A 105468-nucleotide genomic window follows, 5' to 3' on the forward strand; every position below is an offset into this window, starting at 1 on the left:
GACAGGCCCGGTCCCGGTCGACGGGACCGTGACGATCACCTACACGGTGACCGTCGACGACCCCGTGTCGGGCGACGGGGTCCTGACCAACACGGTCACGGGGCCGCCGGAGAGCACCTGCGTGGACGGGACCGAGACCGGCTGCACCACGACGACCGACGTGCGCGCGCTCGAGATCGTCAAGACCTCGTCGCCGGCAGGCCCGGTCGAGCGGGGCGAGCAGGTCACCTACACGGTGACCGTCGAGAACACGGGTGGCGTGGCGTACGAGGGCCCGGACGACCTCGCGGTCGTGACCGACGACCTGTCCGCGGTGCTCGACGACGCGACGTTCGTCTCGGCGGTGGACGACGGCTCGGGCGTGCTCGCGGGCCCGGACGCCGACGGCGTGCTCACGTGGACCGGCCCGGTCCCGGTCGACGGGACGGTCGTCATCACCTACGTCGTCGAGGTCGACGACCCCCTGACGGGTGACGGCGTGCTCACGAACACGGTCACGGGCCCGCCCGAGAGCACCTGCGTCGACGGGACCGAGACCGACTGCACCACGACGACCCTGGTCCGGGCCCTCGACGTCAGCAAGACGGCATCGCCCGCGGGGCCGGTCGCCCCCGGGGACCTGGTCACGTACTCGCTCACGCTGACGAACAGCGGCGGGGTCGCGTACGAGGCCCCGGACGACCTCGCGGTCGTGACCGACGACCTGTCCGCGGTGCTCGACGACGCGACGTTCGTCTCGGCCGACGCCGGTGGTGCGGGGAACCTCGCGGGCCCGGACGCCGACGGGGTACTGACCTGGACCGGACCGATCCCCGTCGGCGGCACGGTCACGATCTCGTACCTGGTGCAGGTCGCCGACCCTCTGACGGGTGACGGCGTGCTGACGAACACGGTCACGGGCCCGCCCGAGAGCACGTGCCCCGAGCTCGAGCCGGAGGCCGACCCGACGGCCGGCTGCACGACGACGACCCTCGTCCGGTCGCTGGGCGTCGTCAAGACGTCGTCGCCCGCCGGCCCGGTCACGCCGGGCGACGAGGTGACGTACACGGTCACGCTGACGAACACCGGGGGCGTGGCGTACGAGGCCCCGGACGACCTCGCCGTCGTGACCGACGACCTCTCGGGGGTGCTGGACGACGCGACGTTCGTCAGCGCGACAGCGGTCGACGCGGACGACGCGGACGCGGGCATCCTCGACGGCCCCGACGCCGACGGGGTACTCACCTGGACGGGCCCGATCGCGGTCGACGGCACCGTCACGATCACGTACGTCGTGCAGGTCGACGCACCCGTCGAGGGCGACGCGGTGCTCGCGAACAGCGTGACGGGCCCGCCGGAGAGCTCGTGCGCCGACGGCACCGAGACCGGCTGCACCACGACGACCGACGTCCGGACGCTCGAGATCACCAAGTCCTCCGACGCCACGGTCGAGGCGGGCGAGGAGCTCACGCCGGGCGACACCGTGACGTACACGGTCACGGTCACGAACACCGGGGCCGTACCGTACACCGAGGCCGACCCGGCCGAGATCTCGGACGACATGACGGCGCTGCTCGACGAGGCGACGTACCTGGGCAACGAGACGGTCGACCCGCCGTCCGCGGCCCTGCCGGTCTTCTCGTCGCCGAACCTGACCTGGGCGGGGCCGCTCGACGTCGGCGAGAGCGTGACGCTGACCTATCAGGTGCGGCTCGACGACGATCTCTCCGGGTCGGACGGCGTCATGGTCAACATGGTCACGGGTCCGCCCGAGTCGACGTGCCCCGACGGCACGCAGGACGGCTGCTTCGTGATCCTGCCGCCCCGGGCGATGTCGGTCGTCAAGACGTCGTCGCCGGCGGGACCCGTGCAGCCGGGGGACCAGGTCACGTACACCGTGACGGTCACCAACACGGGCGGGGTCGACTACGTCGACCCGCTGCCCGCGCGCGTCACGGACGACCTGTCGGGCGTGCTCGACGACGCGACGCTCGTGGGGACGCCGACCGCGGTCGCGGGCGACGGGACCGCGGTCGGGATCTTCACGGGCCCCGGCCCGGACGGCGCGGTCACGTGGACGGGTCCGTTGCCCGCGGACGACGCGGCCGAGGTCGTGACGATCACGTACACGGTCGAGGTCGACGACCCGGTCGAGGGTGACGGCGTGCTCACCAACGCGGTCACCGGGCCTCCGGAGAGCACGTGCGTCGACGGCACCGAGACCGGCTGCACCACGACGACCCCGGTGCGGGCGCTGGGGATCGCCAAGACGTCGTCGCCCGCGGGGCCGGTCGCGCCGGGCGACGAGGTCACCTACACGGTCACGCTCACGAACACGGGCGGCGTGGCGTACGAGGGTCCGGACGACCTCGCGGTCGTGACCGACGACCTGTCGGCGGTGCTGGACGACGCGACGTTCGGCAGCGCGTCCGCGGTCGACGCGGACGACGCGGACGCGGGCGTCCTGGCCGGCCCCGACGCCGACGGGGTGCTGACCTGGACGGGCCCGATCGCGGTCGACGGGACCGTCACGATCACGTACACGGTCGCGGTCGACGACCCGGTCGAGGGTGACGGCGTGCTGACCAACACCGTCACCGGGCCCCCGGAGAGCACGTGCGACGACGGCACCGAGGACGGCTGCACGACGGAGACGTTGGTGCGCGCCCTCGAGATCGAGAAGGTCTCCTCGCCCGCAGGGCCGGTCGCGCCGGGCGACGAGGTCACGTACGTCGTGTCGCTCACGAACACGGGCGGCGTGGCCTACGAGGCTCCCGACGACCTCGCGGTCGTGACCGACGACCTGTCCGCGGTGCTCGACGACGCGACGTTCGGTAGCGCGACCGCGGTCGACGCGGACGGCGCGGACGCGGGGATCCTCGCGGGCCCCGACGTCGACGGGGTGCTGTCCTGGACCGGACCGATCCCGGTCGACGGGACCGTCACGATCACCTACACCGTCGAGGTGGACGACCCCCTGACGGGCGACGGCGTCCTGACGAATACGGTCACGGGCCCGCCGGAGAGCTCGTGCGACCTCGGCACCGAGGACGGCTGCACCACGACGACCGACGTGCGCGCGCTCGAGATCGTGAAGACGTCGTCGCCCGCGGGGCCGGTCACCCCGGGCGACGAGGTCACGTACGTCGTGACACTGACCAACACGGGCGGCGTGGCCTACGAGGGCCCCGACGACCTCGCGGTCGTGACCGACGACCTCTCGGCGGTCCTGGACGACGCGACGTTCGGCAGCGCGTCCGCGGTCGACGCGGACGGCGCCGACGCGGGGATCCTCGACGGCCCGGACGCCGACGGGGTGCTGACCTGGACCGGCCCGATCGCGGTCGACGGCACCGTCACGATCACGTACACGGTCGCGGTCGACGACCCGGTCGAGGGCGACGGCGTGCTCACGAACACGGTCACCGGGCCCCCGGAGAGCTCGTGCGTGGACGGGACCGAGACGGGCTGCACCACGACGACCGACGTGCGGGCGCTCGAGATCGTCAAGACGTCGTCGCCCGCGGGGCCGGTCACCCCGGGCGACGAGGTCACGTACGTCGTGACGCTGACCAACACCGGTGGTGTGGCCTACGAGGGTCCGGACGACCTCGCGGTGGTCACGGACGACCTGTCCGCGGTGCTCGACGACGCGTCGCTGGTCTCGGCGGTCGACGACGGCTCGGGCGTGCTCGCGGGCCCGGACGACGACGGCGTGCTCACGTGGACCGGCCCGATCGCGGTCGACGGGACGGTCGTCATCACCTACGTCGTCGCTGTCGACGACCCGGCTGTCGACGACCCGGTCGAGGGCGACGGCGTGCTCACGAACACGGTCACCGGGCCTCCGGAGAGCACCTGTGTCGACGGGACCGAGACCGGCTGCACCACGACGACCGACGTGCGGGCGCTCGAGATCGAGAAGGCTTCCTCGCCCGCGGGGCCGGTCGCTCCCGGCGACGAGGTGACCTACACGGTCACGCTCACCAACACCGGGGGCGTGGCCTACGAGGGCCCGGACGACCTCGCCGTGGTCACGGACGACCTCTCGACGGTGCTCGACGACGCGACGTTCGGCAGCGCGACCGCGGTCGACGCGGACGGCGCGGACGCGGGCGTCCTGGCCGGCCCCGACGCCGACGGGGTGCTGACCTGGACCGGCCCGATCGCGGTCGACGGGACGGTCACGATCACGTACACGGTCGAGGTCGACGACCCCCTGACGGGCGACGGCGTGCTGACCAACACCGTCACCGGGCCTCCGGAGAGCACGTGCAACGACGGCACGGAGGACGGCTGCACCACGACGACGCCGGTCCGCGCGGTCGAGATCGCCAAGTCCGCGGACCCTGCGGGCGAGGTGCTCCCGGGCGGCACGATCACCTACACGCTCACCGCGACCAACACGGGCGGCGTCGACTACGCGGCGCCCGACCTGCTCGTGATCGACGACTCGCTCGTCGACGTGACGCCGGCCGCGCAGCTCGGGGCCGCGACCGCGACGGTCGACGGCGTCGCGCGCGGCACGGTCACGACCGACGAGCAGTCGGTGCACTGGGAGGGCGGGCTCGCGACCGACGAGACCGTGACGATCACGTACACCGTGACGCTCAGCGACCCGTGGCCGGCCGACGCCGACCCGGAGCTGACGAACGTCGTGACCGGGCCGCCCGAGTCGACGTGCCCGACCGGCGACGAGCCCGGCTGCTCGACGACGACCCCGGTGCGCGCGCTCACGATCGCCAAGTCGTCCGACCCGGACGACGACCTCGTGCCGGGCACGCTCGTGACGTACACGGTCGTCGTGACCAACACGGGTGCCGTCGCCTACGACGACGCGGCGCCGGCCGTCGTGCGGGACGACCTGACCGCCGTCCTCGACGACGCGGCGCTGAGCGGCACCCCGAGCGCGACGCTCGTGGGCGGCGGCGAGGTCGGTGCGTTCTCCGGCCCGGACGCCGACGACGTGCTCACGTGGACCGGCCCGCTCGCGCCCGGGGAGTCGGTCGAGCTCGTGTACGCGGTGCTCGTCGACGACCCGATCACGGGTGACGGCGTCATGACGAACTCGGTGACCGGCCCGCCCGAGTCGAACTGCGACGTCGGCACCGAGCCGGGCTGCATGACGGTCCTCCCGCCGCGTCAGCTCACGATCGTGAAGACCTCGGACGCCGGTGCCGACGCCGTGCCGGGCGACACCGTGACGTACACCGTGACGGTCGAGAACACGGGTGGCTTCCCGTACGACGACGACCACCTCGCGGTCGTGACCGACGACCTCTCGCGCGTGCTCGACGACGCGACGCTCGGGACGCCGTCCGCGACCGTGGTGGGGGGCGACGGGAGCGAGGTCGGCGCGTTCACCGGTCCGGACGCGGACGGCGTCCTGACCTGGACGGGCCCGGTCGGCGTCGGCGAGACGGTCACGCTCGAGTACACGGTCACGCTGCCCGCGACGCCCGCGGCGGGCGGCGACGGCGTGCTCGTGAACGCGGTGACCGGCCCGCCCGAGTCGACGTGCGACCTCGGCACCGAGCCCGCGTGCACCACGACGACGGGCCTGCGGGCGGTCGAGGTGCTCAAGTCGTCCGACACGGTCGAGGCGGGGCCGGGCGACGAGGTCACGTACACCGTGACGCTCACGAACACGGGCGGTCTCGCGTACGACGCCGACAACCCGCTCGTGGTCGCGGACGACCTCGCGGACGTGCTCGACGACGCGACGCTCGTCTCGTCCGACGCCGGCGGCGCGACGGGCGAGCTCGTGGTCGAGGGCACGACGCTCACCTGGACCGGGGAACTGCCCGTCGACGGGGTCGTGACGCTGACCTACGTCGTGCAGGTGGGCGACCCGCCGGACGGCGACGGCGTGCTGACGAACGTCGTGACGGGTCCGCCCGAGAGCACGTGCGCGGCCCCGGGCGACGGCGAGGACCCGGCGGCGACGTGCACGACGACGACGCCCGTGCGGGCGCTCGACGTCGTCAAGGCGTCCGACGCCGGCGCCGTCGTCCTGCCCGGCGACACGATCACCTACACCGTGACGCTCGCCAACACGGGCGGCGTCGCGTGGACCGACGACGACCCGGCCGTGGTCGAGGACGACCTGTCCGCGGTGCTCGACGATGCGACGTACGTCGAGGGCTCCGCGACGGCCGTCGACGACGGCGGGGTCGCGGTGGGGGCGTTCACCGGCCCCGACCCGCTGCGCTGGACCGGCCCGGTGCCGGTCGACGGGACCGTGACGATCACCTACGCGGTGACCCTGCCGCCCGCGTCCGACGCGCCCACGGGCGACGGCGTGCTCACGAACGTCGTGACCGGGCCGGCGACGTCGGCCTGCCCGCCCGGCGGCGACTCGCCCGCGTGCACCACGACCTCGGCGCTGCGCGCGCTCGGCGTCACGAAGACCTCCGACGCGGGCGACGTCGTGCTCGCCGGCGACACCGTGACGTACACCGTGACGGTCGAGAACTCGGGGGCCGTCGACTACACCGACGACGCGCCCGCGACGGTCACCGACGACCTCGGGGGCGTGCTCGACGACGCGACGTTCGGCAGCGCGACCGCGGTCGACGCGAACGGCGCGGACGCCGGCACGCTGAGCGGCCCGGACGCCGGGCTCCTCACGTGGTCGGGTCCGCTCGTGGCGGGCGCGACGGTCACGATCACCTACACGGTGACGGTCGACCCGGTCACGCTCGACCCGCCCTCGGGCGGCGACGCGCTCCTCGCGAACGTCGTCGCGGGACCGCCCGAGAGCACGTGCGCCGAGCCCGGCGAGGGCTGCACGACCTCGGTGCCGGTCCAGGCCGCGGACGTCGTGAAGTCCGTCGCGCCGCAGGGCGCGGTCCTCCCAGGCGACGTCGTCACGTACACCGTGACGGTCACCAACACGGGCGCGGCGGCCTACGACGGCACGACGCCGTTCGTCCTGACGGACGACCTCGCGGGCGTGCTCGACGACGCGACGCTCGGGGCGCCGTCCGCGACCGACGAGGGCGGCGCGGACGTCGGGGCCCTCAGCGGGCCGACGGGCGGCGAGCTCACGTGGACCGGGCCGCTCCCGGTCGGCGGGATCGTGACGGTCACCTACGAGGCGACGGTCGACGACCCGGTCACGGGCGACGGCGTGCTGACCAACGTCGTGACCGGCGTGCCGGGGTCGAGCTGCCCGCCGGGCGGCGGCGAGCCCGCGTGCGCGACCACGACGCCGGTCCGCCAGCTCGAGGTCGTCAAGACCTCCGACGCGGGGGCGAGCGTGCTGCCGGGCGACACGGTCGCGTACACCGTGACGGTCACCAACACGGGCGGGTACGACTACACGGACGACGACCCCGCGACGGTCACGGACGACACGGGCGCGGTGGTCGACGACGCGACGCTCGGCCCGGTCACGGCCGTCGACGCCGCGGGCGACGCGGCGGGCACGGTCACGGTCGGCGACGACGGGGCCCCGGTCACGTGGTCCGGCCCGCTCGCGGCGGGCGGGACCGTCACGATCACGTACGAGGCCACGGTCGACGACCCGGTCGCGGGCGACGGCGTGCTGACCAACGTCGTGACCGGTCCGCCCGGGTCGACGTGCCCGGCCGACGCGGACGAGCCGGGCGAGGACTGCACCACGACCACCGCGGTGCGCGAGCTCGCGATCCTCAAGACGGCCGAGCCCGCGGGCCCCGTGCTGCCGGGCGGGAGCGTGACGTACACCCTGACGGTCACGAACACGGGCGGGTACGCGTACACCGACGCCGACCCGGCCGAGGTCGAGGACGACCTCACCGCGGTGCTCGACGACGCGACGTTCACGGGCGCGGTCGCGTCGTCCGGGGCGGTCGGCGCCGACGACCTGCCCCTGCTCACGTGGTCCGGCGCGCTCGCGCCGGGTGCGACGGCGACGATCACGTACACGGTCGAGGTCGACGGGGTCGCTGCGCCGGGCGTCGACCCGCGCGGCGACTCCGTGCTGACGAACGTCGTGACGGGCCCGCCCGGGTCGACGTGCCCGGCCGACGCGGACGAGCCGGGCGAGGGCTGCACCACGACGACCCCGGTGCGCCGGGTCGCGCTCGCCAAGACGTCCGACGCGGGCGCGCAGGTGCTGCCGGGCGACACCGTGACGTACACGGTCACGGTCACGAACACGGGCGGCGCCGCGTACGAGGGCGGGACCCTCGCGACGGTCACCGACGACCTGTCGGCCGTGACGGACGACGCGTCGTTCGACCCGGCGTCGGTCGAGGTCACGTCGTCGGCCGGGGGGACCCCGCCGGCCGCGACGTTCGACGACCCGACGCTCACGTGGACCGGCCCGCTCGCGGTCGACGAGGTCGTGACGATCACCTACGCGGTCGTCGTCCCCGACCCGTTCGACGACGCGGGCGACGGCGTGCTGACCAACGTGGTCGACGGGCCGCCCGAGGCGACGTGCCAGGACGGCGTCCCGACCGAGGCGTGCAGCACGACGACCGCCGTCCGGGCCGCGGAGCTGACCAAGACGGCCACGCCCGCCGAGGCGCTGCCGGGCGGGACGGTGACCTACACGGTCGTCGTCCGCAGCACGGGCGGTGCGGCGTGGACCGCGGACGACCCGCTCGTGGTCACGGACGACCTGGCGGGCGTGCTCGACGACGCGACGTTCGAGGACGTCACGGTCGCGGCCGACGGCGGCGGGGATGCGGGCGAGGCGGCGCTGGACGGCACCGACCTCGTGTGGACCGGGCCGCTCGCGGCCGGCGCCCAGGTCACGATCACGTACACCGTGACGGTCGACGACCCCGTGACGGTCGACGACCCCGCGGGCGGCGACGCGTCGCTCGTCAACACGGTCACGGGCCCCCCGGGGACCGTCTGCGTCACGGGCGACGCGGCGTGCGGCACAACGACGCCCGTGCGCGCGGTCGAGATCGTCAAGGACGCGGGCGGCGCGACCGAGCTCGTCGCGGGCCAGACGGTCGAGTACACGATCACGGTGCGCAACACGGGCACCGCGGACTACGACGCCGGCACGCCGCTCGTGGTCCGGGACACGCTCGACGACGTCGCCGACGACGCGACCCTCGTCGAGGGCTCGCTCTCGACCGACCCGCCGGACGCCGGGACGTTCACGGTCACGGGCGACCCGGACGTGCCCGAGGACGGGCTCGTGGTCGAGTGGTCCGGGCCGCTCGCCGCGGGCGAGACCCTGACCATCACGTACGCGGTGCTCGTGCACGACCCGCTCGACGGCGACGGTGCGCTCGTCAACACGGTGCAGGGCCCGCCCGAGTCGAACTGCGACACGGGCGCCGAGGCGGGCTGCGTCGTGACCGTCCCGCCGCGCGCGCTCGAGCTCTCCAAGACCTCCGACGCGGGTGCGAGCGTCGTGCCGGGGCAGACGGTCACGTACACCGTGGTCGCCGAGAACACGGGGGCGGTCACGTACGAGGGGCTGCTCCGCGCGGTCGTGACCGACGACCTCTCCGACGTGCTCGACGACGCGACCTGGGCCGGGACCGAGGCCGCGACGTCCGGCACGCTGACCGGGCCGACGTCCGACGACCCGACCCTGACCTGGACGGGCGACCTCGCGCCCGGGGAGCGCGTGACCATCACGTACGCCGTGGTCGTGGCCGACCCGGCGCCCGAGGGCGGGGACGGGACCATCACGAACGCCGTGACGGGCCCGGTCGGGACCGACTGCACGGTCGACGGGGACGACGCGTGCAGCACGACGACCGAGGTGCGGCGGCTCGACGTGGTCAAGACCGCGAGCACCCCGACGTCCGGCTGGGCCGGGCCGGCGCAGACCGTCGAGTACACCGTGACCGTGACCAACGCGGGCGGGTACGCGTACACGGCCGACGACCCGGCGACGGTCGAGGACGACCTCGCGGGCGTGCTCGACGACGCCACGTACGCGGGCGACGCGACCGCGGTCGACGGTGCGGGTGACCCTGCGGGGACGCTCGCGTACGAGGGCCTCGTGCTCGCGTGGTCCGGCCCGCTCGCGGTCGGGGAGACCGTGACGATCACGTACACGGTCACGGTCGACGACGCGCTGCCCCGCGGCCGCGGGGACGGGACGCTCACGAACGCGGTCACGGGCCCGCCCGAGTCGGGCTGCGACGACGGGACCGAGGCCGGCTGCGTCGTCGTCGTCCCGGTCCGCTCGCTCGACCTCGCCAAGACGTCGGACGCCGGGGCCGCGGTCTACCCCGGGGACGTCGTGACGTACACCGTGGTCGCGACCAACACGGGCGGGTTCGCGTACACGGCCGACGACCCGGCGACGTTCGCGGACGACCTGTCCGACGTGCTCGACGACGCGACGTCCGGCGACGCGGCCGTGGTCGACGACGCCGGCGAGCCCGCGGGCACGCTCGTGGAGTCCGCGACGGGGCTCGCGTGGTCGGGCGCGCTCGCGCCGGGCGCGTCGGTCACGCTCACCTACACGGTCGTGGTCGCCGCGGGCGGCGACGGGCAGCTCGACAACACGGTCACCGGCCCGCCCGAGTCGGTGTGCGCGACCGACCCGTCGATGAGCGCGTTCGGCGCGGGCCCGCAGGTCGGGGCGATCCCCGCGACGCTGCCCGCGGTGCTCGCGGCCGACAACCCCGCGTGCTCGACGCACAGCGAGGTCCTGGCCCCCGCGCTGTCGATCGACAAGTCCGCGAGCCCTGCGGACGGCGTCGAGCCGGGTGACGTCGTGACCTACACCGTGGTCGCCACGAACACGAGCGACGCCGACTTCGACGACGCGTACCCCGCGGCCGTGGTCGACGACATGACCGACGTGCTCGACGACGCGGACTACGGCGACGACGCCCGCGCGACCGTCGACGGCGACGCCGCGGGCCGGCTCGCGTTCGTCGACCCGCAGCTCGTGTGGACGGGGCCGCTCGCCGCGGGCGACGCCGTGACGATCACCTACACCGTGACCGTCACGGGCGACGGCGACCGGGACGCGACCAACGTCGCGTTCGCACCGCCCTGCACGGGCGACGGGTGCGGGCCGGTCGCACCGCCGGCGCGCTGCACCGACGGGACCGACCCCGCGACGGGGCTGGCCTGCGACGCGGTGCGGATCACGGTCGGCGGGACGTTGCCCCGCACGGGCGCCTACGTCGCGGCGCTCGCCGCGATCGCGGTGCTGTGCCTGCTCGGCGGGACCGTGCTCGTGGGGCGGACGCTACGCCGCCGCCGGCTCGGCGAGGCGTGAGGCCCGCAGGCGGGCGACCAGCGGGGGAGCGGCGAGCGAGACCACGAGCACGACCACGGCGATCCCGAACACCCACCAGACGTCGACGCGCAGCGGAGCGAGGAACGCGTCCGCGATGACGGCGGCCGCGTCGGCGGCGATCGCGCCCGGCGGGAGGGTGCCGAGCGCGACGCTCTGCGTCAGGGCGATCCCGATCTGGAGCGCGGCCATCACGAGCGCGACGACGCCCGCGATCCAGGCGAGCGCCCGCAGGCGCCGGCCCGGGGCCGCGAGCGCGACGGCGCCCGCGACGAGCACGAGGGCGAGCCACGGCAGGATCGCGACGACGTGCTGCGCGACGGCGTAGGCGCGCTGCGCGGTCGCGAGGTCGTCGGACTGGAACAGGACGATCGTGCGGCCCGTGACGTCGACGTCCTGCGCCGCGGTGAAGCCCCGGTCGAGGAGCGCGTCGCGCACCTTCTCGAGGATGGGGCCGGTCGAGAGCGTGACCGAGCCCTCGGTGTCGAGGTCGACGACCGCGCCCTCGCGACCCTCGAGCGCGGTCACGAACGCGCCGTGGCCCGCACGGTTCGCGACCGTCCAGATGGCCGCGAACTGGTCGGACGTCACGATCCGGTCGGTCGTCGCGCGCACGAGCTGCTCGACCTGGTTCTCGAGGATCGGCGCGAGGTTGGTGATGCGGTCGGGCACGACCTCGCGGCCCGCGAGGTCGCTCAGCGCGCCCTCGACCACGTCGTCGACGGGCACCTGCTCCATGACCTGCGCGGTCACGGCCTCGCTCACCGCGACCTGCACCTCCGGGTCGTCGGCGAGCGGCTGCACGATCTCCAGGTAGCCGCGCGTGTCGAGGACGTTGTCCTTCGCGTACGTCGCGGGCACGGCGAGGATCGTCACGACGACGGCGAGCACCGCGACCACGACGCACGCGACGCGCCGCAGCAGCCCCGTGCGGGGGCGCTGCGGCGCGTCGTCGGGTGCCGCGGGGACGGGCTGCGTGGCAGGTGTCGTCGTCATGCGACGAAACCTACCCGCGTGAGCGCCCGCGGGCGTGCGCGGGGCGTCGTGCGATCAGTTGAGCGCCTTGGCCTTGAGGACCTGGAACTCGGCCTCCGAGATGGCGCCCGAGTCGAGGAGCTGCTTGGCCTGGGCGATCTGGTCGGCCGGCGAGGCCGAGGCGACCGAGCGGATGTAGTCGTTGGTCTCCGACTTCGCCTGCTCGACGGCGGCGATCTGACGCTGCGCCATGCCGCGGCCGCGGGCGATCAGGTAGACGAGCGCCGAGAGGAAGGGCAGCACGAAGAGGAAGATGATCCAGACGGCCTTCCACCAGCCCGAGAGCTCGCGGTCGCGGAACAGGTCGCCGATGATCTGGAAGAGCACCAGCAGGTACGCGATGAACGCGAACGAGATGACGATCAGCCAGAAGAAGTCCAGGAAGCTCATGAGGGTGCAGGTCCTTCGTGTCGTTGTGCTGCCTCGGCCGGATCCGGCGTCCGCAGGCGGCTGAGACGCGCCGCGCACTCGACATTGAACGGGTACCCGGGGCCGGGGTCAACGCCAGGCCCGGCGCGCCGTGCCTGTTCATCCGGTATGCACCGTCCGTACCGAAGATTCGCCCGGCATCACACGGATCCCCGCCCGCCGGCCCGTCGGAGCGGGATTCCCCGGGGGTGCCACCGGGCGGTAGCGTTCTCCCTCGGATCGAGACCACGGTCCTCGGTGCGCAGACGCAGGACGGACCACACATGGACGCACCCCGCACGGATCGCGACCCGCTCGTCGGGTGGTACTCCTGGGACCTCACGACCGGCGACATCCGCTGGTCCGACGACATGTTCACGATCTACGGGTTCGCCCCGGGCGAGGTCGTCCCCACGACCTCGTTGATCGCGCACCACAAGCACCCCGAGGACCGCGAGTCCTGGGCCGAGCTGCTCGACCGCCTGCGCCGCGGGCCGGGGGAGTACGCGCACTGGCACCGCGTCGTCGACGTGCGCGGCGAGTCCCGGTACGTCGTCTCGGTGGGTCGCGCGACCGGACCGGACGACCCGGGCGGCGCGCGCGTCGAGGGCTACCTCGTCGACGTCGACGGGCCGCAGAGCTCGGTGACGCAGCACGAGGTCGCGACGACGCTCGCGAACTTCCGCGAGGGCGCGGCCCGGATCGAGCAGGCCAAGGGCGTGATCATGGTGCTGCGCGCGTGCGACGGCGACGACGCCTTCGAGGTGCTGCGCAGCGCGTCGAACACGCTCAACGTGCGGCTGCGCGAGCTCGCGCGGCAGGTCGTGGAGGCCGCCGCGCAGGGTGGGCCTGTCGCCGTGCGGGTCGAGGCGCTGCTGGGGTCGCCCGCCGCGCGCTGAAGTTCATCCTCTGACCTTCGCTCCCACGGGTGTCCTGCCGTGCGAGTCCGCGCCATCCTGTGAGACTGGGCGGACGGCGGAACGAGGCGAGGCTGATGGGCGAGACGACAGAGCTGGTGAGCCGGCTCGAACGCGGGCTGGCACGCCAGGTGGCGGGCGAGGACTCGTTCGACCGTGCCTGTCGCGTGTGCGTCGACGTCCTCGCGGCCGACGGCGGCTCGATCGCGTTCGGCCCGTCCGCGAACGCCGCCGTGCGCACCTCGACCGACCTCACCGCAGCGCTGCTCGCCGAGGTGCAGGAGCGCGTCGGCGAGGGCCCGGTCCACGACGCCTACGCGCTCGCCCAGCCCGCCGAGGCCGTGCTCGCCGACGTCGCGGCCGAGGGGACCGCGCTCGACGGGACCGTGCCCGACGGGACCGGGCTCGACGGGGCTCTCGAACCCGCGGCCCGCCGGTGGCCCACGTTCTGGCCCGTCGCGCGCGCCGCCGTGGGGGACGTGCGCCTGTTCACCTTCCCGCTGCACGTGGGCGGCTGGACGTACGGCGTGCTGAGCCTGTGGACGCGGCGCACGCGGCTCGCCGACGCGGTGGGCGAGGTCCAGTCCGCGGTCGACGAGGTCGGGGTCACGCTCCTGCGGAGGTCGCGCGCGACGTCCGACCACACGGGCGGGCGTGACTGGCAGGAGCGCGCGCGCGTCCACCAGGCGACCGGGATGGTCGTCGCACAGCTCGGCGTGCCGATCACGGACGCGGTCGCGGTGCTGCGCGCCCGGGCGTTCACCGAGGGGGTCGCGGTCGCCGACGTCGCCGCCGACGTCGTCGCCCGGCGGACGGTGTTCGGGTCTCCCGGCGTCTGACGGGCGCCTCGTGGGTGGCTCGTCGGGGGTCCGTCGGGGGCTGGTCACTCCCTGAGACCATCGGTCGCGCTCAGGTCACGAAGCGATTACGGTGACGAGCGGAGTCGAGAAGAGGCCCCGAACGATCTTGTGTCCGGAGGATGTTCATGGCCACCGAGTCTGCACGCACCCCCGCCCCCTGGGGTGCCACCATCGAAGAAGCGCTGGGCGGCGGGCGTGCCCTGCCGATCGGCCAGTACCGCGTCGACCTCACGTCCGACACCTGGTGGTGGTCCGACGAGCTCTACGCGATGCACGGCCTGGCCCCGGGGTCGGTCGAGCCGACGTCCGCGGTGCTCGCCGCGGCCAAGCACCAGGACGACCGCGGCACGCTGGCCCGCGAGATCTCGCGCTCGCGCCGCACCGGCAAGCCGTTCAGCTGCCTGCACCGGATCGTCGACGCGCACGGTCGCACCCGCACCGTGACCGTCACGGGACAGGGCCGGCGGGACGCCAAGGGCGTCGTCGTCGAGCTCGTCGGGTACGTGGTCGACCAGACCTCGGCCCAGCGGGACCTCGTCGACCGCGACGTCGAGCGGGCCGTGGCCGCGCTCGCCGAGGAGCGCGTCACGATCGAACGCGCCAAGGGCGTGCTCATGGCCGTCTACGGGATCGACGAGGAGGCCGCGGCCGACAAGCTCGTGCTCCAGTCGAGCCGTGCCGGTCTGCGCGTGCACGACGTCGCGGCCCGGCTCGTCGAGGCGCTCGACGCGGGGCCGGGGCTCGGCGACGCGGCGTCCGACGTGGTCGACGGCGTGCTCACGGGACTCTCGGCGACGGACCGTCGTCGCCCCCGCAACGCGCAGCTCGTGCGGCGCTTCGACTGACCCGTCCCACCCCCTACGGCACGCACGCCGGCGCGCATCGCGCCGTACCATCGTGCTGTGCCGGAGGAGGGACCATGACCGACGAGATGACCGACGAGCTCGACGTCGCGGAGCGCTCGCGCGCGGCCGAGCGGACCGCCGAGCAGACCGACGACCTCGGCCTGCACGGCGTGCTCGCGCGCTCGGTGCGCGCGCTCGCGGACGAGCCGAGCCTCCAGCAGACGCTCGACCGCACGGTCGAGCTCGCGGTCGCGATGATCGACGGCTGCGCGTCGGCCGGCGTCTCGCTCGTCGTGCGCCGCGGGTCCATCGAGACGCCCGCCGCGAGCGACGGGGTCGCGGCGCGCGGCGACCAGCTCCAGTACGAGCTCGACGAGGGTCCGTGCCTCGACGCGATCCGCCGTGCCGAGGTCGTCGCGACGCCCGACCTCTCCGACGACCCGCGCTGGGCCCGGTGGGGCTCGCGCGTCGTCGACGAGCTGGGCGTGCGCTCGATGCTGTGCGTCCAGCTCTTCACGACCGACGCCAGGCACGGCGCGCTCAACCTCTACGGCACCGAGCCGGGAGCGTTCAGCGAGGACGTCTACCCGCTCGCGACCACGTTCGCGGCCGTGGCCGCCGCCGCGCTCGACGCGGCGCGCACCGAGGAGCAGCTCAGCTCGGCGGTGCAGACCCGCACGATCATCGGGCAGGCGCAGGGCATCATGATGGAGCGTTACGGGGTCTCGGCCGCGCAGGCGTTCTCGGTGCTCAGCCGGCTCTCGCAGGACGGCAACGTCAAGCTCGCCGAGATCGCGCGCCGCGTCGTCGACGAGCGCACCGTGCCCGGCCTGCCCGGGCACCGGCCCTGACATGAAGGTGTCCCGCCGGGCCGAGGTCGCCCCGTTCGCCGTCATGCAGATCCTCGCGGCCGCGAACGCGCGCCGCGCCGCGGGCGAGGACGTGCTCAACCTGTGCGCGGGCGAGCCCGGTGCGGGTGCGAGCGAGGTCGTGCGTGAGGCCGCGGTCGACGCGCTGCGCACGGGCGACCTCGGGTACACCGAGGCCATGGGCGTCCCGGCGCTGCGTGCCGCGATCGCCGCGCACTACGGCCGCTGGTACGGGGTCGACGTCGACCCGGCCCGCGTCGCCGTGACGACGGGCTCGTCGGGCGGGTTCGTGCTCGCGTTCCTCGCAGCGTTCGACGTCGGGGACCGCGTCGCGCTCGCCCGCCCCGGGTACCCCGCGTACAAGAACATCCTCGAGGCGCTCGGGTGCGAGGTCGTCGAGCTCGACTGCGGGCCGGACGAGCGCTACCAGCCGACCGTCTCGCGGCTCATGGAGGCCTACTACGACGGCGGCCTCGACGGGCTCGTGCTCGCGTCTCCCGCCAACCCGACCGGCACGATGGTCGGCGCGCGCGAGCTCCGCGAGATCGCCGGGTGGTGCGCCGACCACGACGTGCGGCTCGTGAGCGACGAGATCTACCACGGGATCACGTACGGCACGGGTGCTGACGAGGCTGCTGGTGCTGGTGCTGGTGCTGGTGCTGGTGCTGGTGCTGGTGCTGGTGGTGCTGCCGGGCCTGCCGGGCTGCCCGCGGGGGCCGGGGCGGCGACCGCCGCCGCGCACCTCGACGACGGGGCCGTCGTCGTGAGCTCGTTCTCGAAGTACTGGGCCATGACGGGGTGGCGGCTCGGCTGGCTCGTGCTGCCCGAGGACCTCGTCGCGCCCGTCGACGCGCTCGCCGGCAACGTCGCGCTGTGCCCGCCCGCGCTCGCGCAGCACGCGGGCGTCGCGGCGTTCTCGGACGAGGGCATGGCCGCCGCGCGCACCAACGTCGAGCGGTACGCCGTCTCGCGCGCGCTGCTGCTCGACCGGGTCGACGACCTCGGGTGGTCGCCCGTCGCGCCCGCGGACGGCGCGTTCTACCTCTACGGCGACGTGTCGGCCTTCGGTCTCGGGTCGGTCGAGTACTGCGCGCGCCTGCTCGCCGAGGCGGGCGTCGCGATCACGCCCGGGACCGACTTCGACGGCGTGCACGGCGACCGGTGGGTGCGGCTGTCGTTCGCCGCCGCGCCCGAGGTCGTGGCCGAGGCGGTCGACCGGATCGTGGCCTGGCAGGCGGCGCAGGGTCGCTGAATCCCTGAGCCGCTGAATCCCTGAGCCGCTGAGTCCTTGAGCCTTTGAGCCCCTGAGCCGTCGAGACGTCGAGCCGCTGGATCGCTGAGCCGCCGGATCGTTGAACTGCTGGATCGCGGCGCCGCGCGGTCAGGCGGCGACGGGTTCTCGCGTCGCGCCCCGCTGCAGGCCTGCCTGCTGAAGGTCCGCACGCTGTAGGTCGTCCTGCTGAGTGCCCGTCGACTCGGCGTGGCCGTCGGCGAGCTCGGTCCCGCTGCTCTCCTGGGTGGCGACCACGGGGACCTCGCCCGTGAGAGTGGTCGGCAGCGCGACGTCGTCGCCCACGGCGAGGCGGTGCGCGGCGTCGACGATGGGCACCTGGACCACGAGGTCGGACGACGGGCGTGCGGCCTCGGCGAGCACCGCGTGGGCGAGCACCTGCTCGGCGTCGGCGACCGCGGCGGCGGCGTCGGCCGGGGCGGCGTCCGCGATGACCTGCGCGGCGCTGCGGGCCGCGGCGCGACGCGAGCGGGCGATGCCCACGAGGGACTGCGTGCCGATCACGACCCACACGAAGTTCGCCGCGACCGAGGGCCACAGGCCGTTGGCCGAGGCGACGACGACCATGAGGCTCGCCGCGGTCAGATTCGTCACCTGGAACCGCACCGACTTCGCATCCCACGTGCCGCGCGAGGCGAGCAGGTAGGCACCGGCGCCGGCGACGGCGCTGACCCAGCCGAGGACCACGAGGGTCTGGGCGAGAAGTGCGGACATGAATGATCTCCGAGCATGACGAACGCGGGTGGGGGAAGGGGGTGCGCCGGCCCCCGCAGGGGGAGGAATCCGGGGGAGCCGTCCGGCGCTGTGACCATTCTGAGACACGATCTGGCTTCAGCGCAATCGAACAACTCTGCACCCGGCATTAAGTAGGGCTACATGACTTTCGCTCGTCGCAGACATGACCGGGACGCGGCGACGGGGCCCCCGCCCGTGGTCGTCGCTTGCCCCTCCCGCCGCCGGGAGGTGACCCGTGGCGGTCGACGGGTCGAGACCTGGTGCGCCCTACGATCGGGGCATGGCGACCGACCCGCGACGACTCGCGTTCCTGCTCGCGGTCTACCGCACGGGAGGCGTGCTCGCCGCGGCCGACGTGCTGCGGGTCACGGCCTCCGCGGTCTCGCAGCAGATCCAGCGGCTCGAGGCCGAGGAGGGCGTGCAGGTGCTCGACCGCGGGCCGCGCGGCGTCACGCTGACCCCTGCCGGGCGCGTGCTCGCGGAGGCCGCCGAGCGCATCGAGTCCGAGCTCGTCGAGGCGCGCAAGGTGCTCGCGACCATGAGCGAGGACGTCTCGGGCCGGGTCGTGGTCGGTTCCGTGCAGACCGCGATCCGTGCGGTCGTCGCGCCCGTGCTCGGCGCGCTGCCCGAGAAGTACCCCGGCATCGAGCTCGTGGTCGAGGAGGCCGAACCCGTCGACGCGCTGCGCGGTCTGCGTGCGGGCGACTTCGACCTCGTGCTGCTCGAGCAGGACGAGGACGCCGACGCGACGCCGCCCCGCGGCCAGCACGAGGTGATCCTGCTCGACGAGCCCTGGCGGCTCGTGACCCCGACCGCCTTCCCCACGCCCACCCAGCTCGACGAGCTCCGCGACACCGCCTGGCTCGGCCCCGAGCGCAGCACCGCCGCGGCCCGGGCGCTCGCCCGGGTGGGCGCCCAGCTCGGCACCGCGCTGCCCACGCGGCACAGCTACTACGACTTCGACGTCGCGCTCGCGCTCGTCGCCGCCGGCCAGGGCGTCGCGCTGCTGCCCGCGCTCGCGCTCCAGGGCGACGTGCCCGACGGGGTAGAGGTCGTGCGGCTGCCCGGCCTGGGCTCGCGCCGGCTCGTCGCCCGGCACCGCGCGAACCGGCGCGAACCCGGCCCGGCGACGTCCGCGGTGCTCGAGGAGATGCTCGCGGTCGCCGCCGAGCTCGAGCTCTGGTGAGTTCTGGTACGGGCATTCCGGATCTGGGCTCGACCAGCTAGTCTTCGCTGTTCAGAGCAGGGCGACGTGCCCGCCGCCACCCAGGGAGACCTCATGAGCACGCCGAACCCGTACGAGACCGCGCCCAAGGACCAGGCCCCCCAGGCACCCCAGTACGCCGCGCCCCAGGCGCCGCAGTACGCGCAGCAGCCCGGGTACCCCGCGGCCCCCGCGACGCGACCTGGCCGCACGCTGGGCATCGTGGGCTTCGTGCTCGCGTTCGTCATGCCGCTCATCGGCATGATCCTCAGCATCGTCGCGCTCGTGCAGTCCAAGAAGGCCGGCCAGAAGAACGGTCTCGCGCTCGCGGGCATCATCATCGGTGCGGTGCTCACGGTGCTGATCATCATCGGGACGATCCTGTTCTTCACGGTCTTCTACGAGGCGTTCCAGACCTGCCTCGACGACCCGTACGGGACGTTCACGATGGACGGCGTCGACTACTCCTGCCAGGGCTGACCCGCACCGCACCCGAACGAGGAGCACACCGTGAGCGCAACGCCGCCCGAGAAGCCCACGCCGTCCGGCCAGCCGACGCCGTACGACCAGCCGACGCACCCCTCCGCACCGGCCGCCACCCCGGCGCCGCCGGCGGGCTACGTCGGCTACTACGACGAGCCGAAGCACCGCACGCTCAGCATCGTGGGCTTCGTGCTCTCGCTGCTCGGCCCGCTCACGGTGGTCGGACTCGTGGTGAGCGTCATCGCGCTCGTGAAGTCCCGCAAGGCCAACGAGCCCACGGGCTTCGCGCTCGCGGGCACGATCATCGGCGCGATCGGGACGGTCGTGGTCGTCGCCCTCACCGCGATCACGATCGCGGCCGTCCTGCACCTCGCCTCGACCTGCGCCGACCTCGGCCAGGGGACCCACTACGTCGACGGCGTGACGTACACCTGCGGCTGATCCGCTCCCGGTGATACGCGGGCCGCGCCCCGGCGCGGCCCGCGTATCATGGAGGGGAACGCTGCTCGAACCGTGACGGGAGAGCTCGGCACCCCGGTGCCGGCGCCGAAGGAGCAAACCCTCCCCGGGAATCTCTCAGGCCCCCGTACCGTCACGGCGAGGCAACTCTGAAAAGCGGTCCACGACGCACCCCGGTGCGACGCGGGCCCACCGACGGTGCAAGTCGGCGCGCGCCGTCCGCCGCCCCCGGGCGACGGAGACTGCGGACCGGCAAAACTCTCAGGTCGACGCGACGCGTCCGATGACAGAGCGGGGAGGGCCAGGTCGACCCCACCAGGGGTCGGTCCTCGACCCGATCGCCCGGAGACCCTCGTGACCCAGAACCCCGCGTTCGACCGTGAGCACTTCGCCTTCCGCCACCTCGGCCCGCGCGGCGTGCGGACCGTCTCGGAGCAGCGCCCCGACGGCGACACGCAGCGCATGCTCGACGAGCTCGGCTACGCGACGCTCGACGCGCTGATCGACGCGGCCGTCCCGGCCTCGATCCGCACCGACCGCCCGCTCGACCTGCCGGCCGCACGCACCGAGACCGAGGTGCTCGCGCACCTGCGCGACGTCGCGTCGCGCAACACGGTCAAGACGCAGATGATCGGGCAGGGGTACTACGGCACGATCACGCCCCCCGTGATCCGCCGCAACGTGCTCGAGTCGCCCGCCTGGTACACCGCGTACACGCCGTACCAGCCGGAGATCTCGCAGGGCCGCCTCGAGGCGCTCCTCAACTTCCAGACGGCCGTCGCCGACCTCACGGGCCTCGAGGTCGCGGGCGCGTCGCTGCTCGACGAGGCGACCGCGGTCGCCGAGGCCGTCGCCCTCATGTGGCGCGCCTCGCGCGCGAAGTCCGGCTACGTCGTCCTCGACGCCGACCTGTTCCCGCAGACCCTCGCGGTCGCGCAGGGCCGCGCCGAAGCCGCGGGGCTGCCCGTCGTCGTCGCGTCGCTCGACGCGGGCCTGGCCGCCGTGACCTCCCAGGTGTCGGACGACGCGGGGCCGCTCGTCGGCGTCGTCGCGCAGCAGGTCGGGGCGTCGGGTCGCGTCGCGGACCTGCGCGGCCTGATCGCCGAGGCCAAGGAGGCCGGCGCGCTGGTCACGGTCGCGTCCGACCTGCTCGCGCTCGCGCTCGTGACGCCCCCCGGGGAGATCGGCGCCGACGTCGCCGTCGGCTCGGCCCAGCGGTTCGGCGTGCCCCTGTTCTACGGCGGGCCGCACGCCGCGTTCATGAGCGTGCGCAAGGGCCTCGAGCGCATGCTGCCCGGCCGCCTCGTGGGCGTCTCGGTCGACGCCGACGGCGACGTCGCGTACCGGCTCGCGCTGCAGACCCGCGAGCAGCACATCCGCCGCGAGAAGGCGACGTCGAACATCTGCACCGCGCAGGCGCTGCTCGCGATCGTCGCGTCGATGTACGCCGTCTACCACGGGCCCCGCGGGATCCGGGCGATCGCCGAGCGCGTGCACGGGCACGCCGCGACGCTCGCCGACGCGCTGCGCGCGGGCGGCGTCGAGGTCGAGCACGACGTCTTCTTCGACACCGTGCGCACCGTCGTCCCGGGCCGTGCGGCGCAGGTCGTCGCCGCGGCGTCCGACGCCGGGATCAACGTGTACGCGCCCGACGCCGACCACGTCCAGGTCGCGTGCGACGAGACGACGACCCCGGACACCCTGGCCGCGGTCCTCGGAGCCTTCGGCGTCACTCCCGGATCCGGGGCGGGGACGCCGGATGCGAAGGGCGTCGACGCCACGGCGGCACTCCCCGCAGAGCTGCGCCGCACGAGCGAGTACCTCACCCACCCGGTGTTCTCGCAGCACCGCTCCGAGACCGCGATGCTGCGCTACCTGCGCAGGCTCTCCGACAAGGACCTCGCGCTCGACCGCACCATGATCCCGCTGGGCTCGTGCACCATGAAGCTCAACGCGACGGTCGAGATGGAGTCGATCTCGTGGCCCGAGTTCGCCGACGTCCACCCGTACGTGCCCGCCGACCAGGCCGCGGGCTACCGCGAGCTCATCGAGTCGCTCGAGGCGTCGCTCGCCGAGATCACGGGCTACGCGGGCGTCTCGGTGCAGCCGAACGCCGGCTCGCAGGGCGAGTTCGCGGGCCTGCTCGCGATCCGCGACTACCACCGCGCCAACGGCGAGCAGGAGCGCGACGTCGTGCTCATCCCGGCCTCGGCGCACGGCACCAACGCGGCGTCGGCGGCGCTCGCGGGGCTGCGCGTCGTGGTCGTCGCGACGGCCGACGACGGCGAGATCCTGCTCGACGACCTGCGCGCCAAGCTCGACAAGCACGCCGCGACGGTCGCCGCGATCATGATCACGTACCCGTCGACGCACGGCGTGTTCGAGGAGCACGTGCGCGAGGTGTGCGACCTCGTGCACGCCGCGGGCGGGCAGGTCTACATCGACGGCGCGAACCTCAACGCGCTCGTCGGGCTCGCGCGCCCGGGCGAGTTCGGCGGCGACGTGTCGCACCTGAACCTGCACAAGACGTTCTGCATCCCGCACGGCGGCGGCGGCCCCGGCGTGGGCCCGGTCGCGGTGGCCGAGCACCTCGTGCCGTTCCTGCCCGCCTCGCCGGTCGCCGGCGCCGGGACCGCGGGGACGTCGTCCGCGGCCGGGACGCCCGTGGCCGCCGCACCCTACGGCTCGGCCGGGATCCTGCCGATCTCGTACGCGTACGTCGCGCTCATGGGCCCGGACGGGCTGCGCGCGGCGTCCGAGACCGCGATCCTCGCGGCGAACTACCTCGCGCGGCGCATCGCGCCCTACTTCCCGGTGCTCTACACGGGCCCCGCCGGGCTGGTCGCGCACGAGTGCATCCTCGACCTGCGGCCGCTCACGGCCGCGACGGGCGTCACGGCCGAGGACGTCGCCAAGCGCCTGCAGGACTACGGGTTCCACGCGCCCACGCTGAGCTTCCCGGTCGCGGGAACGCTCATGGTCGAGCCGACCGAGTCGGAGGACCTCGGCGAGCTCGAGCGGTTCGTGACGGCCATGGCGGCGATCCGCGAGGAGATCGACGCGGTCGCGCAGGGCCGCTGGAGCGTCGAGGAGTCGCCGCTGCGCAACGCGCCGCACACCGCGGCGTCGGTCATGGCGGACGACTGGGACAAGAAGTACCCGCGCGAGCTCGCCGGGTTCCCCGTGCCGTCGCTGCGCGCGGGCAAGTACTGGCCGCCCGTGCGGCGGATCGACGGCGCGCACGGCGACCGCAACCTCGTGTGCGCGTGCCCGCCGCTGAGCGAGTACGAGGACGTCGACGCCTGACCTGCCCGCCCGCCCGCTCCGCCCGAGCGTCACGTCCCGGCCCTTTCAGCGCCCCCGCGCGGGGCCGGGACGTGACGCTCGCAGACCCGAGAGGATGACCTCATGACCGACACGACCGAGGGCACCGACGCCCAGGACCGCCTCAGCCCCCTGCACGACGAGCACGTCGCCCTCGGCGCCGCGCTCACGAGCTTCGGCGGGTGGCAGATGCCGCTGCGCTACGGCTCCGACATCGCCGAGCACACCGCGGTGCGCGCGGCCGCGGGCCTGTTCGACCTGTCCCACATGGGCGAGATCGAGGTGTCGGGGCCGCAGGCCGCCGCCGCGCTCGACCACGCGCTCGTGGGGAACCTGACCGCGGTGACGCCGGGCCGCGCCCGGTACACGATGATCTGCGCCGAGGACGGCTCGGTGCTCGACGACCTCGTCGTCTACCGCAAGGCCGACGACGTGTTCATGGTCGTCGCGAACGCCGGCAACGCCCCGCTCGTGACGCGCGAGCTCGACGCGCGCGCCGAGGGCTTCGACGCGACCGTGACCGACCAGGCCGCCGAGACCGCGCTGGTCGCCGTCCAGGGCCCGCGCGCCGCCGAGATCGTCGTGGGCCTCACGGCCGCGGACGACGTCCCCGCCGTCCGCGACATGAAGTACTACGCGGGCGCCCCGGCGTCCGTCGCCGGGATCGACGCGTTCGTCGCGCGCACCGGCTACACGGGCGAGGACGGCTTCGAGCTGTTCGTCGACGCCGCGCAGGCGCCCGCCCTGTGGCGCGCGGTGCTCGCCGCGGGCACCCCGCTCGGGCTCGTGCCCGCGGGCCTGAGCGCGCGCGACAGCCTGCGCCTCGAGGCCGGGATGCCGCTGTACGGCCACGAGCTCGACGCGACCCTCACGCCGTATGCGGCCGGGCTCGGCCGGGTCGTCAAGCTCGACAAGACCGACGCGGACGGCGCCCCGCTGCCCTTCGTCGGGCGTGCCGCGCTCGAGGCGCGCAAGGCCAGCGACCCGGCGCGCGTGCTCGTCGGGCTGCGCGGCGCGGGCCGTCGTCCGGCCCGTGCGGGCTACGACGTGCTCGTGCCCGGCATGGAGTTCCCCCTCGGTCGCGTGACCTCGGGCGTGCCCTCGCCGACGCTCGGGTACCCGATCGCGATGGCGTACGTGACGCCCGAGATCTCGGCCGAGGGCACCCAGGTCGAGGTCGACGTGCGCGGTCGCCGCGAGCCGTTCGTCGTCGTCGCCCTCCCCTTCTACACGCGCACCTGACCCCGACCCTGCTGCGCGCCCGACGCGCAGGACGGCACGCGCCGTCCGCCCTAGGCTCGGTGGCACCCCGCCCGCGAGCCCGCCCCCACCCCTGCTGACCCTGGAGCCACCGATGTCCAACGCGTTCCCCGAGAACCTGCAGTACACCAACGAGCACGAGTGGCTGGACGGCTCGTCGCCCGCCGTCGTCGGGATCACCGCGAACGCCGCCGAGGCGCTCGGCGACCTCGTGTACCTCGAGCTGCCCGAGGTCGGCACGGCCGTCACCGCGGGCGAGGTGTTCGGCGAGATCGAATCGACCAAGTCGGTCTCGGAGCTCTACTCGCCCGTCACGGGCACCGTCGTCGAGGTCAACCAGGCGGCCGTGGACTCGCCCGAGACGGTCGGCAACGACCCGTACGGCGACGGCTGGCTCGTCAAGGTCGACGTGACCGAGGTGGGCCCGGTGCTGACCGCTGCCGAGTACGAGGCGTTCGTCGGGGCCTGACCCGCGGGCGCGCCGAGGCGTGGAGGGCCGGCACGGGTGACCGTGCCGGCCCTTTGTCGTTCATGTCCTGTTCGACCAGTTCCCATGACATCCGTCATCCACAGCGCGACAACCCCCGGAACCGCGAGGACACTGGGAAATCTCGGAGTGCGTCCCGGGATGTGAGACGGATGTGAATTCGACGTGGAGTATCGCGTCATGAACCAGGGTCACGGTCGTCCCTTCTCGTGTAGGCACAACGCCGGGTGAAGAAGCTCGCGAACGACGCGGGGGCCCGGAGACGTCTGGAGGAGCCATGAGCACCGTCGAGCTGAGCCGCCCGGCCACCGCACCCACCCTGGGAGCACCCCTGACGCGCCGCGAGCGCGTCGTGCTGTCGAACCTGTCCGAGGACGTCACCCTCGAGCAGATCGCGACCAAGCTGTTCGTCACGCGCAACACCGTCAAGTCCCAGGTGCGCAGCCTGTACCGCAAGCTCGGCGTCTCGACGCGTGCCGAGGCCGTCCGCTGGGCCGAGGGTGCCGGGCTGCGCTGACCCGGCGGTCCGCACGCCCGGCAGCACGCACGACACGCTCGCGACACACGCGCGTGGCACCATGCGGGCATGAGGCGCAGGCACGCGAGCACGAGGACCGTCCGGATCAGCGGCGGACCAGCATGAGCCCGCGACGCCTCGTCGTGGCCGCCGCGATCGTCGACGACCTGCACACCCCCACGACACTCCTCGCCGCGCGTCGGACGGCGCCCCCGGCCCTCGCGGGTCGGTGGGAGTTCCCCGGCGGCAAGGTCGAGCCCGACGAGGACCCGGTCGACGCGCTGCACCGCGAGCTGCGCGAGGAGCTTGACGTCGCGGTCGAGCTCGGCGCCGAGATCCCCGCCCCCGACGGCGGCGCCTGGCCCATCACCGACCGGCACGACATGCGGCTCTGGCTCGCGCGCATCACCCGGGGGACCCCCGTGACGCTCGACGCGCACGACGCCGTGCGCTGGCTCCCGGTGGGACGATGGTTCGACGTCCCGTGGCTCGACGCCGACGTGCCGATCGTCGAGGCGCTCACCGCGCACCTGAGCACCGCGCACCTGAGCGTCCCCAGCCCCGCACGCCGCACCCCCAGGAGCCAGCCATGAGCGAGCCGTACGACCCGTACGCGAAGAAGCCCGAGCCGACGCCGCCGCCCGAGCAGTACCCGGGGCAGCCCTCCCAGGGTCAGTCGTACCCGAACCAGCAGTACCCGCACCAGCAGTATCCGGGGCAGTCGTACCCGAACCCCCAGAATCCTGTGCAGTACCCGCCGGCCACGCCGTACCCAGCCCAGCAGTACCCGGGGCAGTACCAAGACCAGCAGTACCCGAACCAGCAGTACCCGGGGCAGAGCTACTCCGGGCAGAAGTATCCCGTCCAGCAGTACCCGAACCAGCAGTACCCGAACCAGCAGTACCCGGCCGGCCATGGCTCGGCCCAGTACGGCGCATACCGCGCGGCCCCGCCGACGGGTCTCGGGACGTCGGCGCTCGTGCTCGGGATCCTGGGCGTGACGCTCAGCTGGATCCCGCTGATCGGCGTGATCCTCGCGATCGTCGGCCTCGTCCTCGGCGTCGTGTCCCTCGTGACAGGGCGCGCCGCGCGTGGTCGTGCGCTCGCAGGCGTGATCCTCGGCGCCGTCGGCATCGTGATCTTCGGTCTGATCATCGCCTTCGTCTAGCTGCCCGCCGCGACCGCACCCACCGCGGTCCGAACCCACGGCCGACCGCGCGATCCGTCACGGTTTTCGCGCAGAATCGAGGACAGATCGCACGTTCGGCGGTGGGCGTTCGGACGGTGGGTGTCCGGGCGTTGGGCGTTGGGCGTTCGGGGCGGTGGGCGGTCGGCGGGAGCTCTCAGCCCGTGAGTCGCGCGAGCCACCGCTCGGCCTGCGCGTGCGACCTGACCCGGACCACGACCACGTGCGGCGCGACCGCGGCGACGTCGTCCGGCAGGGTGCGCAGCGAGCGGCGCTTGGTCCAGGACCAGACGACGATGTTCTCCTCGGCGCGCAGGGTCGAGAAGAACCGCGGCTCGACGTTGCCGTTCCACAGCACCTCGTGCGTGCGCCAGCGTCGCCACGTGCGGGCGGTGACCTGGCGCATCGTGCGCCAGGTCGGCAGGTCGAGCCAGAGCAGCACCTCGGCGCGACCCAGCAGCAGCGGCCGTGCGGCGCCGAAGTTGTACTCGGCGACCCAGCGGTCCTGCGCGACGAGCGCGGTGACGTCGTCGACGAACTCGGGGCGCGGCGTCCACCCGGGGCCGTGGAACAGCCCGTCGACGTCGGTGTACGGCAGGTCGAGCGCCGCACCGATGCGCGCGCTCCAGGTCGACTTGCCCGCTCCCGCGACGCCCGCGACCGTGATGCGGCGCGGCACGCGCCCGACGGCGGCCACGACGTCGTCGTCCGGGCCGAGGACGGGTGGTGGGGTCACCCGGAGAACATAGCGGACACGGTGCTACGTTCGACGAGGGGGAGTGCGACGGTCGCGCGGCCCGACGACGTCGCGTGCGCGGCGGGTGCAGGGGGTGCACATGGTGCTCGGGCTGATCGTCGCGTGCGAGATCGGATTCTGGGTCGCGATCCTCGCGGGGCTCGTCGCCCGGTACCCGCTGCGCCGCCGACGCCTGGGTGCGGTGCTGCTCGCGCTCGCGCCGCTCGTCGACGTCGTGCTGCTGGTCGCGGTCACGGTCGACCTGTCGCGGGGCGCGACCGCGACGTTCGCGCACGGCCTCGCGGCGCTCTACATCGGCGTCTCGGTCGCGTACGGGCACGCGATGATCCGCTGGGCCGACGTGCGGTTCGCGCACCGGTTCGACGGCGGACCCGCGCCCGTGCGTCTCGACGGTCGCGCCTACGCGGTCAAGTGCTGGACCGACGTGCTGCGCACGATGCTCGCGGCGGCCGTCGCGGCGGCGATCGTCGGGGCGATGACCGCCTGGGTGCGCGACGCCGAGCGCACCGAGGCGCTCCAGAGCGCGGTGTCGCTCGCGCTCGTGGTGCTCGTGATCGACGTGCTCTGGGCGATCAGCTACACGGTGTGGCCGCGCCGGGCCCGCGCCGCTGTTCCACCGCCGAACGCGCCATGAGTCACGCGTTTCGCGAGATTTCCGTGACGGATCGCGCGTTCGGCGGTGGGGCTACCAGGCCGCGGCGAGGCGGCGCAGCGTGTCGATGCGGGTCTCGACCGCGTGCGCGGTGCCCGTGACCATGACCTCGTCGGCCCCGGTCTCGTCGACGAGCCGGTCGAGGTAGGCGACGGCGTCGTCCGCGGTCCCGACCACCTGGGTGCCGGGCAGGTGCTCGAGCAGGAGCTTCTCCTCGGCCGTGAAGCCCCGCGAGGCGGCGGCCTCGGGCGTCACGATCGGGCCGAACCCGCGCCCCGTGCGCAGCGCGAGCGCCATGACCCGCGACGGTCCGGCGAGGAACTCGGCCTCCTCGCGCGTCTCGGCGACGATCGCCGACGCGCTGACCATGACGTGCGGCGCCGGCATGGCCTCGCTCGGGCGGAACGCCGCGCGGTAGGCCTGCACCGCGTCGACCGTGATCCCGGTGTTGAAGTGGTGCGCGTACACGTACGGCAGGCTCAGCGCGGCGGCCACCTGCGCGGAGTACGGCGACGACCCGAGCAGCCACATCCGGGGGGCGGACGTCGCGTGCGGCGTCCCGCGGAACGTGCCCTGGGGGGTGGGCGAGAGCTCGTCGCGCAGCTCGAGCAGGTGCTGCGGGAACTCCTCGACGCCGAGCGTGTCGGTGCTGCGGCGCAGCGCCGCGGCCGTGCGCGGGTCGGTGCCGGGTGCGCGACCGATGCCGAGGTCGATGCGTCCCGGGTGCAGGGCCTCGAGCATCGCGAACTGCTCGGCGACCACGAGCGGCGCGTGGTTGGGCAGCATCACGCCGCCCGACCCGACGCTGATGCGCTCGGTGCGCGCGGCCAGGTGCGCGATGAGCACGGGCGGCGTGGTCGAGGCGACCGCGGCCATGTTGTGGTGCTCGGCGACCCAGAACCGCGCGTACCCGGCGTCGTCCGCGGCCTGCGCGAGGAGCGTCGAGGCGGCGAGCGCGTCGGACGACGTCTGTCCCGTGCCCACGGGAGCGAGGTCGAGCACGGACAGGGGGACGCGGGAGGTGCTGGAGAGGGTCACCCTCGCGACAACGTCCCGCCGGCCGTCGTGCTTCCCCCGTCGGGCGTGACGTCCGCGACGATCGGGTCGAGCGGCGGGTCGGCGGGTGCGCCGGGGCCGGCCTGGGCGTCGTCGACGTCGGTCGGGGCGCTCTTGGTGCGCAGAGGCGCGACCTGGCCCGCGAGCACGAAGCTCAGCACGGTCGCGGCGCAGATCGTGAGCAGGGCGTGCCGCGCACCGATCCCGTCGGCCAGCAGGCCGAGCAGCGGGGGAGCGCTGAGCTGCGCCATCGAGCTGAACGACGTCACGACGGACACGCGGGCCGCGGCGCGCGTCGGGTCGTCCGAGGCCGCGGCGATCGCGATCGGGTTGCCGAGCGCGGCCCCGAAGCCCCACAGCACGATCCCGACCCAGGCGAGCACGATGCTCGGCGAGAGCCCGAACGCGAGCAGGCCGACGAGCGACGAGACCGCGGACGCGCGCAGCACCGTGACGCGCCCGTACCGGTCGATGACCCGCGTGCCGGCCATGCGGAACACCGTCATCGCGACGATGAACGTCCCGTAGGCGAGCGAACCCACGGCCTCCTTCTGGTCGAACCCGTCGACGACCGAGATGCTCAGCCAGTTGCCCGCCGAGCCCTCCGAGAGCGAGCCGGCGAGGATCACGAGCCCGATCAGCACCGTGCGGCGCTCGGTCCACGCGCTCAGCGCGCTGCGCACCGCGGCGCCGCGCGGGCGGGGCGTGCCGTCGACGTGCGCGGAGCGCCCGCCGATCGTCGGGGGCTGCAGGGCCGACGCGGGCCCGATCAGCGCGAGCCGGACGACGCCGACGACGACCGCGACGATCAGGATGTGGGCGCTCGCGGAGACGTGCGCGGCCGAGAACCAGGCGCCGACGAGCGTGCCGAGCGCGGCGCCGATCGAGAACGCGGCGTGGAAGTGCGGCAGGATCGCGCGGCCCACGCGCTGCTCGATGATCGCCCCGTTGAGGTTGATCGGGATGTTCGACGCCGCCCCGCACACGCCGTTGAGGAACGCGCCGACCGCGAAGAGCTCGACGGAGCCGGTCGCGACGCCGAGCGCGAGGATCCCGAACCCGACCATGTTGCCGACCGCGGTCACGTACAGCACGGTGCGGCTGCCGAACCGGCTCACGACCGCGCCCGTGACGATCACCGCGGCGAGCGAGCCGACAGCGCCGACGATCAGCAGGCTCCCGAGCTGCGTGGAGGTGACGTCGAGGTCCTCGCGGATCGACGGCAGTCGCGTGAGCCAGCTCGAGAACGTGAGCCCCATCACCGCGAACAGCACGAGGAGGGACCAGCGCGCCCGGGCGACGGTCGAGGAGGGGGTCATGTGCCCGAGTCTATCGAATCGATTCGCGTGGTCGGACGGCGCGGGGTCGCGTGAGGCCGGACGGCGCGGGGTCGCGTGAGGTCGGACGGCGCGGGGCGGACGGCGCGGGGTCAGGCCGTGCGGACCGTGCCCTCGACGCACGTCACGGTGTCGCCGCCGACCCAGACCTGGCCGTCGACGTTCTCGATCGCGACGCGCCCGGCCCGCCCGAGCGCCGTGCCCTGGTTCGCGACGTACCGGTGCGGGGCGCGCCCTGCGGGGATCAGCCACTGCGCGAGCACGGCGTTGAGGCTCCCCGTGACCGGGTCCTCGGGCACGCCGAGGTCGGGCACGAACGCGCGCACCTCGAACGCGGCGCCGCCCGGGCCGGTGGTGGTCGACCCGGCCACCGTGTCCCCGGCCACCGTCCCCGCAGCCCCCGCGTTCCCAGTCCCCGCGCTCCCAGCGACCGTGCCCGCAGCCCCCGAGCCGTATGGTCCGACGACCCCGACCGGCACGCCCAGCCGCGTCATGTCGGGCGCGAGCGCGAGCACCTGCTCGGCCGAGCGCAGCAGCACGCTGCGCCACCCGGGCCCGTTGTCGACGAACCGGTGGTCGACGACGTCCGCGGCGTCGATCCCGAGACCGGCCACGATCGAGGCGAGCGTCGCGTCGTCGACGGGCTCGTCGGTCGTGGGGGTCGGGGCCGCGAAGGCCAGGCGTCCGGCGTCGTCCCGGCGGACCTGCACGAGACCGACGCCGCACTCCTGCACGACGACGCCCGCGCCGTCCGCCCCCTGCGTGGCGGGGACGCCCCCGGCCTCGAGCCAGGCGTGGCAGGTGCCGAGCGTCGGGTGGCCGGCGAACGGGAGCTCGCCGCCGGGTGTGAAGATCCGCACGCGGTAGTCGGCGCGCGTGCCGGGCGTGGGCGGCAGGACGAACGTCGTCTCGGAGAGGTTCGTCCACCGCGCGAAGGCCGCCATCGCGTCGTCCGACATCGAGGTCGCGTCGAGCACGACCGCGACGGGGTTGCCCGCGTACGGGACCGCGGTGAAGACGTCGACCTGGCGGAACGGGACCTGGCTCATGACGTCAGGCTACGGCGGGAACGACCACGGGGTCGTGCACAGGGTTCGAGGTGAACCGTGTGCACGACCCCGTGGTCGGCAGGACGTCAGGCGTGCGAGCGGTGGCGGATCGCGCCGTAGACGCCGAGCACGATGACCGAGCCGAGGATCGCGAGCAGCCAGGTCTTGATGTCGAAGAACTCCTCCAGGCCGCCGCCGAAGAGCTGCGAGCCGATCCAGCCGCCCAGGAACGCGCCCAGGACGCCGAGGAGGAGCGTGACGAGAAGGCTGCCGGTCTGCTTGCCCGGCAGGATGGCCCGGGCGATGAGGCCGGCGATGAGGCCGAGAATGACGAATGCGAGGAATCCCATGGTGTGCTCCGTTTCGTCGTGTATCTGAGGGTTGCTCAAGAAGGACCATTCCAGTGCGGGGGTTTGCTCGCACCCTGAACAGGTGTGACGAGCGCGACGGCGGAATTCCGGGCCTCCCGGCGTGCGAGACCGCGAAGGGCTGGCTATGGCGGGCCCGGCCTCGCACGACGTCGGACGTCGCCGGGCCCGGGTCGGACGTCGCGCGCGGACGCGAGTGGGAGTCGTGCAGGCTCTGCGGGTACCGTGTGACGAGCGGCCGAAGGCCGCCCCAAGACTTTCCCGGAGGAACCATGAGCACCGACACGACGCAGGGCCGCCCGACCGAGGCGCCCGAGGACCAGAACCAGGGCGTCTCGGGCGTCGTGCTGTTCGTCATCACCTCGGTGCTCCTGCTCGCCGGCTTCTGGCTCATGGGCGAGGGCGCGACCAAGGACAGCTTCGGCGCGGGTGCCGGGCTGTTCGGCGGCGGGCTGATCGCCTGCACGCTCGCGTACCTCATCCCGATGTCGCTGCGCTCGCGCTGAGCGCTGACCCGGTTGGGTCCTGACGCGGCCGAGCGCTGAGCGCGACGCCGCTGCGCGCGGAACCCTGACGCAGACGCGCTCCGCGCGCTGACGTCCGTGCGTTGAACCCCGACGGCCGTGCGTCGACCGCACGCGCGGGACATCCGCCATGCGGACGCCGTGCTGATCCCCGGTCGCCCGTCGCTACGGTGCGCGAGCCAGGGGGGCGGTCCCCCCGGGGAGAGCTCAGGGGGATGCGTGAACGTTCGTCGTCGTGCGGTGGCCGTGGGGGCAGGCGCTCTGCTCGTGACTCTCGCCGGGTGTGCGCCCGACGACGCCCCGTCGGGCGCCGCGGGGGTCGTGGTGCTCGACGAGGAGCGCGGAGAGATCCGCCTGCCGATCGACGAGTACATCCCTCAGCGGACCGACTCGGGCCTTCTGGCCTCCGCGTCCCAGGCGATGGCGGTCGGGTGCGCCCGCGAGGCGGGCATCAGCTTCATGGCGCCCGCGCCCATCGAGAACGAGATCTACCGCTCCGAGGGCCTGTTCGGGCCGTGGACGACCTGGCAGGCGGAGAAGTTCGGGTTCGTCTCGCCGACGCTGTCGGACGCCGACCTGCGCGAGGGCGGCGTCGTGCCGGAGGACTACGGCGTGCCGGGGGACCCGGCAGCGCTCGCTCAGGTCCTGGAGGTCAACGATGCGATGAGCGCGGCCGACCAGGAGGCCGTGCTGGAGTGCTACGACGCGCCGGGCCAGAAGGCCTTCCGGCTGCCGAGCGGACCCGGCCCGTGGCTCGCGGAGTTCGGGGCGGCCGACGAGCGCGCGCGCACCTCGGAGGCCGTCGTCGCGGCGCGCGCCGAGCTCGACGACTGCCTGCGACGGGAAGGGCTCGAGCCCGACCCGGAGACCTTCGTGGTCGGGGCGGACGAGAACGTGATCGACGAGGAGCAGATCGGCCTCGCCGTCACGTACGTCGCCTGCAAGCAGGAGACCCGGTTCACCGAGACGGTCGCGCAGGTCTTCGCGGACGAGCAGGCCCAGGTCGTCGAGAAGTACGACGACGACCTGGCCGCGGTCGCCGCCGAGCTGGTCACGGTGCGCGAGGCGGCCCGGGAGTACGTCGCGGACCACCCAGAGGTGTTCGAACCGCCGCAGTGACGGCAGGGCTCGCGCGATGGCGGTGACGGCGACGCCCGCGAGATAGACGTGAGCGGCCGAGATAGAGGTCTCAGACCTCTATCTCGGCCGCTCAGTTCTATCTCGGCGCAAAGGCGCGCCTCAACGGATCACGCGAGCGTCGCGCGCACGGCTCGCGTCGCGGCGACGAGGTTCTCGAGCGACGGCACGGTCTCCTCGTAGCGGCGCGTCTTGAGGCCGCAGTCCGGGTTCGCCCACACCACGCGCGGGTCGATCGACCCGACCGCGAGCGCGAGCAGCTCGGTCTGCTCCTCGACCGACGGCACGCGCGGGCTGTGGATGTCGTACACGCCCGGGCCGATCCCGCGCGAGTACCCGGCGTCGCGCAGCTCGGGCACGATCTCCATGCGCGAGCGGGCGGCCTCGACCGACGTCACGTCGGCGTCGAGCCCGTCGATCGCGCCGATGACCTCGCCGAACTCCGAGTAGCACAGGTGCGTGTGCACCTGCGTCTCGGTGCGCACGCCCGAGGTCGCGAGCCGGAACGAGCGCACCGACCAGTCGAGGTACGCGGCGTGGTCGGCCTGGCGCAGCGGCAGGAGCTCGCGCAGCGCGGGCTCGTCGACCTGGATGATCCCGATGCCGGCGGCCTCGAGGTCGGCGAGCTCGTCGCGCAGCGCGAGGCCGACCTGGTTGGCGGTGTCGCCGAGCGGCTGGTCGTCGCGCACGAACGACCACGCGAGGATCGTGACGGGCCCGGTGAGCATGCCCTTGACGGGCTTGTCGGTGAGCGACGCGGTGAACGCCGACCACTCGACCGTCATGGGTGCGGGCCGCGCGACGTCGCCCCACAGGATCGGCGGGCGCACGCACCGCGAGCCGTACGACTGCACCCAGCCGTTCGCGGTCACCGCGAAGCCGTCGAGCAGCTCCGCGAAGTACTGCACCATGTCGTTGCGCTCGGGCTCGCCGTGCACGAGCACGTCGAGGCCGATCTCCTCCTGGAGCGCGACGACGCGGCGGATCTCGTCCTGCATCTGCTGCGCGTAGTCCGCGTCGGCGAGCGCCCCGCGCGCGTTGAGGGCGCGCGCCCGGCGGATCTCGGGCGTCTGCGGGAACGAGCCGATCGTCGTGGTCGGCAGCGGCGGCAGGTCGAGCGCGGCCTGCTGCGCGGCGGCCCGCTCGGCGTACGCGGCACGCGTGAAGTCGGCCTCGGTCAGTGCCGCGGCGCGCTCGCGCACCGCCGGGACGACGACGCCCGCGGCCGTGGCCCGGGACGTGACGGCCGCGGTGGCGGCGTCGACCTCGGCGGTGACCGCGGCGCGGCCCTGCGCGAGCCCGCGCGCGAGCGTGGCGACCTCGACGACCTTCTGGTCGGCGAACGCGAGCCACTCGCGCAGGCGCGGGTCGAGCGTCGTGCCCGAGGCCTCGGCGGACGTCGCGGCGTACGTCTCGTCGTCGACGTCGTGCGGCACGTGCTGGAGCGAGGTCGAGGTGCCCACCGCGAGCGCCCCGGCGCCGAGCGCGGCCAGGCCGTCGAGCACGTCGAGCTTCGCGGCGAGGTCGGCGCGCCACACGTTGTGCCCGTCGACCACGCCCGCCACGACGGTCTTGCCGGCGAGGCCCGGGTACGTGGCGGCGTCCGGCAGGGAGCCCTTGACCAGGTCGAGCGCAACGCCCTCGACGTCGGTCGCGGCGAGGGTCGAGAGCGCGTCCGCGTCCTGCGTCGCGAGGCCGCCGAACGGCGTCGCGACGAGGATCGCGGGGCGGCCCGCGCCGACCGGCGCCGTGGTGAGCGCCCCGTACGCGGTCGTCACGGCGGCGAGGGCCTCGGCGACGGGCACGTCGATCGAGTCGCTCGTGAGGATCGGCTCGTCGAGCTGGACCCACGGCGCGCCCTCGGCGGCCAGGCGGCGCAGCAGCTCGACGTAGACCGGCACGACGTCCTCGAGCCGGCTCAGCGGCGAGAAGCCCGCCGGTGCGTCGTCCGCGGCCTTGGCCAGCAGCAGGTAGGTCACGGGGCCGACGACGACGGGCCGGGTCACGACGCCCGCGTCGCGGGCCTCGACGAACTCGCGCACGACGCGGTCGGACGCGAGCGAGAACGCGGTGTCCGGGCCGATCTCGGGCACGAGGTAGTGGTAGTTGGTGTCGAACCACTTGGTCATCTCGAGCGGTGCGCGGTCGCCCTGGCCGCGGGCGACCGTGAAGTACCCGGCGAGCGAGAGGGCGTCGCCCGCGGGGGCGTCGTCCGCCCCGACGAGGGACGCGAAGCGCGTGGGCACGGCGCCGAGGAGGGCCGAGGCGTCGAGGACCTGGTCGTAGTACGAGAACGACCCGGGCACCGAGCCGTCGGTCGGGTCGAGGCCGAGCTCGACGAGGCGGCGCAGGGTCGCGAGGCGGATCTGCGCGGCCGTCGCCTCGAGCTCGTCGGCCGACGTCGTGCCGGCCCAGAAGGCCTCGACGGCCTTCTTGAGCTCGCGGCGACGCCCGATGCGGGGGTAGCCGAGCACGGTGCCGCCTGCGAAGGGCGTGGGGGTGGTCGTGGTGGTCATGCGATGTGTCCTTCGGTCGTGGTGGTCGAACCACTGACCCACGGCCCGCTGGCCAGGTCCGGGACGCGAGTCCCGCCGCCGAGGTGGACACCCTCGAGCAGGTCGAGTGCTGCTTGGTACTTGTTGAACGTGTAGACGTGGAGCCCCGGCGCGCCGGCGTCGAGGACCTCCTGGGCGAGCGCGACGGTGCGGTCGATGCCGAGCGCGTGCCGTGCGTCGTCGTCGGGCGCCGCCTCGAGCGCGGCGACGACCTCCCGGGGTGCGGGCACCCCGGTGAGCTCCTCGACGCGGTGCAGGCGACGCGGTTCGGTCATGGGCAGGATCCCCGCGAGGATCGGGATCGTGACGCCCGCATCACGGGCCTCCGTCACGAAGTCGGTGTACGAGGAGGCCTCGTAGAACAGCTGGGTGATCGCGAAGTCGGCGCCCGCGTGCTGCTTCTCCAGCAGGCGGGTCACCTCCTGCGCGCGCGTCGTGCCCGCGTCGCGGTTGCCGTCGGGGAACGTCGCGACGCAGATCGTCAGGGGGCGGGCCGCGCCGCGCAGGGCCGTGCTCGCGCTCGCCGCGCAGCGGTGCGCCTCGACCTCGCGCAGCAGGTCGACGAGCTCGATCGACGAGGCGACCGACCCCTCGGCCGGGAGCCAGTCGGGCTGGTCCTTGGGCGGGTCGCCGCGCAGCGCGAGGAAGCTCCGCACGCCTTCGTCGAGGAAGTCGGAGATGACCTCGGAGACGTCGTCGCGCGACGCCCCCACGCAGGTCAGGTGCGCGATGGGCAGCACGGGCGTCGACTTGATCAGGTGCCCGACGACGGTCCGCGCGGTGTCGCGGTCGTTGCCGGCCGCGCCGTAGGTGACCGAGATGAAGTCGGGGCGCGCGGCGACGAGACGGCTCGCGGTGTCCCAGAACTTCGGGGCCGCCGCCGGGTTGCGCGGGGGCATGAGCTCGAACGAGATCGTGGGTCGGGTGCGTGCGACGCCCGCGGCGACGACGTCGGCGACGCTCATCGGGCGCGCGCCGGACGGACGGCACCAGGGGTGCGCGGAAGGGATGCCTCTGAGTACATGGTCTCTCCATCGGACCTGGCTGTAGCACCCGTTCCCGCGGGAGGCTTCCGTTGGGGGGTTGCTGCGGTGTCGACGAGCCAGGACTCTCGACCGCTCTGGATGGCTTGGCCTCGATCGTAGGCGCGCCCAGCATCCGGGCCAAGCCCGTCCCGAGGAGTGGGACCGTGGCGGCTCGGGGCCACCGACGCGGCGCCCCGTCCGCCAACGACCCGCGCAGGGCATGTGAAGGTCCGGTGCACAATGGTGCGATGACGTACCGGGTCCTCAAGCTGCTGCTGTCGCTGCTGGCGTACGCGTTCCTGCGCCCGCAGGTCACGGGGCTCCGCAACATCCCGCGCACCGGCCCGGTGATCCTCGCGAGCAACCACATCTCGTTCGTCGACTCGCTCATCATCCCGATCGTCGCCCCCCGGCACGTCACGTTCCTCGCCAAGGCCGAGTACTTCACCGGCACCGGGATCAAGGGCCGCGTGAGCCGCTGGTTCTTCACCACGCTCGGGCACATCCCCGTGCAGCGCGACGACCCGCGCGCCGGGCAGCGCTCGCTCGAGGACGCCCTCGAGGTGCTCAACCGCGGCGGCGCGTTCGGCATCTACCCCGAGGGCACGCGCTCGCGCGACGGCAAGCTGCACAAGGGCCACACGGGCGTCGCCTGGCTCGCGCTCGCGGGGCACGCGACCGTCGTCCCCGTCGCGGTGCGCGGCACCGACAAGGTCCAGCCCGTCGGCAAGCGCCTCCCGCGCATCCACCGCGTGCAGGTCTCGTTCGGCGCGCCCATCGACCCGTCGCGGCAGATCACCACGGGCACCAAGCCGGCCCAGGCGCGCCGCGAGCTCACCGACGAGGTCATGACCCGCATCCACGCGATGAGCGGCCAGGCGCTCGCGGACTGAGCCCGCCCCGCGGCGTCCGCCGTGCCGGAGCCCGGCCCCGCGGCGTCCGCCACACGCCGTGTCCCGCGTCGAGCGTCACGTCCTGGCCCGATCGCGGGCGCTGGAAGGGGCTCGAACGTGACGCCCGCGGGACGATCCGGGGGCGGGAGGGTGGACGTCGCGTGCCCGGGCGGCCCTCCCCGCGCGGTCGCAGGGTGCCAGGCCTAGCCTCGGATCATGACCACTCCTGACCTGATCCTGACCCGCGCCACCGTCGTCACGGTCGACGACGCGGGATCCACCGCCGAGGCCGTCGCCGTGACCGACGGACTCATCACGGCCGTCGGGACGACGGACGAGATCACGGCTCTCGCGGGCGAGGGCACCGAGGTGCTCGACCTCGAGGGCCGCACGGTCGTGCCGGGGTTCCTCGACCCGCACAGCCACATCACCGCGGGCGCGCCGTACATCAAGCACGCCGCGCTGCACACGCCGCCCGTGGGCGACACGCGCACGGTCGAGGACGTGCTGCGCAAGCTCGGCGAGGCGCGCGACCGCAACGACGCGCAGCCGGGCGACTGGATCCTCGGGTGGGGCTACTACCCGGACGAGATGGACGACGGGGGCAAGGTCACGGCCGAGATCCTCGACTCCGAGTTCGCGGACTACCGCGTGGCGCTCATCCACATCTCGAACCACGGGGCCGTGGTCAACGGGGCGGTGCTGCGCGACCTCGAGTACACGGCCGAGACGCCGGACCCGGACGGCGGGTCGATCGTGCGCGTCCCCGGCACGCAGGAGCCCTCGGGCGAGGTCTGGGAGCAGGCGTTCTTCCCGCTCATGTTCAGGCTCCCGCCGGCGGGCGAGGAAGAGCTGCGGGCCATGGCGGCGGAGTACGCGCGCTGGGGCTACGTCGCCGCGCAGGACGGCGCGGCCGACATGGCGGCGGTCACGTTGGTCCGCGAGAGCGCGACCGCGAACCCGCTGCCCATCGACGTGAAGTCGCTCGTGTTCTTCCCGGACCTGCAGAAGGCGATCGACGCGGGCATCATCGGCACCGAGGTCGGCGGCCACGAGGTCACGGGCACCAAGCTCATCCTCGACGGCTCGCCGCAGGGGCGCACCGCGCACGTGACCGAGGAGTACGTGACGGGCGGCCCGAGCGGCGAGCAGCACTGGCACGGCATCGCGGTGGTCGACCAGGCCGAGACCGACACGATCGTCGAGCTCGCCTACCGGCACGGGGTCCAGGTCTACGCGCACTGCAACGGCGACGCGGCCGTCGACCAGCTCATCGCGGCGCACCGTGCGGCGGTCGCGGCGGGCGCGACGTCGCCCGGGCGCACCATCCCGATCCACTCGCAGGTCATGCGGCCCGACCAGCTCGACGCGTACGTCGAGCTCGACTTCGCGCCGTCGATGTTCACGATCCACACGTGGCTGTTCGGCGACACGCACCTCAAGAACTTCGGCGAGGAGCGTGCGTTCGGGATCTCGCCGCTGCGGTCGGCGATCGACAAGGGCCTGCGCCCGACCAACCACTCCGACTTCCCGGTCACGCCCATGAACCCGCTGCAGCTCCTGTGGACGGCCGTGGTGCGGCGCTCCACGGGCGGCGTGGTGCTCGGCGAGAACCAGCGCGTCACGCCGCTCGAGGCGCTGCAGGCGCTCACGATCAACGTCGCGTACGAGTACCACGAGGAGGACTCGCGCGGGTCGATCGAGGTGGGCAAGAAGGCGGACTTCGCGGTGCTCGACGCGAACCCGCTCACGGTCGAGCCGGACGCGATCAAGGAGATCGCCGTGGTGCGCACGATCAAGGACGGCCGGACCATCTTCGAGGCCTGACGTCCGGAGCACGACCGGGGGCGGCGGCTGGGGAGCGGACGCGACGGGTGGTAGAACCGTCGTGATGCCTTCGCTCCCCGGTCGCCGCCCCCGTCCTGTCGAGAACGACCCCGAGACCCAGCGCCCGCACCTGGCCGCCCGGGTCGAGGACCGCTACCACGCCGTCCTCGGCCGGGTGCTGCGCGCCCGCGGGTGGCGGCCGCGCGTCGTCCCGCACACGGGGTACGGGTCGACGACGCGCGTGCGCGTGCTGGGGCGGGTGCTGCTGACGTCGCGCTCGTGGTTCCCCGGGCGTGACGCCGCGTTCGAGCGCCGCGGGTACCGGAACTTCTTCGCCGCCCCGGCGCCGGGCGAGCCCGTGCGCGTCACGATCGGCACGCAGGACCCGGTCACGGTCGACCTGGTCGCGGACCGCGGCGGGTACCTCGACGCGACGGTCGACGTCGACCTCGCGCCCGGGTGGCACGAGGTCGCGTACCGCACGCGGGCGGGCGCCCCGGTCCTCGGACGCGTGCACGTCGTGGCGCCGGGCGCGCGGCTCGGCGTCGTGAGCGACATCGACGACACGGTCATGGTGACCGCCCTGCCGCGTCCGCTCGTCGCGGCGTGGAACACGTTCGCGCGGCACCCGAGCGCGCGCATGCCGGTACGTGGCATGGCCGAGCTCTACGCGTCGATCCGGCGCGAGCACCCCGACGCGCCGTTCGTGTACCTGTCGACCGGCGCGTGGAACACCGCGGACACGCTGCGCCGGTTCATGGACCGGCACGGGTTCCCGCCCGGGCCGATGCTCCTGACCGACTGGGGGCCGACCAACACGGGCTGGTTCCGCTCGGGCCCGGCGCACAAGAACGCGGCGCTCGACCGTCTGGTGCGCGAGCTGCCCGACGTGCGCTGGCTCCTCGTGGGCGACGACGGCCAGCACGACCCCGCGATCTACGCCCGCGCGTGCGCGCTGCACCCGCAGCACGTGGCCGCGGTCGCGATCCGCCGGCTCACGCCCACGCAGCAGGTGCTCGCGCACGGGACGCCCGTGCCGCAGGACGGCGGCGCAACCCGGGTCACGCGCCCGCGCCCCGCGCAGCCCGTGGCGGACGACGTGCTGCCCGTCCCGGCCGGACGCCCCGCCACGGTGGGGGCGCCCGACGGGTACGGGCTGCGGTCGGCGCTGCGCGGTCTGCTGCCGCGGCCCTGAGGGGCTCGGCCCAGGGGTTCTCAGTACTCGCCCGGGCCGGTCACGGTCGTCCGGGGGATCGTGTCCAGGTCCACCATCGCCGCGGCGACGCAGATCTCGGCGTCGAGCCCGGCGGGCAGCGGCTGCAGGCACCCGAGGTCGAGACGCGCGACGTCGGCCGAGCCGTCCGCCTCCTGGCCCCGGGAGTGGATCGTGACGCTGGGCGTCCGGCTCCCGACCGAGGCGAAGAGCGTGTCGCCGGCGTCCGAGGTCACGGAATCGCTCTCGGCGTCGTCCAGCCACGGGGCGACCGTCCCCGCGGCGCGGATGTCGGCCAGGAGCGCGTCGTCGACGCGCAGCACGTGGAACCGGAAGTGGTCCGAGCCCTCGCCGGGGGGTGGGGTGCCGTCCGGGGGGACGGGGGGAGCCGACTCCGGCGCTCGCAGGTCGTCGAGGGTCGAGCGCGGCATGGCGAGCGCGATCGCGGTGTCCGCGTCGGCCCGGAGGCCCGTGTCCACGAGGAGGGTGCCGTCCGCGAGCAGCTCGGCGGTCGCGTCGTGCGGTGCCGTGAGGCCGGGCTGCGCGACGAGCCCGACCGGCGCGACCGCCCGGACGCCGTTCCCGCTCGCCCCCGCGCCCGGCGCCCCCGCCGCGACGGCCGGGGCGTGGTGCTGCCCGCCCGACCCGCCGAGGTCGACGACGCCGGGCATCGCGAACGCGGCGCCAGCGACGCACGCCGCGACGGCCCCGAGAGCCCCCGCGCGGTGGGCGGCGGCACGGCGCCGCGTGCGCCGGTACGAGGCGTCGAGGTCCATGGTCGCGGACGGCGCGTGGTCGGCCGCGCCCCGCAGGCGGGCGAGGAACGCGGCGTCGTCGGCGGGCGGCAGGGTGGTGTCGTTCATCGGTCGCTCCCGGTCTCGAGGGTGGTCCGCAGGCGCGCGAGCGCGCGGGACGCGGTGGACTTCACGGTGCCGAGCGGCATGCCGAGCTCCTCGGCGACCTCCGCCTCGGTCAGGTCGAGCAGGTGGCGCAGCACCACGACGCGGCGCTGGCGCAGGGGCAGGGTGAGCAGGGCGCGCACGACGACGTCGCGGTCGTCGACCTCGGCGGTGCCTGCGCGGGGCGGCGGAGCGCCGGCGGGCGCGGCGAGGTCTGCCGCGGGGTCGGTGTGGTCGCCGAGCACCTCGCGGCGCGTGCGGCGCCAGGTGTCGATCCGCAGGTTGGCGAGGATCCGGCGGGCGTACACGAGCGGGTCGCCCTCGCGCGCGGTGCGCCAGTGCCGGTACGTGCGCTCGAACGTCTGCTGCACGAGCTCCTCGGCGCGGTGCCGGTCACCGCACAGGAGGTACGCGGTGCGGTGCAGCGGGTCGACGGCCGAGCGCATGAACGCGCTGAACTCCTCGGCCCGGGTCGTGCCGACGACCTCCACGCGGACGTCGCCCCCCTGCGACGACGTCCGCGACGAGGGGTCGGTCCCCGGCGATCCCGCGGTGAGCGCCGCGTGCGTGCTCGCGGCGCTCATGCGGACCCCGGGACGTTCTCGGTGCGACGGCGGGTCGGTGCCCGGCGTCCGGGTGAGATCGTGTGCGTCCTCATGATCCGTACACGCGACAGGGAGGGCGAAGGTTCCGTTTCGTGACGACATCCGTCGGGGAAGTTTTCGCCGGCACCCGAAGAGCCCCGGGCCGGGCGTCGCGCCGTCAGTCCTGGGTGCTCGCCCCGCCGTCGACGAGGGCGGCGGTCACGCAGAGGTCGTCGCCGTCGTCCGCGGTCCAGCCGAGGTCTCCCAGGGGGAAGCAGGGCAGGGCGAAGCCCGCGGTGCGGGCTGCGGCGTCGGGCACCGCACCGCGCGTGAGCGCGGCGAGGGTCAGCGCGTCGGACGGCGCGACCGCGGCCAGGAGCTGGCGGCCGTCGTCGTCGGCGCGCTGGCCCGGGTCGACGGCGAACACCCAGGGCCCCGCGTTTCCTTCGGCGATCATGTGCTCGACGTCGTCCGGGCTCGCGCGCACCACGCGGTACACGAGCTCGGCCTCCCCCTCGGCGGGCACGGAGGTGCGCCGCACGACGAGTGCGAACTCGTCGTCGCCGGACCCGGTCGGCAGGCCCGTCTCGACGAGCACGGTCGAGCCCGAGAGGCGGTGCGCGGTCATGGTCCCTGGCACCTGCACGCCGTCGGGGACCGAGCCGCCCTCGGCGTGCAGCGTCGCGTGGGCGGCGGGTGCCGACCCGGCGAGGGGCGCCGCCACGAACGACGTCGTGCCTGGGTGCACGAGCACGAGACCCGCGACCGCGCACGCCCCGATCGTGGCGGTGATCGTCGCGCGGCGCTGCCGCACGTGCCGCTTGGTGCGTCGCAGCGTGCGCTCGACGTCGACGGGGACCTCGGGCACGGCGGCCGCGGCGGTCCGCAGGTGGGCGACGAGCGCGTCGTCGGCGGGCGTCCCGTCGGCGGGCGGCGCGAGGGAGGTCGTGCGTCCGTGCGGGGGAGTGCGGGTCATCGGATGCTCCAGGTGTCGAAGCTGCCGCGCAGCCGGGCGAGGGCGCGGGACGCCGTGGACTTGACGGTGCCGACCGTGATGTCGAGCTCGTGCGCGACCTCGGCCTCGCTCAGGTCGAGCATGTAGCGCAGCACGACGATCCGGCGCTGGCGGGGCGGCAGGGTCTGCAGGGCGCGGACGACGGCGTCGCGGGCCTCGACCGTCTCGGCGGCCTCGGCCCCGGGGCCGGGTCGCGTCGCGGGGGCCGCGCAGGGGTCGGTGTGGTCGACGAGCAGCTCGCGGCGCGTGCGGCGCCAGGTGTCGATGCGCAGGTTGGTCAGGATGCGGCGCGCGTACACGAGGGGGTCGCCCTCGCGTGCGGTGCGCCAGTGCCGGTAGGTGCGTTCGAGGGTGTGCTGGACGAGCTCCTCGGCGCGGTGCCGGTCGCCGCTCAGGAGGTACGCGGCGCGGTGCAGGCTGCCGCCGGCCGAGCGCATGAACGCGGTGAACTCCTCGTCCTTGGTCAGCCCGGTGACCTCGACGCGCAGGTCGGTCGTGCTCGTGTCGGTCGCGGACGTCGCCCGTGCGAGGTCGGCGGCGGTGCCGAACGGGACGTTCATGACGCTCATGCTCTCAGCCCCCAGTGGTGGCGCACGTCGTGGCGACGTGCCTGCCTCTTCCACGCAGCAGGGGGCCGGAAGGTTGCGTCCGGTCGCGGGATCAGTCCTGCGGCGGCACGTCGCGGTCCACGTCGGGGCGGGGCCATGCGCTGCCCATGCGTGCCTCGACGGTGTCGTTGAGGTGCAGCAGCGCGGCGGCGAGCGTCTCGCGCTCGGCGTCGGTCCACCCCGCGAGGAGCGCGTCGATGCCGGCGACCTTGCTCGTGCGCGCGGCGTCGAGGCGCCGGGCGCCGGCGGGCGTGACCCGGAACCGGCGGGCGATGCCTCCGGCGGGGTCGGGGATGCGCTCGACGAGGCCCTCCTTGAGCATCGCGCTCGTCTGCCGGTTGAGGGTCGACACGTCGAGCTCGAACGCGGTGCTGAGCTCGGCGAGCGTGAGGGGCTCGTCGACCAGGCGGCTGAGCAGCAGGTAGGCGCTGCGCTCGAGGCGCAGCTCGGGCACGCTCTGGCGCTCCGCGAGGTGCATGTACCTCCCGATGAGCATCGTCTCGCGCTCGATCCGTGCCGCCGTGCCGTCCATCGGGCCCTCTCCTCGGTGGTGCGCCGTCAGGCCCAGTATCGGTGATCGACCCCGGCGGCATCATTGCCTTCAGCAATCATGTGTAGACTGCACATCGTGTGTAGCCAGCATATCGGCTCACGCACCACCCGCCGTCCGACAGGAGCACCATGCCCAGCACCACCGCCACGACCACCCGCCCCGGGGTCGTCGTCGCCGTCCTCGCCGCGGGAGGCATCGTCGCGTCGATGATGCAGACCCTCGTGGTCCCCATCGTCGGCGAGCTGCCGCAGCTGCTCCACAGCACGGCCGCCAACACCTCCTGGGTCATCATCGTGACGCTGCTCGTGGCCGCCGTCGCGACCCCCGCCGTCGGGCGGCTCGGCGACCTCTACGGCAAGAAGCGCATGCTCCTGCTCAGCGTGCTGCCCCTCGTGCTCGGATCGGTCGTGTGCGCGCTCTCCGACTCGCTCGTGCCGATGATCGTCGGCCGCGGCCTCCAGGGACTCGGCGTCGGGCTCATCCCGCTCGGCATCAGCCTGCTGCGCGACGTCATGCCCGCCGAGAAGCTCGGCTCGTCGATCGCGCTCATCAGCGCCTCGCTCGGCATCGGCGGCGCGCTCGGACTGCCCGTCGCGGCGGCCGTCGCCGAGCACTCGAACTGGCACGTGCTGTTCTGGGGCTCGGCCGTGCTCGCCGCGGTCGTCGGCGTGCTGGTCTGGGCGCTCATCCCCGACGCGCCGACCACCGCGACGGGGACGTTCGACGGCGTCGGCGCGGTCGGCCTCGGGCTCGGCCTCGTCGCGCTGCTGCTCGGCGTCTCCAAGGGCGCCGACTGGGGCTGGGGCAGCCCCACCACGGTCGGCCTGCTCGTCGCCGCGCCCGTCGTGCTCGTCGTCTGGGGCTGGTGGGAGCTGCGCATCGACTCGCCGCTCGTCGACCTGCGCGTGACCGCACGCCGGCAGGTGCTGCTGACCAACGCCGCGTCGGTCGTGCTCGGGTTCGCGATGTACGCGCAGTCGCTCATCACCCCGCAGCTGCTCCAGCTGCCCACCGAGACCGGGTACGGGCTCGGGCAGTCGCTCCAGGCCACCGGCCTGTGGATGGCGCCCGCCGGCCTCGTGATGATGGCGCTCTCGCCGGTCGGCGCGAAGATCTCGGCCGCACGCGGGCCCCGGTTCACGCTCGCGCTCGGGGCGTTCGTCATCGCGCTGGGCTACGGCAGCGCACAGCTGCTCATGGGCACGCCCGCCGGCCTGCTCGCCGTGAGCTGCATCTGCTCGACCGGTGTCGCGTTCGCCTACGGCGCCATGCCCGCGCTCATCATGGGGGCCGTGCCGCAGTCCGAGACGGCGTCGGCCAACAGCTTCAACACCCTCATGCGGTCGGTCGGCACCTCGGTCGCGGCCGCCGTGATCGGCGTCGTCCTGTCGCACATGACGATCGACCTCGGCGGGTACGCCGTGCCGTCCGAGGCCGGGTTCCGCACGGGCCTGCTCATCGGTGCGGGCGTCGCGGTCGTCGCCGGTCTCGTGGCGCTCACGATCCCCGTGCGGCGCGCCCTCACGGGCGACGCCGCGTCGGGCTCGTCGGTATCGTCGGGCTCGTCGGTCGCCGAGGACGACGCCGCGCTCGCCCCCGCCTGAGTCAGCAGGTCGCCGGGTTCGCGGACATCTCCTCGACGAGGTCCGCGAACTCGGCGAGGCTGTGCACGCGCTCGCGCCCGCACGACGGGTCCTGGTTGTGGAACGAGTCCATGAGGACGCCGCGCGTGCCCGCCGCGCACAGCGCGTCGACGTGGTCCGGGCGGTCGTCGAGGTAGACGTCGGTCGGCACGGCCGTCTTGTCGAGCTCGAGGTCGAGGGTCGTGAACGCGATGTCGTGCCGCTCGAGCCAGCGCCGCGTCGAGTCGGCCAGGACCGCGTTGACCCCGTACGACTCGTCGTACCGGCGCGCGGTGACGACGTGGACCGTGTGCCCTGCGTCGACGAGCCGGTGCGTGACCTCGGCCGCGCCCTCGAGCGGGTCGCCGTAGGTGTGCAGCAGGCCCGCCCGCGCCGTCGCGACGGCGTGCGCGAGGAACTCCGCGTCGTCCGCCATGCCCCAGTCCGGGCCGAACCCGTAGCGCGTCGGCTCGGGCATCCGGTCGAGCGGCCACCCCTCGCTCGTGTGCAGGTGGTGGCGCAGCGTCGCGACCCACGGGTACAGCACCTCGTCGACGTCGAACCCCACGCGCAGCGACCTCATCGCGCAGTGGTACCACGCGGCGCCGGTCTGCGGACGCCGCCGGTCAGCACTCGATCACGTTGACCGCGAGCCCGCCCTCCGACGTCTCCTTGTACTTGGTCGACATGTCGAGGCCCGTCTGCCGCATGGTCTCGATGACCGTGTCGAGCGAGACGACGTGCAGCCCGTCACCCTGCATCGCCATGCGCGCGGCGCTCACGGCCGTGCACGCCGCGATCGCGTTGCGCTCGATGCACGGGACCTGCACGAGCCCGCCCACCGGGTCGCACGTGAGCCCGAGGTTGTGCTCCATCGCGATCTCGGCGGCGTTCTCGACCTGCTCGGGCGTGCCGCCCAGCAGCGCGCACATCGCGCCCGCCGCCATCGAGCACGCCGAGCCGACCTCGCCCTGGCAGCCCGCCTCGGCGCCCGAGATCGACGCGTTGCGCTTGTACAGCGCACCGATCGCGGCGGCCGTGAGCAGGTAGGTGCGCATCGCGGTCCGACGCCGCGCGGCCGCCTCGGGGCCCTGCACGCCGGGCGTGATCCGCAGGTAGTGCCGACCCACGGCCGGGATGATCCCCGCCGCGCCGTTGGTCGGGGCGGTCACGACCCGGCGCCCGTCCGCGTTCTCCTCGTTGACCGCCATCGCGTACGCCTGGAGCCACTCGATCGTGGTCTCGCCGCCTGCCGCGTCGAGCGCCTCGAGCCGCTCGCGCTGCGCCCGTGCCCGACGGCGCACCCGCAGCCGACCCGGGAGCGTGCCCTGCCGTTCGAGCCCGCCGTCGACGCAGTCGCTCATGGTGGCCCAGACCGCGTCGAGCGCCGCGCCGACCTCGTCCTCCGGGCGCAGCGCGCACTCGTTGGCCCACGCGACCTCGGCGATGCTCAGCCCCGTGCGCGCGCACGTCGCGAGCAGCTCGGCCGCGGTCGCGAACGGGTGCGGGACGTCGGCGGGCCGGGTCGAGTCCGGGACCGCCGGGTCGAGCTCGCCGTGCTCGGCCGCGAGCTGCGCCGCCTCGGCGGCCTCGGCCGCCGCGAGCTCGTGCTCGGTCAGCACGAACCCCCCGCCGACCGAGTAGTACACGCGCTCGACGAGCGCCGACCCGGCGGCGTCCGCGGCCGTGAAGCGCATCCCGTTGGGATGGCCGGGCAGGCGCGTGAGCGGGGCCAGCCGGACGTCGGACGTCGCGACGGTGACGTCCGCGCCGGTCGTGGCCCCGGGCGGGGTCTCGGTCGTGCTCGTCGTCGTGCTCTCGCCAGGGCTCTCGGCCGTGCGCCCGGTCGGCGCGGGCGCGGGCTCTGACCGTGTCGGGCGCAGGGTCACGGTCGCGCCGTCGCCGAGCTTCTCCCAGCCGCCGGGCACGTCGTCCGGGTCGCACGTCTCGGGGTCGAGGCCGCGCAGCCCCGCGACGACCGCGTCGGGCGTGCCGTGCCCGATCCCCGTCGCACCGAGCGACCCGCACAGCACGACCTCGAGCTGCGCGACGTCGTGCAGCACGTCGCGGGCCGCGAGCTCGTCGACGAACGCGCGCGCGGCCCGCATGGGGCCCACGGTGTGCGAGCTCGACGGCCCGATGCCGATCGAGAAGAGGTCGAGGGCGCTCACGTACGAGGACATGCCCCCATCGTCGCACCCCGTCTCACCTGCTGGACGCCTCACCGGCTGGACGACCGACCGGCTGGACGACCCACCGGCCGGGCGCTGTGCGTCACGGACGACGGGCCCCTACCCCCGCGCGAGCACCACGGGGCAGGTCGCGAGATGGTCGTCGACCACGCCGCACGCCTGCATCGCGGCGTACATCGTGGTCGGGCCGACGAACCGGAAGCCGCGCGCCTTGAGCGCCTTCGACAGCGCGAGCGACTCCGGGGTCTGCGCGGGCACCTCCGCGAACGACGCCGGCGCGACGTCCGGGCGGGACGACGGCGCGAACGACCAGAACAGCGCGTCGAGAGTCTCGCCCGCGGCGTGCATCGCGACGAGTGCCCGCGCGTTGCCGACGGTCGCCTCGACCTTGGCCCGGTTGCGGATGATCCGGGCGTCCAGGAGGAGCCGGTCCACGTCGTCCGCGGTGAACGCCGCGACCGCGTCCGGGTCGAAGCCCGCGAACACCTCGCGGAACGCGGGCCGCTTGCGCAGCACCGTGAGCCAGGAGAGTCCCGACTGGAAGCCCTCGAGCGCGATGCGCTCGAACAGCGCGGACTCCCCGTGCACGGGGACGCCCCACTCGTCGTCGTGGTAGGCCGAGTACAGGGGGTCGTCGTCGCCGAAGCAGCGGGCGGGCGCGGTCGTGGTCATGCGCCCACCCTGGCCCGACCCACCGACGTCCGCGCCCCGTCGTCCACAGGCCGGCCCCGCGGGTGGGGCTGGTGCGGCTGCGCGAAGCTTCTCGGCGACGTCGTCGACCTCTGAGGTGCCGCCGTCCGCGATGCTCATGACGAGGTCGTACGCGTCGTCGATGGTGACGTGGTGCGTCGCTCCCTGCTCTCCGACCTGCCTGGTCAGGCCAGGCGGTTCAGAAGCGCCTCGTCCTCGGCGACGATCTGCGCGATCAGGCGGTCGCGATTCTCCACGCGCTTCCGGTCGTACTCGAGCACGGCGTTCTCGACCGCCTGGTTCGCGGAGACGTTCTCCGTCTCCACGATCCGCTCGAGTGCTGCCTGCGCCTCGGGGCTGAGACGAAGGTCCATTGCCATGTCGCCCTCCTCTGACCGCGGCCGTCCCGTGACGGCTGCCCGACAGTACCGCGGGTGGTACCTGAGTGGCACTGCATTTGAGGGCGCACGACGACGGCCGGGACCGAGCCCCCGAGGGCGCGGTCCCGGCCGTCGGCGGCTGCGGGTCAGAGCACCCGGCGGCGGGTGCCCATCCACAGGCCGACCGCGCCGAGCGCGGCCAGCAGCACCGCGAGCACGATCGCGGCGACCGAGACGGGGCCGACGGGGTTGTCCTCGACCTGCCCGAGGAGGTCGGCCGCGCCGTCCGCGACCCGGCCCGTGCCGTCGTCGACCTTGACCGCACCCTCGCCGAGGTCGGTCGCCCCGTCGTTGAGCGTGGTCGTGCCGGCCGCGAGCGTCGTCGTGCCCTCGTGCAGCGTCCCGGCCCCGGCCGCGAGCCGTGCCGTGCCGTCCGCGAGGTCGCCCGCACCCGTGTCGAGGTCGGTCAGACCCGTCGCGAGGTCGCCCGAGCCGGTGCGGAGCTTCTCGAGGCCGGTCGCGAGCTCGCCCGACTTGGTGCGCAGCGTCCCGGTGCCGTCCGCGAGGTCCGAGGCGCCCGAGCTGAGCGTCCCCAGACCGGTCGAGAGCTCGCCCGACTTGGTCGCGAGCGTCGCGTTGCCGCCCGCGACGAGCAGCACGCCGTCCGCGAGCTCGCCCGACTTCGTGAACAGGGTCGCGTTGCCGTCCGCGACGGTCTCCGCACCGACGGCCACCTGGCCCGCGCCGTCGGCGAGGTCGCCCGTGCCCTCGGCGAGCGTGGCCGCGCCGACCTCGATCTGCGACAGGGCGTCGAGCAGGCTGCCCGCGCCCGTGTCGAGGTTCGTCGCGCCCGCCGCCACGAGGGCGGTGCCGTCCGCGAGGTCGCTCGCCCCCGTGTCGAGGTTCGTCGCGCCCGTCGAGAGGGCGTCCAGACCCTCGCGCAGGCTGGTCGCGCCGGCCGCGAGCTGCGTCGCCCCCGGGGCGAGCTGCGTCGTGACGCCCGTGCTCAGCGTCTGGGCGCCGGTCGCGAGCGTGCGCGCCTTGGGCGCCGCACCCTGCAGCTGGCCGCTCAGCAGCGCGAGACCCCCGGGGGCCGTGCCCTCGCCCGCCGCGAGGGCGTGCGCGGCGTCGGCGACGCCGCCGAGCTGGGCGGTGAGCTGAGCCTTGAGGGTCGGGTCGATGTCCGCCGCGGCGTACGAGGCGGCGAGCTGGCGCAGCGTCGCCTCGAGCTGTGCGCTGCCGGTGGCGGCACGCTGGGCGCCCGCCGCGGCCGCCTCGATCCCGGTCGCGAGCTGGTCGGCGCCCGCGGCCAGCGCGGGTGCGCCCGTGGTCGGGTCGGTCGCGGCCGTGATCCCGGCCGCCAGGCTCTTCGCGCCCTTCTCGAGGTCGAGCGCGCCGTCGCGGGCTCCGGCGGCACCCGTCGAGAGCGTGCCGGCGCCCGTCGCGAGCCTGTCCGCCCCGGCGGCGACGGTCTCGGCGCCGGTCTTCAGGGAGTCGGTGCCGTCGGCGAGGTCGCCCGCACCGTCGGCGGCGAGCGCGTTCGCGGCGGCGACCTGGACGGCACCGTCGTCGATGTCGGACGCCCCGTCCGCGAGGGCGTCCACGCCCTCGCTCAGCGTCGCGGCGCCGTCGGCCAGCTGGCCCGCGCCCGTGTGCAGGGCCCCGGCCCCCGAGGCCGCGGTCACCGCGCCGTCCGCGAGGTCCTGCGCGCCGTCGGCGAGGAGCGTCGCGCCGGACGACGCGCGCTCGGCACCCGCGTCGAGGTCGCCCGCGCCAGCGTCGAGGCGGTCGACGCCCGCGACCAGCAGCGTGCCGCCGTCCGCGGCCTCGCCGGCCCCGGCGGACAGGAGCGTCGCGCCGTCGAGCGCGGTCGTGGCGCCGTCGGAGAGCCGGGCGGAGCCGTCGGCGGCCTCGCTCGCGCCGTCCGCGAGGTCGGACGCCCCGGCGTCCAGGTCGCCCGCGCCCTCGTCGAGCGAGGTCACGCCCGCGCCGGCCTGCGCGGCGCCGTCGGCGAGCTGACCTGCGCCGGTGTGGACCTGGGCGGCCCCGGCCGAGAGCCGGGTCGCGCCGTCCGACACCTTGTGGTCGATGACCAGGAGGTAGGCGACGAGGCCGAGCACGGCGAGGAACAGCGCGGCGAGCGCGACCGCGGGGAGCGCGATCGCACCGCGGGGGGTGCGGAACAGGTGCGTCGACATCGACGAGCCCCTCTCGTACCGCGCGACCCTGCGCGGTGTCGGACGACGGCCCGCGCCCTGGGTGGGTCGGCGGGTCCTGGTCGTCGGTGACGCTATGCGACGGCCCGCGCGTCGCGGAACACCAGTACTAGGTACTTGTTCACAACGATTCGGTCACGAGGGTTGCGTGCAGGGGGCGATCCGTGGCCTCGTGACAGCCCGCTCAGGGGAGCGCGGGCTCCCACGCGACGTCGACCACGAGCGCGCGGTGGTCCGAGATCCCGGTATCGGTCGAGCGCGCCGCGAGCACGCGCAGCGGGCGGTCGGCCAGGACGTGGTCGATCTGCACGCGCGGCGCGTCGGCCGGGTACGTCGGGACGTCCGCGAGGGCGTGCCATTCCGCGAGCGCGTCGCCCGCACGACGGTTCAGGTCGCCGAGCAGCACGCGCGGTCCGGGCAGCGCGGCCGCGACCCGTGCGAGCGCCCGCGCCTGACGCTCGTTGCGGCCGCGCACCACGCTCAGGTGCGTCGCGACCACGCCGACCGGCCCGCCCGGTGCGTCGAGGACGGCGGTCAGCGCGGTCCGCGGCTCGTCGAACCGCCACCGGCCGGCCCGGCGCACCGGGGCGCGTCCCGGCAGCCGGACCTCACCCCATGCGAGCACCGGCAGCCGGCTCACGAGCGCGATCCCGTACGCGGGGCCCTGGCGCGTCGGGTGCCGCGTCCACGCGCCGGCCGTGCCGTGCCGGGACGCCGCGAACCGGTGCTCGCGCGCGCCGAGGGCCTGCGCCGCGAGCGCCGCGAGGTCGCCACCGTGCGAGCGGGGCTGGCCGCGGTCGACTTCCTGGAGCGCGAGCACGTCGGCGTCGAGGCTCGCGACGGCCTCCTGGTAGCGGTCGAGGTCGACCACGCCGTCGTGCGCGCGGGCGCCGTGCAGCACGTTGAACGTGGCGAGGCGTGTCACTCGGGGCTCTGCGGCTGGGGCGTGTGCGTCGGGGCGTCCGCGGGGTCCGGCACGTCCGGTGCGTCCGGTGCGGGGGCGTCGGCGAGGAGCGTCCACGCGGTCAGCTCGGCGTCGTCGTGGAGCGCGGCGCCGTCGTCCGACGCCACGACCCAGGACTGCTCGGTGCCCGGCGGACCGACCCGCATGGCCCGCACCCGGCGGCCCCGCACGGTCGCGTCGCCGACCGCGCCGAGCCGTGCGGGCAGGTCGGGCACGGGGCGCACGGCCGAGACGAACCGGGCGCTGGGGGCGGGGGTCGCGGCACCGAACCGCAGGGCGTGCGGGCCGACGCTGAGCACGTCGCCCTCGACGCGCGCGGTGCCCGTGAAGCGCTCGCCGCGGTACTCGCCCGTGACGACGTCGCCGGGGCGCACGGCGGCGAGCGTGGGCACGGGGTGCTCGTTCGCGGCGGTCTGGGCTGCGACGGCCTGGGCTGCGACGTTCTGGCTCTCGGTGTCGTCGCTCACGGGACTCCTCGGGGTCGGGGCTCGGTTGCCGTCAGCGTGCGCGGTGACGCTCGACGAGCGCCTCGACGCCGTCGAGGACGAGACGGATCCCGAAGACCGTCTCGTCGTCGCGCCCGTCGGTGGCAGTCTCGTCCCCGGGGTGCCCGGCGGCGTCCGGGGCAGCGGCCTCGGCACCGATCTCGGTCGCGGTGCGGTGCAGCGCCGGGTAGGTCGCGGGGTCGGCGACGCGCACGACGAGCTGGTCGAACGACGCGAACGGGTCGCGGTCGTCGACGCCCGCCGGGCCCGGTGTCGCGTCAGCGACTCCGGTCCCGGTGCTCGTGCCCCCGGAGCCTGCTGACCCGGCACCCGTGCTCCCGGCACCCGTGCTCCCGGCACCCGTGCCCCCGAGGCGCTGCTCGACGCCGGCCATGCGGGCGAGGTCGGCGCGCATGCGGGCCTCGCCGAGCACGTGCTGCGACAGCAGGCCCACGACCGTGAGCTGGACGCCGGCGGGCAGCCCGGTCCCGGCGAGCACGGCGAGCGCGCGGTCGAGCCAGGCGAGGCGGTGGGGCCCGACGGGCAGGGTGAACAGGGCGAGCTCGGCGAGCCAGGGGCGGGCGAGCATGAGGTCGAGCTGCGCGATCGTCCAGCGCTCGAGGCCGGTGCGCCAGTGGTCGCCGGGCTCGAGGAAGCTCGCGGGCGGCGGGGTCGCTCCGGCGTCCGACATCAGCGTGAGCAGCTCGTCCTTGTTCGCCACGTACCGGTACAGGGCCATGGTCGTGACGCCGAGCGACTCGGCGACCCGGGCCATCGAGACCGCGGCGAGGCCGTCGGCGTCGGCGAGGGCGATCGCGGCGTCGGTGATCTGCTCGGTGCTCAGCGCGGGCCGGGGCCCGCGTCGGGGGGCGCGGGGCGCGCCCCAGAGGATCTCGACGCTGCGCGGCAGGGGTGCGGGGGTCGACGACGACGCCGCCGTGCCTGCTGCGCGTTCGCTCACCGTGCCTCCCTTGACGCCCCATCCTAGAACTGTTTACTCTCTACACAGTAGGTGTATGGCATACACAGTTTTCGATCCGGAGGTTCTCGTGAACGACTCACCCGCTGTCGAGGCCGAGGGCCTCACGCATCGCTACGGCTCCGTCGGCGTGCTCGACGGCGTCGACCTGACGCTCCACCGCGGCGAGGTCCTCGCCCTGCTCGGCCCCAACGGGGCGGGCAAGACGACGACCGTCCGCATCCTGTCCACGCTCCTCGAGCCGACGGGCGGCCGGGCGCGGGTCGCCGGCTTCGACGTCGTCCGCGAGGCCCGGCGGGTGCGCGAGGTCATCAGCGTCACCGGACAGTCGGCGGCCGTCGACGACAAGCTCACCGGGCGCGAGAACCTCGTGACCATGGCGCGCCTCGCGCACCTCCCGCGCGCCGAGGTCCGGGCCCGCGTCGACGAGCTGCTCGACGCGTTCGACCTCGCGAGCGCCGCCGGACGCCGCGTGGGCACCTACTCGGGCGGCATGCGCCGTCGCCTCGACCTCGCGGCCGGGCTCGTCGCGCGCCCCCGGGTGCTGTTCCTCGACGAGCCCAGCACCGGGCTCGACCCGCGCGCGCGGCAGGACCTGTGGGACGTCGTCCGCGACGTCGTCGCTCAGGGCACGAGCCTGCTGCTCACGACCCAGTACCTCGAGGAGGCCGACCAGCTCGCCGACCGCGTCGCGGTGCTCGACGGCGGTCGCGTCGTCGCGGACGGCACCCCGGCCGCGCTCAAGGCCCGGGTCGGGGAGGCGGCCGTCGAGCTCGACCTCGCGACCGCGGACGACGCCGCCCGGGTCGGGTCGGCGCTCGGGCTCGTTCCAGGGCCGGGGGTCGGGGAACCGGGGGCCACGACGGCGCTGCGCGTCCCCACCGACGGCACCCTCGCGCACGTGCGCGACGTCCTCGACCGCGTCGACGCGACCGGCGTCGTCCCGCGCGGCTGGTCCGTCGTGAGCCCGACCCTCGACGACGTCTACCTCGCCCTGACCGGGCACCCCACCGAGCACCCCACCGAGCAGGAGGACGCAGCATGACCACCCTCGCCACGGCACCCCGCGCGCGGACGGCGGCTGCGTCGTCCGCCCGCCCGGGTGCCCACCTCGCCGCGGACGTCTGGACCATGGTCCGGCGCTGCGTGCTGCTCGTGAGCCGCGACGTCGACTCGCTCGTCATGGGCGTCGCGCTGCCCGTGATGCTCATGGTCGTGTTCGTCTACGTGTTCGGCGGCGCGATCCAGGCCGGGCTCGACGGCACGACGTACCTCAACTACGTGACCCCGGGGATCGTGCTCCTGTGCGCCGGGTTCGGTGCCGCGAACACGGCGCTCGCGGTCCAGCAGGACGTCGCGGGCGGGATCGTCGACAGGTTCCGGTCGATGCCCGTGACGGCCTGGACGCTGCTCGTGGGGCACGTCGTCGCGAGCGTCGTCAAGAACCTCGTCACCACCGGGGTGGTCGTCGGCGTCGCGTACCTCATGGGGTTCCGGCCCGACGCGACCCTCGCCGAGTGGCTCGGCGCGGTCGGGATCATCGTGCTGTGGGTCGTCGCGATCACGTGGGCCGCGACGTTCGTCGGCGTGGTCGTGCGCTCGGTCGACGCCGCGAGCGCCGCCACGTTCGTGATGCTGTTCGTGCCGTACGTGTCGAGCGCGTTCGTGCCGCCGCAGACCATGCCGGCGCTGCTGCGCGGGTTCGCGGAGCACCAGCCGGTCACGCCCGTGATCGAGACGATCCGGGGTCTGCTGACGGGGACCGAGCTCGGCACGTCGCCCGTGCTCGCCGTCGTGTGGTGCGTCGGCATCGCGACGGTGTTCGCCGTGCTCGCGGGCGTCGTGTTCGGGCGGCGGCGGCACCGGGCCGGGTGACGACCCGGTGCCGGCCGGTCAGCCCGCGCTGCGCTCGAGCCGTGCGACGAGCTCGCGCTTGAGGATCTTGCCCGACGGTCCGAGGGGCAGCTCGTCGAGCACCCGGATCACGCGCGGGTACTTGTACGCCGCGACGTCCTGCTTGACCCACGCGACGAGCTCGTCGCCCGTGACGGGCTCGGCACCGTCCTTGAGCACGACGGCCGCGTGGATCTCCTGGCCGTGGGTGTCGTCGGGCACGCCGAAGACCGCGGCCATGTGGATCGCGGGGTGCCGCACGAGCACCTCCTCGACCTCGCGCGGGTACACGTTGTAGCCGTTGCGGATGATCATGTCCTTGGTGCGGTCGAGGATCGTGACGTACCCGTCGTCGTCCTTGGTGCCGAGGTCGCCCGAGCGGAACCAGCCGTCGACGACGGCCTCGGCCGTGGCCTCGGGCCGGTTGAGGTAGCCCTGGAAGAGGTTGTGCCCGCGGATCACGATCTCGCCGAGCTCGCCGTGGGGGAGCAGCTCGGTGCGGTCGCGCACCAGGGGGTCGGCGATCTCGACGTCGACGCCCCAGATGGGCTGCCCGACGGTTCCCGGCCGGATCGGCACGCCGATGTGGTTGAACGACGCGACGGGGCTGGTCTCGGTGAGCCCGTAGCCCTCGTGGATCGGCACGCCGAACGCCTCGGAGAACGCCTCGAGCGCGGCGAGCGGCAGCGCGGCCCCGCCCGAGACGCCGTACCGCAGCGGCGGACGCTCGGGGTTCTTCGCGGCGGCCTGCACGAGCCCGAGGTGCATGGTCGGCACGCCCATCATGATGGTCACGCCGTGCGCGTTCATGAGCTGCAGCGCGGCGTCGCCGTCGAACCGGGGGAGCAGCACGACGGTCGCGCCGACCCGGAAGCTCGCGTTGAGCGCGCACGTCTGGCCGAAGGTGTGGAAGAACGGCAGGCACCCGAGGATCACGTCGGCGCTCGACATGGGCAGCGTGTCGAGGCACATGACGTTGACCTGCTCGACGAGCGCGAGGTGCGAGCCCATCGCGCCCTTGGGCTCGCCCGTGGTGCCGCTCGTGTACAGGACGGTCGCGGTCGCCCCGGGCGCGACCGGCACGTACGTGTCGATCGGGGGTGCGGCGGCGGCCTCGTCCTCGAGCCGGGGGAACGGGACGGCGTCCGCCTGCTCGTCAGGGACCAGGAGGGTGAGGGCGTCGACGCCCGCGGCGGCGGCGGCCTTGCCGCCCTCGGCGAGCATCGGTGCGCCCACGAGGATCGCCCGGGCCCCGGAGTCGCGCAGCACGTACTCGATCTCGCGGGCCTTGAGCAGCGCGTGGACGGGGACGACGGTCGCGCCCAGGGCCAGGACCCCGTAGTAGGCGCGGGCGAAGTCGGGCACGTTGGGGAGCAGGACGGCAACCGTGTCGCCCGGTCCGATCCCGCGGGCGCGCAACGCACCCGCGTAGGCACGGGTCTGGTCCCACAGCTCGCGGTACGTGGTGCGCTGCTCGCCGAGCACGAGCGCGACCTTGTCGGGGTGCCGCGTCGCGGACTCGGCGAGGATCGCCGCGACCGAGAGGGTCGAGTGGCTGGACGGGGCCTGCGTGGGGTTCGACATCGTCGTCCTTCCCTGGGCCGCGGGCGCCGGTGCCCTGCGGGGGTACGCCCACGGTGCGGTGCGACCCGGCCCGCTGTCAATTCGCGATGACAGTTCGCGCTGACGAGGTCGTCGTCGCGCCGACCTCCGGCCGCGACGCAGCCGGTGCCGGTCACCCAGCCGACGACCACGCACCACCTCAGCGACGCCCAGCGTTCTCCCAGCCGTCATCCGCGACGGCAAGGGTCGGGGGGCCACCCCACCTGAGGAGACCACATGCACCCCCGCACCGGATCCCGGCGCGCCCGCGTCTCGGCCGCGTTCGTCGCCGCCGGGCTCACCCTCGTCCCCACCGCGGCGATCGCGACGACGCACGCCGCGCCGTCCGACGTCGCGGCGAGCACCGCGTTCGGGAAGGGCCAGCGCACCGACGCCTGGACCACGCCCAAGGCCAGCGAGACGTTCCACCGCCTCGCGACGTACCCCGTGTTCCAGAACCGGCCCGACGGCGAGCCCGCGACCGCCGAGTCCGTCGCCGAGATCTCGTCGGTGAGCAAGGACGGCAAGACGCTCGTGTACACCGACGCGCTCGGCAAGCGCATCGGGTTCCTCGACATCAGCGACCCCGACGCGCCGCGCGGCCTGGGCACGCTCAGCCTCGCCGAGCTCGGAGACAGCGACGACCAGCCGACGTCGGTCGCGGTCGTGGGCGACCACGTGCTCGTCGTCGTCGACACCTCGACGAGCTTCACCGAGCCCACGGGCCGCGTCGACGTCGTCTCGCTCGCCACGCGCGAGCGCGTGCGCTCGATCGACCTGGGCGGGCAGCCCGACTCGATCGCCGTGACCGCGGACGGTACGCGCGCCGCCATCGCGATCGAGAACGAGCGCGACGAGGAGGCCACGCCCGCCGGCGGCGACGAGGGCGACCTGCCCCAGCTGCCCGCCGGGTTCGTCCAGCTGCTCGACCTCACGGGCGACGTCGCCGCCTGGACCGCGACCCCGGTCGCCCTCACCGCGGACGACGGCACCGCCCTCCCGGCGCTCGCCGGACTGGACACGCCGATCGACCCCGAGCCCGAGTACGTCGCGATCAACCCGGCCGGCACGCGGGTCGCGGTCACGCTCCAGGAGAACAACGGCGTCGTCGTGCTCGACGTGCGCACGGGCGAGATCGTGACCGCGTTCTCGGCCGGCACGGCGAGCGTCACCGGCATCGACACCGCCAAGGACGGCGCGATCGACCAGACCGGGTCGATCACCGACGTCCCGCGCGAGCCCGACGCGATCGCCTGGGTCGACGACCAGCACGTCGCGACCGCGAACGAGGGCGACTGGAAGGGCGGCACGCGCGGCTGGACGATCTTCGACGCCGCGACGGGCGAGGTCACGTGGGACGCGGGCGCCGAGATGGAGCGCCTCGCGGTGCGCGTCGGCCTGCACACCGAGGACCGTGCCGCCAAGAAGGGCGTCGAGATCGAGGGCATCGCGGTCGCGCGGTTCGGGCGCACGCCGTACGCGTTCGTCGGGTCGGAACGCTCCAACTTCGTCGCCGTGTACGACGTCTCGAAGCCCGCGGCGCCCCGGTTCGTGCAGGTGATCGCCACGACCAACGGCCCCGAGGGCCTGCTGCCCGTGCCGTCGCGCAACCTGCTGATCACGTCGAGCGAGACCGACGAGGCCGACGCGGGCGTGCGCGCCGCGGTCGGCGTGTTCGGGCTGGGCCAGAAGTTCGCCAAGGACGCGGGCACCCCGCAGTTCCCGTCGGTCGTCTCGGCGGACTCCGCCGCGGGCGCACCGATCGGGTGGACGGCGCTCGGCGCGCTCTCGGCCGACCCGACCGACGCGCACCGCCTGTGGACGGCCTCGGACGCCGCGCTCGTGCCGACCACGCTGTTCTCGGTCGACCTGTCGACCCGTACGGGCTCGGCGCCCGCGACGATCGACCGCTCGGTCGTCGTGACCGACGCCGGGACGCCCGCCGCGCTCGACGTCGAGGGCCTGTGGGCCCGCCCCGAGGGCGGGTTCTGGCTCGGCGTCGAGGGCGCCAAGGGCAAGGACAACGCGCTCGTGCGTACCGACGCCGCGGGCGCCGTGCAGCAGCGCGTCGCCCTCCCCGCGGACGTCGCGGCCGGCCTCGGCAAGTGGGGCGTCGAGGGCGTCACCGGCGTCACCGACGAGTCCGGCGACCACCTGTTCGTCGCGCTCCAGCGCGGCCTGACGTCGGACGACGGGGTGGCCGGGTACGCCCGGATCGGCCGGTACGACGTCACCGCCGAGACGTGGACGTGGTTCGGTTACCCGCTCGAGCAGACGATGACCGACGGCGACTGGATCGGGCTGTCCGAGGTCACGGCCGTCGACGCCGACACGCTCGCCGTGGTCGAGCGCGACAAGCTCAACGGCCCCGCCGCCGCGATCAAGCGCGTCTACACGGTCGACCTCCCGGCCGAGCCGTCCGCAGGCGTCACGATGCTCGACAAGTCGCTCGCGATCGACGCGCTGCCCGCGCTGCAGGCCACCGAGGGCTGGACGCAGGAGAAGCTCGAGGGCCTGACGATCGCTGGCGACGGCCGCGTGTACGCCGTGACCGACAACGACGGCCTCAAGGACGCGACCGGCGAGACCGTGCTGCTCGAGCTCGGCTCCGCGAAGAAGCTCCTCGGCGGCGACGGGTCGGTGGCCCGGGAGGTCCAGGAGGACGCCGACGGCGGCTCGGGCCACGGCCACGGGTCTGGCAACGGCTCCGGTCACGGCAACGGCAACGGCAACGGCTCCGGTCACGGCAACGGCAACGGCAACGGTGGCGGCCACGACTGGACCCCGGTCGTGACCGCATGGGTCGAGCAGGTGTCGACCCTGCTGAAGACCCTGCTCGCCTGGCTGGCACGCTGACCCTTCGGGCCACGCCGGCCACCCGCCGTCCGACCCTGACGCTGGCGAACCCTGACGCCGAGGGGCCACGCCGGCCACCCGGCGTCCGACCCTGACGCCGGCCGACCCTGACGCCGAGATAGAACTGAGCGCGCGAGATAGAACGTCCGACGTTCTATCTCGCGCGCTCGGTTCTATCTCGCGGTGCCGACCCGCGGTGCCGGACCCGCGGAGCCGCCGGACCCGCGGACCTGCCGCCCCGCCCGCCCCGCCCTCCCCGCGGACGCCGCCGGTCTCGTGGCGGCAGGACCCCTCCGGCGGGGCCGGGCAGGCACCCAACGACGCGAGGCCGCCCGGTGAACGCCGTCTCAACATCTGGCACACTCTCACCTCCTGACATGTGTCACATTCCGCAAGATTCTGCGGCTCCGAGAGTGTCGCCCGAGCGAACATCCGCGAAATCCCTTATTACGCAGTAGCCCTTACATGCCCGCTTCGCTACGGTTGGTCCTGCCCCACCCAGGGACGGGACTGGTCGCGTCGAGCACCTCGACGACCGGGACGATCCGTCCCCGCCAGGGCGGCACGGCACCTCGCCGTGCGCCCGTCGCGTCCGGTCCGGTCCGCCTCCGCGAACCGTCTGGAGCCGCCATGAGCACCCCCACGATCAGCGTCGTGATCCCCACCTACAACCGTGCCGAGCTGCTGCGCCACACCCTCGAGGCCCTGCGCCGTCAGACCCTGCCCCGCGACCGGTTCGAGGTCGTCGTGGTCGACGACGGCGGCAGCGACGACGCCGAGGCGGTCGTCCGCTCGTTCTCGCAGGACCTCGACGTCAAGTACTTCTGGCAGGAGGACCTCGGGTTCCGGGCCGGCAAGGCGCGCAACATCGGCACCGCGATCGCGAGCGGCACGTACGTCGTCTACATCGACACGGGCGTCCTGCTCGCGACCGACACCCTCGCGACGCACCTCGCCACGCACGAGGCGTCCGAGTACCCGACCGTGATGATCGGCTACGTGTACGGCTTCGAGATCGACGACGCGACCGTCGCGACCCTCATGTCCACGATCGAGCACGACGACACCGACGCGTCGATCGAGTTCCTGCACGCCCAGGGCGCGCTCGACATCCGCGAGCAGCAGTACGCGGAGCTCGGCGAGAACATCACGAGCTGGCCCGCGCCGTTCGACATCTTCTGGACGTGCCACGTCTCGGCCGAGCGCGAGGAGCTGCTCAAGGCCGGCCTGTTCGACGAGTCGTTCACGAGCTGGGGCGGCGAGGACGTCGACCTCGGCGTCCGCCTGTTCCAGCGCAACAACCTGTTCCTCATGGACCGGGCGGCGCGCTCGCTGCACTGGCCGCACGCCAAGGAGGTCTCAGACCTCAAGGAGTCGTCGGCGAGCGCCGCCGAGCGCATCCACAGCAAGTACAACCTGTGGACGACGAGCTTCTACGGCAAGGACCTGCAGAACGAGAAGTACTCGCTCAACAAGGTCATCAAGATCTCGCGCGAGCGCGAGTCGCTGCGCCTGCTGTCCGGGCAGGCGCGCTGATGCCGGTCCTGTTCGACAACCTGTACCCGACCCGGGGCGACCGTCGCCTGCAGCTGGGCTCGGTGCTCGTGGAGCAGCCGACCTCGGACGAGATCGCCCGGGTCCTCACGGAGCACGGCGTCGAGGTGGGGGCGGGCACCGTGTTCGTCGACCAGCCGCGCGTCGCGTTCACGCAGGCGACCGATGCCGAGCTCGGCCACCGCGCGGTCGACCCTGAGGCGTTCCGCGGCGCGATCCGGGTGGGCGAGGCCTGCTACGTCGAGTCGGGCCTCAACCCCGCGTTCCCGAGCGGCCCCGTGCGCCTGACGTCGGTGCGGGTCAACGACCGCGCGCCGGGCCGCATCACGATCGGCGACCGCGTGTGCCTGCAGGGCGTCGCGGTCGTCGCGTACGAGAGCGTCGAGATCGGCGACGACGTCATGTTCGGTCCGCTCGTGACCGTCATGGACAGCTCGGGCCACCCCCTGCGGGGCCGCGGGCAGCCGGGCGAGGCCGAGCGGACGACGTCCGCGGCCGTGACGATCGGGGCGCGGGCCTGGGTCGGGGCCGGGGCGACGATCCTCAAGGGCGTGCAGGTCGGTGAGGACGCCGTGATCGGCGCCCAGGCCGTGGTGTACGACGACGTCCCGCCGGGCGCCGTCGTGATCGGGAACCCGGCGCGCGTCGTCAAGCAGCTGTGAGCGGGCTGACGGCGTTCGCGCCGCCCGCTGTCCGCGGGGACTTCGCGCGGCGGCTGCTGCTGATCGCGCTGCCGATCACGCTCCAGACGATCGTGTTCTCGTCCAAGGGGATCGTCGACGCCGTCATGCTCGGCTCGCAGGACGGCGCGGACGTCGCCGCGATCGGCATCGCGAGCCGCGCGACGTTCGTCGTGACGATCTTCCTCATCGGGCTGTCCACAGGCGCCGCGCAGATCGGCGCGCAGGTGTGGGGCAGCGGGGCCGCCGGCCGCGAGACGCGACTGCGCCAGACCGTGTGGCTCGGCTGGGCGGCGTCCGCGGTCTTCGGGCTCGTCGCGTTCGTCGCGTTCTTCGCGTTCGGCGAGCAGGTGATCGGCACGAGCACGAGCTCGCCCGTCGTGATCGAGCGCGGCGCCGAGTTCCTGAAGATCGTGAGCTTCACGTTCCTGCTGTTCCCGTACACGTCGAGTCTCGCCGCCGGGCTGCGCGTGATGCACCAGCCCACGATCAGCATGATCTACGCGCTCGTGGGCGTCGGCCTCAACGTGGCGCTGAACGCCGTGCTGATCTTCGGCCTGCTGGGCGCCCCCGCGATGGGCATCACGGGCGCCGCGATCGGCACCCTCGTGAGCGCGGTCGTCGAGACCGGGCTGCTGTGGCTGCACCTGCGCGTGCGACGGCACGTCCTCGCCGCGTTCCCTCGGGCCGAGCTCCGCGCGGTCCGCCGCCCCGAGGTCGGGCTGCTGCTGCGCCTGTCGGTGCCCGCCGCGCTCAACAGCACCCTGTGGGCGCTCGGGGTCTTCGTCTTCTACGCGATCGTGGGCGGCGCGAGCGTCGAGTCCGTCACGGCGCTCGCGGTGCTCTCGCCCGTCGAGTCGCTGTCGCTCGCGTTCACGCTCGGGCTCGCCAACGCCGCCGCGGTGCTCGTGGGCGGCACGCTCGGGGCGAGGCGTCCCGACGACGCGTACGCGCAGGCGCTCGGGCTGATCCGGGTCGGGGTGCTCGTCGGGGCGGTCACGGCGCTCGTCGTGTGGGCGCTCAAGGTGCCCGTGCTCGCGCTGTTCCCGGGGCTGTCGCCCGCCTCGCTCGACCTGACCGGCACGCTCTACACCCTCATGGCGGTGTCGTTCGTGCTCAAGAGCGTCTCGATGGTCATGGTGCTCGGCGTGCTGCGCGCCGGCGGCGAGGCCCGGTTCTGCCTGCTGCTCGACGTGTTCGCGCAGTGGGTCGTGCTGCTGCCGCTCGCGGCCGTGCTGCGGTTCGTGGTGGGCGTCGACCCGGTGTGGCTGTACTGCCTGCTGCTCGTCGAGGAGGCGGTGCGCATCGCGATCGCCGGGAGGCGGATTCGTTCGCGGAAGTGGCTGCGGAGCCTGGTCGACTGACGCGAGAGTCGCGTGCAACGTGCAGATCTCCCCCCGACCCATGGAGGCGAGCGGGTCTCGTGGGAGCTACTGCGGGCGCTGTAATGTTCCCGCGAGACGAAGGCAGGGGGTGCATGGTGAAGACACGAGTCATCACTCAGGTAGTCGCAGTGGCACTGGCGGTGGGATCGGTGAGCGTGGCGTGCGGTCCGTCCGACGGAGCTGCAGAGCGTGTTGTTCCGGGTGGTTCCGGGATCGAGATGAGTGCTGAGCTGGATCCCGTCACAGGATCCGTGGTGCTCCCGTTTGACCGGTTCACGGGTGGGTACGAAGAGATGGACCTCTTGTCGACCGCTGATACCGCCATGAACACCGTGTGCGCGCGTGAACAGGGCGTCGAGGCGATCGCTCTGAAGCCCACCTACGACCCTGTCTACGACTCGGAGTCGTTCTTCGGCCCGTGGACCGTCGATCAGGCCGAGCGGTTCGGGTTCGTCACGCCGATGACGGACGCGGACCTGAGGGCCAACGGCTACGTGCCGCAGGACTACGGCGAACCGCCTTCGGAGGACAGGGCGCGCGCCCTGGAGATCATGGCGCGGGCCACCGACGACGACTTCGCAGTCTTTGCGACGTGCCGGGAAAGGCCGGAGAGCAAGCAGTTCGATCTCTATCTTCCCGCTCAGGGTCCCTGGAATGCGCGCCTCGATGCGGTAAGCGGCGGGATCGACGATGATCCGGCCGTCAGGGCGGTCTTCGACGAGCTGGGCCAGTGCCTCCAGGACAACGGTCTGGAACCGGACCCGGAACTTCCGTGGCAGCCGGTGGGTGCCGATCAGAGGGTCATCAACGAGGAGCAGGTCGCGATGGCGCTGACCGTCGTGGAGTGCAAGACCTCGATCGATGCCACGCGGCGGATCGCCGACAGGTGGGCCGCGTTGCAGGCGCCGATCCTCGACGAGTACGCCAGCGAGCTGCTGGACGAGCAGGCCGTGATCGATGAGGCGCTGGCGACCGCGCGCGAGTACATCGGGGCGCACCCTGAGGCGTTCGAGCCTCAGCGATGACAGACGAGATGGATTCAGGCGGTCGACCGGGCCCACGGCGAGGTCGTCGCACCCGGTGGATCTGGGTAACAGTCATCGGTGCCACTGCGGCTGATCGACGATCAACCAGGTCCCGGTTGCCGTGGCGAACGAGTCGGAGTCGACGACAGACACGATGCAGCTCCCTGCCGATGCCGTAGAGCGAGCGCACTCGCTCGGACTCGTCGAGTCCGCGGGCCTCCGGCTCAGCGCCTCTGAAGCCACAGGCCTCAACGACGGCGTGACGCCCTACTCGGCGAGCCCGAGCCTGCGCAGCACCCCGTGCGCCGCGACGACGCCCGTGCTGAACGACGCCTGCAGCAGGTAGCCGCCCGTCGGCGCGTCCCAGTCGAGCATCTCGCCCGCGACGAACGTGCCCGGCATCCGGCGCAGCATGAGCTCGTCGTCGACCTCCGACCACGCGATGCCGCCCGCGCTCGAGATCGCCTGCTCGAGCGGCATGGTCCCGGTGACCTCGACGGGCACGGCCCGGATGAGCGCGGCGACCTGTGCGGGGTCGGTCGGCAGGGGGCCGGCCTCGCGCAGCAGCGCGATCGCGGCCGGGTCGAGCCCGACCGTGCGGCGCAGCCAGGTGGTGGCCGAGTCCTTCGGACGGCGTCGCCGCAGCCGCTCGGCGAGCTGGTCGACGTCGACGTCGGGGCGCAGGTCGACCTCGAGCACGCACCGCCCGCGCGCGAGCGCCGCGTGGACGGCAGACCCGATCGCGTAGACCGGCCCGCCCTCGATCCCGGTGCGCGTGAGCATCGCGTCGCCGCGCGCGACGACGTCGCCGCCCTGGACCCCCACCGCGACGTTCTTCAGGGGTGTGCCCGCGAACCGCTCGACGAGCACGTCGCTCCACCCGACGCGCAGCCCCACGTTCGCGGGACGGAAGCCCGTGACCTCGACACCGCGCTCGACGAACGGGGCGACCCACCCGCCGTCCGACCCGAGCTGGGGCCACGAGGCCCCGCCGAGCGCGAAGATCACGGCGTCGGCGACGACCGTGGTCGCCGCACCGGTCGTGTCGGTCAGGACGAGCGCGCCGTCGTCGTCCCAGCCGGTCCACCGGTGCCGGCGCTCGACGCGCACACCGAGGTCGGCGAGCCGGCCCAGCCACGCGCGCACGAGGGGGTTCGCGCGGAACGACCGCGGGAACACGCGCCCACTGCTGCCCACGAACGTCGGCTCCCCGAGCCCGTCGCACCACGCCCGCAGGTCGTCGGGACCGAACACGTCGAGCATCGGCGCGAGCACGTCGGCCGAGGCGCCGTAGCGGCGCAGGAACGGCTCGCGGGCCTCGCTGTGCGTGATGTTGAGCCCGCCGTGGCCCGCGGTGAGGAACTTGCGCGGCACCGACGGCATGCGGTCGTGGACGGTGACGGCGACGCCAGCGCGCGCGAGCGTCTCGGCCGCGATCAGCCCCGCGGGGCCGCCGCCGACGACGGTCACGGTGTTCACCGGCGGGAATCCGCACGCGGGTGAGGCCGAGTCAGCATCGGGCGAACATAGCAGGAGCGTGCGCCGGGACGGTGGTGCGGGCATCGCCACACGCGCCTGCCTCGTCGAGGCGGCCGGGGTGAACCGGCACATGACGCAGCGCTGTGCCACTCCCACAGGCTCGACCCTCCGTCGCCATGCCTCGACGAGGCAGACTGAAGCCCGCGCTCGAGTGCACCAATATAGGGACATCCCGGGATTCAACGGTTACCTACCGCTATCAACCGCTCGAGCAGTTTGGATGATGCGAGGGATCCATCCGACACGCTTACCCGTCGGAGATTCCGGTGGGCGGACGCCGATCGTCAACAACCACGTTCCCCTGGACTTCGGGCGGTGATGGACATGACTCGTCGAGATGCGCGCTTCGTCGCCGGCCCATACGAAGGGCTCTACTTGGTCGCGGAAGCGGATGAGAGTGGATCGATCATCGCTCTGATCTGCGGTGGGAAACCTGGGGCGCTGACGACCGTCGCCGACATCTGGTTCGCAAATGAGCGCGAGCTTGAACTCGGCGTGACCGACGATGGCTGGGACGTTGAGTGGCTACCCAACGGGAGCTTGGGGCAGCCCTCATGACGGTGCACGCGCGGACGGCCAGGCCGCGCTGGGTCCTGGCCGTCTTGACGGCGCTGGCGGTGGTCTGGGCTCTTGTCCGGCTCATCCGATCTGAGGGTGTAGCCGCCTACTCGTATGGCCCTTCGACGGCGAGGGGGAATCCGGGCTGGAGCGCCGCCACCAGGCATGAGTGGTGCGCCCCGATCGCCTGGCTGGCCCCACTGTGGAGCCACGACAGGTCAAGGTGGATGTACCGAGGGTCGTCGTCTGTCGGCTTGCTACAGAAGGCGCAGATGTACTGGTCATTGCTCACGGGACAATCATCCCGTCCGGCGAGTGCTTCGACGAGCTTGCTCGCGGGTGACTGCGTCGAGGTAGAGGTCGAGGTCTCCTGATGATGGGGGTTCCTATGCCACCCATCCAGAACCCTCGACGTGCCTGACGCTACCTTCGCTGCCCCTGACCTGACGACGCGACGGCGGTGATGACCCGTTCCACGTCGTGCGCCTCGCCGGCGACGCCCTGGACCGCTGCTGCCGCCGGGTCCAGCTCGTTCTGCACGGACACCGCGGACGAGCCAAGGACCCCCCAACTGACCGGGCGGTGCATCCGCTTGTGTAAGGTGCGCTCGATGGTGTCCCAATCAGGCAGCGTGCGCCGTGGCACGGCGGGTGTGCCGAACTGGGGTGCTTGACGCAGGCGTTCGACTCGGGTGTCAACCCCGCTGGCGGGTCGATCCGTGCCGTGGCGATGGGAACGTCGAGGCCCGGCGACGGCCTCCCGAACGGGATCTGCACTTTCTGCAGTTCAGTTCTCGACGCGTTCGGGGTGAATCATTGAGCAGCGTCGAGGAACTTCTGACGAGGGCTAGATCGTTTGCCGCTGAGTTGCGGACATCGGAGTGGCAAGGGCTGATGCTCGCTCTGCTTGACGAACTCTCCCACGTGGAGGAGGCGCTGCGGGAAGTCGCACGCGGCGCGTTCAACGACGCGCGGCTCTACTGGTCCGCCAGTGATGGTGACGCTGAGATCCTCGCCTCAGCGAAGGAACGATGCTGGGCGGATTTGGAGTCTGCGAGTGAAGACAGTGCGCACGCTCACCTGACCCGGGCCGTGCTGTGCGTGTTGGAGCCAGCGGGCGACGACGAGGACGCCGGCGAAACAACAGAATGGTTTTCCGCCATGCTGGGAGGTGCATGACGATCCCCCGACGGCTCTTAGGGGCTCAACGCAGACGGGGGTGTGGCCCGGTGTGTTCGGCTCGGTGGCGGTGAAGTCCCGCTCGAGCAGGTCGGGCACGAGCTGGGCGTGCGGGTCGGGCACGGTAGTGCGCACCCGACGCCGCAACCGGAGCCCGACGATCGCCCGTTCGCGCATCACACGGGCCACGCGCTTGTGGTTCACCCGCTCGCCCTCGCTTGCCCCGTAGTTCAGGTCGGCGGTGATCCGCGGCGCCCCGCACGCCCGATTGGCGTCGTGGACCGCGCGGATCCGCGCCGCCAGCGCCTCGTCGTCGGCCAACCGCGCGGCCCGGGCGGGCGCCGCGGCGAGCCACTTGTAGAACGAGGACCGGGCGATCTCCAGAACCTGGCACAACCGCTTCACCGAGTAGGTGGACTGGTGGTCGGCGACGAACTGGAAGCGGCTCACCAGTTCGTCTCCCCGGCGAAATACTTCGCCGCCGCCCGCAGAGTCTCCCGCTCCGTGGCCAGCTTGCGGGTCTCGCCCTCCAGCTCGGCCACCCGGGCGCGTAACCGGGCCAGCTCCTGGGCCGAGGTCTCGTCACCGGGCACCACCGCCGCGGGCGGGCGGGACTGGCCGCGGATCGGCACACCGGCCGCCTTGATCCACCCCGACAACGTGGAGTCCATGACGCCCAGATCCGCGGCGATCCCCGCGACCGTCGCGCTCGGCGTGCAGCGGTACAACTCGACAGCATCACGGGGGAACTCCGCCGAGTACGTCTTCCTGGCCATGACCAGATCTTCTCGCTTCCTCCGAGACAACCTCGGAATCAGCGTGTCCACCTCACGGGGTCAAGCCCCAACAACCCCACCACCTACTCCGACCCCACCGGCCTCATCCCCCACGGACCCATGATCGACGGCCAATGCGGATCCACTAGGGCCTTCAGTGCCGCGAAGAAGGCTCGCAAGAATACGAGTTCAACGACTAAGTCAGAGCCGTCCGTTGCGCCTCCAGTGCGCACCAAGATCTACAACGTAGCCCCACCCTGCGATGCCTCGGACGGCGTATATGCCTGGCCAAAGAATAGTGCGGACCCGTTCACGGTAGGAAAGCAGTGGCTGACTGGCACTGGCCCTGCGCACCAGGATTTTCACGCTGGGGATCCATTCACGGTCACTTATGGAAGCAGTGCGATAACTCGCGAGTTCGAGAACTATCTTGAGGAGTTGACCAAGTCCGGAAAAGCGGGACTTGGTCGTGAAGAAATGAACGACTATCGCCTGGGCGGGGCAGATGGCCCGTTGGAGTTCGTGCGTGACTACTCGACTCTTTTGACTGCCGGGAAGACCGGCAATCTTGCATACACCTACCTGGGTTCCCACACCGTTCGCGCAAAGGTGGTTGACGTAAATAGCGACGGTGGAGCGGTTTGGCAAATAACGGTCGAGAACGAGTCGGACATTGAATCAGCTGCGCACCCCCCCAGTCGTTGGGTATACTGAATTTTGGTCAAAGTATGTGGGCGGGCCTATGCAGCGGGCGGTCGGGACGTCGGCCCGATGGCCCCAACGACGCAGACAATCACCTGGAAGGACGTGTTCTGTGGCCCGAGAAGCTAAGATCAAGGGTCGGCATCTCAGATATCGACGGACCGCAATTGCACTTGCGGCGGCGAGTGCTCTGATTGGCGGCTGTTCGATTGATATCGATTCTGACGCGATAGATTTGGAAGAGATCGGTGGGCACTTTTTGTCGGAGGGCGGTAGGGGAGAGATTCTTCTCTCGGAGGATCATTCCTATACATTTTCGGAAGTTCCAGAGTCGGTTCTAGAAGATCGCGGCGTGGGCACTCCGGCGACGATCCCCGAAGATGGGCCGTTGATCTCGTGCAGCGGAAGTTGGGAAGCGGTCGAGCGAAATGATGGATCTGAATCGTTCATCCGACTTTCACCAGATGCAGGTTCTTGCAATGGGGAGCAACTCTGGGTGGATTCATTGGATCGAGTTTATTTTGCGCTAGGCGATCCGGATCAGGACTCCAGCAAATATGCGTTTACTAGGCAGTAATCGGCCTTGACGAAGTCCGCCGCAGAGCCTCTGCTCCCATTTCATCAATTGCGGCAGACACCCGGGCGAACAGGCCCGAACGCAACTAGCTGCGTTTAGAGGATCGAAGTGAAACGGGCCAAGTGGCGCGGGGGGCGCAGGCAACGCACTGATGATCGTCCACGATTCACTTGCTCAGGGTCTGGCCGAGGCGGGCGACTTTCGGGTTCGGGTTCGGGTTCGGGCAGGAGCGGAACGAGGCGAGGCCGTTCTCGGCCAGGCGTCGTCCGTCAGCCAGGTCATTGGCCTGGCGTGCGGCGCGTTGTTGTCGAGCGCACTGCCAGGCGACGAAGACCTCTTCGTGGTGGTCGTCGGCGTTGAGCGAGCCAGGCGGGCCTGCTGCTCGGCGGTGATCTTCTCGACTCCTGCGCGCAAGTCAACCCAATCCGGGGCAGTACCGAGGCAGTCCCATCTCTGTCGCGCGCGCAGGGCGCGCTCACCCGGCCAGCGCCTTGCGGATCCGCTTCTCGCTGATCGGCCCGTCGGTGCCGAGCTGCTGCGCGAACAGCGAGACGCGCAGCTCCTCGATCATCCAGCGCACCTCGGCGAGCTCGGCCGCGCGGGCGGCGTCGGGCGGCCCGGCCGCGTGGGTCGCGCGCGCGGCGGCGTAGAGCTGCTCGACGTCGTGCACCTTCCATGCGAGCTCGGCGTCGCGGTTCGGGTTGGTCGCGGCCTTCTCGAGCCGGTAGGACGCCGCGCGCAGGTACCGCGTGAGGTGCCGCAGCCGCTCGGGCGGGGTCGCGGAGACGAATCCGACGCCGACGAGACCGGCCATCTGGTCGCGCACGTCGGTGAGCGTGTTGAGCAGCGCGAGGCTGTTCGCGGAGCGGATCTGCCCGTCGAGCTCGCGGGCGGCGGTCAGGGCGGCGACGACGTGCCCGACGACGGTGTGGACCTCGTCCTCGATCCTGCTCTTGACGAGGGTCCTGGCTGCGGCGTACGCGGCCGCGTCGCGGACCTGCGCGGCGTCGACCCCGGTCGCGGGTCCGCCCGAGGTCAGCGCGATCACCGCGGCGAGCTGGAGGTCGGCGACGAGCGCCTCGGTGTTGCGGTACGGGCTCGCGGCGAGCGTGAGCGCCTGTGTTCCGCTCCACCGCGACGTGATGCGGCCCGACTGGAGCGCGCACTCGGTGAGCAGCAGACGTCGCACGCCGCGCGCGTGCTGCTCGGCGCGCAGCCGCACGTCGGCAAGCACGCGCAGCGCGACGGTGTCGGCGCCCTTCGGTCCGCGCTCCTCGACGAGCGCCGGGAACCCGCGCACGACGGTGCCGCCGCCGAGGTCGGTCGAGACGACGTCGGGCAGCGCGCCGTCGGGCAGTCCCTCGGGCCAGGTGGTGAGCCCGGCCCGCTCGGCCACGACCACGGCGTGCGGCAACTCCTGCCCACCAAGGGCCACGGCGGCATCGGACGGCGTTCCGTCGGAGCGGTCGCCACCAAGTGAGGCGGGGGACGCGGAGGAGTCGAAGGACGTAGAAGCCGCGTGACGGCCGCCAGCCTTGACCTCGGAACCGCGCGTCGCGGCTAGTCCGAGACCCTCCGCGGCACCTGCCGGACCCGAACGGGCAGCCTCCGCGAGCGCCGCCCCGACCGCCCCGCGCACCGCCGACCGCACCGCGGCCTCGGTCTGCGGCGCGAGCCGGCGCTGGAGCGAGAGGAGGTCCTGCGACTCGTCGACCGCGACGACGTCGCCGGCCTTCCCGCGCGTGTCGGTCACGCGGAACGACATGCGCAGGTGCGCGGGCAGTCGCTCGGCCTGCCCGTCCCACGCGGAGTCGGGGACGACGACGTCGCGCAGCGCGCGCACGGCGCGCGTGAACGCGGAGCGGTACGACTCGGCCATGTCCCCGGCGCGGGTCATGTCCTCCCACGCGGGGGTGTGCTCGCGCAGCCAGGCGGCGACGTCGCGTGCGACGTCGGGGGCGGGCACGAGCTGGACGCGCACGGGCTTGGGCAGCGAGCGGATGGTCGCGGTCGTGAGCTCGTCGAGCAGCCCGGGCACCATCCAGTCGAAGCCGTCGGGGGTCACCCGGTTGAGCACGGTGAGCGGGACGTGCACGGTCACGCCGTCGGCGTCGCTGCCGGGGGAGAGCTGGTAGGTCAGGGGGAGCGTGAGGTCGCCCTGCTGCCAGGTCTGCGGGAACTGCGACGTGTCGATCTGGTCGGCGTCGGGCACGAGCTGGTCGAGCGTGAAGGTCAGGAGGTCGGGGGTCTCGCGGCGCGCCGTCCGCCACCACTTGTCGAAGTGCGCGGCGGAGACGACGGTCTCAGGGACGCGCTCGTCGTAGAACGCGAACAGGGCGTCGTCGTCGACGACGAGCCCGCGGCGCCGCGAGCGTGCCTCGAGCTCGGCGGCCTCCTCGAGCAGGCGCTGGTTCTCGGCGAAGAACCGGTGCGTGGTGGTCCACTCGCCCTGCACGAGCGCGTGCCGCAGGAACATCTCGCGCGCGCCCTCGGGGTCGACCTTGCCCCACAGGACCTTGCGCTCGGTGACGATCGGGATCCCGTAGAGCAGCACCTTCTCGTAGGCCTGCGCGGCGCCGCGGCGGGTCGACCAGTGCGGCTCGGAGTAGGTACGGCGGGCCAGGTCGCCCGCGAGCTCCTCGGCCCACGCGGGGTCGACGCGCGCGACGTCGCGCCCCCACAGGCGGGACGTCTCGACGAGCTCGCCGGCCATGACCCAGGCGGGCGGCTTCTTGGACAGCGGCGAGCCGGGGAAGATCGCGAACCGGGCGCCTCGCGCCCCGAGGTACTCGTTGCGCGCCTGCTTCTTGGCCCGGCGCATGGCCTGCTCGCGCGCTGGCCCCTTGAGGTGCGCGAAGCTCGACGCCTTGAGCTCGTTGACCTCCTGCATCCCGATCTGCGACAGCAGCCCGGCGAGGATCGACCGGTGGATCGCGTCGTCGTCCCACCGGTGCTTCAGGCTCGGGGAGCCGGCGGGGTCCTCGGGGTCCGCGGCGTCCGGTGCGCCGGTGCTCGGGCTGAGCGCGCCGTGGCCCTGGTCCGTCGTGCCGGGTCGGGTCTGCGCGCTCTTGACGCCCTTCGCATCCGACGCCCCGGCCGCCGCTCGGTTCTCCGCCGTCCCCGCACCCGCACCCCCGCGCACGTGGGACAGGTCGACGCCGAGCGGCCGCGCCATCTCGCGCAGCTGCGCGACGACGTCCTGCCACTCGCGCACGCGCAGGAAGTTGATGTACTCGGCCTTGCACAGGCGCCGGAACGCCGACGACGACAGCTCGCGCTGCTGCGTGCGCACGTACTCCCACAGGTTGAGGTACGTGAGGAAGTCGGACGTCGCGTCGGCGAACCGGGCGTGCGCCTGGTCGGCCTGGGCGCGCTGCTCGGCGGGGCGCTCGCGCGGGTCCTGGATCGACAGCGCGGCCGCGACGATCGCGACCTCGCGCGCGACGCCGCGCCTGGAGCCCTCCCAGATCATGCGCGCGAGGCGCGGGTCCATGGGCAGCGCTGCGAGCACGCGGCCCGTCTCGGTCAGGCGCTGGCGCCCCGACGCGTCGGCGGTGAGCGCGCCGAGCTCGGTGAGCAGCTGCACGCCGTCGCGGATCGCGCGCGTGTCGGGCGGCTCGACGAACGGGAACCGGGCGACGTCGTCGGGCGTCTGGACGACCCCGACCGAGATCATCTGCAGCAGCACGGACGCGAGCGAGGTGCGCAGGATCTCGGGCTCGGTGAACGCGGGCCGCGCCTCGAAGTCCTCCTGCGAGTACAGCCGGATCGCGATGCCGTCGGCGACGCGCCCCGAGCGCCCGGAGCGCTGGTTGGCGCTGGCCTGCGCGACGGGCTCGATGGGCAGCCGCTGGACCTTGGTCGCCTTGGAGTACCGCGAGATGCGCGCGGTGCCCGGGTCGATCACGTAGTGGATGCCGGGCACGGTCAGCGACGTCTCGGCGACGTTGGTCGCGAGCACGATGCGCCGCGAGCGGTGCGACTGGAACACGCGGTGCTGCTCGGCGGCGCTCAGCCGCGAGTACAGCGGCAGGATCTCGACGTGGTCGGGGCGCTTGACGTCGTGCGCACGCTCGCCCAGCCAGCCCTCGAGTGCGTCCTGCGCGTCGTGGATCTCGCGCTCGCCCGAGAGGAACACGAGGATGTCGCCCGGCCCCTCGGCCATGAGCTCCTTCGCGGCGTCGACGATCCCGGTCACGAGGTCGCGCTCCTCGCCCTTGCCGAGGCCGTTGGCCTTCTCGGCGACGAGCGGTCGGTACCGGATCTCGACGGGGTACGTGCGGCCCGTGACCTCGATGACGGGCGCGGTCGCGGGCACGTCGTCGGACGTCGCGTGGCCGGGTCCGTCGTCGGACGCCGCGTGCTCGGCCCCGGCCAGGTCGTCGGGGTCGAGCGGGGGCAGGGGGCCGCCGGGCGCGAAGTGCCGTGCGAACCGGGTCGAGTCGATGGTCGCCGACGTGATGACGACCTTGAGGTCGGGCCGCTGCGGCAGGAGGCGCGTGAGGTACCCGAGCAGGAAGTCGATGTTGAGGCTGCGCTCGTGCGCCTCGTCGATGACGAGCGTGTCGTAGGCGAGCAGCTGGGGGTCGCGCTGGATCTGCGCGAGCAGGATCCCGTCGGTCATGACCTTGACGAGCGTGCGCTCGGACGACTGGTCGGTGAACCGCACCTGGTACCCGACGATCTCGCCGAGGGGCGCGGTCGAGCTCCCGTAGATCTCCTCGTTGATCCGTTCGGCGACGGACCGTGCCGCGATCCGTCGCGGCTGCGTGTGCCCGATCTGCCCGGCCCGGCCGCGACCCAGCTCGAGCAGGATCTTGGGCAGCTGCGTCGTCTTGCCCGAGCCGGTCTCGCCCGCGACGATCACGACCTGGTTCTCGGCGATGGCGCGCGCGATGTCGTCGCGGCGCGCCGAGACGGGCAGCTGCTCGGGGTAGACGATCGGGGGCACGTCGACGGCGGCGCGCGTCGCGGCCGCGCGGGCGAGCTGCTCGGCGGTCACGGTGCGCTGGGTGCGCCCGCCCTGGCCGCGCGCGCCGCCCCCGGAGGGCCGGCGTCCGCCGCGTCGTCGGCCGCGCTGGGGATGGTCGGTGCTCACGGTCAGCCATTCTCTCAGCGGGTGCAAGGTGATTGGTCGCGCGCGCCTGCCCGGGGACCGGGAGGCTGCCCAGCAGTCGGGCAGACCAACCGGACGTTTCGGGCATGGTTAGGATCGCGCCATGGCCACGTACACGCTGATCGAGCTCGCCGACGCCGCCGGGCTCACGCCCCGCACGGTGCGGTACTACCAGGCCACCCGACTCCTGCACGCGCCGCGGCGCGTGGGGCGCCGGGCGCACTACGCCGACGACCACCTCACGAGGCTGCAGCAGGTCCAGGACCTGCGCGGGCGCGGGCTGCGGCTCGACTCGATCCGCGACGTCCTCGACGCGCGGGCGCAGGGCGAGGCGCCGAGCGCGGCGCTGCTCGGCACCGACTTCGCGACGTTCGGCTGGTCGGGCGAGCCGTCCGCGAGCTACACGATCGGGCAGCTCGCGGAGTTCCTCGGCGAGCAGAACCTCGGGCTCGTCGGCGCGCTCGAGCAGTACGGCTACCTCGTGCGCCGCGAGACCGACGACGGCACCGTCTGGGACGCCGAGGACGTCCCGGTGCTGCGCTGCGCGCTGCAGCTCGTCGAGCTCGGCACCGACCTCGAGCTCGCCGCCCGCTCGCGCGAGCTGATCCGTGCGCGCGTCGCGGCGCTCGCGGACGAGCTCATCGGGCTGTGGGCGGTCGAGTCGGGCGGCCTCTACGAGGGAGAGGTCACGACCGAGGAGCTCATGCTCAACCTCGAGCGCATCCGGGCGATCACGACGCAGACCGTCGCGCACACGACCGCGGTTGCGATGGGTCGTGCGGTCCCGCGCACCGACGAGATCGTCGCGGGGGTGCGCTCAGCTCCCGGCGGTGCGCCCGCGGAGGGTGTCGATGCGCTCGCCGAGGGCGACGAGGCTCGAGGGGACGCCGACGCCTGACTCGTCGAGCGCGCTCGTGACGTAGCGCAGCTGGGCCGAGGCGGCGTCGAGCGCGACCTGCGCGTCGGCGAGCTCGACGCTCGCGCGCAGCTCGGGGTCGGTGATGCTCGTCGTCCCGGACTCGGGGGAGCGTGCGGCGTCGTCGGCGGCGGCGAGGGCCGAGACCGCCTGCTCGGTCGCGGCACGCGCCGAGGCGACGGCGTCGCCGACCTCGGCCTGGAGCGTGCCGAGGAGCCGGCGGACGTCGTCGTCGACCTGCGCGAGCGAGAGCGTGATCGCGTCGGTGTGGGTGCGTGCCGCCGCGATGACCTGCTGCACCGACGAGGCGGCCGCGGTGGGCGCCCCGACGAACGGGAGCATGGTCGCGAGCGCGAGGATCCCTGCCGCGGCGAAGCGTGCCGCGGGGTTGGTCGTCCCGGGCCGCGCGGAGGCGGGTGCCGCGAGGTGCGCGGCGCTGCGAGATGTCGACGTCGACGTCATGCGTCCATCTTCGACGACGAACCTGCGTGCCAGCAGGGATTCACCGATCTTTTTTTGTGAAGACTTCGCACTAACAGGGTGACGAAAGCCGCATCCTTCGCGAAAGGTCAGGAGCGAGCGTCGTCGACCACAGTGCTCAGGTCGTCGACCTGCGTCTTGAGGTCCTCGAGCTTGCCCGTCACGTCACCCGCCGTGTCGCCTGCCTTCGCGGTCACGTCGTCGAGCGTCGCGGATGCGTCGTCGAGCCGGCCCTGCGCGTCGGCGAGGCGCTCCTCGGCGTCGGCGCGCGCGTCACCCGTCGCGGTCTTGAGGTCCTCGAGCGCGGTCTGCGCGTCGGCGGCCGCCGTCTCGGCCTGGTCCACCGCGTCCTGCGCGCTCGTGCGCAGGTCGGACGGGAGCGACGTGATCGCGTCCTTGAGGTCCGCCGCGTCGCCGGTGATCGTCTCGACCTGGCTCTTGGCGTCGTCGACGAATCCCTGCAGCGCGGTGCCGTCGAGGGTGAGGCCGTCCTCGCCGCACGCGGCGAGCGTCGCGGCCCCTCCGGCGGCGAGTGCGACGACGAGGGTCCCACGGGCGAGTCGGTGTCCGATGGTGTTCATGAGGCTTAGTCTGTACCACTCACGAGGGTGTGGTTGGTCCGGTGAATCCCGGTTGGACACGAGATGAACCAGGGTGAAGGTTCGATCCCCAGGGTCGCGCCCGGCCGGACTGTGCCGCACCCTGGGAAGAGCGCAGGGCGACGACGGGGTGCACGGGTGCGGACTGACCACGAGACACGGATGGCGCGCAAGGCCACGGCCGGGCGTGCGTCGGTCGCTGCCCTGAGCGCGTTCGGCATCGCGACCATGGCCGTCGGCGGCGCCGGCGTCGCCGGGATCGACCTCGCCGGCCTCCTCGACCCCGGGTCCTCGGACGCCGCGGCGCCGGGCCCCGTCGCGGACGACCTCGCGCCCGCCGTCGTCCCCGTCAGCACGCAGGGCTACGTCGACCGCACGAGCGTCGTCGCCCTCCTCGACGTCGCCGAGGCGCGGCTCGCGGCCGACCCGGCCGCCGCGTCGTCCTCGCTCGCCCAGGCCCGCTCCGAGCTCGGCATGCTGCTCGCGACCTACGACGCGCAGCTGCACGCCTCGGTCGCCGCCCCCGACCCCCAGGTGCTGGGGCTGCGGAACCGCGCGCCCGCGCCGGCCCCGGCCGACGCCGACGAGCCGGGCCTCGAGGCCGCCGACCCGGGGGTGCCCACGGTGCCCGCGCCCGTGGCCCCCGCCAGCCCCGCGCCGTCCGACCCGGAGGACGTCGGTCCTGACGCGCCGGACGGGAGCGACCCGCTCGACGTCCGCCCGGACGACGTCCAGACCGTCGCCCGCGCGGTCACCGACCCGGCGGGCGACGAAGGCCTGCCCGGCGCCCAGGGGCTCGCGCTCGACGCGATGACCGGCCGGTCCGCCGACGACGCGGCCGTCACACCCGCGGACGACGCGCCCGTGGAGGACGCGCCCGCGGAGGATGCCGCCGCCGCTGACCCACGCGACGCAGATACACCCGACGCAGACCCCGATGCTGACGCACCTGGCACCGAGGAGCCCGAGGCCCTGCCCCGCGTCTCGCTCGACGCCGAGGGCGAGCACCGCCCGGTGCGCTGGGACGACGTGGTGAGCGCGGCCGAGCGGCTCGCGTACCTGGTCGATTCGGGCGAGGTGCCCGCCGCGCCCTCGGTCGACGTGACCGACCCGACGGCGCTCCCGGACTCCGTGATCGCGGCACTCCCGCTCGAGGAGCAGCTCACCGCGATCGTCGTGAAGTACTCGGCGCAGACCGCGGGCTACCTCAACGGGGCGATCCCGACGTCCGCGCTCTGCCCGCTCACGTTCGCCCCCGGACACATGCTGCGCTGCGACGCCGCCGACCGCCTCAACGCGCTCTCGGCCGCGTACGAGGAGGAGTTCGGTCGTCCCATCCCGATCTCGGACTCGTACCGCACCTACGACGAGCAGGTCAGCCTGTACGCGACCAAGCGCGCGCTCGCGGCCGTGCCCGGCACCTCGAACCACGGGTGGGGCCTCGCGGTCGACATCGGCGCGCCCGTGTCGTCGGGACGCACGGCCGAGTACGCGTGGCTGCGCGCGCACGGGCCCGCCTACGGCTGGGACAACCCGACCTGGGCCCGGCTCGACGGGTCGAAGCCCGAGCCCTGGCACTTCGAGTTCTACGCGGGCGGCGTGCTGCCGACCGACCTCGACGCGTCGGCCCGTGCGTACCCGGGCGGCACGGCGTCAGGCGGCGGCAAGGGAACGTCCGGCAAGGACACGTCCGGCAAGGACTCGGCCGGCAAGGACGGCACGGGCAAGGACTCGGCCGGCAAGGACGACCCCACGGGGGGCGACACGCCGTCGACCCCGGCGAAGCCGACGAAACCGTCCCCGAAGCCGACGCCCGGCGTCACCCCGACGCCCACGCCGACCCCGAAGCCGACGCCGAAGCCGACGCCGACCCCCACGCCCACCCCGACGCCGACACCCACGCCGGTCGTGACGCCCACCCCGACGCCCGAGCCCTCGCCGGTCGTGACGCCCACCCCGACCCCCGACCCTGAGCCCGAGCCGACCCCGACCCCGGCGGAGTCCCAGGACCCGGCCGACGGCACCCAGCAGACGGACGCGACGACGGCCCGGGAGGAGTCCGCGGACTCGTAGGCTGACCGACGTGGATGCACGGACGCAGGGTGACACGACGCACGGTGACATGACGCACGCTGACGAGAAGCACGCTGACAAGAAGCACGGTGTCAACGCGTGGCGGCAGGTCGTCGCGGCGCTCGCGGACGACGGCCGCCTTGCGCTGTTCGGCGCGCTCGTGACCGCGGCCGCGCAGGACGCCCCGCTGCGGCGCGAGGACCTCTCGACCGACCAGCGTCGTCGCCTCGCCCCGCTCGTGGCCGCGGGGATCGTGGCGGACGACGCGGGCGGGCTCGTCCCGCGTCCCGGGCGGTTCCGGGAGCTGCTGGTGGCGGCGTCGTCGGCCGAGCCCGTCCCCGCGGCCGGGCCCGAGCGGTTCCTCGTCGCCGGCCGGCTCGAGAGCATGCCGCGCCGCCGGGACGACCGGGACGCCGTCGTCCGCCTGCTCGCGACGGCGGCGCTGCCGCTGCAGGAGCCCACCGACGAGCGCTCGCTCATGCGCGTGCTCGCGGGCCTCGCGGACGACCCCGTGGGGTTGCGGCGTGCCATGGTCGACGCGGGACTCGTGCAGCGCACCGCGGACGGGTCGTCGTACTGGCGCACGACCGTCACGGAGCACGACGGCGTGTGACGCGCCCCTCGGGCTCCCCGCGGGCGGACGTCGGGGGGCGGGCCTAGGGTCGGACGCGTGAGCGAGCAGCGCGTGGTCGAGGCCCTCGACGCCCTGGGCGTCGCGTACGAGGTCACGCGCCACGGCCCGGTGGGGTCGCTCGAGGAGGCTGCCGCAGCGCGCGGCGTGGCCCCGGGGGACCTGCTCAAGACCCTCGTGGTGCGGCGCGGCGAGGGCGACCACCTGCTCGTGCTCGTCCCGGGCGGTCGGTCGATCTCCTGGTCCGCGCTGCGTGAGCTGCTCGGCGTCTCGCGCCTGTCGATGCCCGACGCGGCGGGCGCCAAGGACGCCACGGGGTTCGAGCGCGGCACCATCACGCCCTTCGGCACGCTCGTCCCGCTGCCGGTGGTCGCCGACGTGCGGGCCGTCGAGCCGCGACGTACCGTCTCGATCGGCGGTGGCGCGCACGGCGTCGGGGTGAGCCTCGACTCGGGCGACCTCGTGCGGGTCCTGGATGCGCGCGTGGCCGACGTGACCACCACGGCGTAGCGCATCGTCCACACGAACGAGGCGAAACGCTTGCCAGATGGTGGAACATCTGGGGACACTCAGGCGTTCGACACAGAGAAACCTTGAACGGAGCACCATCCAGCCATGACTGAAACCCAGGTCGCGGGCGGCATCAGCGCCGCAGCGACCGACACCGGCACCGTCGTCACCCTGTGGGGCGAGGTCGACGCAGCGTTGCGCGACCAGGCGAGCGTCGCCATGACCACCCTCGTCGGAGCGGACGGCCCCATCGCCGTGGACGTCCGCCGCGTCGAGTTCATCGACTCGTCGGGTCTCGCCTTCATCCTGCAGGTCTACATGATCGGCCAGGAGGCGGGCATCGACGTGACCCTGCGCGACCCGTCGCGCGAGCTCGAGGACCTCCTCGAGATGATCGGCATGGGCGGGCAGATCCCCGTCGAGCGCACCGCGCCCGTCGACGCCTGACCCGGGCGCCCCGCGGGCTCCCGAGCCTGTCGGTGGCGACCGCTAGGTTCGGCGCATGCGCATCCTGCACACGTCGGACTGGCACCTCGGTCGCACGCTGCACGGCGTCGACCTGCTCGAGCACCAGGCCGCGTACCTCGACCACCTGGTCGAGCTCGCGCGTGACGAGGACGTCGACGCGGTGCTCGTCGCGGGCGACGTGTACGACCGCGCGATCCCGCCCGTCGAGGCCGTCACGCTGCTCTCGGACGCGGTGCGACGCCTCGCCGAGCACGCGCACGTCGTGCTGACCTCGGGCAACCACGACTCCGCGGTGCGCCTCGGGTTCGGGGCCGCGCTCATGCGTCCCGAGGTGCACATCCGTGCGGCGGTCGCGGGCGTTGCCGACCCGGTCGTCGTGCCCGCGCGCGACGGCGGTGCGCCCGCGCTCGTCTACGCCCTGCCGTACCTCGACCCCGACGCGTGCCGGGCCTCCCTCGCCGACCCGCCGACCGACCCTGGCGCCGCGCCCGTGCTGCTCGCGCGTTCGCACGAGGCTGTCATGTCGGCCGCGGTGCGTCGCGTCGCCGCCGACCTCGCGCGCCGCCGTGCGCTGCCCCCGGGCGCCGACGCCGGGCCGCACGCGCCCGCGGTGCTCATGGGCCACGCGTTCGTCGTGGGCGGGCAGGCCTCGGAGTCCGAACGCGACATCCGGGTGGGTGGCGTCGACGCGGTGCCCGCGGGCGTGTTCGCGGGCGCGGGCCTCGACTACCTCGCGCTCGGGCACCTGCACGGCCCGCAGGCCGTGAGCGTCCCGGCGGACGGCGCGCCGACCCTCGCGCGCTACTCGGGCTCGCCGCTCGCGTACTCGTTCTCGGAGATGCACCAGAAGAAGTCGACCGTGCTGCTCGACCTGCGTGAGCACGGGCCTCTCGGCGAGGCCGGGGACGCAGGTGCAGGGTCGTCGGCCGAGCTCGTGCCCGCCCCCGTGCCGCGGCGGCTCGCCGACCTCACGGGCCCGCTCGACGACCTGCTGGGTGCGGCAGGGGCCGACCACGTCGACGACTGGCTCCGGGTGACCGTGACCGACGCCGCGCGACCCACCGAGCTCGTGGCCCGCGTCAAGGCGCGGTTCCCGCACGCCCTGCAGGTCAAGCACCAGCCCGCCGCGCCGGTCGAGCGCGAGACGATCGCCGTGGTGGGCACGGCCGCCGACCCGCTCGTCGTGGCGCGCGACTTCGTGGACCACGTGACCGGGGCGCCGCCGTCCGACGCGGAGACCGCGGTGCTGCGCGACGCGCTCGAGGCCGCCCTCGCGAGCGAGCGGAGCGCCTGATGCACCTGCACTCGATGACCTTCCAGGCGATCGGTCCGTTCCCGGGACGGCACACGATCGACTTCGCCGAGCTCGCGGCGTCCGGCATCTTCCTGCTCGACGGGCCCACGGGCGCGGGCAAGTCGACCGTGATCGACGCGGTCGTGTTCGCGCTCTACGGCAAGGTCGCGTCCGAGGCCGCGAGCGAGGACCGCCTGCGCTCCGCGTACGCGACGCCCGAGGTCGAGTCGTTCGTCGACCTCGTGTTCGAGACCGGCGCGGGCGTGTTCCGGGTGCGCCGCAGCCCCGAGTACCAGCGGCCCAAGAAGCGCGGCGACGGGACGACGACGCAGCAGGCCACGGTCCGGCTGTGGCGGCTCGCGTCGGTGCCGGACTCCCTGCCGGGCTCGGTACCGGACGGCGACGTGCAAACGGGCGGCCTGCCCACGGGCGACCTGCTCACGGACGACGCGGCGGACGCCCTCGACGCGCTCGACGCCGTCGGCGAGCTGCTGTCGTCGCGCCTCGACGAGGCCGGCGCCGAGATCCAGCGCTACGTGGGGCTCGACCGTCGGCAGTTCGCGCAGACCGTCGTGCTGCCGCAGGGCGAGTTCGCGAGCTTCCTGCGGGCCGAGCCCGAGAAGCGCCGCGACCTGCTGCAGAAGGTCTTCGGCACCGAGATCTACGAGGACGTCCAGAAGCAGCTCGCCGAGATGCAGCGCGAGGCAGGGCGCGTGGTCGCGGCCGCACGCCAGGCGGTGCACGGCGGCGTCGAGAACTTCCTCGGCGCGGCCGGGCTCGACCCGACCGACGTCGAGGCCCTGCGCGCCGCCGAGGCCGCCGACCCGCACGACGCGGTCGAGCTCGCGGCCACGAAGGTCGAGGCGCTCGCGGGCGAGGCGGACGCGCTTGCGGCGGACGAGGTCGCCGCGAGCGGGGTGCTCGTCGCCGCGCAGGACCACGCCGAGACCGCGCGGGTGCTCACCGAGCGCCTCGCGCGCCGTGACGCGCTGCGCACCGAGCAGGGGGCGCTCGACGAGCGCGCCGACGAGGTCGCGACGACCCGCGAGCGCCTCGCGGCGGCGCAGCGTGCCGAGGTCGTGGCGCCCGTGCTCGCGGGGCTGCGCCGTGCGCGCGACGAGCATGCCGCGACCCTGGAGAACCAGGAGCTCGCCCGGGCAGGCGTGCCCGCGGCGCTGGCCGAGGCCGACGTGCCCGAGCTGCTGTCGCGGCGCGACGCGGTCGGGGAGGCCGCGACCCGGCTCGCGATGCTGCTGCCCACGGGCGAGCGGCTGCCCGTCGACGAGGCCGCGCTCGTCGAGGCCCGCAAGGAGGTCGAGCGCCTCGCCGCCGAGCGGGCGCTGCTCGCCGACGACCTCGCGACGCGTCCGGCACGGCGCGCGACGCTCGTCGCGTCGCGTGACGCGACGACCGAGCTCGCCGGCACGCTCGGCGTGCGCCAGCAGGCCGTGCTCGACGCCGAGTCGGTGCTGCGCGCGGCCCGTGGCGCCGCGCAGCACGCGACCGACCTCGAGGCCGCGGTCGAGGAGCGCACCGCCGCCGCGGATCGCGCGCGCGAGGCGCTCGGTGCCGAGCGTGACCTGCGCGCGGCCCGCATCGCCGGGATCGCGGGCGAGCTCGCGACCGGGCTCGCCGCCGGGACGGCGTGCGTGGTGTGCGGGTCGACCGAGCACCCGGCGCCCGCGCGCCTGACCGACGACCACGTGACGCCCGAGCGGGTCGAGCAGGCCGAGGCCGAGCGGTCCGCCGCCGAGCAGGCGCTCACGACCGCGGGCGAGCGCGTCACGACTCTGACCGAACGGCTCGAGGCCCTGCGCTCGACCTCGCGCGGTCTCGACGTCGACGCCGCCGACGCTGCGCTCGCCGCGGCCCGCGACGACGCCGCGCGGGCCACCACCGCGGTCGCGGAGCGCGACGCCGCCGAGGCCGCGCTCACGACCTTCGACGACGACACGGCGGCCCTGACCGCGCAGCACGCCGAGCTCGGCACCGAGGCCGCGGCGCGCAGGAGCACCGCCGAGGCGCTCGCCGCGTCGATCGCGCGCGACCGTGCCGAGGTCGCGCGCGAGCTCGACGTCGCGGCCCCGCTGCTCGACGGCATCGAGCTGCCCGACGTGCTCGGTGAGCGCGAGAGGCCCGAGAACCCCGTCGAGGTCTACGAGAGCGCCCTGCGCGAGCGTGCCCGCGCGGTCGACGCCCTGCTCGCCGCGCACGCCGCGGTCGACGCCGCGGCGCGCACGCTCGCCGAGCGCGAGCGGGACCTCGCCCAGGTGCTCGACGACGCGGGGTTCGACGACGCGACGGCCGCGCTCGCGGCGTCCTGCACCGCCGAGGAGCGCGAGGCGCTCGACCGCGCGGTGCGCGAGCACGAGTCCGCGGTCGCCCGCGTCCGGGCAGGGCTCACCGAGCCCGCGCTCGCCGATCTCGCGGACGACGCCGCACCCGACCTCGACGCCGCGCGCGCCGCGGTGCGGGCCGCGCAGGAGGCCGCCGACCGCGCGGGACGCCGGGCCGCGCTCGCACAACAGCGTCTCGCCGGGGCGCGCACCGCCGCCGCGAGCGTCGGGTCCGCCGTCACGGCGTGGGACGACGCGCGCGAGCACGCGGCCCCCGTGACCCGCATGGCCGGGCTCGCGCAGGGCTCGTCGGGCGACAACGCGCGCGGCCTGTCGCTCGCGACGTTCGTGCTCGTGCGCCGGTTCGAGGAGGTCGTCGAGGCTGCGAACGTGCGGCTCGTCGAGATGTCGGGCGGGCGGTACGAGCTCGTGCGTAGCGACGAGAAGGAGGCCGTGCGCGCGCGACGCACGGGACTCGCGATGAAGGTCGTCGACCACTGGACCGAGCGGTCGCGCGACCCGCGCACGCTCTCGGGCGGCGAGACGTTCTACGTGTCGCTGTGCCTCGCGCTCGGCATGGCCGACGTCGTCACGGCCGAGGCCGGCGGCGTCGACCTCGGCACGCTGTTCGTCGACGAGGGGTTCGGCACGCTCGACCCGCAGGCCCTCGAGGCGGTGCTCGGCGAGCTCGGGCGCCTGCGTGCGGGCGGGCGCGTCGTGGGTGTCGTCTCGCACGTCGAGGCGCTCAAGCAGTCGATCGCCGAGCGCATCGAGGTGCGGCGGCTGCCGAGCGGCGCGAGCACCCTCAGCGTTCGCGCGGGCGGGTAGCCGGCGCCTTCGGAGCGCGACGGCGGATGGCCGCGTCGTCAGGCGCCGAAGGTCTGCACCCACGACGTGCCGGAGAGCCCGACGCCCGTCGCGGTCGACGCGCACGACTCGATGTTCGCGCGGTGCCCTGGGCTCGCCATCCAGTCCGCGACCACCTGCGCGGCCGTCGTCTGCCCCTGCGCGACGTTCTCGGCGGTCGGGCGGTCGTAGCCCGCGTCGCGGATGCGCTCGTCGAACGAGCGGCCGTCGCTGCCCGTGTGCGACATGTACCCCTCGGCGTCCATGCTCTGCGCGTGCGACTGGGCCGCTGCGGTCAGCGCGTCGTCCGGCACGAGCGTCGGGCAGCCTGCCGTGGCCCGGTGCTCGTCGACGAGCGCGAGCACCTCGGCGACGGTCGCGTCCCGGCGGGCGGCGTCGTCCGTGCCTGCAGCGTCCGTGTCGTCCGTGCCTGCGTCGCCCGTGCCCCCCAAGGCAGTGCTTCCCGAGGACGAGCCGTCCCCCGCGTCGCTCTCGTCCGTGGCGGGGTCGCGGGTCGTGCCGCGCGACGCGGCATCGGTCTCTGCGTCTCCCGACGTCGCGTCGCCGGCCCCGGAGCCGTCGGTCGTGCCGTCCGTGGCACTGCCCGAGGCACCGTCGGTCGCGCCGTCCGTCGGGGACGGGTCGACGACGCTCGGCGGCGGGATCGTCACGACGACGTCCGGGTCCGTGAGTCGCCCGCCGGGGGTCGGCTCGGGCAGGACGCCGCTCCAGCCGACCGCGATCCCGGCGAGGAGCCCGCCGACGACGGCGAGCGTCACGTGGCGGCGGCGTCGCGTGGTCGCGGCGCGGACGGCTGGGCTGCGGACGGCGGCACTGCGGACGGCGGCGCTGCGGGCCGTAGCGTCGCGGGCCGTGGCGCCACGGCCGGCGGCGCCACGGTCGCCGCGGTCGCTCGTGCCGCGTCTGCTCGCCGTGCTCATGCGTCCTCCACCGTGTCTCGTCGGTCACCGTAGCGTGCCGGTCGCGCCGCTCGGACCTCGGGCAGGCATGATCGGTGCCACGGCCGACGTGACGATCGCCATGCGGCCCCTGGAGGCCACCTCGTGTTCGCCGGCCGGACACCCGGCGGCCCTAACCTCGGGTCATCACCCCCGACGGACGGAGACGCGTGCCCGCCACACCGGACGACCCGCAGCACGGCGAGTCACAGCAAGGCGACGGTCCGCACAGCGCGTCACAGCACGGAGTCGGCCCGCACGGCGACGGCCCGCACGGCGCGACACAGCACGACAACGGCCCGAACAGCGGGTCACAGCACGGCGACGGCCCGCAGCACGACGAGTCACAGCCCGGAGTCGGCGGCCCGCACGACGACCCACTGCGCGCCGCCCACCGCGCCCCGCGACCCCGGACCCTGGTCGACCTGCTCACCGCGATCGCCGCGGTGCACCCGGACGACCCGGCACTCGACGACGGCGCGACGTCGTACACGTACGCGGAGCTCGTCGCGGAGGTCGCGGCGCGCGCGGGGTCGCTCGCCGACCACGGCGTGGGGGCGGGCGACCGCGTGGGGGTGCGCGCGACGTCCGGCCGCGCGGACCTCTACCTGACGATCCTCGCGGTGCTGTACGCGGGGGCGGCGTACGTGCCGGTGGACAAGGACGACCCGGACGAGCGGGCCGAGCTCGTGTTCGGCGAGGCGGGCGTGCGGGCGGTCGTGGGCGACGACGGCGCGGTCACGACGATGCGGGACGGCGCGGGCGAGCGCGTGGGTGAAGCACCGGGGCTGGACGACGACGCGTGGATCATCTTCACGTCGGGCTCGACGGGCACGCCCAAGGGTGTCGCGGTCACGCACCGCAACGCGGCCGCGTTCGTCGATGCCGAGGCGCGGATCTTCCTGCAGGACGCGCCGCTCGGCCCGGGGGACCGCGTGCTCGCGGGGCTCTCCGTCGCGTTCGACGCGTCGTGCGAGGAGATGTGGCTCGCGTGGGGGCACGGCGCGTGCCTCGTGCCGGCGCCGCGGTCGCTCGTGCGCACCGGCATGGACCTGGGGCCGTGGATCGAGGAGCGCGGCATCACGGTCGTCTCGACCGTCCCGACGCTCGCGGGCCTGCTGCCGCCGATCACGCTCGCGGACGTGCGGCTGCTGATCTTCGGCGGTGAGGCGTGCCCGCCCGAGCTCGCGCAGCGGCTCTCGGAGCCGGGCCGCGAGGTGTGGAACACGTACGGCCCGACCGAGGCGACGGTCGTCGCGTGCGCGGCGCTGCTCGGCGGCCCGGGCCCGGTGCGGATCGGCCTGCCGCTCGACGGGTGGGACCTGGCCGTCGTCGGGCCGGACGGGAGTGAGGTGCCGCCCGGCGGCACGGGCGAGCTTGTGATCGGTGGCGTGGGGCTCGCGCGCTACCTCGACCCCGCGAAGGACGCCGAGAAGTACGCCCCGCACCCGGGTCTCGGCTGGGAGCGGGCGTACCGCTCGGGCGACCTCGTGGTGCGCGACGACGCGGGCCTGCTGTTCGTGGGCCGCGCCGACGACCAGGTCAAGGTGGGCGGGCGCCGCATCGAGCTGGGCGAGATCGACGCCGCGCTGCTCGACCTCGACGGTGTCGCCGCGGCCGCCGCCGCGGTGCGCCGGACGGCGGCCGGCAGCCAGGTGCTCGTCGGGTACGTCGTGCCCGCGGCCGGGTCGGCGCCCGACACGCACGCCTGGGTCGACGCCTTGCGCGACGTGCTGCCTGCCGCGCTCGTGCCGCTGCTGGGCGTGGTCGACGACATCCCGACGCGCACCTCGGGCAAGGTCGACCGCGACGCCCTGCCGTGGCCGATCGCCGCGGCGAGCGGCCCCGACGCCGACGCGTCGCCGCTCACGCGCACCGAGGAGTGGGTCGCCGACGTGTGGGAGTCGGTGCTGGGCGTGCGCCCAACGAGCGCCGACGACGACTTCTTCGACCTCGGCGGCGGGTCGCTGACCGCCGCGCAGGTCGTCTCGGCGCTGCGCCGCCGCGACCCGCGCACGACGGTCGCGGACCTCTACGACAACCCCGCGCTCGGGGACATCGCGACGCTCGTGCGCGGCCGCGCCCCCCGGCCGGACGCCGCGGGCGGCCCTGGCACGTCCGGCCCTGGCGCGTCCGGCGCGGGCCCGTCCGGGTCGGGGTCGTCCGGCGCCCGCTCGTCGGACGGCGCGTCCGGGCCCGCCGTCCTGCCCGTGCCCCGCTCGACCCAGGCGACGCAGACCGCGGTCGTGCTGCTGCTGCGCACGCTCACGGGCCTGCGGTGGCTCACGTGGCTCGCGATCGCGGGCACGCTCCTCGCCGCGACGGGACTCGCGGCCGAGGTCGGGGCGGACGCACCGCACGCCGTCCTGCGCCCCGTCCCGTGGTGGCTGCTGCTCGTCGCCTGGCTCGTGCTCGTGAGCCCGTTCGGGCGCATCGCGATCGCGGCGCTCGGGTGCCGGCTGCTGCTGCGCGGCGTGCGCGCGGGCCAGCACCCGCGCGGCGGTGCGGTGCACGTGCGGATCTGGGCCGCGGAGCAGCTCGTCGCGTCGGCGGGCTCGCTCACGGTCGCGGGCGCACCGCTCGTGGGCCTGTACGCCCGCGCGCTCGGCGCGAAGGTCGGCCGCGGCGTCGACCTGCACTCGATGCCGCCCGTCACGGGCATGCTCACGCTCGGCAAGGGCTGCGCGGTCGAGCCCGAGGTCGACCTCTCGGGGCACTGGGTCGACGGCGACACGCTGCACGTCGGCGCGATCAAGGTCGGCGCGGGCGCGACCGTCGGGGCGCGCAGCACCCTGCTGCCGGGCGCCCACGTCGGCAAGGGCGCGGACGTCGCGGCAGGCTCGTGCGTCACGGGTCGGGTCAAGAACCGCGAGTACTGGGGCGGTTCGCCCGCGGTGCGCATCCGCGGCTCGGCGCGGCACCCGTGGCCGGCCGAGCGGCCGCCGCACGCCCCGCGCTGGGTGCTCGGCTACGCGCTGAGCGGTCTCGTGCTGGGCCTGCTGCCCTTCGTCGCGGGAGCCGTGGGCCTCGTGGTGCTCGGGGCCGGGATCGCCGCCTGGAACCTGCCGGACGACGCGGGCGTGCTCGCGCTCGTCGCGCCCGTCGCGGCGTGGCTCCCGCTCGCGACGCTCGTGGCGCTCGCGGTCTACGCGCTCGTGGTCCTGGTCGCGGTGCGGCTGCTCGCGCTCGGGCTGCGCGAGGGCTACCACCCGGTGCGGAGCCTGCCGGGCTGGCAGGCGTGGGTCACGCAGCGCCTCATGGACTCGGCGCGCACGGTGCTGTTCCCGCTCTACTCGAGCGTGTTCACGCCGGGATGGCTGCGGCTGCTGGGCGCGACCGTCGGCAAGGACGTCGAGGCGTCGACCGTGATCGGCATCCCATCGATGATGGACGTCGCGCGCGGGGCGTTCCTCGCGGACGACACCATGGTCGCGCCGTACGCGCTCGGCGGCGGGTGGGTGCGGGTCGCCACGGCGCGCGTCGGCAAGCGTGCGTTCCTCGGCAACTCGGGCATCACCGCGCCGGGCCGGTCGATCCCGAAGAACGGGCTGGTCGCGGTGCTGTCCGCGACGCCGCACAAGGCCAAGTCGGGGTCGTCGTGGCTCGGGAGCCCGCCGACCCTTCTGCGCCGCCCCGCGACGTCCGACACCGACGAGGGGCTCACCTACGAGCCGCCGCGCCGGCTCGTGCGGCGCCGGGCGGCGGTCGAGCTGCTGCGCTGGGCGGCTCCGGTCACGTGCGCGTACGTCGCCGCCGGGGTGCTCCTGGGTCTGCAGGGCATCGTGACCGCGCACGGGTACGGGGTCGCGGCGCTGCTCGGCGGCGTCGTGCTGCTCGGCGGCGGAGTCGTGGCGGGTCTCGTCACGACGGCCGCGAAGTGGCTGCTCGTAGGCCGGTTCCGCACGGGCGACCACCCCCTGTGGAGCGGCTTCGTGTGGCGCAACGAGCTCGCGGACACGTTCACCGAGACGGTCGCGGCGCCGTGGCTCGCGACGCACCTGTACGGCACGCCGTGGCTCACGCTGTGGCTGCGCACGCTGGGCGCACGGATCGGCCACGGCGTGTGGTGCGAGACGTACTGGCTGCCCGAGGCCGACCTCGTCGAGCTCGGCGACGGCTCGACCGTGGGCCGCGGGTGCGTCGTGCAGACGCACCTGTTCCACGACCGCGTCATGAGCCTCGACGGCGTGGTGCTCGAGCCGGGCGCGTCGCTCGGGCCGCACGGCGTCGTGCTGCCGGGGGCGCGGATCGGCCGCGACGCGCACGTCGGGCCCGCGTCGCTCGTGATGCGCGGCGAGGAGGTGCCCGCGGGCAGCACGTGGGCGGGCAACCCGATCGCCCCGGCCGCCACGGCGCCGCGCTACCGGCCGGGGGTTCGCGTCACGTAGGCTCGCGGTCCGCCCACGATCGACCCCGCCCCCCGGCCCGGCCGGGCCCGCACACGACGATCCATCGGAGGATCCGTGCCCAAGCACGACGCCACGACCCCCGTGCTCGACCCGTACGTGCCTGAGCGCGGCTCGACCGTGTACCGCGTCGAGCACTACGGGCTCGACCTGACGTACCGGGTCGTGGCGAACCGCCTCCAGGGCGTCGCGACGATCGAGGTGCTCGTGCTGCGCGCGAGCGACGTGGTCGTGCTCGACCTCGTGCACCTCAAGGCGTCGCGCGTGAGCGTGGGCGGACGACGCGCGCGGTTCTCCCAGCACGGCGGCAAGCTCACGGTGCGGCTGGGCGAGGTCGCGCAGTCCGGGCGCCGGGTCACGCTCGAGGTCACGTACGGCGGGAGCCCGCGACCCGTCGTCGGGCGCTGGGGCGACACCGGGTGGGAGGAGCTCACCGAGGGGTCGCTCGTCGCGAGCCAGCCCGACGGCGCGCCGTCCTGGTTCCCGTGCAACGACCACCCGTCGGTCAAGGCGACGTTCGAGATCACCGTGACTACCGACAGCCCGTACACCGTGGTCGCGAACGGCCCGCTGCTCGGGGTCACGCGCAAGGCCACGACGCGCGTGTGGCGGTTCGGGCGCACCGACCCCATGTGCACGTACCTCGCGTCGGTCAACGTGGGCCGGTACGAGCCGCTCGAGCTCGCCGCGCCCGCGCCAGGGGCGGTGCCGCAGCGCGCCGTGCTCGCACGCGAGCAGCACGGCGCCGCGACGGCCGACCTGCGCCGGCACTCCGAGATGATGCGCGTGTTCGAGCGGCTGTTCGGCCCGTACCCGTTCGACCAGTACACCCTGGTCGTCGCCGAGGACGACCTCGAGATCCCGCTCGAGGCGCAGGGGCTGTCGATCTTCGGGCGCAACCACATCGACGGCGACGGCACGTGGGACCGCCTCGTGGCGCACGAGCTCGCGCACCAGTGGTTCGGCAACAGCGTGTCCGTGCGCCGGTGGCAGCACATCTGGCTCAACGAGGGCTTCGCCTGCTACGCCGAGTGGCTGTGGTCCGAGGAGTCGGGCCGGGCGACCGCCGACGCGCACGCCCGCGCCGCGCACGCGCGCCTCGCGGCGCTGCCGCAGGACCTCGTGGTGGGCGACCCCGGGCCAGACCTGATGTTCGACGACCGTCTCTACAAGCGCGGCGCGCTGACGCTGCACGCGCTGCGCCTGACGATCGGGCACGAGCCGTTCTTCCGGGTGCTGCGCACCTGGACCGTCGCGCGCCGGTTCGGCACCGCGACCACGGCCGACCTGCGCGACGTGATCGTCGAGCAGGTGCCCGAGCACGCCGACGCGGTCGACGAGCTGCTCGAGCAGTGGCTCGGGCGCGCCGCGCTGCCCGCACTGCCGGAGGCCGTGCGGCGCTGAGGCGCGGGCTGCTCCGCCCTCGGCCGCCTCAACCACGCACCACGCACCCGTCGAGCTCGCGCGCGATCGCGTCGTGCTCGGCCTGCGTGACCCACAGCCCGTACGCGGCCTTGACCTGCACCTGCCGCAGCACGTACGCGCACCGGAAGCCCCGGCTCGGCGGGAGCCACGTCGCGGCGTCGCCCGCGCCCTTGCGCTGGTTGAGCGGACCGTCCGAGGCCAGCAGGTTCGCGGGGTCGTTCGCGAACGCGAGCCGGGTCGCGTCGTCCCACCCCTGCGCACCCTTCTGCCACGCGTCACCGAGCGCCACCACGTGGTCGACCTGCACCGCGGCCGACGTGCCCGGCCCGCGTCGGAACTCCACGAGCCCGCCGCCGTACGGGTCGGAGAGCGTGCCCGCGAGCACCACGCAGCCCTGCGTCGCCGGGTCGGTCTCGACGTCGTCGAGGTCGCGCGCGAGCACGTCGTCGCGCGTGTCGCAGCCGTTGCCGTCGACGTCGGCCCACGCAGGCCCGAACGCATCACGGTCGTACCCCGTGAGCGGGGCCCGGCCCTTGACGTCGAGGCGCGCGAGGTCCGCCCGGGCGTCGTCGAGCATGCGAGCCGTGACGGCGTAGGTCGGGCCGGGCGGCGCGGTCGTCTCGTGCGCGGCCGCGAGGGTCGCGGCGGCCGCGGCGACCAGGATCGCGGCGGTCAGGCGGCGCGGGCTGCGGGCCGGTGCGCGGGCGGCGGGCGGGTGTCGCATGACGGCATGCTCGCGCGGTCGGACGCCGCTCCGGGCCCGCCGTCCCCAGGCCCGGCCAGGTCCCGGCGTCGTCCCCAGCCGCCGACGAGGCTCGCGTCAGGAGTCGAGGGCCGCGAGCCCCGCGAGCGTCCGGGCGCGGTGCAGCACCGCGTCGAGCATCGCGGGCGTGAGCACCCCGGTCGAGACGTTGCGCGGGCTCACGTGGTAGCACCCGAGCAGGGTCGTCGCGCGCCCGTCAGCGTGCACGAGCGGCAGCTCGGCGCCGTGGCGGAACCGGGGGCGCGGCCGGGGAACGTCCCACCCCTGCTCGACGAGGGTCGCGAGCATCGCGCGCCAGCCGAACCCGCCGAGCACGAGCACGACGCGCGGCCCGACGAGCTCGAGCTCGCGCGCGAGGTACGGCCCGCACCGCCGTCGCTCGGCAGGCGTCGGACGGTCGGCGGGCGGAGCGCACCGCACGGGGGCGGTGAGGCGGACGCCGTTCAGCCGCAGCCCGTCGTCCGCGGACGTCGCCGTCGGTCGGCTCGCGAGGCCCGCGCGGTGCAGGGCCGCGAACAGCACGTCGCCGCTGCGGTCGCCCGTGAACATGCGCCCGGTGCGGTTGGAGCCGTGCGCGGACGGCGCGAGGCCCACGACCTGGATCGCGGCCTCGGGGTCGCCGAACCCGGGCAGCGGTCGCGCCCAGTACTCCTGGTCACGGAACGCCGCCCGGCGCGTGCGGCCGACCTCCTCGCGCCAGGCGACCAGGCGAGGGCACGCCCGGCAGTCGACGACGAGCGCGTCGAGCGCGGCCACCGAGGAGCAACCTGGCGCCAGGGACGGGAGGTCGGCCACGTCGTCCGGCACTGCGCCGTCCGACACTGCGCCGTCCGACACTGCGCTGCCCGACGCAGCGCCGCCCGACGCCGCGCCGTCCCGCGCCACGCGCTCAGGCCCGGCCGACCTCGTCACCTCAGCGACGCTCGTCGCGCCAGTCGATCCACTGCTTCAGCAGCGACAGGTCGTAGTCGGGGCCGCTCGTGCCGACCGTGAGCAGCGTGGCCCCGGCGCCGAGCAGGGCGTCCGCGACCTCGGCCGGCGGGGCGCTGACCGCGACCGAGCGCTCGACGAGCGCCGCGGTGTCGCGGCCCACGGCCGCGCCGTGCTCGTCGAGGATCCCGGACTTGCGCGCGAGGGTCTCGGCGTCGCCGAACGAGTGCCACACGTCGGCGTGCTCGGCCACGATGCGCAGCGTCTTCTTCTCCCCGCCGCCGCCGATCATGATCGGGATCTCGCGCGTGGGTGCCGGGTTGCCGGCTGCGAGGCGTGCCTTGATGCGCGGCATGTCGTCGGCGAGCTGCTTGATGCGCGAGCCCGCGGTGCCGAACTCGTACCCGAACTGGTCGTAGTCCTTCTCGAACCAGCCCGCGCCGATCCCGAGGATCAGGCGCCCGCCCGAGATGTGGTCGACCGTGCGGGCCATGTCGGCGAGCAGCTCCGGGTTGCGGTAGCTGTTGCACGTCACGAGCGCGCCGATCTCGACCTCGCTCGTCTGCTCGGCCCACGCGCCGAGCATGGTCCAGCACTCGAAGTGCTTGCCGTCGGGGTCGCCCGAGAGCGGGTAGAAGTGGTCCCAGTTGAAGATCACGTCGACGCCCATGTCCTCCGCGCGCAGCACGGCGTCACGGATCTGGGAGTAGTCGGCGTGCTGGGGCTGGAGCTGGACTCCGATGCGGATGTTGTTCGTCATGGCAACAGACTAGGCACGGTCGAAGCGATTCGAACAGCGCGGCCGGGAGCGGACGTCGCGCGCCCGGCCTAGCCTCGGACCATGACCTCAGCCCTCGGCCCGGACGTCACGCGCCCTGCCACGCGCGGCGCCACGCGCCCCGCCACAGCACGCCCGCACGCCCCGGCACCGCCCTGCGCGCCGAGCACGGGGATAGGCACACCCGCGAGCGCCTGGAGTGTGCTCAACCCCGTGCTCGGCCGTGCCTGATCCCCTCGACGGCCCGCGCGTGCGCGCGCTGCGCCTCGCCGCCCAGGGCCTGCGCGGGGCCACCGCCGGGACCACGCCCACCGACGTCGTCCGACACCTCGGGGCCGTCCAGTCGCAGGAGCTGTGGCCCGCGTTGTGGGGCGTGGCCGCGCGCTGCGTGCCGCCGGGGGAGCCGGTGCCGGACGTCGCGCGCGTGGTCGCCGCGTACGACGACGGGCAGGTGCTGCGCACGCACCTGCTGCGCCCCACGTGGCACCTCGTCGCGCGCGACGACGCGCGCTGGCTGCTCGAGCTGACCGCGCCGCGCGTGCACCGGCAGAACGCCGCCCAGTACCGCCGCGAGGGACTCACGGACGCGCACCGGGCTCGCGCGGCCGAGGCGCTCGCGGCCGCGACGAGCAGCACCGCCCTCACGCGTGCCCAGTGCGCCGAGGTGCTCGACGACGCAGGCCTGGGTTTCGAGGCCCTCGGCGCGTCGCCCGGCACGTCCGCCGCGCCGTCCGCGCGGCCGACGCCCGGCGGCACGCTCTCGCACCTGCTCATGAGCGCCGAGCTCGACCGCGCGATCGTGAGCGGGCCGCTGCACGGGCGAGCGACCACCTACCGGGCGTTCGACGCCCGGGTGCCGCCCGGCCACGGCCCGCTCGGGGCGTCGTTCGACCGCGACGCGGCGCTGCGCGAGCTCGTGCGCCGGCACCTCGGCGCCCGGTCGCCCGCGACCGCGAAGGACGTCGCGGCGTGGTCGGCCCTGACCCTGACCGACGTGCGCGGCGCCCTCGCGGCGCTCGGGGACGCGGGCGAGGTCGAGGCGGTGCCCGGTGCGGGCCTGCTCGAGGGCATGACGCTCTGGGTCGCGGCAGGCGCCCTCGACGGGGGGCCAGCGTCGGCCCCGCGGGCGGCCGGGGCGCGCGGGAAGGTCGACCTGCTGCAGGGCTACGACGAATACCTCATGGGCTACTCGGAGTCCCGCGCGGTCGTCCTCGAGGGCGTCGGCGACCGGCCCGGCGACGAGCCCGCGGTCGCCCTCGGCTTCGAGCGCAAGGGCGCCTACGTGCACGCGGTCGTGGTCGACGGCCTCGTCGTGGGGCGGTGGCGGGCGACCGTGACCACACGCGAGCTCACGCTCGACGTGCAGTGGTACCGGCCGCCGTCCGACGCCGTGCGGCGCGCGCTCCGGGCCGAGGTCGAGCGCATGGCGGCCCACCGGGGCGTCGCGCCGGCCGCCGTCCCGCCGCTGACCGCCGTCCTACCGTCGTCCGCCGTCCCACCGCCGACCGCGCCATCCGTCACGCGATCCGGCCGCGAAGCGTGACGGATCGCGCGCTCGGCGGTGGGCGGCGCGGGGGTCAGGCGCCCGTGATGACCCGGCGCTTGGCGAGCGTGAACTCGTGCTCGCTGAGGACCCCGGCGTCGCGCAGCTCGGCGAGCCGCGTGACCTCCTCCGAGATCGACGGCACCGCGGCCCCGAATCCGGGGTGCGCGGGCCCGTCGGCGGACGCCGCAGCCGCGGGAGGTCCGGCCGTGACCTCGGCACGCGCCGCGGCCGGGGCGGGGATCTCGTACGGGTCGGTCGGGCCGGGCGACGGGTGCTGCGGGGCGAACCTCCGCATCGCCTTGTCGATCTCGTCGTGGTCGGCGACCGGCACGGCCTTGAACGTCATGGACCGGCCCTTGGGCGCCTCGACGTGGAAGGTACGGCGCTCGGCGTCGAAGCCCCACGTAGTGATCGAGGTGTGGTCGTAGGCGACGGCGAGGGCCCGGCTGGTGGTGAACCCGAGCACGCGGCGGTTCGTCACGACCACGCGGTCGCAGAACGGGCGGAAGTTGTTGCAGACCGCGATCAGGACGGGCTCCTCGCCCGGGATCCACGACCCCGCGAGCAGCGCGAGGTAGTCCTGCGTCTTGTCCCCGACCAGCCCCGTCCCGACGCGCACCATGGATCGATCGTACCGACGGCCACCCCACCGCCGACCGCGCCATCCGTCACGCGATCCGGCCGCGAAGCGTGACGGATCGCGCGCTCGGCGGTGGGGCGTCGGCGTACGGTGGCGGCATGAGCTCACACACCGGCGCTCCCGTCGACGCGACCGCCGTCCCCCGGCCCCGACGCCCCGTCGCCCCCGAGATCTCGCGGTCCTGGCTCCTGGTCAACGCCGCGCGCGAGGAGCTGTTCGCCCCGGCGTTCCGCTCGCGCGCCGACCAGGTCGTGCTCGACGTCGAGGACGCGGTCGACCCGTCGGCCAAGCCGGCCGCCCGCGAGTCGGTCGCGCGGTGGCTCGAGCAGGGCGACCGCGACACGTGGGTGCGCATCAACGACCGCACCACGTCGTTCTGGAGCGACGACGTCGACCTCCTCGCGGGGCTGCCCGGCCTCGCGGGCGTCATGCTCGCCAAGACCGAGGCGGCGGCCGACGTGACCGAGACGTTCGACCGCCTGGGCGGTTCGACGCCCGTGCTCGCCCTCGTCGAGTCGGCGCTCGGGATCGAGGAGTCCGTGTCGATCGCCCGGGCGCGCGGCGCGTTCCGGCTCGCGTTCGGCAGCGGCGACTACCGCCGCGACACGGGCACGAGCGCCGACGACCTCGCGATGGCCTACCCGCGCTCGCGCCTCGTCGTCGCGAGCCGGATCGGGCACCTGCCCGGCCCGATCGACGGCCCGACGGTGAGCAGCAACCACCCGGTGCTGCGCGAGCAGTCGGCGACCACGGTCTCGCTCGGCCTCACGGGCAAGCTGTGCCTCGACGTCGACCAGCTGCCCGTCATCAACGAGGTCATCAGCCCCACGCCGTCGGACGTCGCGTGGGCGCGGGACTTCCTCGCGGACTTCGACGCGCGCGGCGGCGTGATCCGCGACGGCAGCGACCTGCCGCGCCTGGGGCGCGCGCGCAAGATCGAGAACCTCGCGCGGGCGTTCGGCGTCAACCCGAGCTGACTCACCCGTCGTCGGACGGCGCCCCGGTCGGGCTCGCGGTCGGCTCCCCGGCGTCGTCCGGGGCCGGGGGCAGCGTGCCCGCCGCGACCTGGTCGAGCCAGCCGAGCACGGTCGCCTGGATCTGCTCGCGCGCCGCGTCCCGGTCGACGGTCGACCGTTCGTCGCCGGGCGCGTGGCCGAAGTCCCCGAAGTCGGCGTGGTTGACGCCCGGCAGCCGCGCCCAGGTGGTCGAGGCGGGCAGCACGTCGCGCGACGACGCGATCCGGGACGGGGGCACGACGCCGTCCTGCGTGCCCCAGAGCGTGAGCACCGCCAGGGGCGCGTCGCTCAGGTCGACGTCGGGCGCCGAGCCGAGCAGCAGCAGGCCGTGCACGTGCCCGGCGCCGACGTGCGCGGCCGCGAGCTCGGCGGCCGCCTGCCCGCCGACATCGGTGCCGCCCACGACCCACCGCTCGACGCCGAGGTCGTCGAGGAGCCCCGCGCCCTGGTCGGGGTCGAGCGACGGGTCCCCGAGCGGTGGGGTCACGACGGCGACGACGTAGCCGGCCTCGGCCACGGGGCGCAGCATCCGCGCGAAGGCGCGCGCGTCGACGTGCTCGCCCGGGTAGAACAGCAGCCCGGTCGTGGCGACCTGCTCGGGCGTGGGCGCGCCCTCGACGGTGCGGTCGACGAGCTCCGCGGGGTCGGTGCCGGGCTCGCGCGGGACGAACACGTAGTGGCCCTCGTCGCGCTCGAGGTCCACGACGTCGTCGCTCGCGTACGCGTCGACAGCCTCCCAGGACGCGACGTGCGGCTGGTAGTGCAGCACCGACCACGTGAGCGCCACGAGCGCGAGCGACGCGACCGCCTGCACCGCGACGGTCCCCGACGTGCCGAGCCGGGGCACCGACGGCGCGACCGCGGGCTCGGGCGGCGGGGCGGGGGCGTCGTCCGACGCGTCGCGGTAGAGCAGGACGAACAGGCGGCCGAGGACGAGCACGCCCGCGGTGAAGGTCAGCGCGACGAGCACGCCGAACAGCCAGTGGTTCGCCCCCAGGGCGTCGCCCGTGCGGGTGCCGACCCACAGCGAGGTCGCGACCATGCCGGCGCCCAGGACGAACGTCCAGGCGCGCCCCCACGCGGTCGCGGCCCTCACGGGTAGGCGGTCCCTGCTCTCACGACCTCGACGCTAGGCGCGACCGGGCAGGACCGCCCGTCGAACCCCGGCGGCTCAGGAGTTTTCGCCCGTGCCCGCGGCGTCGTCGGGCGCGGTCACGCACCACCCGGCGTCGCTCACGAGCCGGTCGGCCTCGGCCGGGCCCATGCTCCCGGGCGCGTACGGCACGGGGGTCGGACGCCGCTCGCCGAGCAGGGGCGCGAACGCGCGCCAGGCCTCGTGGAGCGTCGCGGACGTGGTGAACGCGCGCCGGTCGCCCACGAGCACGTCGTGGACCGCGGACGCGTACGGCGGCAGGGCCTCGCCGACAGCGACGTCGTCGAAGTCGAGCACCGCGGTGCCCTGCGCGAGCACGAGCTCGGGGCCGGGGCGCTTGACGGTCGTGGAGATCTCGATGCGCCCGTCGCCCGCGATCGAGACGCTCACCGAGTCGATGCCGACGCCGCCGAGCGGCCCGCTCTCGGGCGACCGGATGATCAGCGTGACCCGCTGCGCGCCGCGCGCGAGCCGCTTGCCGGTGCGCAGCACGAACGGCACGCCGCGCCAGCGGTCGGTGTCGATCCACAGGCGCGCGGCGACGTACGTGTCGGTCTGCGAGTCGTCCGCGACGCCGTCGATGGCGGTGTACCCGTCGAACTGCCCGAGCACCACGTCGTCCTCGGGGTCGAGCTCGCGGAAGTGCCGGAACACCTCCTCGCGCGCCGCGACGAGCTCGTCGACCTCGAGCGTGTCGGGCGTCTCGAGCGCGACCTCCGAGGCGACCTGGAACAGGTGCGTCACGAGCATGTCGAGCGCCGCCCCGGTCGCGTCGTAGAACGAGGCGCGCTGCGCGACGTCGAGCGTCTCGGGCACGTCGACCTGCACCTCGAGCACGTGCTCGCGGTTCCACACGCTCTTGAACAGCTCGTTCGCGAACCGCAGCACGTGCAGGTTCTGGGTGCCCTCCTTGGCGAGGAAGTGGTCGATGCGGAACACCTGCGACTCGTCGAGGTGCTCGTGCACGAGGTCGTCGAGCTCGGCGAACGTCTCCGGCGACGTCCCGAACGGCTTCTCGTACACGACGCGCGCGCCGTCGAGCAGCCCCTGCGCGGCGAGCGCCTCGGTGGCCGGCGCGAACGCGGTGGGCGGGATCGCGAGGTAGTGCACCACGAGGGCGCCGTCCGCGACGGCCGCGGCGACGTCGTCCGCCCGCGACCAGGGCGAGTCCTTCTCGACCTGGTACGCGTACGACAGGTGCTGGGCGAACTCGTCGAACGCGTCGAGCGGCTGGTCGGTGTGCTCCTCGAACGCGTCGCGCACCTCGGCGCGGAACGCGTCGTCGCCGTCGTCGACCTGGCCCGTACCGATGATCTGCCAGGTGCGGGGCAGCAGCCCGCGACGGTGCAGCAGGTACAACGAGGCGAGCACCATGCGCTTGGACAGGTCGCCGCGCGAGCCGTGCAGGATCAGCACGAGGTGCTCGGGCAGGTCCGGGTCCGTGTGGCTGAGGTCGACGTGCTGCACGGTGGGCTCCTCGAAGGTCGGGGCGGGCGGGCTCCTCGACGCTACGACCGTGCGGGGCCGCTCGCGCTCCGAGTGCCGGGCGTGCCCGGCGGCGCTACGGTCCTAGAAGTTCCGCGCCACCGACACGGATCGAGGCTTCTTCATGGCACGAGCGAGCACGGGTCCCGCCGACGGCGGGACCACCAGGACCCGGGAGCAGTGGAGCGGTCAGACCGCGTTCATCCTCGCCGCCGTCGGCTCGGCGATCGGGCTGGGCAACATCTGGCGGTTCCCCGGCGTCGCGTTCGACAACGGCGGCGGGGCGTTCATGATCCCGTACCTCGTCGCGCTGCTCACCGCCGGCATCCCCATCCTGTTCCTCGACTACGCGCTCGGTCACCGGTACCGCGGCTCGTCGCCGCTCACGTTCCGCCGGATCGCGCGCTGGGCCGAGGGGCTCGGCTGGTTCCAGGTCGGCATCTGCTTCGTGATCGCGCTGTACTACACGGCCGTGATCGCGTGGGCCGCGAGCTACTTCGTGTTCTCGTTCGACCTCGGCTGGGGCGACGACCCGACCGCGTTCTTCACGACCGACTACCTGCAGGTCGGCGACCCCGGGTTCAGCCTCGACTTCGTGCCGGGCGTGCTGATCCCGCTCGTGCTCGTGTGGGTCGTGACCATCGCGATCCTCGCGGCCGGCGTCGCGAAGGGCATCGAGCGCGCCAACGTCGTGTTCATCCCGCTGCTGGTCGCCACGTTCACGGTCCTCGTGGTGCGCGCGCTGTTCCTCGACGGTGCGGCCGACGGCCTCAACGCACTATTCACGCCCGACTGGGGCGCGCTGGGCGACCCGGGCGTGTGGATCGCCGCCTACGGGCAGATCTTCTTCTCGCTGTCGATCGCGTTCGGCATCATGATCACGTACGCGTCGTTCCGTCCGCGGCGCGCGAACCTCACGTCGCCGGGACTCGTCGTCGCGTTCTCGAACTCGTCCTTCGAGATCCTCGCGGGCATCGGGGTCTTCGCGACGCTCGGGTTCCTCGCCGCGCAGGAGGGCGTCGCCGTGGGCGACCTCGAGGGCCTCACAGGCGTCGGGCTGTCGTTCATGACGTTCCCCGCCGTGATCTCCGAGATGCCCGGCGGGCAGCTCTTCGGTGCGCTGTTCTTCGGCACGCTCGTGCTCGCGGGCCTCACGTCGCTGCTGTCGATCCTGCAGGTCGTCTCGTCGGGCTTCCAGGAGAAGTTCGGCTGGAGCCCGCGCGCCGCCGCCACCGGGATCGGCAGCGTCTCCGCCGTCGTCTCGATCGTGCTGCTCGGCACCACGACCGGGCTGATCTTCCTCGACACCGCCGACAACTGGGCCAACAACATCGGGATCGTGGGCTCGGCGGTCGCCATGACCATCCTGCTCGTGTGGGTGCTGCGCAAGGGCCCCGAGCTGCGGTACCACCTCAACGCGGTCTCCACGTTCCGGCTCGGCAGCTGGTGGTACGTGTGCGTGGGCGTCCTCGCGCCCGTGGTGCTCGGGTACATGCTGATCGACCGGATCGTCGACCTCGTCCAGAACGGCTACGGCGGCTACCCGACCTGGTACCTGCTGACCGTCGGCTGGGGCGCCATCGCGTTCATGGTCGTGTTCGCCGCGGTCATGAGCGCCACGCGCTGGCGCAGCGACCCCGACGCGCTCGAACCCTGGCCCCCGTACCCGCCCGCGTCCGACACCCGTGCCGTCAAGGAGGCCCAGCGATGACCACCGAGGCCGCAATCTTCCTGGCCGTGACGATCCTCGTCGTGTGGGGCGGGCTCGTCGCGAGCATCCTGTTCCTGCGCGCTCACCCCGAGAGCCGCCGCATGCCTCCCGGGGGCGAGGACGACGCCGCCGAGACCGCCCGGGAGGCCGGCGGCCCCGTCGTCCACGACACGTGAGCCGCCGCGGGCGCCGTCCGGCACTCGCGATCCTCGGCGCCCTCGTGCTGCCGGGACTGCTCGCGGGCTGCGTCGACGTCGACGACGAGGCCGTGATCGCCGACTCGGGCGGCGTCGCGGGCGTGCCCGACGTCGACCTCGGCGGGATCACGCCCGACCCGGCGGTCGTCGCGCTCGTGCCCGACGAGATCGCTGCCGCGGGCGTGCTCACCGTCGGGACCGACACCACGTACGCGCCCGCCGAGTTCCTCGCGGCCGACGGTCGCACCCCCGTCGGGTACGACGTCGACCTCGTCACGGCGATCGCGCGGACCATGGGCCTCGACGTCGACGTCCGCACCGCCGCGTTCACGAGCATCATCCCGTCGGTGGGCTCGCGCTACGACGTCGGCATCTCGTCGTTCACGATCACGCCCGAGCGCATGGACGCGGTCACCATGATCAGCTACTTCAACGCGGGCGAGGCCGTGACCGTGCTCGCCGGCAACCCCGAGGGCGTCGACCCCGACCATCTGTGCGGCCTGACCGTCGCCGTGCAGACCGGCACCGTCGAGTTCGACGAGCTGCCCGGACTCTCCGACGACTGCGTGGCCGCGGGCGACCCCGAGATCACGCCGCTCGTGTTCGGCGGGCAGGACGAGGTCACGACCAACCTCGTCGGCGGGCGCGCCGACGCGATGTACACCGACTCGCCCATCGCCGCGTACGCGATCGCGCGCACCGGCGACCGCCTCGAGAAGGTCGGCGAGACGTTCGCGACCGCCGACCAGGGCATCGTCGTCGCGCAGGACGACCCGGCGCTCGCCGACGCCGTGCTCGCAGCGCTCGAGTCGCTCCAGGCGAGCGGCGACTACCAGCGCATCCTCGACGCGTGGGGCAACGGCGAGGGCGCCGTCGACCGCCCGCAGATCAACCCGGAGGTGGAGCCGTGAGCGATCCCGTCCCCAACCGCATCCACGCGGTGCCCGTGCGCAGGCCCGGGCGCTGGGTGTCCGCGGGCGTCGTGCTCGTGCTCGCCGCGATGTTCGTGCACGGCCTCGTGACCAACGCGAACTACCGCTGGGACGTCGTCTGGCTGTACCTGCGTGACACCCGGGTGATCCAGGGCGTCGGCTGGACCCTGCTGCTGACGTTCCTGTCCATGCTGATCGCGGTGATCCTCGCCGTCACGCTCGCGATCATGCGGCGGTCGGACAACCCCGTGCTGCGCGGCGTCGCCTGGTTCTACATCTGGGTGTTCCGCGGCACGCCCGTCTACACGCAGCTCGTGTTCTGGGGCCTGCTGTCCGTGCTCTACCCGCGGCTGAGCGTCGGGGTGCCGTTCGGTCCCGAGCTCTTCTCGTTCGACACCGCCGACGTCATCACCGCGTTCTACGCCGCCGTGCTCGGGCTCGCGCTCAACGAGGCCGCGTACCTCGCCGAGATCGTGCGCGCCGGGCTCGGGTCGGTCGACCCCGGCCAGGCCGAGGCCGCCAAGGCGCTCGGCATGAAGGACGGGCTCACGCTCCGCCGCATCGTGCTGCCGCAGGCCATGCGCGTGATCGTGCCGCCGACCGGCAACGAGACGATCTCGATGCTCAAGACCACGTCGCTCGTGCTCGCCGTGCCGTTCACGCTCGACCTCACGTTCGCGACCGACGCCATCGCGAACCGGATCTTCCTGCCCATCCCGCTCCTGCTCGTCGCTGCCATCTGGTACCTCGCGATCACGAGCGTGCTGATGGTCGGCCAGCACTACGTCGAGCAGTACTACGGGCGGGGCACCGCGGGCGGCGGCGGTGGTCGTGGCGGTCGTGGTGGGCCGGGCGGTCGTGGCGGACGGCGCGCGCGGCGGTTGTCGCGGCAGGCGGCGATCGCGGGGGCGGGCACGACCAAGGACGATCCCTTCCTGGAGGTGACCCCGTGAGCGGGACGAACGAGAGCAGCGGCACGAGCGCGGCCGACGGCACGCGCGCTGCGGGGACCCGGCCGGGTGCCGGGACCGCGGCTGCGTCGTCCGACGCCCCGATGGTGCGGGTGCGGGGGTTGCACAAGGAGTTCGGGTCGGTGCACGTGCTGCGCGGTGTCGATCTGGACGTGGCGGCGGGGTCGGTGTGCGTGGTCCTGGGTCCGTCGGGGTCGGGCAAGAGCACCTTGTTGCGGTGCGTGAACGAGCTCGAGGAGATCACCGGGGGGTCGGTCGAGGTCGCGGGCGAGCTGATGGGGTACCGGGTGCGTCCGGACGGTCGG

General features: G+C 73.9%; 84 protein-coding genes, 1 pseudogene and 2 riboswitches (1 of these 87 running past the window's edge). Of the genes and pseudogenes, 48 read left to right on the plus strand and 37 right to left on the minus strand.

Annotated features, from left to right (window positions below; genetic code table 11):
• Positions 1–11179 carry the 3' portion of a DUF7927 domain-containing protein gene (locus CLV28_RS15600; protein ID WP_157802648.1) on the plus strand. It extends 5381 nt beyond the left edge of the window, so only the last 11179 of its 16560 coding nucleotides appear in the window; its start codon lies off the left edge, out of view; the stop codon is at positions 11177–11179.
• On the opposite strand, the gene CLV28_RS13380 is transcribed toward CLV28_RS15600, so the two are convergent.
• On the minus strand, positions 11150–12193 hold the full coding sequence (locus CLV28_RS13380; protein ID WP_100423835.1) for a hypothetical protein: 1044 nt from the start codon (positions 12191–12193) through the stop codon (positions 11150–11152). The genes CLV28_RS15600 and CLV28_RS13380 overlap by 30 nt on opposite strands.
• Before the next feature lie 54 nt (positions 12194–12247).
• Positions 12248–12622, minus strand: coding sequence for an SHOCT domain-containing protein (locus tag CLV28_RS13385; RefSeq protein WP_100423836.1), 375 nt, complete (start codon positions 12620–12622; stop codon positions 12248–12250).
• Positions 12623–12924: 302 nt separating this feature from the next.
• On the opposite strand from CLV28_RS13385, the gene CLV28_RS13390 reads away from it, so the two are divergent.
• The 5 genes from CLV28_RS13390 to CLV28_RS13410 all read left to right on the plus strand — a co-directional run bounded on the left by CLV28_RS13390 (position 12925) and on the right by CLV28_RS13410 (position 17383).
• Positions 12925–13539, plus strand: coding sequence for a PAS and ANTAR domain-containing protein (locus tag CLV28_RS13390; RefSeq protein WP_100423837.1), 615 nt, complete (start codon positions 12925–12927; stop codon positions 13537–13539).
• Between the two features lie 95 nt (positions 13540–13634).
• A complete protein-coding gene (locus tag CLV28_RS13395; RefSeq protein WP_100423838.1) occupies positions 13635–14396 on the plus strand; it encodes an ANTAR domain-containing protein in 762 nt (253 codons plus the stop codon).
• Positions 14397–14542: 146 nt separating this feature from the next.
• Positions 14543–15262 carry a PAS and ANTAR domain-containing protein gene (locus CLV28_RS13400; protein WP_157802649.1) on the plus strand — a complete coding sequence of 240 codons (720 nt, stop codon included), beginning with the start codon at positions 14543–14545 and terminating at the stop codon, positions 15260–15262.
• A 74-nt stretch (positions 15263–15336) separates the two neighbouring features.
• On the plus strand, positions 15337–16113 hold the full coding sequence (locus tag CLV28_RS13405) for a GAF and ANTAR domain-containing protein (RefSeq protein WP_239073171.1): 777 nt from the start codon (positions 15337–15339) through the stop codon (positions 16111–16113).
• Between the two features lies 1 nt (position 16114).
• Entirely contained in the window at positions 16115–17383 is a 1269-nt protein-coding gene (locus tag CLV28_RS13410; protein ID WP_100423840.1) for a pyridoxal phosphate-dependent aminotransferase, read from the plus strand.
• 129 nt (positions 17384–17512) lie between these two features.
• Here the strand turns inward: CLV28_RS13410 and CLV28_RS15875 are convergent, their stop codons facing one another.
• Positions 17513–18136, minus strand: coding sequence for a CBU_0592 family membrane protein (locus CLV28_RS15875; RefSeq protein WP_203968139.1), 624 nt, complete (start codon positions 18134–18136; stop codon positions 17513–17515).
• Between the two features lie 301 nt (positions 18137–18437).
• On the opposite strand from CLV28_RS15875, the gene CLV28_RS13420 reads away from it, so the two are divergent.
• The 9 genes from CLV28_RS13420 (at position 18438) to CLV28_RS13460 (ending at position 27059) form a co-directional block, all read left to right on the plus strand.
• A complete protein-coding gene (locus CLV28_RS13420) occupies positions 18438–19343 on the plus strand; it encodes a LysR family transcriptional regulator (RefSeq protein WP_100423841.1) in 906 nt (301 codons plus the stop codon).
• A gap of 66 nt (positions 19344–19409) precedes the next feature.
• Positions 19410–19841, plus strand: a complete 432-nt coding sequence (locus tag CLV28_RS13425; protein WP_100423842.1) for a DUF4190 domain-containing protein — start codon at positions 19410–19412, stop codon at positions 19839–19841.
• 30 nt (positions 19842–19871) lie between these two features.
• Positions 19872–20285 (plus strand): DUF4190 domain-containing protein, encoded by a 414-nt coding sequence (locus tag CLV28_RS13430; RefSeq protein WP_100423843.1) that lies wholly within the window; start codon positions 19872–19874, stop codon positions 20283–20285.
• Positions 20286–20351: 66 nt separating this feature from the next.
• Positions 20352–20446, plus strand: a riboswitch (glycine riboswitch).
• Positions 20447–20657: 211 nt separating this feature from the next.
• Complete coding sequence (gcvP, locus tag CLV28_RS13435) at positions 20658–23609, plus strand: aminomethyl-transferring glycine dehydrogenase (RefSeq protein ID WP_100423844.1); 2952 nt, start codon at positions 20658–20660, stop codon at positions 23607–23609.
• Between the two features lie 102 nt (positions 23610–23711).
• Positions 23712–24869 carry a glycine cleavage system aminomethyltransferase GcvT gene (gene gcvT, locus CLV28_RS13440; protein ID WP_100423845.1) on the plus strand — a complete coding sequence of 386 codons (1158 nt, stop codon included), beginning with the start codon at positions 23712–23714 and terminating at the stop codon, positions 24867–24869.
• 112 nt (positions 24870–24981) lie between these two features.
• The gene (gcvH, locus tag CLV28_RS13445; protein ID WP_100423846.1) at positions 24982–25356 is read left to right on the plus strand and encodes a glycine cleavage system protein GcvH; all 375 of its coding nucleotides are present in this window, start codon (positions 24982–24984) and stop codon (positions 25354–25356) included.
• Positions 25357–25651: 295 nt separating this feature from the next.
• Positions 25652–25891 carry a LuxR C-terminal-related transcriptional regulator gene (locus CLV28_RS13450; protein ID WP_100423847.1) on the plus strand — a complete coding sequence of 80 codons (240 nt, stop codon included), beginning with the start codon at positions 25652–25654 and terminating at the stop codon, positions 25889–25891.
• Positions 25892–26013: 122 nt separating this feature from the next.
• A complete protein-coding gene (locus tag CLV28_RS13455) occupies positions 26014–26484 on the plus strand; it encodes a (deoxy)nucleoside triphosphate pyrophosphohydrolase (RefSeq protein ID WP_100423848.1) in 471 nt (156 codons plus the stop codon).
• Entirely contained in the window at positions 26481–27059 is a 579-nt protein-coding gene (locus tag CLV28_RS13460) for a DUF4190 domain-containing protein (RefSeq protein WP_100423849.1), read from the plus strand. The genes CLV28_RS13455 and CLV28_RS13460 overlap by 4 nt, the downstream gene beginning before the upstream one ends.
• 175 nt (positions 27060–27234) lie before the next feature.
• Here the strand turns inward: CLV28_RS13460 and CLV28_RS13465 are convergent, their stop codons facing one another.
• Positions 27235–27813 (minus strand): P-loop NTPase family protein, encoded by a 579-nt coding sequence (locus CLV28_RS13465; protein ID WP_239073172.1) that lies wholly within the window; start codon positions 27811–27813, stop codon positions 27235–27237.
• A 100-nt stretch (positions 27814–27913) separates the two neighbouring features.
• On the opposite strand from CLV28_RS13465, the gene CLV28_RS13470 reads away from it, so the two are divergent.
• Complete coding sequence (locus CLV28_RS13470; RefSeq protein WP_100423912.1) at positions 27914–28468, plus strand: hypothetical protein; 555 nt, start codon at positions 27914–27916, stop codon at positions 28466–28468.
• 51 nt (positions 28469–28519) lie between these two features.
• Here CLV28_RS13470 and CLV28_RS13475 read toward each other — a convergent pair whose 3' ends face one another.
• The 4 genes from CLV28_RS13475 to CLV28_RS13490 all read right to left on the minus strand — a co-directional run bounded on the left by CLV28_RS13475 (position 28520) and on the right by CLV28_RS13490 (position 32278).
• Positions 28520–29524, minus strand: coding sequence for an LLM class flavin-dependent oxidoreductase (locus CLV28_RS13475; RefSeq protein ID WP_239073173.1), 1005 nt, complete (start codon positions 29522–29524; stop codon positions 28520–28522).
• Positions 29521–30861: an MFS transporter gene (locus CLV28_RS13480; protein ID WP_100423850.1), complete on the minus strand. Its 1341-nt coding sequence runs from the start codon at positions 30859–30861 to the stop codon at positions 29521–29523. Before CLV28_RS13480 ends, CLV28_RS13475 begins: the two co-directional genes overlap by 4 nt.
• Before the next feature lie 110 nt (positions 30862–30971).
• Positions 30972–31928: a PhzF family phenazine biosynthesis protein gene (locus CLV28_RS13485; protein ID WP_100423851.1), complete on the minus strand. Its 957-nt coding sequence runs from the start codon at positions 31926–31928 to the stop codon at positions 30972–30974.
• Positions 31929–32014: 86 nt separating this feature from the next.
• Positions 32015–32278: a GlsB/YeaQ/YmgE family stress response membrane protein gene (locus tag CLV28_RS13490; protein WP_100423852.1), complete on the minus strand. Its 264-nt coding sequence runs from the start codon at positions 32276–32278 to the stop codon at positions 32015–32017.
• A 290-nt stretch (positions 32279–32568) separates the two neighbouring features.
• On the opposite strand from CLV28_RS13490, the gene CLV28_RS13495 reads away from it, so the two are divergent.
• Both CLV28_RS13495 and CLV28_RS13500 read left to right on the plus strand, forming a co-directional pair.
• On the plus strand, positions 32569–32802 hold the full coding sequence (locus CLV28_RS13495; RefSeq protein ID WP_100423853.1) for a hypothetical protein: 234 nt from the start codon (positions 32569–32571) through the stop codon (positions 32800–32802).
• Between the two features lie 285 nt (positions 32803–33087).
• The gene (locus CLV28_RS13500; protein WP_157802650.1) at positions 33088–33939 is read left to right on the plus strand and encodes a hypothetical protein; all 852 of its coding nucleotides are present in this window, start codon (positions 33088–33090) and stop codon (positions 33937–33939) included.
• 128 nt (positions 33940–34067) lie between these two features.
• Here the strand turns inward: CLV28_RS13500 and metE are convergent, their stop codons facing one another.
• Together metE and CLV28_RS13510 are read right to left on the minus strand one after the other, a co-directional pair.
• Positions 34068–36473, minus strand: a complete 2406-nt coding sequence (metE, locus tag CLV28_RS13505) for a 5-methyltetrahydropteroyltriglutamate--homocysteine S-methyltransferase (protein ID WP_100423855.1) — start codon at positions 36471–36473, stop codon at positions 34068–34070.
• The gene (locus CLV28_RS13510) at positions 36470–37477 is read right to left on the minus strand and encodes a methylenetetrahydrofolate reductase (RefSeq protein WP_100423856.1); all 1008 of its coding nucleotides are present in this window, start codon (positions 37475–37477) and stop codon (positions 36470–36472) included. Before CLV28_RS13510 ends, metE begins: the two co-directional genes overlap by 4 nt.
• A 63-nt stretch (positions 37478–37540) precedes the next feature.
• A riboswitch (SAM riboswitch) is annotated at positions 37541–37643 on the minus strand.
• Between the two features lie 142 nt (positions 37644–37785).
• Between CLV28_RS13510 and CLV28_RS13515 the strand changes: the two genes are divergently transcribed.
• The 3 genes from CLV28_RS13515 (at position 37786) to CLV28_RS13525 (ending at position 41452) form a co-directional block, all read left to right on the plus strand.
• On the plus strand, positions 37786–38430 hold the full coding sequence (locus tag CLV28_RS13515; protein WP_100423857.1) for a lysophospholipid acyltransferase family protein: 645 nt from the start codon (positions 37786–37788) through the stop codon (positions 38428–38430).
• 216 nt (positions 38431–38646) lie between these two features.
• Entirely contained in the window at positions 38647–40257 is a 1611-nt protein-coding gene (locus CLV28_RS13520; protein WP_100423858.1) for an amidohydrolase, read from the plus strand.
• Between the two features lie 64 nt (positions 40258–40321).
• Positions 40322–41452 (plus strand): App1 family protein phosphatidate phosphatase, encoded by a 1131-nt coding sequence (locus tag CLV28_RS13525; RefSeq protein ID WP_100423859.1) that lies wholly within the window; start codon positions 40322–40324, stop codon positions 41450–41452.
• A 20-nt stretch (positions 41453–41472) separates the two neighbouring features.
• On the opposite strand, the gene CLV28_RS13530 is transcribed toward CLV28_RS13525, so the two are convergent.
• The 5 genes from CLV28_RS13530 to CLV28_RS13550 all read right to left on the minus strand — a co-directional run bounded on the left by CLV28_RS13530 (position 41473) and on the right by CLV28_RS13550 (position 45108).
• A complete protein-coding gene (locus CLV28_RS13530; protein ID WP_100423860.1) occupies positions 41473–42333 on the minus strand; it encodes a hypothetical protein in 861 nt (286 codons plus the stop codon).
• Complete coding sequence (locus CLV28_RS13535; RefSeq protein ID WP_100423861.1) at positions 42330–42953, minus strand: SigE family RNA polymerase sigma factor; 624 nt, start codon at positions 42951–42953, stop codon at positions 42330–42332. Before CLV28_RS13535 ends, CLV28_RS13530 begins: the two co-directional genes overlap by 4 nt.
• A gap of 178 nt (positions 42954–43131) precedes the next feature.
• Positions 43132–43929 (minus strand): hypothetical protein, encoded by a 798-nt coding sequence (locus CLV28_RS13540; RefSeq protein ID WP_100423862.1) that lies wholly within the window; start codon positions 43927–43929, stop codon positions 43132–43134.
• Entirely contained in the window at positions 43926–44537 is a 612-nt protein-coding gene (locus tag CLV28_RS13545; RefSeq protein ID WP_170062678.1) for a SigE family RNA polymerase sigma factor, read from the minus strand. The genes CLV28_RS13540 and CLV28_RS13545 overlap by 4 nt, the downstream gene beginning before the upstream one ends.
• Positions 44538–44628: 91 nt before the next feature.
• On the minus strand, positions 44629–45108 hold the full coding sequence (locus CLV28_RS13550) for a MarR family winged helix-turn-helix transcriptional regulator (protein WP_100423863.1): 480 nt from the start codon (positions 45106–45108) through the stop codon (positions 44629–44631).
• 149 nt (positions 45109–45257) lie between these two features.
• Between CLV28_RS13550 and CLV28_RS13555 the strand changes: the two genes are divergently transcribed.
• A complete protein-coding gene (locus CLV28_RS13555) occupies positions 45258–46733 on the plus strand; it encodes an MFS transporter (RefSeq protein ID WP_100423864.1) in 1476 nt (491 codons plus the stop codon).
• A 1-nt stretch (position 46734) separates the two neighbouring features.
• Here the strand turns inward: CLV28_RS13555 and CLV28_RS13560 are convergent, their stop codons facing one another.
• The 8 genes from CLV28_RS13560 to CLV28_RS13595 all read right to left on the minus strand — a co-directional run bounded on the left by CLV28_RS13560 (position 46735) and on the right by CLV28_RS13595 (position 54639).
• On the minus strand, positions 46735–47334 hold the full coding sequence (locus CLV28_RS13560; RefSeq protein WP_100423865.1) for a 5' nucleotidase, NT5C type: 600 nt from the start codon (positions 47332–47334) through the stop codon (positions 46735–46737).
• Between the two features lie 43 nt (positions 47335–47377).
• Complete coding sequence (locus CLV28_RS13565; protein WP_100423866.1) at positions 47378–48934, minus strand: L-serine ammonia-lyase; 1557 nt, start codon at positions 48932–48934, stop codon at positions 47378–47380.
• Positions 48935–49042: 108 nt separating this feature from the next.
• The gene (locus CLV28_RS13570) at positions 49043–49615 is read right to left on the minus strand and encodes a DNA-3-methyladenine glycosylase I (RefSeq protein WP_100423867.1); all 573 of its coding nucleotides are present in this window, start codon (positions 49613–49615) and stop codon (positions 49043–49045) included.
• Between the two features lie 203 nt (positions 49616–49818).
• Positions 49819–50013, minus strand: coding sequence for a hypothetical protein (locus tag CLV28_RS13575; RefSeq protein WP_157802651.1), 195 nt, complete (start codon positions 50011–50013; stop codon positions 49819–49821).
• 146 nt (positions 50014–50159) lie between these two features.
• A complete protein-coding gene (locus CLV28_RS13580; protein WP_100423869.1) occupies positions 50160–52211 on the minus strand; it encodes a YhgE/Pip domain-containing protein in 2052 nt (683 codons plus the stop codon).
• Positions 52212–52413: 202 nt separating this feature from the next.
• Positions 52414–53154, minus strand: a complete 741-nt coding sequence (locus CLV28_RS13585) for an endonuclease/exonuclease/phosphatase family protein (protein ID WP_100423870.1) — start codon at positions 53152–53154, stop codon at positions 52414–52416.
• Positions 53151–53660, minus strand: a complete 510-nt coding sequence (locus tag CLV28_RS13590) for a hypothetical protein (RefSeq protein WP_100423871.1) — start codon at positions 53658–53660, stop codon at positions 53151–53153. Before CLV28_RS13590 ends, CLV28_RS13585 begins: the two co-directional genes overlap by 4 nt.
• Before the next feature lie 31 nt (positions 53661–53691).
• Positions 53692–54639 carry a TetR/AcrR family transcriptional regulator gene (locus CLV28_RS13595; protein WP_100423872.1) on the minus strand — a complete coding sequence of 316 codons (948 nt, stop codon included), beginning with the start codon at positions 54637–54639 and terminating at the stop codon, positions 53692–53694.
• 88 nt (positions 54640–54727) lie between these two features.
• Here CLV28_RS13595 and CLV28_RS13600 point away from each other — a divergent pair, with 88 nt between their 5' ends.
• Positions 54728–55702, plus strand: a complete 975-nt coding sequence (locus CLV28_RS13600; protein ID WP_239073174.1) for an ATP-binding cassette domain-containing protein — start codon at positions 54728–54730, stop codon at positions 55700–55702.
• Positions 55699–56532 (plus strand): ABC transporter permease, encoded by an 834-nt coding sequence (locus CLV28_RS13605; protein WP_100423874.1) that lies wholly within the window; start codon positions 55699–55701, stop codon positions 56530–56532. The genes CLV28_RS13600 and CLV28_RS13605 overlap by 4 nt, the downstream gene beginning before the upstream one ends.
• Positions 56533–56550: 18 nt before the next feature.
• On the opposite strand, the gene CLV28_RS13610 is transcribed toward CLV28_RS13605, so the two are convergent.
• Complete coding sequence (locus CLV28_RS13610; RefSeq protein WP_100423875.1) at positions 56551–58134, minus strand: long-chain-fatty-acid--CoA ligase; 1584 nt, start codon at positions 58132–58134, stop codon at positions 56551–56553.
• A 255-nt stretch (positions 58135–58389) separates the two neighbouring features.
• Here CLV28_RS13610 and CLV28_RS13615 point away from each other — a divergent pair, with 255 nt between their 5' ends.
• The 5 genes from CLV28_RS13615 (at position 58390) to CLV28_RS13635 (ending at position 65652) form a co-directional block, all read left to right on the plus strand.
• Complete coding sequence (locus CLV28_RS13615) at positions 58390–61008, plus strand: esterase-like activity of phytase family protein (RefSeq protein ID WP_203968140.1); 2619 nt, start codon at positions 58390–58392, stop codon at positions 61006–61008.
• Between the two features lie 630 nt (positions 61009–61638).
• Positions 61639–62544, plus strand: a complete 906-nt coding sequence (locus CLV28_RS13620; protein WP_100423876.1) for a glycosyltransferase — start codon at positions 61639–61641, stop codon at positions 62542–62544.
• Positions 62544–63224 (plus strand): acyltransferase, encoded by a 681-nt coding sequence (locus tag CLV28_RS16235; RefSeq protein ID WP_100423877.1) that lies wholly within the window; start codon positions 62544–62546, stop codon positions 63222–63224. Before CLV28_RS13620 ends, CLV28_RS16235 begins: the two co-directional genes overlap by 1 nt.
• On the plus strand, positions 63221–64606 hold the full coding sequence (locus tag CLV28_RS13630) for an MATE family efflux transporter (protein WP_100423878.1): 1386 nt from the start codon (positions 63221–63223) through the stop codon (positions 64604–64606). Before CLV28_RS16235 ends, CLV28_RS13630 begins: the two co-directional genes overlap by 4 nt.
• Before the next feature lie 113 nt (positions 64607–64719).
• Positions 64720–65652 carry a hypothetical protein gene (locus CLV28_RS13635; protein ID WP_157802652.1) on the plus strand — a complete coding sequence of 311 codons (933 nt, stop codon included), beginning with the start codon at positions 64720–64722 and terminating at the stop codon, positions 65650–65652.
• Between the two features lie 267 nt (positions 65653–65919).
• Here the strand turns inward: CLV28_RS13635 and CLV28_RS13640 are convergent, their stop codons facing one another.
• Positions 65920–67131, minus strand: a complete 1212-nt coding sequence (locus CLV28_RS13640; RefSeq protein ID WP_239073175.1) for a BaiN/RdsA family NAD(P)/FAD-dependent oxidoreductase — start codon at positions 67129–67131, stop codon at positions 65920–65922.
• Between the two features lie 375 nt (positions 67132–67506).
• Here CLV28_RS13640 and CLV28_RS13645 point away from each other — a divergent pair, with 375 nt between their 5' ends.
• Both CLV28_RS13645 and CLV28_RS15610 read left to right on the plus strand, forming a co-directional pair.
• Positions 67507–67749, plus strand: a complete 243-nt coding sequence (locus tag CLV28_RS13645; protein ID WP_100423880.1) for a hypothetical protein — start codon at positions 67507–67509, stop codon at positions 67747–67749.
• 465 nt (positions 67750–68214) lie between these two features.
• Positions 68215–68316 (plus strand): annotated as a pseudogene (locus tag CLV28_RS15610) (transposase); the annotation flags it as partial.
• Positions 68317–68765: 449 nt separating this feature from the next.
• On the opposite strand, the gene CLV28_RS13655 reads toward CLV28_RS15610, so the two are convergent.
• Together CLV28_RS13655 and CLV28_RS13660 are read right to left on the minus strand one after the other, a co-directional pair.
• Entirely contained in the window at positions 68766–69377 is a 612-nt protein-coding gene (locus CLV28_RS13655; RefSeq protein ID WP_157802653.1) for an IS3 family transposase, read from the minus strand.
• Positions 69374–69703, minus strand: a complete 330-nt coding sequence (locus CLV28_RS13660; protein ID WP_157802654.1) for a transposase — start codon at positions 69701–69703, stop codon at positions 69374–69376. Before CLV28_RS13660 ends, CLV28_RS13655 begins: the two co-directional genes overlap by 4 nt.
• Positions 69704–69928: 225 nt before the next feature.
• Here CLV28_RS13660 and CLV28_RS15615 point away from each other — a divergent pair, with 225 nt between their 5' ends.
• Positions 69929–70417, plus strand: a complete 489-nt coding sequence (locus CLV28_RS15615; protein ID WP_157802655.1) for a hypothetical protein — start codon at positions 69929–69931, stop codon at positions 70415–70417.
• Between the two features lie 1040 nt (positions 70418–71457).
• On the opposite strand, the gene hrpA is transcribed toward CLV28_RS15615, so the two are convergent.
• Complete coding sequence (gene hrpA, locus CLV28_RS13665) at positions 71458–76080, minus strand: ATP-dependent RNA helicase HrpA (protein ID WP_373314272.1); 4623 nt, start codon at positions 76078–76080, stop codon at positions 71458–71460.
• Positions 76081–76201: 121 nt separating this feature from the next.
• Between hrpA and CLV28_RS13670 the strand changes: the two genes are divergently transcribed.
• Entirely contained in the window at positions 76202–76996 is a 795-nt protein-coding gene (locus tag CLV28_RS13670; protein ID WP_100423884.1) for a MerR family transcriptional regulator, read from the plus strand.
• On the opposite strand, the gene CLV28_RS13675 is transcribed toward CLV28_RS13670, so the two are convergent.
• Both CLV28_RS13675 and CLV28_RS13680 read right to left on the minus strand, forming a co-directional pair.
• On the minus strand, positions 76916–77476 hold the full coding sequence (locus tag CLV28_RS13675) for a hypothetical protein (RefSeq protein ID WP_100423885.1): 561 nt from the start codon (positions 77474–77476) through the stop codon (positions 76916–76918). The genes CLV28_RS13670 and CLV28_RS13675 overlap by 81 nt on opposite strands.
• A gap of 107 nt (positions 77477–77583) precedes the next feature.
• A complete protein-coding gene (locus tag CLV28_RS13680) occupies positions 77584–78075 on the minus strand; it encodes a hypothetical protein (RefSeq protein ID WP_100423886.1) in 492 nt (163 codons plus the stop codon).
• 180 nt (positions 78076–78255) lie between these two features.
• On the opposite strand from CLV28_RS13680, the gene CLV28_RS15880 reads away from it, so the two are divergent.
• The 6 genes from CLV28_RS15880 to CLV28_RS13715 all read left to right on the plus strand — a co-directional run bounded on the left by CLV28_RS15880 (position 78256) and on the right by CLV28_RS13715 (position 86233).
• Complete coding sequence (locus CLV28_RS15880; RefSeq protein ID WP_239073176.1) at positions 78256–80166, plus strand: M15 family metallopeptidase; 1911 nt, start codon at positions 78256–78258, stop codon at positions 80164–80166.
• Positions 80167–80215: 49 nt separating this feature from the next.
• Positions 80216–80779, plus strand: coding sequence for a DUF2087 domain-containing protein (locus CLV28_RS16135; RefSeq protein WP_239073177.1), 564 nt, complete (start codon positions 80216–80218; stop codon positions 80777–80779).
• Positions 80780–80836: 57 nt separating this feature from the next.
• A complete protein-coding gene (locus CLV28_RS13700; RefSeq protein ID WP_100423887.1) occupies positions 80837–81307 on the plus strand; it encodes an aminoacyl-tRNA deacylase in 471 nt (156 codons plus the stop codon).
• Positions 81308–81412: 105 nt separating this feature from the next.
• The gene (locus tag CLV28_RS13705; protein WP_100423888.1) at positions 81413–81754 is read left to right on the plus strand and encodes an STAS domain-containing protein; all 342 of its coding nucleotides are present in this window, start codon (positions 81413–81415) and stop codon (positions 81752–81754) included.
• Positions 81755–81809: 55 nt separating this feature from the next.
• A complete protein-coding gene (locus tag CLV28_RS13710; protein WP_100423889.1) occupies positions 81810–83069 on the plus strand; it encodes an exonuclease SbcCD subunit D in 1260 nt (419 codons plus the stop codon).
• A complete protein-coding gene (locus tag CLV28_RS13715; protein WP_100423890.1) occupies positions 83069–86233 on the plus strand; it encodes an AAA family ATPase in 3165 nt (1054 codons plus the stop codon). Before CLV28_RS13710 ends, CLV28_RS13715 begins: the two co-directional genes overlap by 1 nt.
• 38 nt (positions 86234–86271) lie before the next feature.
• On the opposite strand, the gene CLV28_RS13720 is transcribed toward CLV28_RS13715, so the two are convergent.
• Positions 86272–87192 (minus strand): CAP domain-containing protein, encoded by a 921-nt coding sequence (locus tag CLV28_RS13720; RefSeq protein WP_100423891.1) that lies wholly within the window; start codon positions 87190–87192, stop codon positions 86272–86274.
• 188 nt (positions 87193–87380) lie between these two features.
• Here CLV28_RS13720 and CLV28_RS13725 point away from each other — a divergent pair, with 188 nt between their 5' ends.
• A complete protein-coding gene (locus CLV28_RS13725; RefSeq protein ID WP_373314273.1) occupies positions 87381–91598 on the plus strand; it encodes a Pls/PosA family non-ribosomal peptide synthetase in 4218 nt (1405 codons plus the stop codon).
• A gap of 75 nt (positions 91599–91673) precedes the next feature.
• A complete protein-coding gene (locus CLV28_RS13730; RefSeq protein WP_100423892.1) occupies positions 91674–93020 on the plus strand; it encodes a M1 family metallopeptidase in 1347 nt (448 codons plus the stop codon).
• 28 nt (positions 93021–93048) lie between these two features.
• On the opposite strand, the gene CLV28_RS13735 is transcribed toward CLV28_RS13730, so the two are convergent.
• From CLV28_RS13735 to CLV28_RS13745, 3 genes are all read right to left on the minus strand, one after another.
• On the minus strand, positions 93049–93765 hold the full coding sequence (locus CLV28_RS13735; protein ID WP_100423893.1) for an HNH endonuclease family protein: 717 nt from the start codon (positions 93763–93765) through the stop codon (positions 93049–93051).
• Between the two features lie 96 nt (positions 93766–93861).
• The gene (locus CLV28_RS13740) at positions 93862–94560 is read right to left on the minus strand and encodes a uracil-DNA glycosylase (RefSeq protein WP_211281474.1); all 699 of its coding nucleotides are present in this window, start codon (positions 94558–94560) and stop codon (positions 93862–93864) included.
• Positions 94561–94717: 157 nt separating this feature from the next.
• Positions 94718–95494: an LLM class F420-dependent oxidoreductase gene (locus CLV28_RS13745; protein WP_100423894.1), complete on the minus strand. Its 777-nt coding sequence runs from the start codon at positions 95492–95494 to the stop codon at positions 94718–94720.
• A 241-nt stretch (positions 95495–95735) separates the two neighbouring features.
• Here CLV28_RS13745 and CLV28_RS13750 point away from each other — a divergent pair, with 241 nt between their 5' ends.
• On the plus strand, positions 95736–97055 hold the full coding sequence (locus CLV28_RS13750) for a winged helix DNA-binding domain-containing protein (RefSeq protein WP_157802656.1): 1320 nt from the start codon (positions 95736–95738) through the stop codon (positions 97053–97055).
• A gap of 34 nt (positions 97056–97089) precedes the next feature.
• Here the strand turns inward: CLV28_RS13750 and CLV28_RS13755 are convergent, their stop codons facing one another.
• Complete coding sequence (locus CLV28_RS13755) at positions 97090–97680, minus strand: SHOCT domain-containing protein (RefSeq protein WP_100423896.1); 591 nt, start codon at positions 97678–97680, stop codon at positions 97090–97092.
• 116 nt (positions 97681–97796) lie between these two features.
• On the opposite strand from CLV28_RS13755, the gene CLV28_RS13760 reads away from it, so the two are divergent.
• The gene (locus tag CLV28_RS13760) at positions 97797–98675 is read left to right on the plus strand and encodes an HpcH/HpaI aldolase/citrate lyase family protein (protein ID WP_100423920.1); all 879 of its coding nucleotides are present in this window, start codon (positions 97797–97799) and stop codon (positions 98673–98675) included.
• 1 nt (position 98676) lies between these two features.
• Here the strand turns inward: CLV28_RS13760 and CLV28_RS13765 are convergent, their stop codons facing one another.
• Both CLV28_RS13765 and CLV28_RS13770 read right to left on the minus strand, forming a co-directional pair.
• Positions 98677–99810: an alpha/beta hydrolase gene (locus CLV28_RS13765; RefSeq protein WP_100423897.1), complete on the minus strand. Its 1134-nt coding sequence runs from the start codon at positions 99808–99810 to the stop codon at positions 98677–98679.
• Between the two features lie 75 nt (positions 99811–99885).
• Complete coding sequence (locus tag CLV28_RS13770; RefSeq protein WP_239073178.1) at positions 99886–101334, minus strand: glucose-6-phosphate dehydrogenase; 1449 nt, start codon at positions 101332–101334, stop codon at positions 99886–99888.
• A 142-nt stretch (positions 101335–101476) separates the two neighbouring features.
• On the opposite strand from CLV28_RS13770, the gene CLV28_RS13775 reads away from it, so the two are divergent.
• From CLV28_RS13775 to CLV28_RS13795, 5 genes are all read left to right on the plus strand, one after another.
• Complete coding sequence (locus tag CLV28_RS13775) at positions 101477–103063, plus strand: sodium-dependent transporter (RefSeq protein ID WP_100423898.1); 1587 nt, start codon at positions 101477–101479, stop codon at positions 103061–103063.
• Positions 103060–103239 carry a methionine/alanine import family NSS transporter small subunit gene (locus CLV28_RS13780; RefSeq protein ID WP_100423899.1) on the plus strand — a complete coding sequence of 60 codons (180 nt, stop codon included), beginning with the start codon at positions 103060–103062 and terminating at the stop codon, positions 103237–103239. Before CLV28_RS13775 ends, CLV28_RS13780 begins: the two co-directional genes overlap by 4 nt.
• On the plus strand, positions 103236–104171 hold the full coding sequence (locus tag CLV28_RS13785) for an ABC transporter substrate-binding protein (protein ID WP_100423900.1): 936 nt from the start codon (positions 103236–103238) through the stop codon (positions 104169–104171). Before CLV28_RS13780 ends, CLV28_RS13785 begins: the two co-directional genes overlap by 4 nt.
• Entirely contained in the window at positions 104168–105145 is a 978-nt protein-coding gene (locus CLV28_RS13790; RefSeq protein WP_244900161.1) for an amino acid ABC transporter permease, read from the plus strand. The genes CLV28_RS13785 and CLV28_RS13790 overlap by 4 nt, the downstream gene beginning before the upstream one ends.
• The coding region (locus CLV28_RS13795; RefSeq protein WP_280522697.1) for an ATP-binding cassette domain-containing protein at positions 105142–105468 on the plus strand (327 nt) is incomplete at its 3' end. The genes CLV28_RS13790 and CLV28_RS13795, both read left to right, overlap by 4 nt.

Source organism: Sediminihabitans luteus, from assembly GCF_002797595.1.
Classification (GTDB): Bacteria; Actinomycetota; Actinomycetes; order Actinomycetales; family Cellulomonadaceae; genus Paraoerskovia; species Paraoerskovia lutea.

What these genes read in the sequence shown, in the direction of transcription:
- CLV28_RS13380 (WP_100423835.1), bottom strand. Translation starts at nt 12,193, where the DNA reads ATGACGACGACACCTGCCACGCAGCCCGTCCCCGCGGCACCCGACGAC.
- CLV28_RS13385 (WP_100423836.1), bottom strand. Translation starts at nt 12,622, where the DNA reads ATGAGCTTCCTGGACTTCTTCTGGCTGATCGTCATCTCGTTCGCGTTC.
- CLV28_RS13390 (WP_100423837.1), top strand. Translation starts at nt 12,925, where the DNA reads ATGGACGCACCCCGCACGGATCGCGACCCGCTCGTCGGGTGGTACTCC.
- CLV28_RS13395 (WP_100423838.1), top strand. Translation starts at nt 13,635, where the DNA reads ATGGGCGAGACGACAGAGCTGGTGAGCCGGCTCGAACGCGGGCTGGCA.
- CLV28_RS13400 (WP_157802649.1), top strand. Translation starts at nt 14,543, where the DNA reads ATGGCCACCGAGTCTGCACGCACCCCCGCCCCCTGGGGTGCCACCATC.
- CLV28_RS13405 (WP_239073171.1), top strand. Translation starts at nt 15,337, where the DNA reads ATGACCGACGAGATGACCGACGAGCTCGACGTCGCGGAGCGCTCGCGC.
- CLV28_RS13410 (WP_100423840.1), top strand. Translation starts at nt 16,115, where the DNA reads ATGAAGGTGTCCCGCCGGGCCGAGGTCGCCCCGTTCGCCGTCATGCAG.
- CLV28_RS15875 (WP_203968139.1), bottom strand. Translation starts at nt 18,136, where the DNA reads ATGTCCGCACTTCTCGCCCAGACCCTCGTGGTCCTCGGCTGGGTCAGC.
- CLV28_RS13420 (WP_100423841.1), top strand. Translation starts at nt 18,438, where the DNA reads ATGGCGACCGACCCGCGACGACTCGCGTTCCTGCTCGCGGTCTACCGC.
- gcvT (WP_100423845.1), top strand. Translation starts at nt 23,712, where the DNA reads ATGACCGACACGACCGAGGGCACCGACGCCCAGGACCGCCTCAGCCCC.
- gcvH (WP_100423846.1), top strand. Translation starts at nt 24,982, where the DNA reads ATGTCCAACGCGTTCCCCGAGAACCTGCAGTACACCAACGAGCACGAG.
- CLV28_RS13450 (WP_100423847.1), top strand. Translation starts at nt 25,652, where the DNA reads ATGAGCACCGTCGAGCTGAGCCGCCCGGCCACCGCACCCACCCTGGGA.
- CLV28_RS13455 (WP_100423848.1), top strand. Translation starts at nt 26,014, where the DNA reads ATGAGCCCGCGACGCCTCGTCGTGGCCGCCGCGATCGTCGACGACCTG.
- CLV28_RS13460 (WP_100423849.1), top strand. Translation starts at nt 26,481, where the DNA reads ATGAGCGAGCCGTACGACCCGTACGCGAAGAAGCCCGAGCCGACGCCG.
- CLV28_RS13470 (WP_100423912.1), top strand. Translation starts at nt 27,914, where the DNA reads ATGGTGCTCGGGCTGATCGTCGCGTGCGAGATCGGATTCTGGGTCGCG.
- CLV28_RS13480 (WP_100423850.1), bottom strand. Translation starts at nt 30,861, where the DNA reads ATGACCCCCTCCTCGACCGTCGCCCGGGCGCGCTGGTCCCTCCTCGTG.
- CLV28_RS13485 (WP_100423851.1), bottom strand. Translation starts at nt 31,928, where the DNA reads ATGAGCCAGGTCCCGTTCCGCCAGGTCGACGTCTTCACCGCGGTCCCG.
- CLV28_RS13490 (WP_100423852.1), bottom strand. Translation starts at nt 32,278, where the DNA reads ATGGGATTCCTCGCATTCGTCATTCTCGGCCTCATCGCCGGCCTCATC.
- CLV28_RS13495 (WP_100423853.1), top strand. Translation starts at nt 32,569, where the DNA reads ATGAGCACCGACACGACGCAGGGCCGCCCGACCGAGGCGCCCGAGGAC.
- metE (WP_100423855.1), bottom strand. Translation starts at nt 36,473, where the DNA reads ATGACCACCACGACCACCCCCACGCCCTTCGCAGGCGGCACCGTGCTC.
- CLV28_RS13510 (WP_100423856.1), bottom strand. Translation starts at nt 37,477, where the DNA reads ATGAGCGTCGCCGACGTCGTCGCCGCGGGCGTCGCACGCACCCGACCC.
- CLV28_RS13515 (WP_100423857.1), top strand. Translation starts at nt 37,786, where the DNA reads ATGACGTACCGGGTCCTCAAGCTGCTGCTGTCGCTGCTGGCGTACGCG.
- CLV28_RS13520 (WP_100423858.1), top strand. Translation starts at nt 38,647, where the DNA reads ATGACCACTCCTGACCTGATCCTGACCCGCGCCACCGTCGTCACGGTC.
- CLV28_RS13525 (WP_100423859.1), top strand. Translation starts at nt 40,322, where the DNA reads ATGCCTTCGCTCCCCGGTCGCCGCCCCCGTCCTGTCGAGAACGACCCC.
- CLV28_RS13530 (WP_100423860.1), bottom strand. Translation starts at nt 42,333, where the DNA reads ATGAACGACACCACCCTGCCGCCCGCCGACGACGCCGCGTTCCTCGCC.
- CLV28_RS13535 (WP_100423861.1), bottom strand. Translation starts at nt 42,953, where the DNA reads ATGAGCGCCGCGAGCACGCACGCGGCGCTCACCGCGGGATCGCCGGGG.
- CLV28_RS13540 (WP_100423862.1), bottom strand. Translation starts at nt 43,929, where the DNA reads ATGACCCGCACTCCCCCGCACGGACGCACGACCTCCCTCGCGCCGCCC.
- CLV28_RS13545 (WP_170062678.1), bottom strand. Translation starts at nt 44,537, where the DNA reads ATGAGCGTCATGAACGTCCCGTTCGGCACCGCCGCCGACCTCGCACGG.
- CLV28_RS13550 (WP_100423863.1), bottom strand. Translation starts at nt 45,108, where the DNA reads ATGGACGGCACGGCGGCACGGATCGAGCGCGAGACGATGCTCATCGGG.
- CLV28_RS13555 (WP_100423864.1), top strand. Translation starts at nt 45,258, where the DNA reads ATGCCCAGCACCACCGCCACGACCACCCGCCCCGGGGTCGTCGTCGCC.
- CLV28_RS13560 (WP_100423865.1), bottom strand. Translation starts at nt 47,334, where the DNA reads ATGAGGTCGCTGCGCGTGGGGTTCGACGTCGACGAGGTGCTGTACCCG.
- CLV28_RS13565 (WP_100423866.1), bottom strand. Translation starts at nt 48,934, where the DNA reads ATGTCCTCGTACGTGAGCGCCCTCGACCTCTTCTCGATCGGCATCGGG.
- CLV28_RS13570 (WP_100423867.1), bottom strand. Translation starts at nt 49,615, where the DNA reads ATGACCACGACCGCGCCCGCCCGCTGCTTCGGCGACGACGACCCCCTG.
- CLV28_RS13575 (WP_157802651.1), bottom strand. Translation starts at nt 50,013, where the DNA reads ATGGCAATGGACCTTCGTCTCAGCCCCGAGGCGCAGGCAGCACTCGAG.
- CLV28_RS13580 (WP_100423869.1), bottom strand. Translation starts at nt 52,211, where the DNA reads ATGTCGACGCACCTGTTCCGCACCCCCCGCGGTGCGATCGCGCTCCCC.
- CLV28_RS13605 (WP_100423874.1), top strand. Translation starts at nt 55,699, where the DNA reads ATGACCACCCTCGCCACGGCACCCCGCGCGCGGACGGCGGCTGCGTCG.
- CLV28_RS13610 (WP_100423875.1), bottom strand. Translation starts at nt 58,134, where the DNA reads ATGTCGAACCCCACGCAGGCCCCGTCCAGCCACTCGACCCTCTCGGTC.
- CLV28_RS13615 (WP_203968140.1), top strand. Translation starts at nt 58,390, where the DNA reads ATGCACCCCCGCACCGGATCCCGGCGCGCCCGCGTCTCGGCCGCGTTC.
- CLV28_RS13620 (WP_100423876.1), top strand. Translation starts at nt 61,639, where the DNA reads ATGAGCACCCCCACGATCAGCGTCGTGATCCCCACCTACAACCGTGCC.
- CLV28_RS16235 (WP_100423877.1), top strand. Translation starts at nt 62,544, where the DNA reads ATGCCGGTCCTGTTCGACAACCTGTACCCGACCCGGGGCGACCGTCGC.
- CLV28_RS13635 (WP_157802652.1), top strand. Translation starts at nt 64,720, where the DNA reads ATGGTGAAGACACGAGTCATCACTCAGGTAGTCGCAGTGGCACTGGCG.
- CLV28_RS13660 (WP_157802654.1), bottom strand. Translation starts at nt 69,703, where the DNA reads ATGGCCAGGAAGACGTACTCGGCGGAGTTCCCCCGTGATGCTGTCGAG.
- CLV28_RS13670 (WP_100423884.1), top strand. Translation starts at nt 76,202, where the DNA reads ATGGCCACGTACACGCTGATCGAGCTCGCCGACGCCGCCGGGCTCACG.
- CLV28_RS13675 (WP_100423885.1), bottom strand. Translation starts at nt 77,476, where the DNA reads ATGACGTCGACGTCGACATCTCGCAGCGCCGCGCACCTCGCGGCACCC.
- CLV28_RS13680 (WP_100423886.1), bottom strand. Translation starts at nt 78,075, where the DNA reads ATGAACACCATCGGACACCGACTCGCCCGTGGGACCCTCGTCGTCGCA.
- CLV28_RS15880 (WP_239073176.1), top strand. Translation starts at nt 78,256, where the DNA reads ATGGCGCGCAAGGCCACGGCCGGGCGTGCGTCGGTCGCTGCCCTGAGC.
- CLV28_RS16135 (WP_239073177.1), top strand. Translation starts at nt 80,216, where the DNA reads ATGACGCACGCTGACGAGAAGCACGCTGACAAGAAGCACGGTGTCAAC.
- CLV28_RS13705 (WP_100423888.1), top strand. Translation starts at nt 81,413, where the DNA reads ATGACTGAAACCCAGGTCGCGGGCGGCATCAGCGCCGCAGCGACCGAC.
- CLV28_RS13710 (WP_100423889.1), top strand. Translation starts at nt 81,810, where the DNA reads ATGCGCATCCTGCACACGTCGGACTGGCACCTCGGTCGCACGCTGCAC.
- CLV28_RS13715 (WP_100423890.1), top strand. Translation starts at nt 83,069, where the DNA reads ATGCACCTGCACTCGATGACCTTCCAGGCGATCGGTCCGTTCCCGGGA.
- CLV28_RS13720 (WP_100423891.1), bottom strand. Translation starts at nt 87,192, where the DNA reads ATGAGCACGGCGAGCAGACGCGGCACGAGCGACCGCGGCGACCGTGGC.
- CLV28_RS13735 (WP_100423893.1), bottom strand. Translation starts at nt 93,765, where the DNA reads ATGCGACACCCGCCCGCCGCCCGCGCACCGGCCCGCAGCCCGCGCCGC.
- CLV28_RS13745 (WP_100423894.1), bottom strand. Translation starts at nt 95,494, where the DNA reads ATGACGAACAACATCCGCATCGGAGTCCAGCTCCAGCCCCAGCACGCC.
- CLV28_RS13755 (WP_100423896.1), bottom strand. Translation starts at nt 97,680, where the DNA reads ATGGTGCGCGTCGGGACGGGGCTGGTCGGGGACAAGACGCAGGACTAC.
- CLV28_RS13760 (WP_100423920.1), top strand. Translation starts at nt 97,797, where the DNA reads ATGAGCTCACACACCGGCGCTCCCGTCGACGCGACCGCCGTCCCCCGG.
- CLV28_RS13775 (WP_100423898.1), top strand. Translation starts at nt 101,477, where the DNA reads ATGGCACGAGCGAGCACGGGTCCCGCCGACGGCGGGACCACCAGGACC.
- CLV28_RS13780 (WP_100423899.1), top strand. Translation starts at nt 103,060, where the DNA reads ATGACCACCGAGGCCGCAATCTTCCTGGCCGTGACGATCCTCGTCGTG.